Raw genomic sequence first — 114,769 nt, 5'->3', positions numbered from 1 at the left:
GCATGCCGCCTATCACCAACACTTACGGACTGCATACGCTTGTCATGCTGGCGCGCATGAATGGCGGTGGCGAGAAGAACATCGACCCGGGTTTCACCGCGATGACCAAGCAGGTCGCGCCGGATGTGCTCTCGTGGGCGCCGACGCCGGGTGAGATGGACGGCTTGATGCAAAGCGGCGACGTGATTCTCGCGCCGTATGGAAGCGGCCGCGCTGTTGCGCTGCAAAATACCGGTTTCCCGCTGAAGTTCTTTTACCCGAAAGAGGGCGGCGTTGCGCTGCAGGTCGGCGCTTGCGCGATGGCCGAGAACGCGCAGCCTGCTTTGTCGCAGCAGTTCATCCAGTATCTGTTGAGCCCGCAAGTGCAGATGATCCAGGCGCAGGCGATTGGCCTCGGCCCGGTCAACAAGACCGTGCAGTTGACGCCGGAAGTGGCGGCGCGCGTGCCATATGGTCCCGAGCAGATTTCGAAGCTGGTCGCAATGGACTGGACGACGATCAACCAGCACCGGACCGAGTGGACCGAACGCTGGAATCGCAGCGTGGAGCGGTGAACTGCACGCTGAATTGCACGGACCGGATAGACCGCACGCCGACTCTCACCCACGGACGCACATGAGCTTTCTGACCCTAAAAGGCATCTCGAAGCACTACGGCGACTTCACCGCGATCGAACAGATCGACCTTGACGTTGAGCGTGGTGAGTTCCTGTCGCTGCTCGGCCCATCCGGTTGCGGCAAGACAACGACCTTGCAGATGATCGCGGGTTTTGTCACGCCGAGCACCGGCACCATCCTGCTCGATGGCCGCGACATCACGCATGAACGGCCGGAGAAGCGTGGCATGGGCGTCGTGTTCCAGAGCTATGCGTTGTTTCCGCATATGACCGTGAACGGCAACGTCGGTTTCGGCCTTGAGATGCGCAACATGAAACGCGCGGCACGCGCCGAGCGCGTAGCCGAAGCACTCGATCTCGTGCGTTTGAACGGACTGGGCGCTCGCTATCCGAAAGAGTTGTCGGGTGGTCAGCGGCAACGCGTGGCGATCGCCCGCGCGCTCGCGATGCGCCCCGAACTACTGTTGCTCGATGAACCGATGTCCAATCTCGACGCCAAGCTGCGCGAGGAAATGCACATCGAATTGCGGTCGATTCAAAAGCGCCTCGGTATCACGACCATTCTTGTCACGCACGATCAGGTCGAGGCCATGACGATGAGCGATCGCATTGCGGTGATGCATCGCGGCACGATCGCGCAGTTGAGTACGCCGTTCGAAGCGTACGAGCGGCCGGAGACGCCGTTTGCATCGGCATTCCTGGGCAAGACCAATCTGCTGCCCGGCGCGGTACTGTGCCGCAACGCGCGCTGTGCCGAAGTCGATGTAGCGGGCACCACGCTCAAGGTGCCGCACGAAGGGCGTCATGTGCAGGGCGAGGTGAACGTGTATATCCGGCCGGAGAAGGTTCATCTCGCGACTGTGGATACAGCAGGCGTTCGCGCCACCGGCCGCATTACCACGCGTGTGTTCACCGGCAACCAGTGGCTTCTGCTGATCGATACCGGTCTTGGGCAACTGAGCGTGGCCCAGCCGAACAACGGCGCGCCCCCGCCCGATGAAGGCGCGGAGGTCGGCGTCGCGTGGTCGGATGACGACTTGCGTGTGCTTCAGAAGGAGGGGCACCATGGCCACGCTTGACCACGATCGCGCGGGCGCTGCCCCGTGGCTCCTGTCCGCCCCCGCGTTGCTGTTGTTCGGCAGCCTGCTGCTGGTGCCGCTGCTGTTGACGCTTGTGTTGTCCTTCCACGTATTCAGCGACAGCCAGGGCACGCTCGCGACCTACACGTGGCGCAACTACCTCGAAGTCGTCACCGATCCCTACTACGGCGCAATCTTCGCCCGCACCGCAGGAATGGCGTTCGGAGTGACCTTCCTCTGCATCTTGCTTGGCGTGCCCGAGACCATCGTGCTCGCGCGGATGAAACGTCCGTGGCAGTCCGTCTGCCTGCTCGTCGTGCTCGGTCCGCTGTTGATATCGGTCGTCGTGCGTACGCTCGGCTGGCAGATATTGCTTGGTAATAACGGAGTACTGAACAATGCGTTGCTGGCGCTTCACATTACGTCGGAGCCTATCCGCCTCGTATTTACCATGACCGGGGTTGTGATCGCGCTGACGCACGTGCTGGTGCCCTTCATGGTGATGTCGGTATGGGCGACGTTGCAGAAGCTGGATCCGCAGGTGGAATGGGCCGGCCGGTCGATGGGCGCTTCTCCGTTCCGCGTATTCCGGCGTGTGGTGCTGCCGCAGATCCTGCCGGGTATCTTGTCTGGATCGATCATCGTATTCGCGCTGTCCGCATCGGCATTTGCTACGCCCTCGTTGATCGGCGGGCGACGTCTCAAAGTGGTCGCGACCGCTGCGTACGACGAATTCCTCGGCACGCTCAACTGGCCTTTGGGGGCGACAATCGCCGTCCTGCTGCTTATTGCCAACGTGGCAATCGTGCTGGGCTGTAGTCGCCTTGCAGAGCGTCGCTTCAAGCACATCTTCGATTGAACCGGGAGACGCCATGAAACAAAACGGATTCCTGGGCCTTCTGTTCAACGCGCTGTTCCTCACGTTCATCGCAGCGCCGCTGGTGGTCGTGATCGCGGTCTCGTTCACCAACAAGGGTTTCATCTCGATGCCGTTCGACGGCGCGTCGCTGCGCTGGTTCAGGGCTATCCTGGACAACGACCAGATCGTCGATGCCTTCTGGCTCTCGGTGCGCCTCGCGCTGGTGGCCGCCACGATTGGGGTAGCGCTCGCGTTGCCGGCGGCGCTGGCTATCGCCCGTTATCGCTTCCCGGGCCGCGCTGCGCTGACCGGCTTTTTCCTCTCGCCCATGATGATTCCCGCAGTCGTGCTCGGTATCGCGTTCCTGCGATTCCTGAGCTTGCTCGGGCTCGGCGGTTCGTTCTGGGCGCTCTGCGCGACGCACGTGATTATCGTGTTGCCCTACGCGTTACGACTGGCGTTGTCATCGGCTATTGGTCTTGATCGCGATGCCGAACGCGCGGCATTGTCATGTGGTGCGAGCCGCTTTACGGCCTTTCGCCGCGTCGTGTTGCCGATGATCCGTACCGGCGTGGCGGGCGGCTGGGTGCTGGCGTTCATCCAGAGCTTCGACGAACTCACCATGACCATTTTCGTCGCGACGCCCGGCACGACCACGCTGCCCGTCGCGATGTACAACCAGATCGCGCAGACGATCGATCCACTGGTGGCCTCCGTGTCGACTGTGTTGATCGCCGGCACGATCGTACTGATGCTGGTGCTCGACCGGATGGTGGGTCTGGACCGCGTCCTGATTGGAGAAACACGATGAGAGGTCATTCAGTCGACAGTCCCGACGTGCTGGTGGTCGGGGGCGGGCTGGTGGGAACCGCGGTGGCCTACGGGCTGGCGCGCGAGGGAGCGAAGGTCACGGTGCTGGACCAGGGAGACGGCGGCTTTCGCGCATCGCGCGGCAATTTCGGGCTGGTGTGGGTGCAGGGCAAGGGCTACGGTCTGTCACCCTATGCACGCTGGTCGCGCAGTTCGTCGCGGCTGTGGCCGGGGCTTGCCGCAGCACTGCTAGAGGAAACCGGTATCGATGTATCGCTGAAGCAGCCGGGCGGTTTCCACCTATGTTTCTCCGACGAAGAAATGGCCGAGCGTGAGAAACGCCTGTCCACGTTGCAGGCAGAACTTGGCGGCGAGTATCCCTATGAATTGCTTGATGCGCGGGAGTTGCGTGAACGTCTGCCCGCTGTCGGACCTGAAGTGATCGGCGCGAGTTATACGCCCATGGACGGCCATGTGAATCCGCTCAAGCTGCTGCGCGCGCTGCACGACGCCATGCAGCGGCGCGGCGTGACGCTCATCAATGGCGAAGACATCGGGCGCATTGTTCCCGAGACGAACGGCTTCGCCGTGCACGGCAAGAACGCTGTGTGGCGCGCGCCCAAAGTTGTCTTGTCAGCAGGCCTTGGCAACCGTGCGCTCAGCGCCCAGGTGGGCCTGCATGCGCCGGTTGCGCCGAATCGCGGGCAGGTGCTGGTCAGCGAGCGTGTCGCGCCGTTCCTGCATTACCCGACCATCAATGTGCGCCAGACCGATGAAGGCTCGGTGCAGTTCGGCGACTCCATGGAAGAGGTCGGCTACAACGACTTCACCACCGCCGACGTGCTCTCGACCATCGCGAGGCGCGGGGTGCGTGCGTTCCCCTTATTGAAGAACGTGAGGCTGGTACGCACGTGGGCTGCTCTGCGTGTCTACAGCCCGGACGGCTTCCCGATCTACGAACAATCGCTGCAGTATCCGGGCGCGTTCGTCGTGACGTGTCACAGCGGCGTGACGCTGGCGGCAGCGCATGCGATGCGCATCGCCCCATGGATCAAGGGCGGTCCGATCCCCGATGAACTCGCTTCGTTCCGGGGCGGCCGTTTTCTCGCCGCCGATCAAGCGACCAGTCATGCTCATTAGCCGTTTCAACGTCTCGCTTATATTGGCTTCGGCGGCTTGCAGTTGCCGTCGTCCGCTTCCCGCGATGCGTCCTGAACCCCGACATTCCGCTTTGCTTCGACCTGTCCGACTATGACATCAAAACCGCTATTTAGAGTGCTCTCGCCGGTCCCCGGCACCGATGCCCAGGCCGAGGCCGCCATTCTCCAGATCTGGTTCAACGACCAGCCGCTCAGCGTGCCGGGAGGACGCTCGGTTGCCGCCGCGCTTCTCGCTGCCGGCGTCCAGCGGTTTCGCGCGACGCCCGTGTCAGGCGCGCCACGTGCGCCGTATTGCATGATGGGCGCGTGCTTCGAATGCCTGGTTGAGATCGACGGCATGCCGAGCAGGCAGAGTTGTCTCGTCACGGTGCAGGACGGCATGCGTATTCATTCGCAAGAGGGGGCGCGCGACCTGCCGCCACTGTCGGATCTGAACCCGTTGGAGAACGCTCATGGCCGTTGATACCGTCGATGTCGCTGTGATCGGCGCCGGACCCGCCGGGCTCGCCGCTGCGACGCAAGCTGCAAGAGCGGGGCTGTCCGTGGTCCTTCTCGATGAACAGGAAGCGGTGGGCGGACAGATCTATCGCGCAATCGAACGTAGCGACGCGCAACGCCGCAACATTCTCGGCGCGGACTATGCAGCCGGTGCTTCGTTGGCTAGCGAGTTCGCCCGCTCCGGCGCGCGTTATGTGCCCAATGCGTCGGTCTGGCAAGTCACCCGCGAGCGGTCGGTGCACTACCTCAAGGACGGCAAGGTAAGCAGCTTCGAGGCCCGGCGCGTGGTGCTGGCGACCGGTGCGCTCGAACGGCCGTTCCCGATTCCCGGCTGGACCCTGCCCGGCGTGATGACCGCCGGTGCCGCGCAGATCCTGCTGAAAAGTGCGGGCGAAGTGCCGGCCGAACCGCCGATACTCGTCGGCTGTGGGCCGCTCCTTTACCTGCTCGGCTGGCAGTATGTTCGCGCGGGTGTATCCATTCGCGCGCTCGTGGATACCACGCGTCACGAGGACCGCTGGCGCGCGAAGCGCCACATGTTGTCCGCTTTGCGTGCGTGGCCTTACTTGAGCAAAGGCCTGCAATTGATGCGCACCTTGCGCGAAGCAAGCGTGCCGATGCATGAAGCGGCCGACGACCTTCGGGTGGAAAGCGGTATCGATGAAGACGGCTCCGAACGGGCGCGCGCTTTGAATTTTTCCGTGCGCGGCGTGTCGCATCGGATCGAGGCGAACGTGATCCTGCTGCATCAGGGCGTGGTGCCGAATACGCAGTTCACGCTTTCGCTTAGGGCCGCGCACAAGTGGGATGAAGCGCAGTTGTGCTTCGCGCCCGTCACCGATCAATGGGGCGAGCTCGATGTCCCGGGCATCTTCGTCGCAGGCGATGGCGGCGGCATTGGCGGCGCGCAGGCAGCAGAGACGCAAGGCGAAGTGACGGCTTTGGCGATTGCTGCGCAGCTTGGCGCGATTGATACCGCCGCGCGTAATCGTAGCGCCGCGCCGCTGCTTCGCCGGCTGGCTGAGGTCATGCGCATTCGTCCTTTCCTCGACAGTCTTTACAGACCACGCGATGAAAATCGTGTGCCGAAGGACGAGGTGATCGTGTGCCGCTGCGAGGAAGTGACTGCCGGCGAACTCCGGAATTTCGTGAAGCTCGGCTGTCTTGGGCCGAACCAGGCGAAGTCCTTCGGTCGATGCGGCATGGGTCCATGTCAAGGTCGCCTGTGCGGATTGACCGTGACCGAAGTGATCGCGGATGCGCGTAGCGTGCCTCCTGAAACCGTGGGCTACTACCGCATCCGTCCGCCGATCAAACCGCTCACGCTTGGAGAACTGGCCGGTGAATAAGCCCGTAGCCAATGAGTCGGACGTGCTGGTTATTGGCGGTGGCCTGCATGGATCGAGCAGCGCATTCCATATCGCACGCCGCGGGGTGAGTGTGACCGTGCTGGAAGCCGATTACGTCGGCCGCCATGCATCGGGCGTCAATGCAGGCGGCGTGCGTACGCTTGGACGGCCATTGCCGGAGATTCCTCTGGCGCTGATGTCGCGGGAGATCTGGCACAACATGGTCGATACAATTGGTGACGACGCTGGTTTCGTGGCGTCGGGCCAGTTGAAGATTGCGGAGACCGAAGCCGAGCTCGATGAATGCCGCGAACGTGTGGCGCTGCTCGAAGCGCATGGTTTCACGCATGAGAAAATCATCGACCGTGAGACCGTGCTCGAGTTGGAGCCGGCGATCGCGCCACATGTGACCGGCGGCATTTGGGTCGAACGCGATGGTTACGCTTTGCCGTTCAGGACGACCACTGCGTTTCGGCTGGCAGCGGAGCGACATGGGGCCGTGTTCCATGAAGGCACGCCGGTCACGCGCATTGAACAGAAGGGCGAGCGCTGGTTCGCGCATACGCCATCGGGCGTTTTCTCAGCCGCAAAGCTGGTGGTCACCGCCGGGGCGTGGTCGGGCGAACTCTCGCAACAAGTTGGCGAGCCGGTGCCGGTTCACCCTGAAGGGCTGATGCTGATGGTCACGCATCGGGCCGCACCGTTCTGCCGCGCAACGCTGGGTGCAACGGGACGGCCTCTGTCGTTCAAGCAATTCGATAACGGCACTGTTGTTATTGGCGGCAAGCTGATCGGGATTGCGGACTTGCCAGGTCGTCATGGAGAAGTCGATTTCGCGCGGCTGGTGAAGAGCGCGAATACGGTAGTCGATTTGTTTCCGCACTTGCGCAATCTCGGGATCAATCGAGCATGGGCCGGTGTGGAAGCATTCACCGACGACTCGCTGCCGGTGATCTCGACAAGCCGGCGTGCGTCGAATTTGACCTATTCGTTCGGATATTGCGGCAGCGGATTTCAGCTTGGGCCGGGATGTGGGAAGCTGGTGTCCGAGTTGGTGCTGGACGGCGTAGCGTCGTTGCCGCTGGATGCGTTTGCCATCGACCGGTTCAAGGGTGTTTCGGCGGCATAGAGATGACACATGTTTGTGCCATGCTGTTTGATGGTTATTTTAAATAAACAAGGAATACTTATGAATGATATCGTCAGGATCGAAACCAATCAACGGATGAGCCGTGTTGTGAAGGCTGCAGGGCTGGTGTTTGTCGGCGGACAAACGTCGAATGATCGTACGCTCGATGTGAAAGGTCAGACGCAACAGGTTCTTGCGAAGATCGACGGCTATCTCGCGCAGGCGGGTATCGATAAAACGCGGCTGGTGTCGGCGCAGGTCTGGCTGGCGGATATTGGCCGCGACTTCGCGGGCATGAACGAAGTGTGGGACGCATGGGTCGCACCGGGTTGCGCGCCGACACGCGCGACGGTGGAGTCCAAGCTGGCCGCGCCGGATCTGCTGGTTGAGATCACAGTGACTGCGCTGGCGTGATTTCGCAGGCCAAAGATAGGAGCGTCAGCCGATGTTAAATTCAGCGGTAATCGCTCTGTCTGTTTGAAATTGCGAGCATGGTCGAATGCATGGCTACGGCTATATCACTCGCCACCGATGCAAGAGCCCGGCTATGCGCCTTCACCAGCGCGTCGTAGCCGGGTCCATCCGCGGTCTCCTGTACCACCGTGCGTCCGCTCACTTTCTCCCCGAGGTTGGGCGGACGTACCGACCAGATCACAGCCAGCGTGACCGCACCGTTCGTTGATGCATCGAAGCTCTGTACATCAACCGAGACACGGTAGGCGTTATCGTCTACGCGTTGCGGGTAGATGGACACGATCGCTCCCGGAATGAACTGTGCAAGATCCACCGCTAATACACGGGGAATCTGACTCTTCAACGGCTCGGCCCAGCGAGCGAACTCGTCGATAGACACGCGGTTCGCATCCACCCTGGTGACTATTTGCGATCGATCGACCAGTTCGGGGACCGCAACCGGATCTATCGCGATTAGAACCTGCCCCGCGTCCGCGGATTGTTTAACAACCGGAATAGTGCTCAACGTGTAGAACTTCGACGCCGGGGACGTTGCGCATCCCGCCAAGAAGCACAGCGCGATCGTGGTCAAGCAAATCGGGAAATAGCGCATTACTTGTCCTCGGTCTTGCCACGGATCAGCGCTTCCGGATGGCGTTCGAGATACTCCGCTAGCGAGCGGAACGCGGCTGCGGTTCGTGACAACTCGCGCATGGTCTCGGTGGTGCTTTGTTGCAGCGGCGAGTCGCTTTGCAACGCACGATTTGCGGACGTGAGCGCTTCGCGAGCCGAAGCCAGTGTCAATTTTGCTTCAGGCGCCAGATCGGTATTGATCGTATTCACCAGCACGTCCGCGTCGCCCAGCGTCTTGCGCAGGTCGTTGCTGATCCCCTCAAACGGAATCTTGTTGAGCTTCGCGACAAGACTCGTGATGGAGTTCTGCAAGCCCTGCAGATTACCCGGCACCGTTGGCAATTGCGGCGTTTTTTTACTCCAGTCCATGGTAGCCTTGGGAGCAGCGGGGAAGAAATCGATAGCCACATACAGTTGCCCGGTAAGCAGGCTCGCGGTCCTCAATTGCGCTCTCAGTCCTTTTGATACCAGGTAGTCCGCAAACTCTTTTCGTTCCGCCGGAATATGTGCACTGCTGTTTTCCGAGTCCTCGCTCTCGATCAGGCGCTCGGGAAAAATGCTGACCTCGACGGGTATGCTGAATTCCTTCTTCGCCGTATCGAAGTGCGTCTTGATCGCGGAAACCTCACCAATGACGATCCCCCGGAAGTCGATGGGCGCACCCACGGTCAACCCGCGAACGGACTCCTTGAAGTTCAGTACGTATTTATCGACGATTGCGTCATGCCGCTTCATGGCCTCGGCTCGATCGGCGAACAGTGCGTACTGGTGCCGTGCATCTGCTTCGATCTTGTTGGTCGTGTCGGGTGGATCCTCGAAGGCGAGGCCACCTATCAGGATGGATACCAACGACTCGGTGTTGATCTTCACGCCGGTCGTGTCCAACGAGACATCAACGCCGCTTGCATGCCAGAAGCGGGTGTCGTTCGTTACGTACTTGTCGTAAGGCGCATTGACGAACACGTGCAAGGTCATTCCCTTGCCGCTGGGATCGAGCGCATACGAAACAATCTGACCCACCTGAAGCCGCCTGAAGAAGACCGGTGAACCTATGTCGAGTGATCCCAGGTTTTCACTTTTAAGCACGAACTCCCGCCCCGGAGCGCCGGATGCAAGTACCGGCGGCGACTCCAGCCCCACAAAATCGCTACGGGCCTTTTTGGCCGTGCCAACGTCCATGCCAATGTGCGAACCAGACAGCAATGTCCCTATGCCCGAGACGGTGCCGCCCGAGATGCGCGGTCGAACGACCCAGAAGCGCGTGTCGTCAACCAGCATGCTGGACGCGTTGCGGGACATCTCCGCACTTGCGAGTACCGTCTTGTGATCGTCCGAGAGCGTCACGCTTTTGATCGTGCCAATATCGACATTCTTGAACTTGATCTTTGTCTTGCCGGCCTCAATCCCCTCGCCGGTGGAAAAGCTGATGGTGATGGTCGGGCCTTTTTGCATGATGGATTGCACCGCCAGCCAGCCGGCTATCAGGACGGCAACGAGCGGCACCAACCACACAAGCTGCATGCGCCACTTCGAACGTCTTGCGGCAACCGCTGTGGGAAAGCCGGGCACCGCCTCGCGTTTCTCCTCTCCCGGTACCTTATTCATTCTCCAGCTCCACTGCGTCCCATATAAGCCGCGGGTCGAATGACAACGCAGCGAACATGGTCAGCACGATGACGGCGCCAAATGCGATGGCGCCGGGACCTGCTTCAATGGTTGCAACCGAACCAAATTGCACAAGGGCCACCAGGATGGTGATGACGTAGATATCGAGCATCGACCAGCGGCCGACAAACTCAACCGTCCGGTAAATGCGGGTTCGTTGACGCGGGATCAGGGGCGAGCACAACTGCGTGCTCCACGCGAGATAGGTTAATGACAAGATCTTGAGCATGGGCACCATGACACTCGCAATGAAAACGATAGCGGCAAGCAACCACGATCCCGTGGTCCAGAGATAGACAACGCCACTCAGGATGGTGTCGGATTGCGCGCCGAATAAAGTACTGGTGACCATGACCGGCAAGAGAATCGCGGGTATATACAGGATCATGGCCGCCACGATGAAAGCCCAGGTGCGCTTGAGACTGTCTGGCTTGCGCAGATGCAGCGCTGCGTCACAGCGCGGGCAACTTGCGCTGTGCGCGTGCGCAGGCGGCTTCGAGAGCAAGCCGCAGTCGTGACAAATGAAGAAGCCGGCGCGCGCGGCGGTAGCCGCCGTGGAGTTTGCGTTGGCCGCTTGTGACACATCGCCGTCGTGCTGCACATTGCCGAGCCGCGCCCATATCGCCCGTGGATTAAACGTCACGGCTGCTGCCGCGAGCAGCACCATCACCGCGCCGAATGCCCAGATCGCGACACCAGGGACAACGGTTGCGATGTGCTGGAGTTTGACGAGCGCTACCAGCAGGCCAAGCATAAGTACTTCGATCATTCCCCAGGGCGCGACGTGTCGCAGCAAACGAAGAACGATCTCGGGCTTCCGGGGGAAACCGCCCATACGCAAGGGCAGGAGCAGATAAATCACCGCTGCTATATTCAGGGACGGCATCAGGATGGTAGTTACAAAGACAAGGCCTGCTATGGGCCACATGCCATCTGCATAGAGCGATGAAGCCGCGCCGAACAACGTGGTTTCGATAAGCGTTCCGTTGACCCAAAGCCCGATGACCGGAAAACAGTTCGCGACCGCGAACAGGATGGCTGCAGCCACGGTGAGCGCCAGTGCGCGATCGAATGTGGCAGGCAGGCTGCGGTAGAGGGTGGCGCCGCATCGTTGGCAGCTAGCAGTGCCCCCGTCCGCTAGCGCCGTCTCCCACTGGAGCAGATCACATTCGTGACACGCGATTAAGTTGGCTTCATTCATCTTCGACATCCGCTGGCGGGCGCATACCCTTTTATCCGACTAGCGCGGCTGTGTTGGTGTGATCGCCGCAGAGATCGGCTAACTTAACGAGAAGCGGCGTTGCTGACCGCCTTCGAGAAGTTGCTGGGCATACGATGCTTAAACGCGCTCCGTTTGTCCGCTATCCGGGTTCATTTAAGTTGCGCAACCAGCGCGTCGGCTCCCTTCTCGATCCCGGTCTTCGACGCGTTCAGCGACCCGACGCTCGCGCCAATGTTGTACGGGTTCGGATACTGTTTTGACACGTAAGCGCTGAGAAGGCGATTGGTCGAGGCGTCATAGATCTCGACGGCGTAGATCACAGAGCCGGTGAGCGCGCCTTCCTTGCCGCGAGCGGTTTGCACTCCGTTGTAAATGCCGCCTGCAATGTCGAACCGCGAGAGAGTGCCAATAACCGGTGTGGTTGTCGCCGCGCCTGTCAGCGTAAGCTTGACACGTAGCGTGTTTGGCCCTGGAGCATTCGCCAACTCGAAACGGGTCTGCAGTTTTTCCGCGAACTTCGTCTGCATATAGCTGGCGAGGGACGCTTTGTCTGCATCCTTCATGTCGCCAAACTGGTTGTCTGCGCCTCGATAAACCACGACCGGATCGATGATGAATCTCCGGTACTGCTGCCAATCCACCTGAGTTGAGTAGCGATACGGCACCCGGCCTGTCTTATCCTGTGGATCAGGTTTTAGATAGGATGACGATTCAATTCCAGAGTACGCGACAGGCTGCACGCTAGCGCAGCCCACTAAAGTTGCACAAATAGCAGCGAGCAACAAGTGCCGCGAATTGATCGATTTGATCATTTATATCTCCGGTTCGGTTGCGGCGCACGTCGTTTCAAGGACAAGGTTCAGACATGACAGCTCATGTGTGGCGCTAGCCTAACACCGGATAAAATTAATGTAAACCGACCAGGCGGTTTGTTTGCAAAGTAAACCGCTGAATGTATCGGGCTTCACCAGCATGACATTTTCGTTACGGGCGCACGCAAATGGGGCAGTCGCTTCGCGCAGCTCGTTTGTGGATACCTTGGGATGGACGGTGGCAATCCTCTGCCTGGTCACGCGGCGTTTCTCATTGCGAGAAAGGCCAGGGCGGGCTTGTTGGAGATCGACGGACTATCCGGAATGTTTTCCGGAACCGGGCAATATCCACCGGGCTTGTCACCCGGCGGATAAGCCGTGATCAGGCGTTTTGATCGCTGGGGTTGGCGCTGCGTGAAGCCCGCACGGAGCGCGGTTTTTTGGGGGCTTCAGAAGAAGATGTCCACTGACGCTCGTCCAGCAGGCGATCGAACAAACGGGCTCGCTCCTTGTCGGAGAGTGGACAGAGTCCGAGCAAGGCGCTCAACGCGAGACCTCTTGCTGCTTCCAAACGCAACAAGGCCAGCTCCGGGTCGGCCGCTTCGGCCTTGATGCGTTTGATCCTTTTTGCATCTGCTTCGCGAACGGAGGTCATTAGCGCGGGATCTTCCACGAGAGCCGCCAGAATGGCATGGCCGACCGGGTTCTGCTGGGTCATGGATTCGCGGGTTGTCGCGATCTGCGTCAACAGCGTGGGGTTGGGTTCTTCCGGATCGATCTTCGCCAGGTAGTCTCGGGAGAAGCTCTCGAAATACTCTGTGCGGTACTCGAGGAGCGCTTTCAGCACGTTTCCTTTTGTCTGGAACTGATGCATCAGACCGCCCTTGCTGATACCACTTTCGCGCGAAATGGCGTCGAACGTGAGCTGGCCAGGGCCATCGCGGGAGATGATGGTGAGCGCCGCCTGGATGGCCGCTGCACGGGAGCGTTCCGAGCGGGTTGGATTGTCCATAAATTCTCTCAAGAGCAGATACGTGTTCACGCAACCGCAAAAAAATCGCAAGAGCATGAGTGGTTGCTCCAGCGTTGTTGTTCTTTCTTCCGCGAAGGGACGGCTGCCGCCATTTCTGACATCGGATAAGCGTAACGGCTTGTTGGTCAAGTTGCCCCTGCGGATGATGCCAATGCCGTCAGTGCCAGCCGTAGCTTCGCATACTTTTGAAGCGACCTCTGCGCTTGAACTTTACATCGGTCATCACGCAGCTATCGCGCATGGGGCGTCATTATGCAAGCGTCAGCGATCCCACGGAGGTTCATCGCGATAAGCGTCGGCAAGGTAATCGATGAACTGACGAACCTTCGACGGCACATAGCGCGCAATCGGATAAACCGCGTTGATGGTCAGCTCGGCGGTTCTATAGTCGGGCAGCAACTTGATCAACTTTCCAGCCTTGATATCCTGCCCAAAAACGAAGGTCGGACCATACGCAATCCCAACGCCCGCGAGCACCGCCGAGAGCAGCATCTGCATGTTATTGGCCTGCATCCGAAGCGGTCCGTCGATCACATGGTCGCGATTCTTTTTATCCGTCAGTGTCCACTCAGGAACCGATACCGCTTCATTGAACGCCAGACGAGGTGCACGCCGGAGGTCTTCGGGATCTTTAGGCATGCCTTCGCGGCTTAGGTATGCCGGCGACGCGCAGATTGCCATGCGGCAGGGTGCAAGACGCCGGGCGACGAGATCAGAGTCGGGCAGTTTGCCAATGCGAATAGCGACGTCGATGCCCGCGCTTTGCAGGTCGACATAACGATCGTCGAGCGAGACTTCAATGCTGACATGAGGATGATCGTCAAGATAGCGCGTGACGACCTCGCCCATATGCAGGCTCCCGAACGTGACCGGCGCGGCGACCCGCAAGGTGCCGCGCACTGTGCTGTGCGCGTCGCTCGCTTCCCGGTTGGCATCGTCGAACTCTTCGAGAATACGCTGGCACCGGACGTAGTACGTGCGCCCCGCGTCCGTCAGGCTCAAGCTGCGCGTGCTGCGATGAAGCAGGCGCACGTTCAACTCGGCTTCGAGCGCGCTGACGTATTTGCCCGCCATGGAAGCGGACAAGCCAAAACGCTTGCCGGCGGCCACGAGACTGCCTTCGTCAATGGCGGCCGCAAACACGGCGATGCATGCAAAGCGGTCCATTTTATTCGATAGCCAGATGATTGGATGCTGATAACAAAGCAGGGATTATCGCCTCTTATTCGCTAATCTAACATGGCCTTGTGAGTTTGGCCGACAGCGGTCAAACCGCCGATATCAAGGAGAAGGGCGATGAAAATAGCATCGAACGGTATACAGATTCACGTCAAGGATCAGGGCAACGGCACGCTACCGGTTGTTTTCCTGCATTACTGGGGAGGCTCGTCGCGCACGTGGGATGACGTGATTGCCGCGCTTCCGGCTGAATACAGGACCATCGCACCCGATCTTCGGGGTTGGGGCGACTCGGACGCGCCGTCTGCCGGATATGCACTCGCCGACTTCGCGGACGACGCGCAGCACATGATTGCCGCAATGAATTTGCAGCGGTTCATATTGGTCGGCCATTCGATGGGCGGCAAGATTGCGCAGTTGCTCGCGTCGCGTCGCCCGCAAGGGCTCGCCGGGCTTGTGCTGGTTGCGCCGTCTCCACCCGTGCCGCTGGCGTTGCCGGCTGAGGTGCGCGCGTCAATGGAAGGCGCTTACCTCTCGCGGGAGTCGGTCGGCATGGCGATAGACCAGATGCTGACCGCCAAGCCGCTGAGCCCGAAGCACCGGGAACAGGTGATTGAAGATAGCCTTCGTGGCGCGCCTCAAGCGAAGTTGGCTTGGCCCCGGTCCACTAGTCAGGAAGACATTACGCTCGACGTCGCCGCGATCGATGTACCGACCATTGTGATTGCCGGGGAGCTTGATCGTATCGACGGGACCGCGATCCTCGAAGCGGAATTGCTCACTCGCATTCCCCATGCGGTCATGCGCGTGTTGCCCGGTACCGGTCACTTGTCACCGCTTGAATCGCCGGTGGGCGTTGCGGGGATCATCCGCGAATTTGTCGATAAGCTCGAGCGTGCCAGCGGTGACGCAATCACGGTCACGTTGCTGATGAAAGTGAAGGATGACCATGCGGCGGATTTTATCGGCGGACTACCTGAGTTGATGCGCGAGACATCGTCTGCTCCGGGCGTACGGTCGGTTCGCGCATTCCACAATGTCGAGACCGTCAACGCTATTCTGTTTGTCGAAGAGTGGGAAAATGAAGCGGCGTTCAAGACATACATCGCATGGCGAACGGAGCGCGGCGACATGGCAAGGTTAGGTCAAATGCTGTCGAAACCGCCTGAGATTTCCACGTGGTCTGCAGCAACGCGGGCGGTGAGCTAGGCCGTTGGCTTGTTGCCGGCTGCAGAGTACGCGGTAACTAAGCAGTAACGCCAGGTCGCCTTGAGCCGCCTGGCTTTTCGCATTCCGCAATCATTGTGCTTGCCGCTGCTTCGCTGCCTTATCGAAACAATCCTGCCGTTTGCTGACTGCGACATAGCGATGCTACTGTTCGACTGGCGCCCGTTGAGCGCCCCAATCCCGTGTACGGTCGTGCTCTTTCCAAAGGAACGCCATCATGCGATACACCCTGTTCGAGCAACGTAAAGACGAATTGATTCTGATCGCGCGCGTGCTGCTCATGATCCTCTTCGTGATCTTCGGTTGGAGCAAGTTGACAGGGTTTTCGGGCACGGTCGGTTACATGGCCACCGAAGGCGCACCGTTCCCCACGCTCTCCGCCATCATCGCGATCGTCATGGAGTTTTTTGTCGGCATTGCCATTGTGATCGGCTTCTACACCCGGCCGCTCGCGCTTCTCTTCGCGTTGTACACGCTGGGCACGGCGCTCATAGGACACCGCTTCTGGACCATGACCGGCGACGCGCATATGGCCAACATGATCAACTTCTACAAGAACATCAGCATCATGGGCGGCCTGCTGCTGTTGTGCGTGACCGGGGCAGGGAAGTATTCGCTCGATCGAAAGTAACTGCGTCATCACCGCGTATTCTCGGGACAGGGCAGGGCGGATATCATAGTGCTCTTCAAAGGGCTGGTTAAGCGCCTACAGACATCCTCCGCCCGGCTTAACGCCCGGTCCGAATACCCGTATCTGCACCCAGCGACGTCAAGCATGAACTCCACTCCCGCTGCTCCCTCACGCCCGCCCATGCGCACCCTGACGCCGCTCGAGGCGCGCGTGCTGGCCGTACTCGTCGAAAAACAGCACACGGTTCCTGATGCTTATCCGCTGTCGGTCAATGCGCTGACATCCGGTTGCAACCAGAAGACCGCCCGCTCCCCGGTGATGAACGTCACCGACGCCGATGTCCTCACGACAGTCGACGACCTGAAGCGCCTGAGCCTGGTATTCGAAGGCAGCAGCAGCCGCGTGCCGCGCTTCGAGCACAACATGAACCGCGTATTGGGCATCCCGAGCCAAGCCGCCGCGTTGCTCACCACGCTCATGCTGCGCGGGCCTCAGACTGCAGCCGAGCTACGCCTGAATGCTGCACGCCTGCATGGCTTCGCTGATATCTCGTCGGTTGAGGCGTTCCTCGATGAACTCGCCGCCAACGAGCCGCCGCGTGTCGTGAAGCTGCCGCGCACGCCGGGCGAGCGCGAAAGCCGCTGGGCGCATTTGTTATGCGGCGAGGTGAGCGTGAGTGTGAGCGAAGCGTCGGCCAGCGGCGCTGTAGACGATTCCGTTTCGTACACCGAGTTCGAGATTCTTAAAGCCGATCACAAGCGCCTCGGCGAGGAGCTGGTCCGCCTGCGGACGATGGTCGAACAGATGGCAGCCGAACTGGGCATCACGCTCGATAAAACGGGTGAGCAGTCGTGAGTCTTACGTGATGCGCATGGACAACGGCATAACCCACGCCGCAGCGGTGTCATGCGCGTGCGCGCAAGGGGAAGTCGAGCACGACGACGAGGCCGCTGCCGTCCGCATTGTGCATGGACAGGTCGCCGCCGCGAGCGGGATCGATTCGTACGAAGGGCCTTAGCGCACGCGCGAAATGGGCTTCGGGCATGCCCTTGCCATGATCGCGCACACTCAGGCGGTCACGCCCGTCATGGCGTGACGTCGCAATGCAAAGCGGCGGCGCACCGTACGTGAACGCGTTTTCCACGAGGTTTGAGAGTATCCGGTCCAGTTCCACGGCAGGCAGGCGGAAGTCGTCGCCCGCCTTCAGGTCGAGTACGAAGAGCGCGTTCGCGCAACACCACCTGATTCAGGTCGCGTACGTCTTCGCGAAACGTGACCGAGACGCCGCGTTCATCGAAAAATGCCTTCAGCAAGTCGCGCAGCGCGGCGTCGTCGTCGACTAGAAGGATGCGGGTTTCGCGGTTGGACATGGCTTACGCCTGGATGCGCTCTTGATGAGCTTTGTAAGCTGCAATCGAAGCGACTATAAACGATGCAAACCGGGGCCGTGCTACGGCGTCTTGGTGATTCTTTCAGCACTTTCCCGCAAGCAGTGCTGGCAAGCGGGTGCTCGACAGGTGGAATCCGACGTTGACGCGTCCCTGGTCTTCGAATAACGGCTAGCGGACAGGGAACCGGCACGCCCTCGCCCTTAGTCGCCGTTGATGAGCCGCATCGCCAGCTCCGGGCTGAACGCGCCGGCTGGCGATGTGGGCGCGGACCCGCAAGGGCCGTCGGAATTTCCCGGGACCTTGATCCATACCGGCAGCATGGCGCCCGAGGCGCCACTCGTGCCGCTCGTGTGTTCACCGATCATCCTGCCGGGAGGATTGCACCACTGGCCATCCGAACCCCGGCCGTTACGACTTGTATCGACAACGAATGGCTTGCTATAGCCGAATTGCGCCGCCAAGGCGGCATTCACGGAGTTAGCGTAAGCCGCCGATTCCTCGGTCGTGTAGAAATTGGATACGTTCAATGCGAAGCCTTTCGCCTCGCTCAAACCAGCAGCGTTGAGCCGAGCCGCCATGGTTGCTGCAGGAATCCAATGTGCGTTTCCGCCGTCGAGATAGACGTCCGTGGCCGGTGCGTTGAGGCGAAAACGCGAGACCGCATAACGCAGCAGGCCGAGCCGCTCGTCGCGTTCGGCATCGGTCTTGAAGCAGTCTAGTTGCGCGGTTGAATCCGGCTCGAGAATGACAATCGCACGGCGGTTGCCCAGGCCGCGCGAGAACGAATCTATCCAGACGCGATAAGCGGAGGCGTCGTCCACGCCGCCCGCCGATGCCCCTCCGCAGTCGCGATGAGGGATGTTGTAGGCGACCAGGATGGGTTCGCGGTGGGTGGTGTTCGCCTTGTCGACAAAGCGCTTGACCGCCCTGTGCACGTCGCCGCTCCAGTTGCCGAACCAGCGCGCCATGGGTACGTTGGCAATCGACTCTGCAATGCGTGGCGCACGCGGGTCCGCTTGATGCGCTCGCACCCACAACGCAGGACTAGAGTCGGGATCGACGTAAAACCCGGCGTCCGCACGCGCTTGCGTAACGCCCAGAAAAATCAGCACCGCGATAACAAGAGAGTGTCTGATGAGCATGTTCAGTTCATTTCCGAGGGACGGGAGAGTCGTTGAAACACTAACTTGAATCTTTCACTGTCACGGGCCGGTTGTTTTCGCCGATCTAGCCGGAGCGTATTGCGACGGGCGCTCAGCGATCAAAGTCTTATGCGGGCGTAAAGTACTTGGCCTAAGGGGTGCTCGAACCAAACGCTGCCTTAGCATGTCATACGCCCAATAAAAACAGAACGTGTACGGAAGGAAAACGAGCAATAGTCCGAGATCCATTAGCAGTGCCTGAACAAACGTCATTTGCAGCCACCATGCGGACAAGGGGACCGCTATCAGGACCAGGCCCGTCTCGAAACCGAGGGCATGAATAACTCGCTTCCACTTCTGGACCTTGCTTGACGCATGGGAAATAAGGATACCGAAGAAAGAGTTGAACGCAAACCCCCACACCATGGCGATGATCGAAATTGCAACGGTGAGGGCCATGGCGTCACCCAGAGGTTTGTCGACGATCCATGACAGGACGGGAGAAAAAATACCGATGGCAAGTCCTTCGAAGAGAAGTACCTGGAATATGCGTTCATATAGGCTGCGTTGCGTGGCCATGTCGACCTCACTTTTGAATGGACGGTTGCCATTTTCAGGGGTCGCCCTTAATATCCCAAGTTGCTTACTATCGGGAATTCAGATAGATCATGGTCGCTTCTATCGACGCATTGATTGTGTTTTCGGAGGCCGCCGCCGCGGGCTCTTTCTCGGCAGCCGCGAGAAAACTGGGGCGCAGTCAATCGACTGTCAGCACGATCATCGCGGACATGGAAATTGACCTCGCCGTCGCGCTCTTTGATCGAACCACCCGAAAGCCACGTCTTACCGCGCATGGCGAAGCGCTGCTTGCCAATGCCCGCGAGACCCTTGAGGCGCACGACCGCCTGATTCAAGCGGCCGCACGCCTAAGTGCGGGGTTGGAGCCTAGCTTGAGTTTGGCCATCTCCAACACGTACCAGCCTCCTCATTATGAGAAGCTGCTCGTGGCATTCGAAAAGCGGTTCCCCACGGTCGAACTTGAGTGCCTGGTCAAGGAGGACGAAGACGTGGTTTCGCTGGTGCAGGAGCGCCGCGCAGAGCTAGGCGTAGTCGCGGCACAGCCCGGCTATCCTCCCGATATCCGCTCAATCAGGCTGGCGGAATCGTCGGAGCTGGCATTGTTCGTGGCGACTGGACATCCTTTAAGCGGTGTTCCGGATCTGACAATGGAAAAGCTCGCCAAGCACCGTGAATTGCGAATTACCACGGGCGTGAAGCCGGGCGAGCATCAGAGAAGCGTGCGAGTCTGGTCTGCCGATAGTTATTTGCTCCTGCTGGAAATGGCAGAGTTGGGCTTCGGGTGGACCGAGTTGCCACGGTGGGTTGCCGATCGTTTCGGCGCAAAAACGTTGAAGGAGTTATCGGCGCGCGGGTGGCCCCGCTTGGTCGCGGTCGACGCCTTATGTTTAAAGGGCGCTTCGCTAGGACTCGCGGGGAACTGGTTGCTGGATGCACTCACAACGCTCGGCGCAAAGACCGATTCGAAGTAGGTCCTGGTGATCCACTAAGCGCTGCTGCCGCTTAGTCTCTCGATCATGGCAATGCCCGCAGCCGGGTTGTGCGCCTTAAAGCCGCTGATCACATATAAATAGACGTCTCGGGGCGTAGTCGCCGCGGCTGGTTTGCCGAGCGTTTCAAGTCCCTTCGGTGTGCCGCCAGATGCCCAGTCATGAGCACGCTTAGTCCATAGATCCAGCGTTTTGTCGTCATAGCCCTGCGCAAACTGCTCGGTCGTCCCCATGATGCGCGCATAGACGAACTTCGCCGTTACGTCCGCGATCTGCGGATATTTTGAATCCCCCGCCATGACGATGGCAACACCATGTTTGCGCGCGAGGGCGACGAAGGCTTCGTCGCGGAAGCTCTCATGCCGCACTTCGAGCGCATGCCGGATTTCATGTCCATCGACTTTATGGGGCAACAGGTTCAGGAAGGCTTCGAAGTCGTCCGCATCGAATTGCTTGGTCGGGGCGAATTGCCAATTGATCGGACCGAGCTTGTTCTTCAATTCGAGCACGCCGCTCGCAAGGAAACGATCGACGGATTCGCCAGCCTCCGCGAGCACTCGTCTGTTCGTTGCGAAACGCGGGGCCTTTAGCGAGAAGACAAAATCATCCGGGGTTTCGTCGTGCCACTTCGCGAACGTGGAGGGCTTTTGGGAGCCGTAGAACGTGCCGTTGATCTCGATCGTGGTCAGCTTCCGGCTTGCATATTCGAGTTCACGCTTTTGCACGAGCCCTTCCGGATAGAACGTGCCGCGCCACGGTTCGAAGGTCCAGCCGCCGATACCGATCCTGATCTGCCCAGCCTTCCCCGCCTTAGCCACAGTCTTCTTAGCCGCCGTCTCCTTAGCTGCCGTCTTCCGGGTTGCCATGAATGAGATCCCTCCCAGTACGCTCAATGCGCTCAATGCGCTCAAGTGTAGCGAATTGGCGCCGGGCGTGCGCTGGGGGGGCTTGAAGGTCAGCTATCGGAAGACTGAAGGTCCGCCGTGGGTCCGTGCTGCGCCGCAGAAAATGGCTTCCGGCTGGCACGGTCGCTAGCCAACGCCATTTGTCCGGTACGCGTGAACGCCACGAGCGCAAGCGAAACCAGCGCCGCAAAGACGACATAAAACGCGGGAACGTAGTGGCTGCCTGTGACTTGAGTCAGCGTTGAGACGGTCAGTGGTGCAAGGCCGCCGAACAAGGTGACCGCGAGGTTATACGACAGCGCCACGCCAGTCGATCGCGCCTTCGCCGGGAAGATTCCCGCCAGCATGCCGGGGTGCGGACCTGCGATGGCAACCTGGAAGATCGAAGCAATAATTTGCGCGATGAGAAGACGCGAGAGCGACGGCGCGGAGACAATGAACCAGAACAACGGGAACGTGCACAGCAACCAACTGATCACCAGGGGATAGAAAAGCCGGTAGGCACCGAATTTATCGGCGAGTTTGCCCGAGACCGGAAACAGCAGGAAGTTGATGATCCCGCCAATGAACGTTCCAAGCAACGCCGACTTAAGCGGGAGATGCAGTTGGCGTTCCACATACACGGGCAGATACGCGTTCCACAAATAGTTCGACGCCGTCCCAATGATCATCACGCCCATCGCACATAAAGCGGCATCGCCCTGTTCACGTACGAAGTCGCTCAGCCGAAAAGCACGCGCGGCACCTGAGCGCACTTGTTTGCGCAGCGCCTCGAACTCCGGCGACTCGGCAATGTTATGGCGGATGTAAAAGCCCAACGGTCCGATGAGCGCGCCAATCAGGAACGGTACGCGCCAGCCCCAACTCAGGAGCGAATTCGAAGAGAGATTATTGATGAGCAGATAGCTGCATCCGGAAGCCAGCAGGATGGCGAGCGCCTGCGACGACATATTAAAACTGCCGTAGAACATTTTCTTGCCCGGCGGCGCGCTTTCCACCACAACCACCGACGAGAGACTGAACTGGCCGCCGATCGCCAGCCCCTGGATCAGCCGTGCCAGCAATACGAGCAGAGGAGCCGCAACGCCCAAGGTCGCATAACCCGGCGCCAGCCCCAGTATCAGCGTGCCCGCACACATCATTAGCATCACCAACGAAAGTGCCCGCGTACGTCCCACGCGATCCGCATAAATGCCGAGCAGAACCCCGCCAAGCGGTCTGACGAGAAAGCCAAGGGCGAATGTCGCAAGCGCAAGCGACATCGACACTACGCTGCTTCCCACGGAGAAAAACACCTCTGCGATGATCTTCGAGAAGTACACGTACGCCGTGAAGTCGAACCACTCGAAGCCGCTCCCGATCACCGATGCGACCAGTGCGCGGCGGACTTGCCTTAGGTCAGGTGCAGCGGGCGTTGATGCGCCTTCGTGTCCTGCTGGATTCATAGGTCATCTCCTCCTGCGCGCTGCCGCTAAAGAGCAGGCAAATAGCGCGATATGCACCGCCGGCCCGGGACGCGAATGCGCCCCGGGGCGAGAGAGCCTCGCGGATTAGCGAGCTTATTTTTTGGTATCGTTTGATGTTGTTGAACTAGCTGGACCGGCGCGCGCGCAGCACGCTTGCAAGGAAGTCCTGAACCGCGCTCACGGCCATCATGCCGTTATGTGGCACGTTATCCAGTTCATCCAGTTCAACACTGACCCCTGCCGCTTCGAATGAAGCCTTGAGCGTCCTGATACGCTCTGGACGAGTGGCGCCGGCGTCGTTCGCTCCCGGCATGTTATGACGGCCACCTTGCCGATGCGTGATTTCCCACGTTTCCAGATCCGCCTTGCCGACCACCATATGAACGGGCACGCGGCGCAACGCGTCGAGGTCGAATGCCTTGCCGAACTGCTGCTCGAAACCACGCAAGCCGACCCACCAGTCGCGGTTGATATCGAGCAGGGTCACCGAGCCCGGCGCACCGATTGACACGGCCCATAATTTTTCCGGATGCAGGTACGCAAAACGGTTTGCAAACTGCCCACCGCCTGAGAAGCCGAACAACGCGAACCGGTCGAAACGCTTGCCATAACGCTCGCTGATCTCGTCCACCATGTCGAGCAGCACGCGGTCATAGCGAATGTCGCCTTCAATCAGATGTTTGAAACCGTCCCGATTGCCGTCGCCGCGCACGCCGACCGGAAATAGCGGGCATAAAACGATGCAGTTGTTCCAGCGGCCAAATTCCGCAAACGCATCGCGGTAGTGGGCGAATTGACGCCCGGTTCCGTGCATGGCCACGACGAGTTCGACGTTATTGCCCGACTCGAGAATTGTTTCAGGCACGTACAACGTGTAAGCGAAACGCGGGTCGTTGCGCGACGCAAACACGGTTGTCGAACCAAGTTCGTAATACGCTTGTCCGCGATCGGCGGGTTTGTCCATGGACGAGGCGGGGGTTGCCTGAGACATGTCTGCAGCCTTGTAGTGGAATGGTTCACCGTACAATTGTGCAGGCGGTCATATTAAAAAACTATCTGATTTATATTTACACAAACTAAACTAAATCTTTAGTCTCGTCACGTTGGAATGCCATTGCCATGAGCACCATCCGGTTTTTGCGCACCTTCCTGGCCGTCGAAAAATACGGCTCCTTCGCTGCCGCCGCGGGTCGCGTTGCATTGACCCAGGCAGCGGTCGGACAGCAGATGCGTGCGCTAGAGGAAGAGTTCCGAAGGCCACTGTTCTACCGGTCAGGGCGGGTCATCACGCTGACCCCCGCCGCCCGCGTGCTGATCCCCCAGGCGCGCAAACTGATCGCGGCGTATGAGGCAATGCTGGCTGACGCGGACACGGGGCGCGAGATCGCCGGCAGCATTACCGTGGGCGCGATTGTTTCGGCCATGGGCTTTCTGTCGGAGAACCTGGTCAGTCTGAAAGCGCAGTATCCGGCACTCGATGTCCGGCTCGTGCTCGGTCATACCGGAGAGCTCGCGGAGCAGGTCAAGGCGTCCGAGATAGACGCCGCGCTTACCGTGCAGATACCGTACGAGATGCCTGTGAATCTTCAATGGACGCCGCTTTATGAAGAGCCGCTGATGCTGATTGCAAGCACGCGGGTTGCGACGGCACAGGCAGACGTCGCAACCTTGCTGAAGAGTCATCCGTTCATTCGCTTCGACCGGAGCTCGCCCACGGGAGCAAAAGTCGAGCAGACCTTGCGGCGCATGCGGATAAAACCCAAGGAGATTCTCGAGGTCAATTCAGTGGCCGCAATCATCGACCTGGTCCGGCAAAACGTGGGAATTTCCATCTTGCCCTTGCTTAAGCATGTGGCATGGGCGCGTGATCATTCGCTGATTGCACTACAACTTCCATACGGTCCGCTCAAGCGGGTAATCGGCATACTTGAAAATGACCGGCAGCTCGAGATTACGGCAGTAGTGCGTCAGAAGCTGCTGCAGGCATTGGCTTGAGTGACCTTGGATTCTTACGACGCATTGCCCGTGTCTTACCCATCCTTACTAACCCTAAAGGTCGGACCGCTAGAGTCGATAAGCTGAAGAGGCCGACAAAGAGGATGAGGGATTTGCTATGCAGATAGGCAATGCCGCGTCGTCGCTAACTTCGCAGCCGACGATATCGACTTCGAGTGCCGCGATTGACCAACGGTCCATATTGGACGACGACGTCGACCCGGCGCAAACGTCGCAAACGTCGCAAACGGCCCGACCGGCAGATGCCACGACACAGGATTCGGCCGTCACGATTTCGCCCGAAGGGACTGCAATGGCTAGTCAGGATGCAAGCAGTGACGAGGGTTCAGCATCGAACGTATCGGCGGTCAAATCGCTTGCGTACGGGACGCTCGGACTCGAACGTCCCGACCAGCCGCAACAGAATCGCAACGAGTTCTACACGGCTGGGAGATGGATCGCTGCGGGGCTCACAGTTGGAGGAATCATTTCGCTACTGGTTTGACGTTCGCTATATGGCCCAGTAAGCGGTGCCTACAAACCAAAGCCAAGTTGCGACTTGCCTAGCGCGGTCAGGTCGTCGGCAGTGGCTCGTCCGGTGAAGTCGACTTCGAAATGATCAGCCGGGAAGTCCGGCGGGCTTCTGCCCTCCAGAAAACTCGGCAACTGGCGTTTCAGGTATTCGTCGTTCTTGGCACATGCCGGCGCCGACGAGATGTACATCACGTTGCTATAGCCCTGACCCCGATGCGCGTCCTCGACCGCGTGGATCACATCGCTGTGCCAGAACACGGTGTCGCCCGCTTGCATCTGCGGGATTGATGAGAGCGCGTCGAACAAGGGTGCGTGATATTCCTGCTTGATCGACAACGCTCGCCCCGGCATGGCACCGCAGAGGTCGTCGTCGGCTACGTCGTCCTGAAGCGCGCGCAACAGGATATACACCATGGAGTTTGCGATTGGCACGAGTTGCAGCGTGCCGTCGCCCGGGCCTTGCGGCGTGAGCGCCGTCCAGCCCTGGAAAGTGCGGAACATCGAGCACACCGCCGGGGATGCAATCTCTTGAACGTCCGGTCTGAACGCAGCGTCGAACGGATCATATTGACGCCAGTTTCCATCGAAGACATGCCGGTACACCTTGCGGAAATTACCTTCTATCCAGCGTTCAACCGAGCCCCCATCGCAATGAGCGGAGAGGCCGAGCGACGCGGACCCCGGCGGCCTGCGACGCAGACGGTCGGCATAGACAGGAACGTGATCAGGATCGAAGTGCACGCGTCCTTCGCTCTCGCTGCGCCACAGCCGGTTCAGGAAGATTCGTGCGGTTGTCAGAGAGGGCGCCTGGCGCGCAAGCACCTGCGGCTTTGACCAGTAGATTCCGTAGATCTGTGGCTTGCTGGACGCCAATTGGCCAAAGTATTTGTCTTCCGCGCGGTTTTGCAGGCGTGTGTCCAGATCATTGCGCTCGACGTAGTTCGCAATGTCACGGTCCCAGCTTTCAACCTGCACGGCGTCGAACACATTGCGAATCACGCATGCGCCTCGCGCCTTGATGAGCTTGACCTGTTCAGCGGTCACGCGCTGTCCGGCAATATCGGAAAACTGAATCTCGGGGATGACGGCTTCGCCGCGATTGCGTTGTTCGGTAATGAGCTTTGCCTCGGCGATGATCGCTTGTTCGACGTCGGCGAAAACCTGCCGATAATTCGGCAATTGTTCGCGCAACTCTCGTTTGGCCTGGCGAATCGCGGCGGGTAGATCGTCAATTATCAGTGCAGTCATGGCTGTCTCCGTATGGGTATTGACATGACCGAAGCATATGCCGCACGCGTTCTTCGTGGTGATACTATCCAGACAACTACTTTGCTTGTTCAGCCATGAATGCGCAGCTATGAAGCCAGCATACGAACATGTCGAGTTCGGCAGCAACTGTTCCGTCCGGATCTACCACCGGCGGCTTTCTCGCATTCCGTTCGAGTGGCATCACCACCCGGAATACGAACTGACGCTGACAATGAACAGTCACGGGAAGCGCTACATTGGCGATTCAGTGGCCACCTACGGGTCTGACGACCTCGTGCTGGTGCCGCCGGATCTTCCGCACACGTGGGCGTCGAACCGCTCTATTGAGCCGTCCTCGCCACAGGTAGCAATCGTGATCTGGTTCGACGGTGAGTGGGCTCGGCGACTCGCGGATTGTTGCCCGGAATACGAACCGCTGCGCAAGTTGTTGCGCAGGGCGGCTTGCGGACTGGCGTTCGAACCTGAGGCGGGAGGCGCGATGCGCGAGCGTATGGGCGAACTGCTGTCGAGCGCGGCCCGCGAACGTCTTGCTGCCTCGCTGGATATCCTGTGCATGCTCGCCGACTCAGCGGGCGAACCGCTCGCGTCGCCCAGCGCTTTCAACGACCGAGAGGGTGGGCCTTCCGGCCATGAGCCCGAACGCATCAACCGGGTGCTTTCGCTGATAGAAGCACGTTTCGCCGAACCTTTGCGGCTATCGGAACTGTGTGCGGCTGCGAGCCTTTCGGAGCGCTCACTCGCGCGCTACTTCGCTCAGCACATGGGCGAAAGCGTGGGCCAGTACATGACACGCGTGAGGATCGGGCATGCTTGCAGAATGCTGAGTGACACATCGTTGCCTGTTTCTGTCATTGCGGCACGGTCCGGATTTGCGAATGTTTCCAACTTCAACCGGCAGTTCAAGACGGTGAAAGAAACGACTCCCGCGGCGTATCGCCGGGAGTTTGCCGGGGCTGGCGTTCCGGATGACGACGATGTTGCCCGGCTAACCGAACGCTCTCCATCGCTTCGAAGAAAACAGATTGATAAGGATAGCGAATAGAGCAGGGTGTTTACGCACTCGCGACGTGGGTGATTCGGTGCCCGCTCTGGTACATTTGGTCCGACGGGCGAGGCTCACGCGGAGAGCCTGCCCGGCCCAAAGAGGGAACGAATCCCGTAGCTTACTTCGCTCGTTTTGGCTTCGCCTTTGCCTTTGCACTGGATGTATTGAGGGCGATAGCCGCACCAATAAGCGTCTTGAACGCCGCCGGGTTGACCTCCTCGCCCTCATGGATATCAATCGCGCGCCTCGTGTTCCCGTCGAGGCTCGAGTTGAAGAGCTTGGACGGATCCTTCAACGAAGCCCCCTTGGCGAAGGTCAATTTCACTACCGACTTGTAGGACTCGCCGGTGCAGATGATCCCGTCGTGCGACCATACCGGCGTACCCATCCACTTCCACTCCTCCACGACGTCCGGGTCTGCGTCTTTAATGAGCTCGCGCATCCTGCTCAAAGTCTCTCCGCGCCAGTCGCCAAGGTCGGTGATTCTTTTGTCAATCAACTCAGATGCCGGCTGGCCCTCGGTCGAATCCGACTTTTTCATGTTTTCCTCCTAAGACTTCCAGACGCTTCCAGATTTCGGGGCAAGCCTTTCCCTGCGCTCGGAGAGTTGAACGTCGTCCCCTTGCGCGCGCCGGGCTTCAGATTCCAAATTGCTTCGCATACTCGGTGTTCAAGCGCGGCCAACCGAATTTCATTGCTTCACCGCCGACGATACGTCCGATAGGTTCGTCCGCCACGAGCCGGTCGAGCACATCGAGACAGATGTGCCAGCCGGCTGCACCCATCGATATGAAACCGCGATCAATGTTATGCCAGAGCGTAAGACGCGTGCCGTCGCCTAGCGGCTCAAGTTGCCATCGCATGTCATTTTCGCCCCAACGATACTCAAGCAGGTTCGGCGCGTCGGCGCGTGTCACGTGCGTGTCCGAGATGTTCGGCGTCGGCATTCCGACTGTCGAAAGCTTGACGGGGCCGACAGACGCGAGGCTTCGGTCCGCATCGAACGGCGCCCATTCACGCAGACTGGCCGGATCGGTCAACGCTTTCCACACCTTCTCGGGCGGATGGCGCAACTCGCGCACGAGGATCAGTGTCCACTTTTCTCCATCCTTTCGGACTTCGGCGCCGGCGGCTGGGCCTGGCATATATTCGTCGCGGTTGCTCATCGGTTTTTACCCTTTGTGCGTGGTACAGGATCCATCTGATCAAGGTGGCGTTCCAGAGCGTCGACGTGGACCGACCAGAATTGGCGGAATGGAGCGAGCCAGGCGTCTATCTCCATCAGTGGTTCCGGTTTGATCCGGTAAAGACGCCGCTGCGCGTCGACGCGCGATTCCACGAATCCGGCCTCTCGAAGCACCCGCAGATGCTTTGAAACCGAGGGCTGCGAGAGGTTTAACTTCTCCTCGATATCACCCACGGACCGCTCGGAAGTTGCGAGCAGACTCAGGATGGCGCGGCGGCTAGGCTCGGCGATGATGGCGAATGTCGATTCCATTTCTTATATATACGCCGTGAAGTATATACGTGTCAAGCCATGCGAATGTGGGCGGTGCGATTTAGCGTGCTGTTCTTCATGACGCTCTTATTCGGCGTGGCGATGAGTCGACCCAATACGCCCACTTTGAGGCACTCAATCAAATGCGACGGATGGCCGCTTTCCTCGCGCTTTAACACAGACCGCGCGTATAGTCGCATCGGTTTTAAATCACATTCTCCCGCCAATCTTACGAAGGAAAACCTGTATGGCAGACCGCGAAATTATTGTTCCCGACCGGATGCAAGCCATTGTCGAACGCGCGGGTTACGCGCCCGCTGTAAAAGTAGGAGCCACGGTATTTTGCGCGGGGCAGGTCGGTCGTACACCCGAACTGGAAGTGATCAGCGATCCCGAGGCACAGTTCCTCGCATGCTGGGAAAACCTGCGACTACTACTCGATGCAGCCGGCTGTACTTTTGAGGACGTGGTCGACATGACGACGTATCACGTGCAGATGAGTGTCCACATGCCGATCTTTCGTGAGGTTAAAAACCGGGTGTTCCCGAAGGGCATGTGTGCCTGGACTGCAATTGGTGTGTCGGAGTTGGCGCACCCTGGCTTGCTGGTCGAAATCAAATGCGTGGCATTACAACGAAACGCGTAATGCTTGAATGCTGGTGAACCATCGGCGTTCTGCAGCTCGTTGTATCTTCTCGAATGTCTCTGTGGGGTCATCGGCTTAGGAGCTTCATCACTAGACCGAATGTGGCCGATTGCGGGCATTCGACACCGCCACTTAGATCGTGGAGAATCGACTGCACTTTTCTAGCGGAGGCGTCATGCATATCGAGCCATTTCAGATTTCCGTGTCCGATGTTGAGATCGACGATTTGCGCCGGCGTTTGCGCGACAGCCGGTGGGCACCCATGACTCCGTCTGAGCCGTGGCAACAAGGCATAGACACCACATGGCTGCGCGAATTGGTGAGCTATTGGGCTGACAGCTTTGATTGGCGGGCTGCCGAACGCGGTCTGAACCAGCAACCTCAATTCATGGCCGACGTGAATGGTCAGCGCGTTCACTTTGTTCATCGGCGTGGTGTTGGACCCAAGCCCTATCCATTGGTCATCACGCACGGCTGGCCGGGATCGTTCTTCGAATTTCACGCGTTGGCTGATCTCTTGTGCGACCCGGCTGCATTCGGTGCGGACCCGAACGATGCCTTCGACGTCGTGATTCCTTCACTTCCGGGGTTTGCGTTTTCGCCGGCGCCTGCCGCCCCTGGCACTTCGGCATTTCAGGTGGCCGATCTGTGGGCATCGTTGATGCGAGGTCTTGGGTACGAGCGATTTGGCGCTCAGGGTGGTGACCTTGGCGCGGGGGTATCGATCGCGCTCGCCTTGCGGCACTCCCAGGTAGTCGATGGCATTCATCTCAACTTTCTGCCGGGCTCGTATGAACCCGCAATCGATGCCGCGAATTCGCCGCTTACTGTCGATGAACAAAACTTCCTTCGAGAGAAGGGTGAGTGGGCTGCGCTTGAGGGCGGTTATGCGCATATGCACGGCACGCGGCCACAGACGTTAGCCGCGTCGCTTAACGACTCGCCGGCCGGGCTGGCTGCGTGGATCGGGGAGAAGTTTCGAGCGTGGAGCGATTGCGACGGGGTTATCGAGCGTAGATTTTCGAAAGATGAATTGCTTACCGATTTATCGCTCTACTGGTACACCCAGAGCATTGGTACATCCATTCAAATGTACTGGGAAAACCGGTTGCAGCCCATGCGTTTGGCCGCCGGACAACGGGTATTGCCGCCGGTGAGCTTCGCGCACTTCCCGAAAGAGATTAACCATCCGCCGCGCACATGGCTGGAACGAGTGTTCAATGTCGAGCAGTGGACCGACATGCCGCGTGGCGGCCATTTCGCGGCAATGGAAGAACCTGAACTCCTCGCGGCCGACATTCGTCGCTTTTTCAGGCGCTTCCGGGAGTGAGATTGGTTAAGAATCGCTCTTTCAGCGGGATGCTTTCTGCGTTTCCCGACAGACCGTTGTTCGAGACGATAAAGGCCGTTCAAGGGGAACTCCCGCAGTACGTTCGGGTAGCTCGGGTCGCCCTTAGCGAGCGCTGTGCGAGCTACCCAATGCGAGGCATGTTCGGGCCGTGCTCGTAGGCACGCCGCTCGGGTCGTCCGATCGTTATTATCCCGCTAAACCGTTGCGGATCGCGAACGCTGCAGCCTCCGTGCGATTGGCGGATTCGGTCTTGGCCAGGATCGCCCGAATGTGGTTGGCGACCGTGTTCGGGCTCAGGAACAGCCGCTTGGCGATTTCGCGATTTCCGAGCCCGCTCGCCACCAGTCGAAGCACCTGAGCTTCGCGCGCGCTCAACCCCGCTGGACAAACCGGCGATGACGCAGGCCCGATCGAGCGTCGTAACTCGTCGATTCGCTCGGTCAGCGTGCGCATGCCCATGCACACCGCCGCAGCCCGTGCGTCCTCCAGCAGCGCGCTCGCGCCGTCGCGGTCACCATCGGCGTTGCGGGCCAGCCGCATCGAGGCATAGCGCAAGCGTGTATGCGCGAGCGCAGGGGATGCTCCCTGCCGGAAGTTCAGCGCCAACGCAGACTCGAAGTGACGCTGAGCGTCTTGCCATTTGCGCTGTGTCGTGGCGAGCAAGCCGAGCAGCGAAGCCGCGGCGCCGAAGCATCCAACCGTCGTCCCAATGAGGAGATTGCGGCCGTCGTACGGCAGCAGCATTGCATACAGGACATCCGCCCGTTTCTTGTCATCGAGCCGGGCGCACACCTGGGCCAGATACGCCAGACTCGCCGCGCGTAAGCCGTCATGGCGGACAACCGCAAAGTCATCCGCCGCGAGCGCCTCGAACTCGCTGCGCGCCTCGTCGAGCAGATCGATCTCCGCGTAGAGCAGCGCCAGACCGGGGCGCCACATCCCCGCCTTGGGCATCGCGTTCACGAAGGCCCGCACGAGCGGCGCCAGTTCGCGCAGGCGGCCCTGTTCGCATCGCAGCGTGAACATCTGCATGCCATAGACGCCAGGCGCATCCAGCCCCGGCATGCGGCGGCCGATCTGCAATGCCTGCGCGATCAGGCGTTCGGCGTCGTCGAACCGTCCCTCGAATAGTGCAAAAGTTGCGCGCGATGTAGCAGCCACGTAGCGCAAGAACGGCTGACGCAGTTCTGCCGCCCGGTGCTCGAATTTCTCGAGCCGCTCAAGCCAGGTCGAAAGGTCACCCAGTTCCATCAACTCGAACAGCTGCCACGCTTGCGCGTCGAGCGCGTACAGGATATTGCCCTCTCTTTCGGCCAGACGAAGCGCTTCATCAATATCCCGCAACCGCTCCGCGCTGCGCTCGGGCTGCCAGCGCGCGGATAGGGTCGCGACCAGCGTCGCAACAAGCGTCCCCGTGTCGCCACTGCGTCGCGCCATAGCTACGGCCTGTTCGCGCACGATCGCGGCCTGGGCATCCTCGCCGCTGAAAATCAGCGCTCGCGCAAGCGAGCTCAGCAACTGCGCCTTGGCGGTGCTGTCACCGCTGGCCTGGGCGGCGAGCGCCTCGCGCAGCAGCCGAGCAGCCGCTTGGCCCGAAAGCCCCGGAGCCCAAGTGGCGGTCTCGAAGCCGAGCGCCGCTCTCGTCATCTGGTCGATTTCGTTCGAAGCACTGGCAAGTGACATCGCCTGTTCAAACGCTTCGCGCGCCTGCAGATATTCGCCAGTGGCTGTCAGCGATTCGCCGAGTGCGTTGAGCAGCCTGATCGTCAACACCGGATCGCGGGCATTCATTGCGCCTGCCGCCTGAAGCGCGAGCCGGTAATAGCGGGCCGCCTCCTCATGGGCGAGGAGCCGGGTCGCGCGTTCGGCGGCGCGCCGCGCGATGTCGGTCGCGCGACCAGCGTCCGCGCCGGGCAGCGCGCTGGTGTAATGGTGCGCAAGCGCGGGCAAATGGCGATCCGCGTCGTCCTTATATCGTTCTTCAATTGCCTGCGCGACTTGCAAATGCAGGCCGCTGCGAGTGGGTATCGCAATTTCGTCGTACAACGTATCGCGAATCAGTGCGTGCGAGAACTGGAACCAGCCCGGCTGCTCGGCCGGTTCGAGTACATGGGCATGCAGGGCTTCCTCGATCGTGTTTTGCAGGTTTCGGGCAAGCGTTTCGTCCAGCACGCGCCGCAGCAACTGGAGTTCAAACGTCCGGCCGATCAGCGCGGCGTATTCGAGCACACAGTTTGCCTGCGGCGACAGCCGGTTCAAACGCCGGCCGATCACTTCCCTTACCCCTTCGGGAATGCGGATCGACGCAAGCGCGCGCGGCGCTGCAGCCCGTTCTTCTGCGCGGCGCCCCAGCACGCCCTCCTGAATCAGCAGGCTGGTCGTTTCGGCGATGAACAACGGGTTGCCTTCTGTCTGGCTGAAGATCCCGTCGAGGAGAGGCGGTGTGAGACCCGCACCGCCGCTTTGCGCGATCAGCGTCGCAGTGTCCTGACGATTGAGTCCGGCCAGGCGAAAGCGGTGGAAATGGCCGTATCGGGCGAGGTCACCAAGCGTGACCGACAGCGGATGCTGGCGGCCCAATTCGGTATCGCGATAGGTGGCGAGCAGCAGGATGTGGCTGTCCGCGATCTCGGCGGCGAAGAACTCGAGCATCCGGAGCGACGACGCGTCGGCCCAATGGAGGTTGTCGATGATCAGCAGCAGCGGTTCGGTCGCGGCGGCCACTTTCCAGAAACCCGCCATTGCGTCGAAGAGACGGAAGCGCTGCTGCTGCGGATCGGGCGTCGGCAGCAAGGGCGCCAGATTCGTGAACCGGTGCCTGATCTCGGGGAGAATCTCAGCGATGGGCGCGGCCGCAGCGCCCAACGTGGCCCGCAGTTCGTCGTCGTCATGGCGTTCGAGCCAGACGCGCATGATCTGCAACCATGGCCAATACGGCGGCGCGCCCGGCTCCTCATTGCAACGCCCCCAAAGCGCACGCACGCCGGTCGCGCGGCGGGCCAGGGTCTGTGCGGTGTGCGACTTGCCGATGCCGGGCTCGCCGACCAGCGCGACGATCGCACCTTGGCCGCTGACCATTCGTCCGAGCAAATCAGCGAGCGCGGCGAGTTCGGTTTCGCGGCCGACGACCAACGCCCCCGCTGTCTCATCAGCCGCATGCGCCGTGAGGCACGCGCCGCAGGCGTCGCAAAAGCGGGCGTCCGGACGATTGTCCCGGCAGCATAGGGGGCACTGCATCCTTCCCGCCTCCGATTACCTAGATGAATGCCTCGGGTCGCAACTCGCTGACTTCCACCACCACGTCGGCCGGCAGGCCGGCGAGCCTGGCGGCTTCGCGAATCGCATCAGCATTGGGTGCCTCATAAAGGCAGTAGGTTTTCCGTCGGTCCGCCGACAAGAACGAGAACAGCCAGTTGACGCCGTTCACGTCATTGATTTCCTTGAGCGCGGCGGCACCGGCGGCGTCCAGCTTCAGTTCCTCAGCGAACTGGCGTTCGATCAGAAATAGCGACATTGATTCCTCCGGTCTGGCTGGACGCTTGAGACAAGCGGTGTTTACGTTGTAGTGATGCCCCCGCGGCGCGTCAAGCTCATGCCTGCGTCATCGTAGCCAGAACTGACTAATGAACCCGGCGGCCGCTGAGTTCCAATTTGATCAATCCTGTGGATGGTCCGCCGCCGATCTCGCGCCTATTCTCAATGTCATACAAGAAGGGAGGAAATCGACATGTTCACGGACAACGACCTGATGGCCTATCGTGCCAGCCTTCGCGGCAACCTCGTCCAGCCATCCGACGCCGGCTATGACGACGCCCGCAAGGTTTTCAACGCGATGATTTCGAAGCGTCCGAAGCTGATCGCGCAATGCGCGGATGTCGCGGACGTGATCGCCTCGGTGAACTTCGCGCGCGAGCACCAACTGCTGCTGGCCGTGCGGGGTGGCGGGCATAACGGCGGCGGTCTCGGCGTCTGCGACGACGGCCTCGTGATCGACCTTTCCGGGATGCGGGGCATCCGCGTCGACCCAGCGGCGCACACCGTCCGCGCGGAAGGAGGCTGTCTGTGGCGTGACGTCGATCATGCGACGCACGCGTTCGGGCTCGCTGCACCGAGCGGAATCATCAGCTCGACCGGCGTTGGCGGCCTGACGCTCGGCGGGGGCATCGGCCATTTGACGCGCCGCTTCGGACTCTCGATTGACAATCTGCTGTCGGCCGACGTGGTGCTCGCCGACGGAAGCCTCGTCACCGCGAGCGAGCGCAGCAACGCCGATCTTTTCTGGGTGTTGCGCGGCGGCGGCGGCAATTTCGGCGTGGTCACTTCCTTCGAGTTCCGGCTGCATGCGGTATCGACTGTCATTGGCGGTCCTACACTTTGGCCGATGGAGCGCGCGGCGGAAGTCATGCGGTGGTACCGCGCGTTCATGGCCGATGCACCGGAAGAACTCAACGGCTTTTTCGCGTTCATGACCGTGCCGCCGGTGGCGCCGTTTCCGGAGCCGCTGCACCTGCAAAAAATGTGCGCCGTGGTCTGGTGCTGGACTGGAGACCCCGCGATGGCCGAGGCCGCCTTTGCGCCCGTGCGGGCGACCGCCCCCGCGCTGCACGGCGTTCAGGAGATGCCGTTTCCGATGCTGCAAAGCGCATTCGACGGCCTCTACCCACCGGGGCTGCAATGGTACTGGCGCGCCGATTTCATCGACGAACTGTCTGACGAAGCGATTGCGCTGCACGTGCAACACGCCGCCCGGCTGCCGACGATGCACTCGACGATGCATCTCTATCCGATTGACGGAGCCGCACACCGGGTGGGTCGCAACGAGACCGCGTTCAGTTACCGCGATGCCCGTTGGGCAGCGGTGTATGTTGGTGTCGACCCCGATCCGGCGAACGTGGAACGGATCAGTACCTGGGCTCGCGATTACCAGAGCGCATTGCATCCTTACTCGGCCGGAGGTGCGTACGTGAACTTCATGATGGAAGAGGGGCAGGATCGGGTGAAGGCCAGCTTCCGGGACAACTATTCGCGGCTGTCCTCGATCAAGCGAGACCTGGACCCCGGCAACCTTTTCCGCGTGAACCAGAACATCCTGCCAACGTAGCGCGCGTGAGGGAGGCTGCTTCCGGATGATTTCCGGGTGATATCTGGATTGGCTCCCACCTCAGGACAACAACGTCGCGAGTGCAGCGAGTTAACCGACGACCGCTTTCAGAGCGAAGTGGTCGATCGAACGTCTGCATAATTCAGCGGTCGTGGTAGATCGCAAGCCAGACGGTTTGCTCTTTGGCATGCGTCCACGCAACGCGATGCCGGCAATGCGGCTCGATCAGCAGGTAGTCGCCGGGACGCATGTCGTGCAGCGTCGAGTCCTCTTCGAACTCGAGCACGGCCGCGCCCGACAGCAGTGCAACCCATTCGGCACGCGAATCGTCGTACCAGAAGCCTGCGGGACTCGCGTGTCCCATCGACACGATCCGCTCCACGTTCAGGCGCTGCCCCGTGATGAGCATGTCGATCCGTTCTTCGTCGTCGCGCTTCGCTTCGAAGCTGAACAGGTTACCGGTTTGAAGTTGCATGGCTCGACCTCACGTCGACTTTCACTTCAGGACGCCAGGTGACTGACAGTTCGCCGTCAGTCGCCGATACGGCTACATGCTGGCGTTTTCGACAACGCGGCCTTCTGCGCGCCAGCGGAGCATACCGCCAGAGAGGTTGGCAACGGCCTGGAATCCTGACTGCCTGAGTATGACCGTAGCTTGCGCTGAACGCCCGCCTGCCCGGCAGACCGTCACGATCGGCCGTTCTTGCACGAGTTCGCCGGCGCGCCCCGCCAGGTCGCCGAGTGAAATGAGTCTGGCCCCGGGAATGCGCCCCAGCGGTCCATCGAACTCATCAGGCTCGCGCACGTCGAGGATCTCGACCGAACGGAGATTTTCCTCGAGCCATTGAGGATTGATTTCCCAGATGCCTGCAAAGGAGTACGTCAGCGGCGCCCAATCGGGCTCCGCCACCTGCAGGGGGTAGCTCGCGGCCATACCGCATTTCAGGTTCGCCGGTACCGCAACGTCGATCTGCTTTGGATGCGGCAAGTGCAGGTTCGTCATGTATCCCGTGAAGTCGCCTTCGCACAGTTCACCGCCAAGGCGCGGATTGAAGCGCCGCTCCTCGCCGACACTCGTCACCGTCAAACCGCGGTAATCGTGGGCCGGGTAGAGCAAGCATGCCTCGGGTAGCGTGAAAACCTGATTGTGAATCGCCCGGAACATCGCGTGCGGGTCACCACCCTGAAAATCCGTCCGGCCTGTGCCCCTGATCAACAGGCAATCGCCGGTAAACGCCATGGTCTCGTTGTCCAGCACGAGGCTGATGCATCCATTCGTGTGGCCCGGTGTCGCACGCACGACCAGATACCTTGAGCCGAACCGGCACTTGTCGCCATCGCTCAGATAGCGGTCCGCGCCTTCGGCGCCGCTTGCGGCCGATATCGCAATCTGGCTGCCCGTGCGGCGGTTCAGCATCCATGCGCCGGTCACATGATCGGCATGGACGTGGGTGTCGATCGTGTAAAGCAGGCGCAATCGAAGCTCTTCCATGAGTGCGGTATCCCGGCGTACCTGCTCGAATACGGGGTCGATCAGCACGCCTTCTCCCGCTGCGCCGTCGGCAAGAAGATACGTGTAGGTGGACGATTGCTGGTCGAATAGCTGCCGGAAGATCAACACGATTTTGCTCCGTCGCCTGCATCTTTGAGGCGCTTGAGGATGGCCACAGGAGACTTCGTCGAACCATCCTGAGAGCCGTTTAATGGGTTGGTGCCAAAGGTCCGGGCACATACGCACCCGGACTCAGTTCGCGCGCCGGGACCCAAATTACCCGGTGCTCGCCGCGCCACTCAACGAGCAAATTACTTCGGTTGTGCCACGTAGCGGAGGTAGGGTTTCACGGTCTTGAAACCCTGCGGATATTTCCGCATCGCGTCATCGTTTGAGACGGACGTCGGAATGATGACGTCTTCACCCGGTTTCCAATTCACAGGCGTCGCTACCGTGTGCTTCGCGTTAAGTTGCAGCGAATCGAGCAGACGCATCACCTCGTCGAAATTACGGCCTGCGCTCATCGGGTACACGAGCATGGCTTTGACTTTCTTATCAGGCCCGATGAGAAACACTGAGCGTACGGTCGCGTTATCCACGGCGGTGCGTGGGCCACCGCTCGCGTTCGGGTGAATCATGTCGTAAAGCTTCGCGACGGTCAGGTCCGAATCGCCAATCATCGGGTAGTTGATGGCGTGTCCCTGCGTCTCTTCAATATCCGCTGCCCACTTCTGATGGTCGCTGACGGGATCGACGCTGAGTCCGATAATTTTTGTGTTGCGCTTATCGAATTCCGGCTTGAGGCCCGCCATGTATCCGAGCTCAGTCGTGCAAACGGGTGTGAAATCCTTGGGGTGCGAAAACAGGATCGCCCAATGGTCGCCGATCCATTCGTGAAAATGGATCGTTCCTTCAGTCGTTTCAGCAGTGAAATCCGGCGCTTCTTCCCCTAATCGAATCGGCATCATCATTCTCCATGGAGCGGGTGCACCAGGGGACGTGTACCGCTTGTCGGAGCGTCGGTCCCCGGGCTGCCTTGGCATTTAGTCAGGCGATTGGTTTGATTCAAGATTGGCCTCCGGCTCGTTAAACCGTATCGGGCTGGAGGACCGTCTGCGGGTGCAGCGAATTCAGAGGCTCTCTCCAATAGCCATGATCCAGGACAAATAGGCAGGTGCGCTGCGAGCCCCTCTTATAGCGTAGAACAAAAAAGACGTTCACTCTGGCCATCCTGCTGGGTGAATCCGCCGTGGTGGCGACCAGTTCGCTGGCATTCGAACGAAACAGAATCTGCCATCTTGCTTTGCGAGGCTCCTGCCAATCATCGACGGGCGCAAACCCGTCAGCCTATGTCTTGCGCTTCGTTGGCGAGCGTTCTGTGTCTTCACTTTGCATCGCCGCACTACCTTTGGCGAGTACCTCTGTGAGCGAACAGCGCAACAGATCGATAGCCCGTATGAGCCGTCCGGGGATGGAGCCATGAACGAACCACACATCGACTCCCGTGCGAAAGTCGGTGGTCTCTATCACCTGGAGCGCCGGACGATGCGCCGTGCGTTCCAGCATGTCTGGCGTGACGAGTCCGATACCGAGTCCACGCGCGACCAGCGACAATTGCAGCTCCGATCCAAACGCTTCAACGGCAACATTAAATGGCACTCCCGCTGCCTCGATTGCACGTCTTAACACCGAGCGCATCCCGCAGCCATCCTGATTGAGCACCCATTGGTAACGCGCCAGATCGGCCAGTTTTATCGGCGTGTCGGGCAGGCCGAGGGCGCGCGCTGCCACGATCACGGTCGGCAGGCTTGCGAGGAGCGTAGTGCGCAACGTCTCGGGTGGTGCGAAGCCCGGCGGCATCATCACGATCGATGCATCGAGCGAGCCCCGTTCCACACTCTGCAACAGAGCCGGCGACCAACCCGCTGTTACGCGCAGCGTAAGTCGCGGAAAAGCGCCTCGCAGGAGGTCGACTGGTTTTTCGAGCGCCACTTCGGCCAGAAACGGCGGCATTCCAATTCTCAACTCGCCGGATGGCTCGCTTTCGGGAGAAGCCACCACCATCAGATCGTCCACCGCGCGCAATACGGTGCGCGCCAGCGCGACCACCTCGTTGCCCGCGGCGGTCGGCTTGAGCGGCTTGCTTTGGCGATCGAGCAATTCCACACCCAGCATGGTTTCAAGGTTTTGCACGCGCCGGGTCAACCCAGGCTGCGTGAGATGAAGTTTTTCTGCCGCGCGCACCATCGAACCGCTGTCGACAACTGCAACGAACGCTTGTAGATCACGGGTATTCAAACGGGTGCTCCAATGGGCATTAAAAATTAATCCGCATAATCATTATCAACATATTTCAATTGTCGCATAGTAGATGCGTCACTAGGATGGGTTCTCAAATCCCGTTTGAGAACCCCTTCGATGAATCCATCCGCAGAAAGTCCCGCCCGTGCCATCGCGACGCAGGAAGCTGACAACCCGCACAGACTCACCGGGCCGCTGACTGTCTTCTTCGCGACGGCAGTCGGCGTGATCGTGATGAATCTCTTTGCCGCGCAAACGCTGACCGGTGCGATCAGCCGCAGCTTGCATCTCGCGCCCGAGTTCGCCGGCCTCGCCGCCATGCTGCCGCAACTCGGCTACGCCGTCGGCCTGGTGCTGCTCGTGCCGCTGTGCGACCTGCTGGAGAACCGGCGGCTGATCGTGCGCACACTGGCGTGCGGCGCCGGTTTTCTCGCGGTCGCGATGCTCACTGACTCACGCGTATTGTTCCTGGTCGCTGTATTCCTGGCCGGCGCTGCATCCAGCGTGATCCAGATGCTGGTGCCAATGGCCGCTTCGATGGCGCCGGAAAGCCACCGCGGACGTGCAGTCGGCAACGTGATGAGCGGCTTGATGCTCGGCATCCTGTTGTCGCGTCCGGCCGCCAGCGTGATTGCCGGGTCGGTTGGCTGGCGTGCCTTTTACGGGTTTGCGGCGGTGATCGATGTACTACTCGCTGTTGTCCTGTACATGAAACTGCCTGCCCGCGTGCCGGCCATCCCGACGCGTTATCCGGCACTCCTGTACTCGCTCTGGACGTTGATGCGCACGGAGCCTGTGTTGCAACGGAACGCGGTATCGGCGGCGTTGGTGATGGGCGCGTTCAGCGCGTTCTGGACGGCGATCGGCCTGCGGCTCGTGCAGCCGCCATTCAGCTTCGATATGAACGGCATCGCCCTGTTCGCGCTCGCCGGCGCGGCGGGTGCGGTCGTGACGCCGCTCGCCGGCCGCGCAGGCGACCGTGGGTCGGGTCGCAAGACGTTGCTTGCCGGCCACCTGACGATGCTCCTTGCGCTGGTGGCAATCGGCGTAGCAGGCGCGGGTTGGGGGGGCTTTTCGGCGAGCGCGCATCCCGTACTGGCGGTTGCGATGCTCGTCGCGGGCGCAGCCGCGCTCGACGCAGGCGTTGTCACTGACCAGACCTTGGGCCGGCGTGCGATCAACCTGATGGATCCTGCCGCGCGCGGAAGGCTGAACGGTTTGTTCGTCGGCGTGTTTTTTGTCGGCGGCGCGCTGGGTGCCGCGCTCTCCGGTGCTGCGTGGTCGATGGCCGGCTGGACGGGTGTGTGCGTAGTGGGATTCGCCTTCACCGGCCTCGCTTTCGTTCTCCGGCTGACCAGGCCAGTTGAGGAGGCGAGTTAGAAGGGCAACGGCCGGCATTCTTGGAAAGGTCCGGGCATGCAAGTCATCCGCAGAAACCGGGCAGCTAGAGATCTCCACCGTGACCGTCCGAATGAGCGATTTTCGGCACGCATCGGACCTCCTCCGTCGCCGCAGGTATTCGTGCCGGCGCAAGCGAGCGGGCGTTCGTCATCGACGCACCAACTGGAACGTCGCATTACTCCTTACCCGAATCTGCGTGTCCGATCCGGGTAAGGTGGAACGTGCGCCGCAACTCGAAGCCAAGACGTTCATACAGCGCGATCGCGGATTGGTTGTCACTGAATACGTGCAGGAATGGAGTCTCCCCACGTTGCTCGATTTCCCTGCACAAGAGATTCACGAGCCGGCCAGCAAAGCCCCGGCCGCGCCAGTCGTCATCCACGCAAACCGCGCTTATCTCAACGTATCCGTCGAGGCGCATGCGTTCACCTGCCATCGCAACCAGACGTCCCCGGTCGCGAATGCCGATGTAATTGCCCATCTCGTGCGTTCGCTTACCGAACGGACCCGGCTTGGTCTTCTGGGCCAGATCGAGCATGTCTTTCGCATCGGCGTTGCTTAAGCGAATCACGTCCTGATCGCCCGTACCCCTGGCTTCGTGGCGAGTGGCGACCATCTGATGGATCACGCCCATGCGCTCTGCTCGCAGGGCGTCGATTGGAGCGACAGGGTCGGAGGACAGCAATGCTACCTGCTCATGGGGCAGCAGGAGCGCGTGGAGCGCCTCGTAGGCCGCAGGGGCCTCGTACTCGACGGCGGCAAACGGAGCCACGTCTGGGTGGAAGCGGCGGGCAAGCAGATCACCTTGGCGCAGATGCGCCTGCCTGCCTGTCAGGGCCGCCCAGATCGGGCGATCGAGGCTGGATTGTGTTGAATGGTTCATGCCGGTTCCTTTTGCCAGCCCTGCTTCCTGTTGGACATCAAGCGGCGTTCATCAGCATGCCGAGCGGTGCAAGCGGTCCGACTTGCATCAAGTCGAACGTCAGGAGGTTGTCCCGGCCGAGCGGCAACGCCCTCAGAAGCTTGTCGGCCTCGTCGACCGAGTCCACGTTCATCAAGAAAATAACGCCCTTCATTGCGTCCCGTAACCAGAATTGCTCCATCTTCCCGTCAAGGTAGAGCTGCAACGTTGCCGGGACTTCCTTCGGCATATAAGCCTGTTGTTGCTCGGGGGTAAGCGGCTTGAGTGTGCCAATCGCCATGACTTTCATTGTCTGCTCCAGTTACGAAGGTTGATCTGGGTGCCGTCCGAGGAACGCGGACCCGTTGCGTTCGGATTGAGGACCACTCTAGACAGGAACGTGCCTGCGTACTATTGTCGTAAATGACATTTTTGAGGTCATTTACGACATGAAGCTGACTGTTCTCGCCCTCGATGGAGTGTTCGACACGGGGTTCTCCGCGGTGCTTGACGCTTTCACCACCGCGAACGATCTGGCCGCGATGCAGCAGCCCGGCGTCGGCCCGCATTTTGAAATCGATGTGATCGGTATGCGGCGCGATGTGCGGACTGCGTTGGGGATGCGCGTGCCGGTCAAGCCGGTAAGCGCAATGGACCGGCCGGACTGGCTGGTTGTACCGGCACTCGCTACCAAGATGCCAGAGCAACTGGTGGCGGCGTTCACGCGGCGGGACGTGATCGATGCAATGGCCTTGCTCCGTCAAAGTCACGCGGATGGCGTGAAGATCGCGACTGCTTGCATTGGCACTTTCACGCTGGCGGAATCTGGTTTGCTGAATGGTCAGGAAGCCACTACAACGTGGTGGCTCGCGCCTTTGTTTCGTCAGCGTTACCCGGAGGTGCGCCTGGACAGCGCTCGCATGGTGGTGCCGTCGGGCGGCTTCGCCACCGCGGGCGCCGCGATGGGGCACCTCGATCTCGCTCTTTGGCTGCTGAATCAGGCGAGCCCTGATCTCGCGTCGGTCGTAGCCCGCTATCTTTTGGTGGACGAACGACCTTCGCAGGCGTCCTACATGATTCCGGATCATCTTGCGCGCGCAGATCCGCTCGTCGAGCGCTTCGAGCGCTGGGCAAGAGGCCGGCTCGCCGAGGGCTTTTCGCTTGACGCGGCTGCGAGCGCCCTTGCAACTACTACGCGAACGCTACAGCGTCGCATTGAGGCGGTGCTTGGAAAATCTCCGCTGTCTTACTTCCAGGACCTTCGTGTCGAACGAGCGGTTCATCTCCTTCGCACGAGCCGCCTCGACATCGAGGCGATTGCCGCGGCGGTCGGCTATGTCGATGGCGCGACGTTGCGCACGCTGTTGCGCCGCCGCCTCGGGCGCGGGGTGCGCGAGCTGCGTGGCGCCAGGGGAGGGGACATTTGAAAGCGCTGCTTTTCAGTAGATATGGGACCTGCAGGCGGCGATGGTGATGGGTTGCAATCCTAAGTGACCTCAGCCGACCGCGTCAGGGAGCGCTATCGGCCATGAGGCGACATTCGCCGGACTTTCTGCCGGACCACCAGACGTCGGCTTGCCACCGCAATCCTGTCATCGCGAAATCAATGCGGCATTTCTCGCTCGACTCTGTCAGGCGAAAGACGCGGCAGCCGCTCGATAAGAGAGGCCTTATAGGCAGATTTTCTATGGTCTCCGGCCCGCCGGACTAAACGAGGTCTCGCGAGCTCTCGCCTCTTCGGGACAGGACCTGAAATGCTGGTAGCGGGGGAGACGACATCATTGGTGCGATCGCCGAACTCGTTGATGACGCCTGTAGCGCGGGCGACAATTGGGAACCGAGCTCACACTGAGCCCGAGTTCTTCAACGACCAGGTTGGGATGAGGGAAACGCGCATGAGGCCTAAGAGTTACGCACTGCATCAGTCGTACATCTTGAGCACTTCGGCCAGCGCTCCTTCGATTATCCTGTTCGACAGATTCGTGTCCTTCACTGCGCGAGCGAGTGCGATTGAACCCACCCAGGTGCTAAAAATCATCACCGCTTTATCCTGGGCGTCTTCCGCTTCAGGAAAAGACTGCGCGAGCAAATCGAGGATTTCACTGACACGTTCGGTGAATACCTCGCGAGTTGCGTCGGGAGCGCGCGCCACGTCGTTGACCAACGCCGAAATCGGGCAACCTCGGCCGACGTTGTTCCGATGACTGGTAGACACGTAGGTGCTTATCGCGCGCTGAGGCTCCGTCTTGAGCGCGTCCTGAATATGCTCGATGTCCTGCAGCGCGAGGATGAAGGCCTCCGTCACAAGCGCATCGCGTGATTCGAAATGCTTGTAGAAGCCGCCGACGGTCAAGCCGGCTTCTTTCATGATGTCGCCGACACTAATTCCGTCAATACCGCGCTCGCGGAAACGACGCGCGGCGACCTCCACGATCCGTTGATGCGTGGCCAGTTTGTCAGCTTGTGAGTGCCCCATTTTTTTCTGTCTCAAAGATGCGTTGTCCTGCGGATCGATCGGCGGCGCCGCTCGCCCGCTCTTGCCGCCGCAGCGATCAGCTTGCGTCGGCCGACGACTTCACGATGGCCGTCAGTTGCACGGTTCTGGCAACGCGAAAGCCGAGTTCCCGATACAGACGGACGGCGGCAACGTTGTTGGTGAACACATGAAGGAACGGCACCTTGTTGCGTTCCTGGATTGTTGCCGACAGATGCTCCATCAACAGCCGACCCAACCCTCGACCACGCCACTCCGGGTGCGTGCACACAGCGCTGATTTCGACGTATTTGCCGGCAGTCATTCTTTCGCCCGCCATCGCCACCAGTTCGCCGCCCTCCTTAATGCCAAAGAAGTGACCTAGTTCGTTGGTCCGGGCGTTGAATGGTCCGGGTTCGGTCAGCCCGGCGAGTCGGAGCATATCAGCAGTGTCGTCGACGCCGAGTCGCACGATCCGCTTATCGGACGATACGGTGAACCTCCTGGTGGCAACCATCTGATTGGCAACCGCCTCGCGCACCACGTCGAAGCCGGGCGGCAAGTCCGGTTTGCCCGCCGTGAAGAACGAAAGACGCTGTCCTGGCTGGAGCATCGCTGCAACCGGTGAAACGCTTTGCGCAGTGTAATTTTGCGCGGCCCCGAACGGCGCAAATTCCGGGCGATACCGGGCCGCGCCCTCGCGGCGCTCCACGAAGGCCGGAGGCGCCTCGGTCAGCGCGATCCATACGGGATTCACGAGGGATTCCTCAGTTGCCACTTCACTGGCTGTATCAAGGTTGGAGGACTGCATGACAAGCTCCTGTTTTATTCGTCTTCTCTGCTATGGAACCGTGCTCAGGCGAACAGCGCCGCGTGTTTCCTGATAAATGCCTGGACCGTCATTGGCGCAGTACCGGTCAATTCCTCAATGAAGGAATCGGTTCCGGCGAAAATTCCTTCCTGGTAATCGACGGCAACTGACAGCAGATGCTGCGCGAAGGTGTCGCTAAATTTTGCATCGGTGTCCAGGCGCTTTTTGAACATGTCGAGATCGACCGGTTGATATGTCACAGTACTGCCCAACGCCAGGCTCATTTCTGCCGCGATCTCATGGTGATTCATCTCGACCGGCCCGTACAGCGGATAGACCTTGCCCGCGTGCGGTGCAGGATCGCGAAGGATGGCGGCAATCACGCGACCCTGATCCTCGGCTGCAATCGGCGCGTGACGCCCATCGCCAAAGGGAAGGCGCAATACGCCGTCCTTTTTGACGCTCGCGACCTGGCCCGGGTAGGTCAGCCATTGAGCGAAGAACGTAGGGCGAAGATGCGTGACCGGCGTGCCAGCCCAGTCGAACACCTGCTCCGAGATCCAATGATCTCGCGCAGCATGGCTTTTCGCTTCACGGCGGGCCGAAATCTGCGACATGTTCACAATGGATTCGATTCCGGCCTCGCGGGCCGCCTGTGCGAAGGAAGCGCTGGCCGCTATCCCTCCAGCCTCGATCGGATAAACGAAATAGGCCGATGACATGCCTTGGAGCGCGCGTGCGACGTCGTCGATAACCGAGAGGTCGCCAACCAGCACCTCGACGCCCTGCGCGCGCAGTCGTTCTGAACGGGCATCCTCGCGTCGCACCAAAGTTCGTACCTGTTCGCTTGCAGCCAGAAGGGCCGCCGTGGCTGCTCCGCCCGTATCGCCCATCGCGCCTGCGATAAAAAATTTACGTGAAGTCATTTGTAAGCTCCGCTCAGTTCATTGTGTTGGACGGTGATGAAAGCTTCAGTCACCGGATCTGAAATAGATTATAATCATAATCCTGAGCGGTGATTGATGATAATCTTGCAGTAGTTTTTTGCAGAATACCGGTCTCGACGCGGCCGGCAAGCGCGCCAGGCTGCGTTTGCGAACGCACGCTGCATTTGAAACCGAAGACCACGTCCTTCCTGAACGACCGTACATCGGAGATTCTTCTGCCATGATCGCCCACACCTTCGCCTCGCCCCGTCATTCCACGCGCTATTGGGAGGCTGGTCCTGCCGAGGGGCCATTAATGATCTTCTCCCATGGCTGGCCCGGCGTTGGTTTGCTGTGGCGCGCGCAGATCGAGGCATTCGCGTCGGCGGGCTGGCGCTGCATTGCGCCGGACATGCGCGGCTACGGCGGCTCCTCGACACCCGATGCGCCCGATGCCTACGCGCTCCAGGAGATCGTTGACGACATGGTCGAGCTTCATGACCACCTGGGCGCGAGTCCGGCAATATGGGTCGGCCACGATCTGGGAAGCCCGGTGGCCGGTGCACTCGCTGCACATCACCCGAAGCGCAGTCGCGCGGTCGTGTTCGTCTCCGTTCCGTATATGCCCGAGAGTTTCGGGTTGCGCACTCTGCTGCGTTTGGTCGATCGGACGCGCTATCCCGCCGATCAGTATCCGGATGGGCAATGGGACTACTACCGCTTCTACCTGACGCATTTCGAGCAGACCGTTATTGACTTCAATGCCGACATAGCTTCGTCACTGGCAGCGATCTATCGGTCTGGAGACCCGAAGTCCGCGGGCCAGATCTATCGCTCTGCGCTGGTCTCGCGCAATGGCGGCTGGTTCGGTTCGGCACGTCGCGCGCCGGCGGTGGCGCCGGACGCGGCGCTCTGGCCGTCGGCTGACTTCGACGCGCTGGTTGATGCGTTCCGTGTCACCGGTTTTCGTCCGGGTAACGCCTGGTATCTGAACGATGACGCTAACATCGCCTACGCTCGAAGTGCGCCCGACAGCGGTCGCCTGACCCAGCCCGTGCTGTTCGTGAATGGCGAATTCGACGGCATCTGCGACATCACGCGCAGCGCTCTCGGCGAGCCCATGCGAAACGCGTGCACGAATCTGTCCGTGACGACGGTGGGCGCAGGCCACTGGCTGCCGCTCGAACACAAGGCTGAACTCGTCCAGGCAATGCGCTCCTGGCTTGAGGAGAAGGGGCTGTCGTAGCCATCACGGACGCATTCCGACCGGCATACGGTCCTTCACGTTGACTAAAGGAGTTGAATGAAATGAGCGCCTCGAATACCGATGACGTAACCTCAGATTCCAGCGATGGCGTCAAACAATACGACATTGCGACCAACGGCATCACGTTGCACGTGACCGAGCAAGGGGAGGGGCCAGCCGTGCTGTTCTGCCACGGTTTTCCGGACACCTCCTATACGTGGCGCCAGCAGATGAAGGTCATCGCGTCGGCGGGGTATCGAGCCATTGCCCCGGATATGCGAGGTTATGGGCGAAGCTCGGCGCCGGCCGATGCGAGCCTGTACACACCGTTGCACACTGCAGGCGACCTGGTCGGGCTACTCGATGCGCTGGAGATTCCCCGTGCCGTCCTCGTCGGTCATGACTGGGGCGCGACGCATGCGTGGAACGCGGCACTGATGCGTCCGGACAGATTCGCGGCGGTATTCTGCCTCAGTGTCCCCTATGTGCCGCGCGCAGAGGTCAGTGTTTTCGACAGGATGCGCAAGGCGGGGCATCAAAACAAGTTCTATATGTTCGAGCAGATTCGGCCCGACGCCGATGAAATCTGGGCGAACGCCGCGGTGACCATTCCCGGCATTCTGTATTGGGCATCGGGTACAGCGCCGGCCGGCGAGCAGTGGAGCCCGATGGATCCGGCCCGGAGCCTTCATCGTGCTGCACCCGGACCGTTGCCTGCGTGGGCGCCGCCGGACTACGTCGCGCATAACATTGCGGAATTTCAGCGTACCGGTTTCCACGGCGGGTTGAACTACTACCGCGCGGCGGAGCCGTATTTCGCCTTGTCCGCCCCGTGGAAGGGCGCGAAGATCGGTCAGCCGTCGTTTTTTATCTGGGGCAAGGCGGATGGTCTCAAAGAGCTCTATCCGCTTAGCCTGGACGACCTTCGCGCTGGCTTACCGGGCCTTGTAGGCGGGCTCGAACTCGATAACACGGGGCATTGGGTACAACATGAGGCCGCCGCAGAGATCAGCGACCAACTGCTGAAGTTCGTGCGCACTGTTGATCTCGCATGATCGTTACGTACACTGCCCGGTTTGCTCTCGCTTCAGGCTCCAGTTCGTGGAGCGAAGACAATGGCGGTGCAACGCAGGCTCACGAGAGTCTTCAATGACCCTTGTACTCAAAGAACGGACATCGACTAACAGCGACATCGGTTGTCCGAGTTGGGTCGACCACGGAAGTTCGCCACCGGTCGGCTGCCGCGGCTAGCAACGCTGACCTCGTACTTGCGGGTTCGGCCATGAGCAGCCGCTGACCAATCAGCTCCCAACGCCCCATTGAAAACCGCAGCGGTCGTTCGGACGTCGTCGCGGCCCGCTCGATCTGGCGCGCGCTGCTCGCGCAGCAGTTCATCGAGCGAAATCTGGTAGTACGTGGCGATTCGCTCTCGACAATAGTTCAAGTCCATTGACTCGATTGATCGTTCCTGCCCATCGCACCTGAATCCCGAAATCGACAAGGTCCCCGCAAGTCGTCCGACGGCACGCTGCAGGCTGATGCGTATGGCAGTTATCTGCGTGGCGGATGAGAGTCTGGCGAGAGCCAACCTTATAGCGGGGCGTGAGCGCCGCATAGGTGCCCTGCACAATGCGGTATCACTCGTTTGCCGGGCCATGCGCTTCGCCGAAGCGGGACATGCCCGCGAGTGGCCCCGTTTTCGTCGCTTCGATCAGGTAGTCGAGGAAGGCCCGTACAGAGGGCGACGTGCGTCGCGAACGTTCGAAGAGCGCATTCACGGGCGCATGCATTGGTTCGTAGTCTTGAAGGATACGCCGTAGCCGGCCACGCTCGATGTCGTCCGCCACTTGCCACGATGGAGCGCGCACGATGCCCGCACCGTCGATCGCAGCGGCCGCGAGCACGTCGAGCGCGTTAGCCCAGAGGCGGCCTGTAATGCGGGCGGAACGACGAGTGCCTGCGGACTTGAAGTGCCAATCGACGGGGCCAGACTGATCAGAGAAAACGAGGCAGTCGTGCTGACGCAGCTCATCAGGCGAGCAAGGCACGCCGCGGCGCTCGATATAAGACGGCGCGGCGCAAACGATCATGCGCACGTCGCCGAGCTTGCGTGCGACGAGCGCTGAATCGGGCTGGCGGCCCACGCGAATCGCGAGGTGGATGTCCTCCTCGACGAGATTCACGGCGCGGTCGACCAGCAGCAGTTCGATCGAAACTGCGGGGTGGCGCGCAAGGAAGCACGGCAGGAGCGGCGCGATGACGGTTCGGCCCAGCAGCGTAGGCGCAGCGATACACAAACGGCCCGAGAGCTCGCTGCGGCCCGCGCTGAGCAGTGCGCCCACTTCGTCCAGCTCCGCGAGGATCGACTTCGCACGCTCGAAAAAGAGGCGCCCCTCGTTCGTCAGCGCAATGTGCCGTGTCGTACGGCGCAGCAACTGCATGCCGAATTGCGTCTCAAGCGCCGACAAGTGGCGACTCACCGAAGTCAGCGACATCGGAATTGCACGGGCGGCGGCAGACAGACTGCCGGCTTCCACCACTCGGACAAACACATTCATTGCGTCGAATCGGTCCATTCGCCTTTCCTTAAATCGGAAGAGTCATTACCGATTTTTGACGGTACTCCCGAATCGGGGAATAGTCTACATTCCCCCTGGAGCAACCCGCAAAAGCCAGCGCGCCACGACTCGGCTCAAGCGTGCGAGCACTTCGAAATTTTCCCGCAAAGGGTGGACGCAGATGAAGCAATCGATCTACTGGTACATGGCACTCGCAGCCGGACTCGTCGTCGCCAATAATTATTACAACCAGCCGCTGCTCGTCGATTTCGCGCATACGTTCAGGGTTACTGAAGGTCAGGCCGGTGTGGTTTCCATCGCCGCACAGGCTGGTTATGCGCTGGGCCTGCTTTTCTTCATTCCGCTAGGCGACAAGGTCGAGCTTCGCAAGCTCTTCGCGTTCACGTTGACGGCGTCCGTCGTCGCGCTCGTCGCGATGGCGGCGGCGCCCACGCTGCCTTGGGCCGTGGCGGCGAGTTTTGCCGCGGGCATGGCAAGTGTGGCGCCGCAACTTCTCACGCCTCTTGCGGCGCAGATTGCAGGACCCCAGGGCCGCGGCAAGGCCGTCGGGATCGTGATGCTGGGCCTGCTTTGCGGCATCCTCGTCTCTCGCACGGTATCGGGCGTGATCGCCGCGTATTTCGGATGGCGCGCCGTCTACGCCTTCGCGGCAGTCGCGATGGTGGCCGTTGCCGCCATGCTTGCGCGCGTGCTTCCACGCGTCGAGCCGACCTTCTCGGGTAGCTACGGCGTGCTGATGCGTTCGCTGTTTGCGTTGCTGCGCGAGGAGCCCGTGGTACGCCAGACCGCTTGGATCGCAGCGTTGCAGTTTGCCGCATTCAGCGCGTTCTGGACGACGCTCGCGTTTCACCTGCACGGCCTCGACCCACATTACGGCAGCGAGACGGCCGGATTGTTCGGGCTCGTCGGTGTCGCCGGCGCGAGCGCGTCCTATGCTGTCGGCAAGCTGGCCGATGCTCACGATCCACGTCGTGTCATTCTCGCCGCCAGCATCGTCTTCATCGCCTCGTATGGGCTGCTTGCCTGGAAAGGAGCGAGCATCGGCGGGTTAATCGTTGGCGTAATCCTGCTCGATCTCGGCTTGCAAAGCTCGCATGTCTCGAACATGGCGCGCAACCTGGCGGTTCGGGGCACTGCGATGAGCCGCGCCAACACGCTTTATATGACGATTCGTTTTGCGGGCGGGGCGATCGGCGCGACGCTTGGTAATTATGCGTGGAGCATGTGGCATTGGCCGGGCGTGTGCGGCGTTGGGCTTGTCTTTGCCGGCGCCTCAGTGCTGTTGCAGGTCACTCCCGCGTCCGGTCAGCGGCGGCCGGTGGCGGAACGCGGGAAAAGCACTGACCATGAGGTGCGTGCAACGCGATAGGCAATCGAGCGATCGCATCAAACAGATCGCACTGCCTCAGGCGTATGGATGGACTGCTCGCTGATCACGGCGAATCTCACCGATTGTTCGAAGCGGTCGCTTCAGGGTAGGGGCACGCCGACAGGTGGGATAGAGGTGAATCGGGCGTTAAAAAGGTGGGGACGAAGCGCGGCCAGGTGCGGTCATTTAGCCTATGGCCGATGCAGACGTTCGTACGTCCCTTCCGCTCAAACAACGGTCATTCGTGGTTGCCTGCGTATATCGCACTTTTTTCGGACCGAGCGGTCATCGTTGGCTGTCGTCTCCTGCGCTTGGCGAATGACCTGCCTGGAGCAGGACGTAGCGATGAAGAAGATTGAAAATATCAGTCTGCCGCGCTGGCCACGCGTTGCTGTGGATCCTTCTATTTTCGGCGGTTCTCCTGCATCGACACGACCCAGAAGTTGCGGCGTGGTTTTCGGCAGGGAGTCGCCGCCCCTTTGTCGTCTGCATTGCAGCGTGCGCAATCCTGGCGGGTAGCAGAACGATTGTCGCTTTCATAACGCCAAAGTGTCTCTCGTACGAACGTTTATCTGAAGAAGCTCTGTCGCCATACTGTCGCCATGCCTGACGTTTGCGCGCCGACGGTTTTGGCCCGAGCGTGCTGAGCCAAGGCGTTTCTGAAACCTCTGATTGGCGGCATCTCATGCTCACAAGACAGGCGATTAACTCGGGCGAGTATCTCGACCATTTCGAGTCTCTGCCGAATCTTTGGAAGACGGAGCGCATCGAGCGCTCACTCGCCGAGACCATGAAGTCGAAGCCCGCGGAAGCGAACGACGTATGGATCTTCGCGTACGGCTCGCTCATGTGGAATCCGATGGTGCATTTCGACCGGAGGCAGGTCGCCACCTTGCACGGCTGGCACCGGAGTTTCTGTCTTCGCATGGATATAGGCCGTGCAAGCCCGGAGATGCCAGGGCGCATGCTTGGCCTCGAGTCCGGCGGTCATACGCACGGCGTAGCATTGAAGCTTTCTCCTCCGACGATGGAGCAAGAACTCGGGCTGGTATGGATTCGCGAAATGGTGTTGGGCTCATATAAGCCGACCTGGGCGCCTGTCACGCTGGACGACGCCACTGAAACGCATGCAATCGCGTTTGTCGCTGACACGAGCGGCGAACAGTACGCAATCGATTCCTGTGTATCCACCGTGGCACCACTCGTGGCAAAAGCCGCGGGCAAATTTGGAAGCAACGCGGAATACCTGTTCAAACTTCAGGCTGCGCTCGATGAATGCAGCTTGCATGACCCCTACATCGACGCGCTTGCCGACGAGGTTCAGCGCCTTTCCCTCTGCCGTTCCTGAATGACGCGCGCTGGCTCCAGTCGTCGGCTTCAGAATAGCGTAAAACGCAATGGATAAACTTCAGGCAATGCGGGTCTTCACCAAGGTAGTCGACGCCAACAGCTTCTCGGGTGCGGCCAATACCCTGAACATGACGCGTTCTTCGGTGACGACCATTATTCAAGGTCTTGAGGCCTACCTCAAAGTGCGTCTTCTTAACCGCACCACGCGGCGCATCAGCTTGACGCCGGACGGCGCGGCCTATTACGAACGTTGTTCGCGCATTCTCTCTGAAGTAGAGGACTCGGAGAACTCGCTTTCGGTATCCGCTCCTCCACGCGGCAAACTCAAAGTGGAGATGCCCGGTTCAATTGGACGTCTTGTGGTTGTGCCCGCGCTCGATAATTTTCACGCCCGCTACCCTGACATCGACCTCATGCTGGGTGTGGGCGACAAGGCTGCGGACCTGATTCAGGACAGCGTTGACTGCGCCATTCGCATGGGTCCTTTGCAAGACTCCACGCTCGTGGCGCGTCGAGTAGGCATGTCGGAATTTGTCACTGTGGCGAGCCCCGAATACTTGAAAAGAAGCGGGACGCCGAAAACATTGGCCGATCTCGACCAGCATAGTGCGGTCAATTACTTCTCCAGCCGTACGGGCCGACTCGTTGCGATGGACTTCGTCGTGGCTGGAAAGCCCGTTGAAGTGCCAATGCGCTCCAGACTGGCAGCAAACGATGGCGACGCTTACCTCCAATGCGGCTTGCAGGGCCTCGGTATCATCCAGGTGCCGCACTTTCTTGCATCTGCGCATCTGCAGTCCGGAGCGCTGGTCGAGGTGCTGGAAAAATGGCGCCCTATGCCATTCCCGATTTCGGCTCTTTATCCACAGAACCGCCATTTGTCGCCGCAAGTACGTGCATTCATCGACTGGGTGGCGGAGCGCTTCGAGCGGTGCCCGCTCCTGAGGGCCCGGCACGCGCTCCCGACCGAAATCGCCCATCGCGTGGCGCAAACGGAGGCGGCATACGCCTCGCTCCAAGGCATCGCTGCGGCACGCTTCCCCGCTCAACAGCTTGTGGATGCAGCAACGGTCCAATAGGACGCGATGCTGAAGCACCGTCAGGCGCCCCGTGTTTGATGCACTGAATTGTGCAACCGGCCACTCGTAGGACCTCGTTGAACTCGACTTGACGAGCGTGGGCCATCTTCGCTGAGCGCTTTCTATACATCGGAGCATGAGCCTCGTCGAATCCGTCCTGCACGCGTCCAGAGTGCTTACACAAACAAGCGGCTTATCAAAATAGCTCCAAGCGCATCAATTGTCGCTCTCGAAGCTACAAAGAAACCACTGCCGCCTACTTTATCGCCGGAAGCTCGAAGACCATACTCCCGTCAACGCATCACGACACCGAGCGCGCTAAAGCTGCGAGCTGGTGGTCGGCCCGGTCTGCAATTTCCCTGAATGACTTTTTTTATGAATGAGGAATGCTAATTATGTTCAGCCATCGAAAAAGCATCGCCGGTGCGCTTGGTGCACTGGTCGTGGTTGGCACCGTCGGCGGCATAGGCTTGAGTCATGACCGCGAGTCGTCGCCAGTGAGCGCAGCTCAGGCAGCCAATACCCCGCCGGCCGCTGCGCAAGTCGATGTTGCGACGGTTCTGTCGCAGTCGATTACCGACTGGCAGAGCTACTCTGGCCGCCTCGAAGCCGTCGACCACGTCAATGTGCGCCCACTGGTTGCCGGCGCCATTGTCGCGGTGCACTTCAAGGATGGCGCGCTGGTGAAGAAGGGCGACCCGCTCTTCACGATCGACCAGCGCCCGTACATCGCCGAAGTCGATCGCGCGGCGGCCCAACTGGCTGCTGCACAGGCGCGTGCCACCTACGCGTCGACCGATGCTGCGCGCGCCGACAGATTGCTGGCCGACAACGCCATCGCAAAACGCGACTACGACGAAAAGCGCAACGCCGCCCTCGAAGCCGCAGCAGGCGTCAAGGCCGCGAAGGCCGCACTCGAAGCCGCACAGGTGAATCTTGGCTATACCAACGTCACCGCGCCCGTGTCCGGTCGCGTATCGCGCGCGGAACTGACGGTGGGCAACGTGGTATCGACCGGACCGAACGCACCGCTTCTGACGACGCTCGTTTCCGTGTCACCGATCTACGTGTCGTTCGATGTTGACGAACAAACCTATCTGCAATACCTGGGGCGTGATCGCAGTACGTCGGTGCCCGTGTCGGTGGGTCTGGCGAACGAAGCGGGCTATTCCCGCAAAGGTACGATCACGTCGGTCGACAATCGGCTCGACACCTCGTCGGGCACCATCCGCGTTCGCGCAAGCATCGACAACACCGACGGCGCGCTGGTCCCCGGCCTGTACGCACGTGTGAAGGTCGGCGGCGGCGAAGCACATGCGGCCGTCCTGATCAGCGACGCAGCGGTCAGCACGGACCAGGCGAAAAAGTATGTGCTGGTCGTCGATGCTGTGGGCAAGGTGCAATACCGCGAAATCCAGTTGGGCAGCCTTCACGACAACCTGCGCGTCGTCACCTCGGGTCTGAAGCCTGGTGAGCGCATTGTCGTCGACGGCATCCAGCACGCACGTCCGAACGATACGGTGCGCGCCAACATGGTCGATATGACCGACGCCGCGAAGTCCGCCGCGTAGTTCACGACAGAGAAGCTCATCATGAACATCTCAAAGTATTTCATCGACCGGCCGATATTCGCGAGCGTGCTGTCGGTGGTCATCCTGCTCGCCGGCATCATCGCGCTCACGAAACTTCCCACGGCGGAGTACCCGGAAGTCGTGCCGCCATCGGTGGTGGTCCGCGCGCAATATCCGGGCGCGAACCCGAAAGTCATCGCCGAGACGGTGGCGTCACCGATTGAAGAGCAGATCAACGGCGTCGAAAACATGCTGTACATGCAGTCGCAGGCGAACAGCGACGGCGCCATGACGACGACGGTGACGTTCAAGCTCGGAACCGACCCTGACAAGGCCCAGCAGCTCGTGCAGAACCGCGTGTCCCAGGCATTGCCGCGTTTGCCCGAAGATGTACAGAGGCTCGGCGTTGTCACGGTCAAATCCTCGCCTACCCTCACGATGGGCGTGAACGTCGGCTCGCCGAATGGCCGCTATGACCTGACCTACCTGCGCAACTATGCGCTCATCAACATCAAGGATCGGCTTGCGCAGGTGTCGGGTGTGGGTGAAGTCGTGATGTGGGGCAGTGGCGACTACTCGATGCGGGTCTGGCTCGACCCGACCAAGGTCGCCAGCCACAACATGACGGCGACCGATGTTATCAAGGCCATTCGCGAGCAGAACGTCCAGGTTGCCGCCGGCATTGTCGGCGGCGCACCGATGACGACGAACGTGCCCTTGCAACTCAGCGTCAACGCGCAAGGACGATTGAAGACGGAAGAAGAGTTCCGCAACATCATCCTGAAGACGGGATCAGGCGGTGCCGTCACGCACCTGAGCGATGTAGCGCGGGTCGAGATGGGCGCGGCCGAATACGCGCTGCAGGCGAATCTCGATGGCAAGCCCGCTGTCCAGCTCATCATTTTCCAGCAGCCCAACGCCAATTCCCTGCAGATTTCAACGGACGTCCGCCGCATTACCGCGGAACTGCAGAAGGACATGCCGGATGGCGTCAAGGCCGAGATTGTCTACGACCCGACGCAGTTTGTCCGCGAAAGTATTGACGCCGTGATCCACACGCTGTTCGAAGCCATCATCCTCGTGGTGATCGTTGTCATTGCGTTCCTCCAGACCTGGCGCGCTTCGCTGATTCCGTTGATAGCCGTACCTGTGTCGATTGTCGGAACGTTCTCGTTGATGCTTGCCTTCGGCTTCTCCATCAACGCGTTGTCATTGTTCGGGATGGTGCTGGCGATCGGGATCGTCGTCGACGATGCGATCGTGGTGGTGGAAAACGTCGAGCGCAATATTGCGGCCGGTCTCACTCCGCTTGAGGCATCGTATGAAGCGATGCGCGAGGTCAGCGGGCCGATCATTGCGATTGCGCTCACGCTGGTGGCCGTATTCGTCCCGCTTGCGTTCATGTCGGGCCTGACGGGGCAGTTCTACAAGCAGTTCGCGATGACCATTGCGATCTCGACGGTCATCTCGGCATTCAATTCGCTGACCTTGTCACCCGCGCTGGCCGCCGTGCTGCTGAAAGACCACCACGCACCGAAGGACTGGCTGACGTGCGTCATCGATCGGATCCTGGGGCCGTTCTTCAGGGTATTCAACAAGGTCTTCAACCGTAGCTCCGAAGCGTACGGCAAGGGTATCGGCAGTGTCATCAACCGCAAGATGGCGATGATGGTCGTGTACGGCGTGCTGCTTGGCGCTACCGTTCTTCTCGGCAAGATCGTGCCCGGCGGTTTTGTGCCGGCGCAGGACAAGGACTATCTCGTCAGCATCGTGCAATTGCCGCCAGGCGCTTCGCTCGACCGCACGGCGAAGGTCGTGCACGAGATGGGCGAGATTGCGCGTCGCCAACCCGGTGTCGAGCACACGCCAGAGTTTCCTGGTCTCAACGTGACGGGCCTGATGAATTCGTCGAGCAGCGGCCTGGTGTTTCCGGTGATGAGTCCGTCGAAGCATCGCGGCAAAGACAAATCGGCTGCGAACATTGTCGGCAACCTGCAGAAGGAATATGGGGGCATCAAGGGCGCGACGATTGCAACGTTCCCGCCTCCGCCGGTCTCCGGGCTGGGCACCATCGGCGGCTTCAAGCTGCAGATCGAGGACCGTGGCGCGCTGGGTTATGAAGCGCTGAACAAGGCGGTCCAGGCATTCCTCGCTGCCGCGGCCAAAGCGCCCGAACTGGGTCCGTCGTTCTCGAGCTATCAGATCAACGTTCCGCAACTGAATGTTGAACTGGACCGCGAGAAAGCCAAGCAGCTGGGTGTCAGCGTGACGGATGTGTTCGACACAATGCAGATTTACCTCGGTTCGCTGTACGTGAACGACTTCAACAAGTTCGGCCGCGTGTATCAGGTTCGAGCCCAGGCTGATGCTCCATTCCGTGCGTCGGCACAAAGCATCCTCGAATTGAAGACGCGCAATGCCGCCGGCGACATGGTGCCGCTTTCAACGCTCGTGAAAGTCACGCCGACCTTCGGTCCGGAAACCGTGATCCGGTACAACGGCTTCCTTGCAGCCGATATCAACGGTGGTCCGGCGCCGGGTTATTCGTCGGGTCAGGCAATGGCTGCGGTCGAGCGGATTGCGGCTGAAACCTTGCCCCGGGGCATCAAGTTCGAGTGGACCGATTTGACGTATCAGCAGATCCTGGCCGGCAACGCCGCGCTGTGGGTGTTCCCGATCAGTGTGCTGCTGGTGTTCCTCGTGCTCGCCGCAATGTACGAAAGCCTGACATTGCCGCTCGCGATTCTGCTGATCGTGCCCATGAGCATTTTGTCCGCGTTGTTTGGCGTCTGGCTGACTCAAGGGGATAACAACATTTTCACGCAGATCGGCCTGATGGTGCTGGTGGGTCTATCGGCGAAGAACGCGATCCTGATTGTCGAATTCGCCCGTGAGCTCGAAATGCAAGGCCGCACGATTGTCCAGGCCGCCATCGAAGCTTCGCGTCTGCGGCTGCGTCCGATCCTGATGACGTCAATTGCTTTCGTCATGGGGGTCGTCCCGCTCGTGACATCGAGCGGTGCCGGTTCGGAGATGCGCCGCGCCATGGGCATTGCGGTGTTCTTCGGCATGTTGGGCGTCACGTTCTTCGGGCTGTTGCTGACGCCGGTGTTCTACGTCCTTCTGCGCAAGCTCGCCGGCGGCAAGCAGTTGAGGGACAAGCACGGCAACCATCGGTCCATTCACGGCCCAGACGATCACGGTTCCCACCATGCGCGCTCGGCCGGTTCACACGCTGCAACCGTGACGCTGTCACCGTCACCGAAGGTGCCGGAAACGACGCTGCAGGATTAAGGAGAACATCATGAAACGATTTCTATCGATTAAACGCGCTTTCACCGGTTCGGTCCTGCTCGGAGCATTGCTGGTGATCGCCGGATGCTCGCTGGCGCCGACGTATGAAGCGCCGTCCACTCCGACTACGGCTACCTTCAAGGAAGCACCGCAGACGTTGACTCAGGCAGAAGGCGGAACGTGGAAGACTGCACAGCCGTCCGAAGACATCGCCCGAGGCGAATGGTGGAAGGTATTCGATGACCCGCAACTCAACGACCTCGAACAGCGAGCGATGGACGCAAACCAGAACCTGAAGGCAGCGGCGGCGCGGGTGAAGCAAGCCCGAGCAATGAACCAGGCGGCGCGCGCGGGGCTGTTCCCATCGCTCGACGCGGGGTTTGGTCCGACGCGTCAACAAGCGTCCGCCGCGTCGCTCTTCGAACCCGATGGCGCGAACGTACCGCAGCAGACTTTCTGGCGTGCTCAGGCAAGCGCTTCGTATGAAGTCGACCTGTTCGGCCGGGTTTCGTCTACGGTCGACGCAGCGCGAGCCGACACGCAACGCAACGAGGCGTTGTATCGTTCGGTGCTGCTCGCGCTTCAGGCCGACGTCGCGCAAAACCATTTTGCGGTGCGCGAACTTGACGCGGAAATGCAAGTCATCGCACAGGCGGTTGAGTTGCGCGAACAGGCACTTAAACTCGTCAAACGCCGCTATACGGAAGGCGAAATCACTGAGCTGGATGTCTCCCGCGCCATGGCCGAACTGGCAACCGCGCAGTCCGACGCGATGACCGTGGAACGCTTGCGTGCGACTTCCGAACATAGCCTTGCGGTGCTGCTCGGAAGTGCTCCGGCGGAGTTCACCATGGCCCGTGACCCGCTCAAGCCCGTGGACGTGCGCATCCCGCCTGGATTGCCGTCATCGCTGCTCGAACGCCGTCCGGACATTGCGGCCGCGGAACGTGCGATGGCTGCAGCCAATGCCCGGATTGGTGTGGCGAAGGCTGCGTTCTTCCCTTCGATGACCCTGACGGGCACCGGCGGTTTCGAGTCGGCAACGCTTGGCGACCTCTTCAAGTGGAGCAGCCGTGCGTTCCTGCTCGGTCCTCTGGCGGGAACCGCGCTGAACCTTCCGATCTTCGATGGTGGACGCCGCAAGGGCAATCTCGCGAATGCCCAGGCCGTGTATGAAGAGGACGTGGCGGACTATCGCCACCAGGTGCTGGTAGCGTTTCGCGAAGTCGAAGACAACCTCTCGGATTTGCGTATTCTGGAAGCGCAGACCGCGACGCAGAACGACGCGGTCAACGCATCGCAGCGTGCTGCCGATCTGTCCCGCGTGCAATACGACGAAGGCGCGGTGAACTATCTGGACGTCATCGACGCTCAACGAACGGTATTGCAATCCCGCCGCGCTGCGATCCAGCTGCAGGGCGCGCGGGCCGCCTCCACGGTGAATCTGATTCGTGCGCTCGGAGGCGGATGGGGCGAGGTTGAACCGCCTCCGGCTCAACTGGCTGCGGCCACGATGACGCCTGCTTTATCTGCACCGGTGTTGCCTACGCAGAAGTAGTCGAAGGCGGTTTGATTGGCTTTGAAGCGGGCCCATCAGAGAACAGGATGGGCCTTCTTGTTTTCTGTTCTGAAGCGGTGCAACGCAACGAGCTTTGACTAGTCAGAAGTTTTCTGAAGCGTTTCGGCCAGATGATTGACCACGGCTCGAGTCTTAGCGGCCATTTTCTGACCCAGCGAAATAATGGCATGGACCGGCGGCCCATCGGTGTCGGTGTCCGGCAGCAGATGAACCAGTCCTCCCGTGCGCACATAGGGAAGCGCTACGCGGTCAAGAATCTGGGCGATGCCGAAGCCCGCAACCGCGGCCTCGACCAGTGCCTGACCGTCGGCGAGGACGAGTACCGGCGACGGCGACACGTCGCGAACATGGTTGCTGTCCTGCACCGTCCACGCTCGCAAACGACCGGTGGGGCCCCGGAAAACTATCGCGTCATGCTCTGTCAGGTCGGCGAGGGACTTCACCTTGCCGCGCCGCTCGAGGTAATCGGGCGACGCATACAGGCCGAGGCGCAGGTCACACAGCTTGCGCACCGTCAGCTCACTGTCCTGAGGCAGCGTGCCGATCCTCACAACGACGTCCCAGCCTTCCCCAACTGGATCTGACATCCGGTCGGTCAGCGCCACCTCGAGCGTGAGTTTCGGATACCGCTCGCGTAGCGCGATAAAGCTGGGTAAGAGCAGACGCCCAAACCCCGCCGGTAAATCGATCTTCACCCGCCCGACGGGTTCCGAGCGCCTTGCGGCAAGCTGCTGTTCGGCCTCGCGCAGTCCATTGAGCGCGTCCTGGGCGGCAACCAGATAGGTTTCCCCATCCTCGGTAAGCCGCACCGCGCGTGTGGTGCGTTGAAAGAGCTTCGTGCCGAGCCGCATCTCCAGTCGTTGCACAGCCTTGCCGACGTTGGACTTGCTGCTTCCGAGGTCCTCGGCAGCACGAGTGAAACTCCCGGTCTGGGCGACTGCTACGAATACTACAATCTCAGCCATCGGTGCATCGACGCGTTCATTCATCTCTCTACCCGTTCGGCAAATTGTGAAGACGACCCGCTATCAGCAGTGCACAGCCTACATCGGAAAAGCGCTGACCGACGTGGAACCCTGCGCGGACGCCCTGCAGACATGGCAAAAAGCCGTCTCACCGGAGACGGCCCATTGATCAGTTCGATTTCAAATCCCGTCAGGCAATCATCTCCTCGGCGACAGCTTTCTCTTCCTCATGTTTCTTGTCTGCCGCCACGCCCGGTTCATCGTCCTGCGGCGGCATTTTGCTCAGAAACGCAAACGTAGCAAGGGCCGATAGCAGCGTAATGACGATCAGCACATGCAAGAGGCTCGTGAACGCGTCAGCGTAGCTCATCGAGAGCGCATGCCGGCTGAGTGCGGGCAGCGCAGCGGCTGCGTGCACCATGTCACCGGCGGTCATGCGCTGCGCGGCTTCGGAGATCCGTGCGTGGATCTCCGCCGATGTATCGGGGACGACGCGGGCAAGACTCGTATGGACGAGTGCAGCGAGGATAGCGGTTGCGATAGCGAGTGCAATACCTTCGCCGGCAACCCGCGTCGTGCTGAAAATGCCTGACGCCATGCCGGCGCGTTCCTTCGGCACCACGCCCACTGACAGTCCGTCCATCAATCCCCATGGCATGCCCGCGCCGATGCCGATCACGAGCATCGGCATCACGAGCGCTCTTCCGCTTGCGCTGAAGTCCGCGAGGCTCAGCCAGTAAAGGCCGATGGCCGCGATGAGGAAGCCGATGCCCGACAGCACACCGGCAGACAGCCAGCGCGTCAATGACGCAACCAGCATGGGAACGACAAGCATCGGCGCGGACAGCGCAATCATGAGCAAGCCGGCATGCATTTCATCGAGACCTTCCGCGCCGATAAAGCGCAAAGGCAGCAGCACGATAAGCACGATATAGCAGTAGCAGGTGCCGACCGGGAGAATTTGCACGCCCACGAAGCGAGGGTAGCGGAACAAACTCAGGTCGAGCATCGGACGATTCACATGCGTCTCGACCACCACGAAGGCGACCAGCATGACGGCCGACAATACCAGGAGAGTCACGACGAGCGGACTGCCCCAGCCATCCTCTGGCGCCTGCATCACGCCAACGGTAAACAGCGCGAGCGTCGCCGTGAACGTGATGGTGCCGGGGTAGTCGAGACCGGTCGCGCCCGGGTCACGCGTTTCCCGCATGCGTGGCACGCCAAAGACGAAAGCCACCGCGCCGATGACGGCAATGACGACGAAAATCGAGCGCCATCCGAAGTGCTCGATGAGCGCGCCGGCCATCAGCGGACCGAACGCAAGGCCGATGCCGAAGCTCGTGCCGAGCATGCTGAATGCTCGTGTGCGTGCATGGCCGTCGAACTCTTGCGCGAGCGATGCGGCGCCACTCGACAGCGACGCTGCGGCGGCGATGCCTTGTATTCCCCGGAGGATATCCAGCCATAACGTTGATGGCGCAAGGCTCATGGCGAACGAAGTGACAATGAATCCGCCGAGTCCAAGGACAAAGAGGCGTTTGCGGCCGAACTGGTCGGCTAGCGCACCGGCAGCCATCAGCAGGCTGCCGAAACTGAGCATGAAGGCGTTGGTGACCCACGTGAGCATTGCAGGGCGGCCGCCAAGTTCACGGCCGATTGCTGGAGTCGCGACTGCGCCTCCGGAAAATGCGAGAGGAAGTACCAGCGCGGACAGACAAACCGCCGCAAGAATGAGCAGCTTGGTTCGGTCAGCGCCATGTGGCGTTTGAGGATTCATGTGTGGGCCTGTCGGCAAGCGTTGAACAGCCGCGATAAACCAGAGCGTCGCGCTCTTTCAACGGGCTGTAGAAGCGCGCAATTTTGAAGACTGCAGCGAAATCGATAAATGGCGCATCGGTGTTCAGAGCGTCTCCCTGAAAGCGACAATTGTTTTTGCCGCGATCCCGGCGGAGAGACGTGCTTCTCCACGCGCGCACAGATTGTCGCCGCGAGAATGACAGAGTGACTCCTGCACCGGTGTTTATCGCGAGGGCGAATCTCGCAATACTTCATCCCAACGGTGTGCGTCTTCAACGGTGTGCCTCTTATTTCCCGCTCCCGGCTAGCCGCCGCCCACCAGTCATCCACTCGACGTTCACTCAACTGAAAGGCGCTCCAATGAAACTCTACATTGCTCAAGCGACATGTTCTCTGGCGGTCCAGGCCGTAGCCAACGAATTAGGCTTGTCTCCTGAACTTGTTCACTACGACGTATTCGGCAAGACCACGAGCGACAACACGCGCTTCGCGAACGTCAATCCGCTCGCCTACGTGCCGGTCCTCGAGCTCGATAACGCGGATAAGGAACGGATGACCGAGACCATCGTCATTTCGTCGTATCTCGCCGATCAACACCCCGAGCGCGGACTGATTCCAGCTCATGGCACGCTTGCGCGCGTCAGGCTGGACCAGCTGTTGACATTTATCGCAACCGAGATCGCGCAGAAGCACATTCCGCTGATGCGCAAACTCATGACCGCTGAAGGGGTGGCGTTCACGAGCAACAAACTGCTCACCGCTTACGCTGCTCTCGATGCGCGTTTGGCCGACGGCCGCTCGTATCTCACTGGCGAGCAATTCACGGTCGCGGACGCGTATGTCTGGGCCACGATGTGGCACGAACGGTCAGGCGTGAAGCTCGACCACCTTAAGCACTTGATGGCTTTCGTCGCACGCGTCGAAGCACGGCCATCGGCACAGAAAGCGCTCAAGGACGAAGCCGATGTAGTTCGCCGGCACAAGGAGCAATTGGCGGCCTGAGCGTTCGGACGATTGTGTTCAGCATCGCCATAGCCATAGCCATCGCCGATGGAACGCTGTGTCGCACGATGGCGGACACGCCAAAGCAATGTCTAAAGCCGCGATGTCGATATTGAAGCGGCGCCATGAGTATCAACTGACCGCGCGCTTCACGGTCGAAACGAAGCGCGCTTATCCGGGAGGGGTTTACTGATGAAAGAGACTCACACAACCGACACGTCGCCGGGCGCGAACCTGAGGCCGCTCAGCGCAGGCCGAACCGCTGGACTCTTCCAGCCGTTGAAGGTGGGTGCGCTGGAGTTGAAGAATCGGGTCGTCATGTCGCCGATGACCCGCACGATGGCCGAACACGGCGTTCCCACCGACGACAACGCCAATTACTACCGCAAGCGCGCGGCGGGCGGCGCGGGACTCATCATCACAGAGGGCGCGTGGGTGCCACATGATGCAGCCGCCAACGAAGCCGACGTTCCGCGCATGTACGGCGTTCAGCCGCTCGCAGGCTGGAGGAAGGTCGTCGACGCGGTGCATGCCGAAGGCACGCCGATCCTGGCTCAGCTATGGCACGTAGGGCAGATGAAACAGCACATGGTTGATGGTTTGTACGCAGCGAAGGGCGACGATTATCGGCCACCGCGTCGCGTCGGGCCGTCGGGACTTTTTGGCGGTATAGGTAAGCCGACAACTCAGGACGGCGAGCCTGCCCTGCCGGCAGACCTGGATTCGATCGTCGAGGCGTACGGAAAGGCCGCCATCAACGCAAAGATGGTCGGCTTCGACGGCGTCGAACTGCATGCGGCTCATGGATATCTGCTCGACCAGTTCTTCTGGCCCGGCACTAACAAGCGCCAAGACCAGTACGGCGGTTCCTTACGCAATCGCGCGCGACTGGCCGCCGACGCCATTGCGGAAATCCGTCGCATGACGGGTCCGGACTTCGCGATTTCGCTACGCATCTCGCAATGGAAAGTGCAGGACTTTACAGCCAGGAATTTCGACACGCCGGCGGAACTCGAAGCGTTCACGCGCATCATGACGGATGCGGGCGTTGACGTGTTTCATTGCTCGACACGCCGTTATTGGGAAAACGAGTTCGGGTCGGATTACAACCTTGCAGCATGGACCAAGAAGGTCTCGGGCAAACCGACGATCACAGTGGGTTCCATCGGGATGACGGGAGAGCACATCGACACCCTGATGGGCGGCGGCAGCAACGCCGCGTCACTGGACCGCTTGCTCGAACTGTTCGGCCGCGGCGACTTCGACCTGATTGCCGTCGGTCGCGGCATGCTCGTCAATCCTGACTGGGCTAACAAGGTCCGCGATGGTCGTATCGATCAGTTGAACGACTGGGACCCGAACGTTCTGAAGGCCCTCGTATAGTAGAGAGACCGCGTCAGGTTCCTGATTGATGCCGGACTACCAAAAGCGGCCATTCCGTGAGCCGCGAACGGATCTGCCTGCAGGCGGCCGAAGCGTGACTCCCGCCGCAGCGCAATGCAGAGGATCGGGAATGTGACGTAAAACACTTCCTCCACCGACGACGACCATAGAACGCCCAAAGGGTAGTTGACTCACCCGTGCCAGTTCATCAGGACGTTCAGCCAGAATGTTAAAGCCGCGGCGTTCACCAGCCAGAAGGAGATTGGTGCCTTGGACCCCGCGTGGTTCTGGAAAATCCCTACGCCGCAGACCGCGAGCAGGTTGACCAAAGCGATCACGAGGAGGAAGCATGGAACAATCCGGACGATTAACAAGCGATAGAACGTGCGCACGTTGATGGCACCCAATTCAGCCCAGCGACGAACGGTGTTCAATGTAATCAGGTGCGCGCAGCGTGATTTCGACGAAATGAAATCGCAATACCAGGACGGCACACGTGTATAAGAAACGCAATAGAGTGCACATCATCCAACTTCCGCTGAGCAGTCCGCGACGAGCGCATGCATAGGGCCTCCGCCGATCCGCTAAAGCTAATAAAGGGGATCCCAAGATGACGAAGCTTTCAACGATGAAACGCCGGACGGGTCTCATTGCAACGCGGTCGGTCGTGCTGGCAGTTGTGCTGGCCATCGGCGCCGCTCTATCCGTTTCCGCGTTCGCGCAGACCCAAGGCGCGAACCTCCCGCCACCGACCGCAACACAGTCTGCTTCACAACCCACAAAGCAGGCAGGCGAATCCATGGTGAAGGCATTTGCGCCGACCGGCACGCTGCGCGCTTCTATCAACCTCGGGAATCCGGTGCTGGCGAGCATCGATCCATCAAGCGGCAAGGCGGTCGGCGTATCGGTCGATCTCGCCACCGAACTTGCCCGGCGTCTCGGTGTGCCGCTGCAACTGGTTGTGGTCAAGTCAGCGGGCGCGTCCGTGGATAACGTAGGTCAGGACAAGGCCGACGTCGGCTTCTTCGCCGTCGATCCGAAGCGCGGGCATGAGATCAGTTTCACGAAACCGTATGTGTTGATTGAAGGCTTTTACCTGGTGCACGACACGTCGCCGATTACCACCAACGATCAGGTCGATCAACCGGGCGTGACTGTCGCCGTTGGCAAAGACAGCGCGTACGATCTTTTCCTCACGCGCGAATTGCATCACGCGAAGATCGTGCGGATTCCAACGTCCCCGGCAGTGGTGAAAAGTTTTCTGGATCAGCATCTGGACGTGGCGGCAGGCGTCAAGCAACAGCTCGAAAGAGATGCCGCGAAGGCAGGCGGATTGCGGATTCTCGATCAACGTTTCATGGTGATCCGTCAGGCAATGGGTGTGCCAAAAGCGAAGGGCGATGAAGCGGCCGCATACCTGTCGGCGTTCGTTGAAGACATGAAAGCATCGGGCTTTGTCGCCGCATCCCTGGAGCGTCATCAAATCGCGGGCGCGGTCGTTGCGAAAGACAACGATTAGCAAGCCGTGGGTGCACCTCATAGCTGCAGTGAGACCGAACTGGAACATTCCGCGTTAGACACACACAGCCCTTCCAATACAAAAAAGAAAAGCCGCGCTCGTTTCCGAGCGCGGCTTTTCTGACAAGGGCTTAACTGAACAACATTACCCAGACAACTGCTCACACACAGCGCTTACCAGCTATATCGGTATCCAACCTGACCGAACACTCCTTGACGATAGTCGCCGCCAATATTCCGGGAGTACTTGACGTTGGCATACATCTCCGACGACTTGCTCATGCTCGTGGTGACACCCACGCCGACTTCATACCAGGTCTTGGAGAGACCGCTGTTGAACGCCGCGCCATCCACCGCCGTGTTGCCCGGGTTCAGGAAGTCGTGCAGCACGTCGGCGGTGAAGTAGGGCGTTGCTGTTCCCGTCTTCGTGTCGTTGGTCAGGTTCGCCTTGAAGATCCGGAAGCCGACCCGTCCGCGCAACGCGTTGCTCGACGTGCTCGATACCGGCGAGATGCCGTCGTCGAAACCGTTCAGATGCAGGTACTGGTACATCAACTGGGCTTGCGGTTCGATGGCAATCGTCGTCGATCCGATCAGCAACGGCTTGCCCACTTCACCGGACAGGCCCGTGCCAACGCCGTTCTGCGAAGCGCCGCCACCGTACACATCGCCGTAGTTGTTGTGATAGTGGGTGAGTTGAGCCACGGCGTCGAAGTAGCTGCCGTCTTTCAAGTATTTGGTCCAGTAGCCGCCGAGCGATTGCGCCTGCGTTTCGACTGAGCCGGTAGCGGAAGTCAGCGCCGGATTGAGGCTGCGTGCGCTGTCTTCGAACGTTGCGGAAGACGAGCCGATGGTCACCGTGACGCCCGCATGCGTGCTGCCACCGGCCGGGTTGGTCGAGAGCGTCCAGTCCTTGCCGAACTCCGCAAAGAATGTGCGTTCATCGGCGGAGAAACGATCGCCGGAGTTGGCGTTCAGGCTCTGGCCGCCAATACGTCCCCACACGCCGTTGCCATACGTTCCCTGCGCGTTCTCGAGACTCGCAACATCGCCCACACGTTCATGCAGCCTGTTCAGGATCGAGAAACCGTAGTCGAGGTTGAGCGATGGTGTCATCGTGTAGCCGACTACAGCCGGGCGATACGCAATGACCGAAGGCTGCCCAGCAGGCGTGGAGTTCGGCGTGCCCGCGGACACGATCGGCGTCACCGGCGTAACGACCGCGCCAGGGTTGGTCGGCGTGGTTGGTGCCGTCGGTGTAACGGGCGGCGTGACCGGCGTGACCGGCGTATCGGGCGTCACCGGAGTCACCGGAGCCACAGGAGCCACCGGAGTGACAGGCGTCACCGGTACGCTCTCAAGCGCAGAGCGCAAGTAGAAGTCGTTGGGACGACCCGAACCACCTTGATACAGCAGATACTGGTATGCCCCGGCCTGAACCGGCGCAATCATATGGAAGGTACTGGAAGCCGCGGTGCCGTTCACCTGGACGAGCTTGATGCCATCGCCTACCGTCAGCGCGCCCAGCCCGCTCGGGCGCACCGTCACGGTCGTGCTGCCGCTCGCGTTGCCACCAATGACCAGTTGGTCGGTGAACTGGTTGGACGCCGCGCCGCCCGCGTTCATCACGGTGTTCACGATCAACTGAGCGTTATTGCCGACGTAGTTGCCGCTCACATTCAGTACGTTACCCGTCGTGCCCGATGCAGCCGCCAGGTTGATCGTGGCGTTATTGGTGAGATCGCCGCGGATCGCAAAGGTGCCGGTAGTCGATGCAGAAAAAGCCGGCAACGCGTTCGCCGCTGCGATCGTTCCCGCGTTCGTCACCGAGCCGAGCACGGTTCCGAAACCGCCAAGCGTGGCGCCGGCGGCAACCGTCGTCGTGCCCGTACCAATGCTTGCCAAATTGTGTTGTGCGTCGCCGACTGCAAGGGTGCCCGCCAGCACGTTCGTGTCGCCGTAGGTGCTCACGCCGTTCATCCTGAGCACGCCGCTGCCGAGCTTTGTCAACGAGCCGGTACCGGTCACCGCCTGCGAGAGCGTCGACGAATATTGCTGCGTGTCGATCGTCCCGCCGTTCGCACCAATGGAGATTGCACGGGTCGCAGCGAGGTCGAGGTCATTGTTCAACTGCAGCGTGCCGCCGTTGAACGTGACGCCGCCATTGGTCGCGCCCAGTGCGTTATCGGCTGCGATATTCAGCGTGCCCTGCGTGATCAGCGTGCCGCCCGAATACGTGTTGCCGCCGGTCGCAGCGGGCGCGAGGAACAACGTGCCCGCACCGGTTTTTTCGATCGAGCCCGTGCCGCTCAACAAGCCCGCGTAGGTGCCGTCATCGGTTTGCGCGAAGCGGACCAGGCCGTTGTCCGTAATGGCGGCCGGCAGGCTCTGCGCACGCGCTTGAAGCGTACCCGCGGCATCGACAAGCATCTGGCCCGTGTACGTGCTGTTATCGCCGGTCAGGATCAGCGTGCCGCCTGCCACTTCAGCGCTTTGCACGCCCGGCAGGATGCCGTTGACGGTCCATGTACCCGTGTCGGTCTTGATGAGCGTCTGGAAGTTGACGATGTTGCCAGTCAGCGTATCTGTACCGAGCCCGCTCAGGAACAACTGGTTGTTGCCCGCGCCGCCGTCGATCGTGCCCGTCACCGACGAGCCGGTGTAGATGCGCATGATGTCGTCGCCACCCGAGAATACGATGTCGCCGATCACCTTGCCCTTGTTGGTGAAATCGACAGGCGCGTCGCCGCTCGATCCGATCACGCTGCCGGGCGACTGGATCACGCCGGTTTCATTGTTGATGACCGTGTTGCCGCCGACCTTGTTCTGGAACCAGATAGCGCCGGCGTTGATTGCCTGGATCAGGCCGTTGTTGACAATGACGTTACCCTGGCCTTGAATGTTGACGGCCTCGGCAATGTCCTGCGTGCCGTTGGACAACACTTTGCCGCCGGCTTGCACGGTCAGTATGCCGTTGTCCTGAAACTCGATGGTGTTGGCGCCGGTGCCATAGTTGCCGTGTGAATTCACGGCGTAGTTGCTGACCGTGCCGCCTGACTGAACCGTGATGTTGGCGTTGTTAGCGAGGCTGATTGCCGATGCATCGCCCGTGGTAATCATCGCACCGTTCTGGACAATGACCGTCTGATTGTCGTTGCCCGCGACATAGCCGGTGCCGATGGGTGTGGCCCAAGGGTTCGGCGAGGTTGAATTGCAAACCGTATCGAGGCCGTTCACAGCACACGCTGCCGCCGCCGCAATAGGACTCAGGAGAAAAGGTATCAGCAGCAGTGATGGTGCAAGCGAGATCGCTCGCGAACGAACTTGATGAGTCATGAACCGCCCCGGTGTTTGTTATCTGTAAAAGCGGGCGGAATTTAACAAGCGGGCTTTCCGGCGAATGTGGCTAGCCGAACGAACGAGCTCGGAAACCTTACCGAGTAATACCCGCTTTGTGCAGCACCGCGCTTTAAACAGCAGAAAGGGCTTGGGTATTTGTCAATTGTTGTTATTTCGACGAGAAGTCATTGAGTGATGTGATGCTTGGTCGTTAGCGAAGGGAAGGGCACGCTCAAGCCTTGATTGTCAGGTTCCCTGGTCGCTCGTTCGCGCACGTTAATAACAGAACAGGCTCATGCGTTATGAGCGCTGCCGAACACGCAGCCCAGATGCAACGCGTTGTGTGGGTTACCCATCGCTTGAGCGCGAATGTCTTGCCTCAAGGCGTTCCCTCCGCGGCCTTGCATCGGTAGGATGCGTTTTTCGGCGCGTCAGGCGCTTGGGAATCTAGCGTTAAATACGCGCTGATATGGAGGAATATATGGGAGCGAAAAGCACGGCGGCGAACGGGCCGACGAACGTTCATGTTCACCTTTACTATGGTGTTGATCCGAGCGTGTATCGCAAGGACGAGAACGTTGGATGCCTATATGGTTATCACCATGCCGCGTCGGATTCGATATCGCTTTCGTATTCGCACGATCACCCTGAAGGACGTGTTCTCCGCACTATTCGACGCGGCTTGAAAGCGCTTCTTGGCTGCGATCTTATCCACACGTTTCGCAACCGTGCAGCGCTGCTTGAAGCGGATGTGATCTGGACGCATACGGAGCGCGAGTATCTATCGGCTGCGTTGTTGCTGATGCTCAAGCGTGGCCCGAATAAACCGCTTCTGCTTGCACAAAGCGTGTGGCTGCTCGACATCTGGGAATCGCTTAGCGTATTCAAACGTGTCATCTTCAAGCGGCTGTTAAGCCAGGCAAGCTTGCTGACGACCCTGACGCACGACAATGCCGCGCTAACAAAAAAATTCTGGAATCGCGAAGCAACGGTGGTGCTCTACGGCATCAGCACCAACGATTTCCCTTTGCAGCCGGTGTCTGATTGGCACCCTCACGAACCGTTGCGCGTGGCTGCCATTGGTAACGATCGTGATCGCGATTGGCAGACCTTCATGACTGCATTTGAAAACGATAAGCGCTTTAGCGCGCGGCTGGCGACCCAGCGCAAAGTCACGCGTCCCGATCGGGCGGATAACATTGTGGTCGCGCCGGTGTCGGGGTTGGCGGAGCAACGTGCACTCTATGCATGGGCCGATGTGGTTGTCGTACCGCTTCATCCGAATCATCATGCATCGGGCATTACGGTGTTGCTCGAAGCGGTGATGGCCGGCAAGGCGGTGGTGGCAACGGGCATAGGCGGTCTGTCCGACTATTTCTCCGATGACGCCGTCTCATACGTACCGGTCCACGATGCACAAAGCCTGCGCGAGACAGTTGCCGCATTAGGCGAGGACCCCGAAGGCACGACGAAGCGAATTCGTCGAGCGCAGCAGGAGTTGGTATCGAAGGATCTGACCACGCGCGGCTTCGCCCGGCAACATGTCATGCTCACTCATCAGATGTTGCGGGACGCAGAGTCGAACGAACGGGCGGGATCGCTCGCAGGTGCGTAGGCAGTGGCTCAAGCGGTGGCTCAATACCCCGTTACCACCGCGAGCGCCAGCGTAGCGCCTGACAACAGCAGCAACACCACAAACAACGGCAGGATGAACCTGATCCACTCGCCGAAGCCAACGCGCGCAGTGGCAAGGTAAGCGAGCAACATGCCCGAGGTCGGCGTGACCATGTTCGTGAGTCCGCCGCCGAGAATAAACGCCAGCACCGACGTCTGCCCGCTGACCCCTGAGAGCTGCGCGATCGGTCCGATGATCGGCATGCTCACCGCCGCCTTGCCCGACACCGACGGAATGAAAACGTCCAGGATCATCTGCACGGCCATGAGTCCGTTGGCGACCCATACGCTCGACTGGCCACGCGCAAGACGGGTGAAGTAATTGATCAGCGTATCGAGCACAAGACTGTTCTGCAGGATCAATTCGACTGATGCCGCCAGCCCGATCAGCAGCCCGGCGAGGATCATTCCCTTCATGCCGTCCACGAACGCATCCGATGCGCTGCGCGAATCCAGCCGGCCAACGGCCGCCGTTACGATGCTGATCAGCACATAAAACGCCGACAATTCCACGTTGCCCCACTTGAATGCGCGGGTGCCGATCACGAGCATGGCCGCTGCAATCGCGAGCACCACGAGCGTCGCCTTATGGCGGCCCGAGAGCTTCGTCTGCGGATGCGCCTGCAGCCCGGCTTGCACGATTTCGCGCTTGTATCCGCTCTTGCGCACGTGATTAAGCAGGTACAGGATGCCGAGCGTAAGGAACACGACAAACACGCCCACGCGCATTGCAATCCCGCTGAACAGGGGCACGCCGACAATCGGCTGCGCGACCGCCAGCGACAGGGGATTCGTGACTGACGCTATATATCCGATCTTGGCTGCGATCGCGACGAGGCCGACCGCGAACAGATTCGATAAACCTAGCCGTTTCGCGAGCACCATGACCATCGGAATGATCACGAGATACTCCGAGATGAAGCCAAGCAGCGTGCTGCCGAGACCGATCAGCACCATTAGCAGCGGCGCGAGTACATAGACGTTGCCGGCAGTGAGTTGCAACAGCCTGTCGATCCCCGCATCGACCACGCCGGTCTTGCGCATCACGCCGAACATGCCACCCACGAACATCACCATGAAGATCAGCGGCGCGTTCTTGATGAGGCCGTTCGGCACCGCGACGAAAGAGGAGATCAGGCTCGCAGGCGCTGCATGCTCAGGCGTGCTTTTCGTGACGCTCGGCGCAATGAGCGTCGCGATGCCCTGGGTCTTCGGCACAACATGGTAGGTCCCCGGAATCACGAGCTTGTCGTTGCGATCGAAGCGGCCCGAGTCGATGAAATACGTCATCACCAACGCCGCGAACAGCACCCACATCATCATCACGACCGGATGCAGCATTTTTCCGTGGGGCTTCTTTTCCTCATCGACGGCTTCCATGTCCGGGGCTTCGTTGCTGGCATGAGGAGGAGGGGCGGCGAGCATGTCTTGGTGTCCTTTGCGGATCGGTTTGGTTGTCAGGGTCAGGGTCAGGGGCAGGATCAGGGTCAGGCAGAAAGTCAGGCCGGCTGATTCGCGGGGCGCGCGGGCACGTAGCCGAGTTCGGCGGAAATCGTCTCGCTGCAGGCTTGCAGGCGCTCGAGATAATCAGGAATTTCGGCGCGGCTGATGCGCATCTCAGGTCCCGAAATGCTGACCGCCGCGACCGCCGCGCCGCTCATGTCACGCACCGGTACCGAGATCGCCACGGCGCCTGTCGTGACTTCGCCCACGCTCACTGCATAGCCTTTGCGCGCAACCGCATCCAGTTCTTCAATGAGCTTCATCAGGTCCGGTGCCTGCGGCATTTGTTTCTGCCGAGCGAGGTATTCGCTTCTGACCGCATCCGGCGCAAACGCGAGCAGCACCTTGCCGGATGCACCTGAATTAACGGAACGCCGGTTGCCGACTGCACCGACCGCGCGGACCTGATGCGTGGTTTCACAGCGCGCGACGCATACGGTTTCCAGCCCTTCGCGCACGCGCAGCACGATGGTTTCGTTAATAGCCTGATTGAGCGCGAGCATGTGCTTCTGCGCCGAGCGCACGAGCGTGTTCTGCTGCGCGGCGGCCACGCCAAGCACGAAAGCTTGCGGCCCAAGTGAATAGCTGGACGTGCGCGCGTCCTGCACGACAAAGCGATGCAATTCCAGCGTGCACAGCATCCGGTAAGTGCGCGACTTGTTGATGTCCAGTTGCGTCGCGAGTTCGGTCACGCCGAGCCCGGGATGTTCGGCCACGTAACTCAGCAGCTTCAGCGCGCTGTCGACGGAATCCACTATGTAGTTCATGTCCGCTCCTTCATCACTTTGAGTTGTGCTCGGACATAGGCCGCGAGTGCATCGGCGAAGGTATCGAGGTTGCGCTTGAGGGTGTCGAAACCGGCGTGCTTCGCGAACGCTGCTTCGTCCATATACAGCGCACGGTTCACTTCTATCTGGATGCTGTTGCGGTGGCGGGCGAGGTTGCTGACGGCGGTCAGCAGGTCGCCGCCCTGATACGGCTCGTTCACTTGCACGCGATACCCCGCCGCTTCGAAATGGCGTGCTACCCAGCGTGTGAAGGCGGGGTCCGATGTCGTGCCCAGGCGGTCGCTGATGACGAAGTCCGGACGCGCTTCACCGGAATCCACGTTCATCTCGTTACCGCGCGATTTCATGGAATGACAATCCATGTGCCATAACGCGCCGTGCTGCGCATACGCGCGTTCTGCGGCATCGGCGAGTGCTGCTCGGTAGGGCAGGTAGCACGTATCAATCCGATGCCGCACCTCAGCCACCGATAGCTTGCGGTCATACAGCGGCACGTTCGGCAGCGCATCGCGGCGGATCAGGCCCATGCCGCGCAGCGTGTACTTTTGCGGCGCGACAGGGTCTGGCCACGGCTCGGCGAGCAGCGCTGCGTCAATATCCGTGATCGCGCGATTCGCGTCGATATAAGCCCGTGGAAAGTGCGCGCCTATCAGCACGCCGCCACGCTCGGGCACGCCGGCCCACAGTTCATCGACGAACGCATCCCACGACGTGAGGATTGCGTCGCGTGGCGCGATCGTGCCGAAGTCAGCAGGTAAGTCGATGCCGCTGTGTGGCGAGTCGAACACGATTGGCAGCGGTGAGGACTGCGCCTGGGTCACGAAGTACGCCGCGCGTTCGTTCGAAGAGAGGGTGTTGTTGCTGAACGTCACTATGCGTGCCTTTCCTTATCGTTTTCACTAGTTCTCAGGAGCCCGCTGGCACTCCTCAATGAGAAATGCACAGCGTTCGGTTTATTAGATAAACCAGCGTTTCAATATTTAGCCGTTAACAAAATCGGCGGTCAAGTTCCTTTTTCGTGGCTGAAAACAAGGGGCATTGCGAGCCGGTTAGCTTAAATCTAGCTTTCATCCGCTTATTCCACGAGTTTTGCCACGTAAAACATGCCGATCTTGATGCCCAACCAAGCTCGAACCATGGAATTTTGACATTGATTGACGCGGACTTTCCAGATCTTGAATAATTAATAACACGATGTTTTATCTAATAAAACAAACAAAACACCCACTTCTTTTAAAACACACGGGGATTCAAGATGAGTCGGAAAGGTCTGGTGACGGTGCTGGCAGGGGCGGGAATGGGCGCTGCGCTGTGCGGTAACGTAGCGGCGCAATCGAGGGTGACGTTGTATGGCCTGCTGGACAGCGGGGTGTCCTATAGCAGCCGGGTGGCGCCGTCAGGCGGCAGCCGCTTCAGCGTGGATAGCGGCGACCTGCAGCAGTCGCGCTGGGGCATGCGCGGCACCGAGGACCTTGGCGGTGGATTGAAGGCGTTGTTCATCCTGGAGGGCGGCTTCTCTGTTGCCAACGGCACGGCCGGTCAGGGCGGCCTGCCGCTGGGACGCACGACGGTCGTCGGACTGGAGGGACCGTTCGGAACGGTGGAGTTGGGGCGCCGCAAAGACTTTATCGACGAGATCGCCACGTGGTATTCAAGCGTGGCCAATTTCGGCGTGTTCATCAACGGCGTCCACGACAACAACCTGGATCGTGTTGGGGGCGCCCGTTCGAATAACTCGGTGCGCTACGACTCCCCGGAATTCCGTGGCTTCAAGGCGAACCTGACCTACGGCTTCGGCAATACCGCCGGTTCCCTGTCCACCGGCCAGTCGCTCGGCTTCGGTGCGAACTATGCGAACGGCCCGTTCGGCATTGGTTTTGGCTACTGGGAATCGAAGCTCGGCACGGGTACGCAGGCAGCGAACAGCTCCAGTGATCAGGGCACGGCCTCCGGCGCGGGTTGCAATCCAACGCTCGGCAGCGCCGGGCAAACCTGTGTCAAGACCTGGATGCTGGGCTCCAGCTACACGGTCGACAAGTTCCGTGTCTACGCGTCCTGGTCGCGCACCTTGCAGCCTCTGGCGACCTACGGTGGCAACTCCGCCCCGTTCTCAAGCGCCTTCACGCGGATCGCGGGAGCGGGTGCTTTTACTGCCGCTGGTTCGAACAACGGCGCAACGAATGTCTTCGACGTAGGAGCGAACTATTTCGTCGCGCCGGATCTGGTACTGATTGCTTCGGTACTGCAATCGCGTTACAGCTTCGTGGGCACGAGCACGCAAGGACGCCTGACTCAATACAACGTCGGGGTTGACTACGTGCTGTCAAAACGAACCGACGTGTATTCGTATTTCGCCAACCTGCGGGCATCGAATATGTACAACCCGGGTGTCATTGGCGGCGCGCCGGGTGCGGACATGATGCAGAGCGCCATGACGATCGGTTTGCGTCACAAGTTCTAAACCACGGCGGGGGCGGCGTTGGTGTCGGTGTTCGGATCGTTCGCGATTCGTTCCCGGATTGTCTCGTGCGTGATTTGTTGCACGAGTACGTGTACTGAGTTCGCCCCACTGGACTCCGCAACTTGTGCTTACTTATTTGCCAGCCTGCGCTTGCTTGAGGAAATCGTGCTGGAAAATGCACATGCGATACACGTTGTGATACCGGCCGTTGCCAAAAAACTCTTCGATCAGTTCCGCTTCCTGTTTGAAGCCACACTTCTCGTAGACATGAATGGCCGACTGATTCGATACATCCACAATGAGGTAAAGCTTGCGCAGATTGAGCACGGAAAACGCGTAGTCCGTTGCGAGCAGGGTCGCGCTCGTCGCATACCCCTGACCTTGCGCGCCAGGCGCAATGATGATCTGGAACTCGCCGCGCCTATGGATGTAATCAAGCTCGATTAATTCCGCGAGCCCTATGGTCTCGCCGCCCTTGTCGACGGCGACAAACCGGCGTTCACGCAGATCATGCACGTGGCGATCGTATAGCTGGGACAGCTCAGAGAACGTTTCATAGGGTTCTTCGAACCAGTAACGCATGATCTTTGCGTTGTTGTTGAGGCTGTGGACGAAGTGGAGATCGGTACGTTCGAGTGGCCGCAGCATGAGCTGGCTATTCTCTTCGATGATCATGGCTAACACTCCGTGAATGGTGGATCGACCTGCAATATAACGTAAGGGCTCGCGCGTGCGTTCTAGTGCACAGGCCTTAAGCGATAGCAACCTGCCGCGCGCCATACACTTCGAGCGCGGCGTCGTGCAGCGCCTGAAGCACAACGGTTGCAGCGGGCGACAACAATTGCGTTTGCCGCGTGATGATGCCAAATGCATCCATGCGGAACGGCAATTCAATGGCCAGCCGTTTGAGCGTGCCGAATTCCTCGTATTGCCGCGCGACCTCTTCGGGCATCACAGCGAGCATGTCGCTCTGCAGCAAAATTCCCGAGATAGCGACGATGTTGTTGGTATTCACCACATTCCGCGGTGAACTGAGGCCCATCTGCGAAAACACCATGTCGAATCTATGCCGCAGCACGCTGCCTGGAGGATGCAGAACCCAGCCTGCATCGACAATGTCATGCATGGTCAGACCGGCCGCCTGTTCGAGCGGATGCCCGGGGCGCACGACCACACAAAGCGGTTCCTCGGCAATAGGCTCGTAACGCACCGCATCCTTGAACTGACCCTGCCGCTCGAGCACGCGGCCGATCATGATGTCGAGGTGGCCCTCTGCAACCAGCGGCAGCATGACGTCCGACGTCTCCACTTGCAGCCAGATCTGCAATTGCGGATAACGCGTTTTCACGCGTGCGATGGCAAGCGGCACCATGGTTGCAGCGGCTGCAGCAATCGCGCCAATTTGCACCTGACCCACGAGTCCCGCGCGCAACGCGGAGATCTCGTCGTGCGCCTGGTTCAAATTCGAGAGCACCATGCGCGCATGCCGGATCATCACTTCGCCGTACAGCGTGGCGTGCATCCCGTGCGGCGTGCGGTCGAAGAGCCGCACCTCCAGCACGTCCTCCAGCTCCTTCAATAAACGCGATGCAGCCGGCTGCGTCATGCCGAGGACATCGGCGGCGCGGCGGACGTTGCCTTCTTCTTCCATTGCGGCAAGCAGCATCAGCTGCCGCGTCTTGAGGCGAGCGCGCACGAACCAGTTCGAGTAGCTTTGAGCCATCACCGTGCGCCTATGCGTGAATTAAAACGACACTGAAAGCTTCTTTGCTTACTCGATATACAGGCGGTTTTTTCATTATCGTTTTCGCTTAGCTTAGTGTTCAGTGACAAACAAGGTTGTGGTTTCCGGCGGGCGCGGGTGTTCTCTTGAGATCAGGCGAAACCCGCAGCCGGGACGCGTCTCGCAGACCATGGACGTCAATCGTAGCCGACGATCGCCGCTGTCGGGCAGGCAGACTGCGGAAGCCGTATTATCGCCGCCTGGCAGCCGTCGCCCGGTTTGGCGTACTTTGGCGTACGAGTGAGGAATGATAGGCGCTTCCCGAAGCCGGGCGAGCAACCCGGCACTCGGGAGCTAAGCGGTGGCGATCAGCAACATGCCGGTGCCCGCGAGCCCGATGGTCCAGAGCCTGTCGAAGTTGATCCAGCCGCGCCTGAGGATGCCCACGCCCAGCCAGTCGTACACCAGCAACGCGATGGCGCCTGTCACGAGCAAGGTGGCCAGCGTATGCAGGCCGACAGCGGCGAGGGAGACCAGCAGCGGAGCGGCGGATGATTGGCCTGCCACGGCCCCGCACAATGGGATCAGCGCTGGAATCAGCATGAGGCCAGCGCCGTGTGCGGTCGCCATCAGGAAGGACCAGAGGACGAGGCCGGCAAAACCTGTCGTCATGCCAACCCGCACGCGGTGCCGGTGCCCGTAGCGAACCTGATACACAGCCCAGGCAACGAGCAGGGCGCCGCATGCGATGCGGATGAAGTGGCTGTCCACGACCATCCCTGTAGTGACCACGAGCGCGGCGACTATGCCAATAGAGAGTGCGTGGCCCAATGCCATTGGCGGGATCGCGAGAAGGACGACCCGCCGGCTGCGTCGATGCAGACCGAGGGCGACCGCGAACAGCCAGCCCATGGCGGGATTGATTCCATGAAACACGCCAAGCCCTGCAATCGCGAACCATTCCCACGCGTGGCCCGTTCCGGCCCATGTCATGTTCATGACGCGCCCGACGTTAGCGCTTCGCGAGAGCCGCGGCTCATGGGCAACGTCGGGGGCAACGTCATGGACAACGTCACGGATAACAATACGAGTCCGACGAACAATCGCCGCCCTCGAGCCGCACCTGATGCGGCCGATGCGTGGAAGGCCACTCGACCAGGAAGCGCGGATCGAATTCAATACCGCCCTCGGGCGACGCATCCAGCTTCACCATCCAGCCATTGAGACCATCGGGATAAAACTGCTCGTCGATAACGCCGTATAGCGAATTGGTGAAATACACGCGGCGGCCGTCGCGGCTGACCTCGACCATCTGCGGTCCGCCGTTCAAAGGGCGGCCGGCCGCCTTCGGATGCGATTCGCGCGATACGATGCCACCGATCCTCACGGTCCCCGTGAGCTTCGGCGCGAAGGGATCGGACACGTCATATTGCCGCAAGTCACCGGTCCCCCAGCACGCGACGTAGAGAAAGCGGTCATCCATCGACAGGTCGATGTCAGTGACAAGCGGAGGCACGGCGCCGAAACCCTTCAGCATGGGCGGCAACAGATCAGGGTTGGCAGGCTCGGCCGGAATCTCGATGATCTTCTTGACGTTCCACTTGTCACCATCGCGGAACCACGTCCAGATCGACGCGGATAAATCGTTCAGGCTGATCACGGAGTTGACGAAGCCGTATGCCTTGGTCGGATCGTGAGCCGGACGCAGTTCGAACACGAGCTGGTTCTCCGCGCCGAAATCGATTTCCTGCTTATGCTTGCGTGTATGCAAGTCCCAGAAATGCAGCTTGTGTCCGTATTGGCCACCTAGCAGGACCTCCGGGACGAGGCCGTTTTCAAACGTTGCCGGCAAGCCCCATTCGCTCGTGACCAAGGTGTCATGCCCGAGGTGCCACCAGGCGTCGTAGGATAGTTGTTGAGGACCACGATCTATTTCCCATTGACCGCGAATGTCGAAGGTCTCGTGATCCATCAGGAAAATACCGCCCGGCGCTTCGCCTTCAGCGTTCGCCAATGCGGCCACGTAGATTCCCTCGGGTCCGCAGTGAACCGTATGGGGCCGCGTATAACCCGCTTTTTCGGCGACTTCGGCGGGCTCCAGCACGCGCACGATTGTCGGGTTGCGCGGGTCGGCCTTGGTATCGAGAATATGAATTCGCGACGATCGCAAACCAGGCACGACCAGATAGCGACGCTCGGCGTGCGGATGGGGTGCATTCGGGCATAAGCAGGAACTGCAGGCGTTCCAGCCGAAATGATGAAGCTCGTCGCCCGCGTTGGGCATGGCAACGTTGCTGATCACTTGTGAATAGCTGGGTGAGCCGGGGTCCACGTCTACAACGGCAATGGCATCCGGCACCTGCCGCGTGGGATCGAAACTCGCGACATACGCAATGGCTTCGTGCGGCGCTTTCATGGCCATCCGTGGGGAAGGATAGAACGTTGGATCCGGTGTCCAATTTGCCATGTCATTTCTCCAGGGATTGTTTTTCCGTGGTGGCCCGGTAGAGGCCGCTCCAAGGAATACCCGCAGAACCATCAGGGAAATATACCCTGTTTCCAGCTTTCCATTGATCAAGCGGCTTAGCGGCAAAAGCTTGATTTCTTCTAAGGGAATGCCATGCAGCGATATGGGCGGGTTTATCTGCCGCACCTCGCCGCAAACGCCGCCGAATGCCGACGCAAATGCCGACGCAAATGCCGACGCAAATGCAAACGCCCGGATGGTGTTTGCCGGGCGTTCGGTGCGCGCGTGCGCCAAACCAGTCTATTTGCGCGCTTTCCGACTTCTGGCTTTGGCCGCGGGTTGAGCTGCGGCGACTCCAATCTGGTTAGCCGGAAAATTGACGATCCTCGTGCTGTTAGCTGGCGTTGCATACGAGCGAAATGCCGGACGGGCGCTGGATCTTGCGCCGCCGACAATCGCGCTCATCGCCTGCTTGTCGAGTTCCACGCTGTCGGGTAGATCCTTGATCAGAATTGCAGCCATGGTGTCATCCAGGAAAAGTGAGGGTTTTCGTTCAATCCAGTATAGGCAAATTAGGCACCTGGAAACGCCAGATCCGCTGAGGGAAGGGTCTTCCCGCAGCGGACGTTGACGTCAAGCAGACCTGCATTGCCCGTGCTTCACAAAGCGAAGGCTGCACCGGTGCTTGCATACTGGGACGGACTCACGCTCAGGCGCAGCGGCCCGAAGCCGGCGCCGATCACGCCGACATTGTTGAGCGCATTGACCTCCACGTTTTGAACCTGAACGATGTTCTCGTTCGTGTTCACTGCGACGTTGACGTTGGCCAAAGCACCGGCGTTGGGAAGCGACGAGTTGCCGCCGCGCACGTCCGACATGGCGTGGCGGTCCAGCTCCCGGTTGTGAGATAAATCGTGAATCGTGATGGAAGACATGGCGTTGCTCCAATCAAAAAAAGTAAGGGCGGCCTGAACGGGCAACCGGGAGACCGCGAGGCCTCCGGGTCGCCGCGCAGCTTCAGAAGTTGATCGTGTTCTTGTTGTTGGCGGTCTGCTTCGGGTCGACCGTCGAGTGAATGCCGCTCGCGAACGCCACGTTGTTGCCGTTGTTGTTCAGCGTGTTCTGCGACTGACTGATCAGTTGAGTGGCATCGAACGAAGCTTCGTACGAGGACACGTTGACGCCAGGCCAGTAGCTGGGCAGGTTGCCACCGCGTACGGCCGACATGGCGCGGCTGTCGAGTTCTTCAGTAACGGACAGGTCTTTGATGGTGAGTGATTTCATGGCAGTTCTCCTAAGGGTTAAGCCAGGTGGCTTTAAAGGTTGGTGAGCATCATGTCTGCTCGCTGGACACTAATGCATGGCCTGTGCCAGAAGTGTCGGTTCGCGATGAAATAATCCCCGAAGGCTTGTGGAATAAGGCTCGGCGGAATCGGGGAAGCACGCACCATGCGCGCGCTCGTGCTGGAGTTCGAAACACCTGACGGAATCCGGCCAACAGCCGGAGCCCGATCTGTTGGGCCTGAAGCAACATGTGCCCGATCGAACATCCGCAACGAAACCATATTGCGAAAGGCAGGGCTCTCACCTAGTATCGAAACACTGCGAGTGCGGGTAACTACAGACAAAATATTCACTATGGAGCCGCGTACGAGCCGTAGAGATGACCAGTCTTGCGCAAGCTATCCGAACCTACCAAAGCAGTGGTGCATCGCGTGATGAGTTTCTAATACTCGTCGATAGCGCGTTGTCCGTCGACGACACATCGCCCGGGCGCCTCCTCGAAATACTTCGCGAAGAACAAGCCAGGACGCCGCTGCCAGCCGACCTGTATGCGGCAGTGCATCGGCGGATAGAGCAGGCGTCGCTGGCGAGTCATGGCGCGGATGCCGAAGAGACTCGCCTGCAGACTTCGCCAGGCGCGTTGCAACAACGGACGCCGCCGCCGTTCTCTTCACAACCGGCTTCACCGCCCGCCTCACAACCGGCTTCCCAATCCTCTCCGCCCGCGCGCGATTTCGTGATCTCGGACACGGATCAGGTCAAGGAGGTGGGTGACACTCTCAACGGGCGCTTCGTGCTCGAGGAATGTCTTGGTGTGGGCGGCATGGGGACCGTCTACAAGGCGCTCGACCTGCGCAAGCTCGAAGCCTCCGATCGCCGTCCGTACATTGCGATCAAAGTGCTGAATCTGCAGTTTCGCGGTAATCCGAAATCGCTCATTGCATTGCAGCGCGAAGCCAAGAAGGCGCAGGCGCTTGGGCATCGAAACATCGTGACGGTGTACGACTTCGATCGCGATGGCCCAGTGGTTTACCTGACCATGGAATATTTGTCCGGCAAGCCGCTGAGCCGGATCTTGCGGACTCCGGAGTTCAAGGGCATGCCGTACGCGGAGGCCTTGCCGATCTTCAAAGGTATGGCAAATGCGCTTGCCTACGCGCACGAGCGTGGTTTCGTGCATTGCGACTTCAAACCCGCCAATGTGTTCCTCACCGATACCGGCGAGGTGAAGGTCATCGACTTCGGGATTGCCCGCGTGTTCCAGCGGCCCGAAGAAGAGACCGACGTCACGATCTTCGATCCCGGCAGTCTCGGCGCGCTGACGCCCGCTTATGCGAGCCCGGAGATGCTGGAGCATCGCGAGCCCGATCCGCGCGACGACATCTATGCACTCGGCTGCACGACCTACGAGTTGCTGACTGGACGGCATCCCTTCGACCGCGTACCCGCAACCCAGGCGCGCAGCTCGGGCCTCAAGCCGCAGCGTCCCGATGGTCTGGGGACGCGGCAATGGCGGGCGCTGAGGACGTCGCTCGCATTCGAGCGCAACGCGCGCATGCCGACGGTCACGCACTTCCTGCAGGAATTCGGCGATACCCAAAAGCTCAGCGGGTTGTCCGGCGCCGCGGTCAAGGCGGCTGTCTCGGCGGGCGTAGTCGCCGTGGTGGCGGCGGGCGGCTATTTCTATGCGTCATCGCATCGCACCGCACCGCAGGAGAACGCCGCTGCGCCGGCAGAGAAAGTCATCGCGGCGCCGGTCATGCCGGCTGTCCCCGCGCTTTCACTCGCGACGGTTGCCCCCGTGCTCGCGAGTGTGCCGTGTTCGGCACTGGTCGCGTCGGTGCAGGACCAGGTGCTTAGTGTGAGCGGCTATCTTGGCCGGAGCTATGGCACGCAGAAGTTGCGCACGACGCTGAGCCAGATTCCAGGTGTCACCAATCCCAGCGTGCAGGTTCAGGAAGTCGACGACGATAAATGCGACATGCTCAAGCTGATCGCGCCTTATTTGACGACTGGCCGGCCGGCATCGATACAAACACGGGATCACAATACGCAGTTGACTGAAGGCCAGCCGCTGATCGTTCAGGTCACCACGCCGCCCTACGATTCATGGGTCAATATCGACTATTTTCAACTCGATGGCAGCGTGGTCCACCTGCTGCCGAACGCACGTTCGAAGGACAATCAGGCGCCGCCTAACTACGCCGCAACTATTGGGAGCGCGGGCGACTGGATCGTCTCGAAGCCGTTCGGCTCGGAGATGATCGTGCTGCTCGTCACGCCCACCGCCCTGTTCGATACGATCAGGCCCGACAGCGAGCCGCGAGCGGATTATCTGCGAGCGGTGGAGAAGCGGCTCGCCGACATCGCGAACAAATTCGGGCGTGACAAGATCGCCGTGGATCTCGTTCAGATCGACACGCATCCGCGCAAACAATAACGCCCGCTGCAAAACCAAAAGCCCACCGCAGGACCTCGTCATTTCATGTCGCGTGCCACGCGCATGCCGTTCTGCGATTGCCGTACGCTGGCGCTGTATTTGAACCGCGTGGACGACTGCATGTAGGCCGCGCCGTCGGGCCACGAGCCGCCGCGGATGACGCGCATCGGGCAGCCCGGCTCATCCCACACACGGCCGTCCGCCGGCGCGCCCTTGTAAGAGCTGTGCCAGCAGTCGCCGACCCATTCCCACACGCTGCCGTTCATGTCGAAGAGGCCGAAGGGGTTAGGCAGGAACGAGCCCACGTTCACCGGACTATCCTTGCGCCACGGCTCGCCGCAGTCCTTGCAGTCGGCATACCCCTTGCGCATCTCGTTGCCCCACCAGTAGGTCGTGGTGGTACCGCCGCGCGCGGCGTATTCCCACTCGGCTTCAGTCGGGAGCCGATACGTCTTGCCGGTCGTCTTGGACAGCCATTTGACGTAGACCTGCGCGTCGTCCCAGCTTAAATTTCGCACGGGTGCGGACTTCGAGACATTGCCTTCCATATCGATTCGCGGACACCCCGTTGCATCCGCGCACGCGTTCCACTGCTCGATGGTCACTTCATATTTGCCGATAGCGAACGGCCGGCCAATGCTGACCCGATGCACGGGGCGTTCGGCAGGATCGTCAGAATTACTGCCCATTTCGAACGTACCGCCCGGTAGCGAAACCAGCGCCGGGCACGTGGCGCAGTCCTTGATCTCGCCAGCGGCAGTAGCAACTGTCTTGATGGCCGGAGTGGGAGCAGGGGTAGGCGGCGTGGAAGCGGCCGCAGCCTTTCCCGCAGGCGACGGTGCGGGCGTAACGGGCGGGGGCGGCGGAGTTACTGCGCGGGCATGGTCGGCCTGAGCCGGTGGTTGCGCCTTCGTGGCGGAGGCGGCGGCGCGAAGCCGGTCGATACGGGCGTGCGCGAGCGTGGCAAAGCGCCCGTTGGGATAGGCCTTCAAATACGCTTCATAGTCGCTTGGGTAGGTGCTGTCCTTGATCGACTCCCAGAAGGTAAGTTCGTATTCTTCGCTGCTATCCTTAGGAAGAATCCCCCGGCTTTGAAACTGAACCACGGTTTCGGCCGCCATGGTGCTTCGGCGGTTGTAGCTATGGCTCGCTGGCAGAGTGGACGGTGCGAACTGGAACCTGTCTGCCGCCGCAGCCGGTCCTTCCGTCATCCACGGCACCTGCTGCCCCGCGGTCGCAAGGCTCACGGATCGCGCGACATCGTGCAGCACGTCTTCAATATTTCGCCCCGGCTGGTTGATCGCGCGCAACAATGCCGCGGTGTACGTGCCATGCCGCGTGCCGTCGGCCGCGTATGCGCCGGGCGCGGCCGCATACGCAACGATCGTCCGCGAGGGCGGCCGCACAATGCTCACGTTGGCGGGGTCGTATGGATTGTTCAGACAGGTATCGAGCACGATCAGATTGAGTTGGTCGCTGCGGGATGCCGACATGCCCGCAAGAATGCTGTTCAAGTCGATGCCCTGCGTGATTGGAGCTACAGGTGACCTCTGCGCGTCGACGGGCAGCAGCAGCGTGGATTTGCCGACCTGGATCGCATGTCCGGCGAAATAGACCAGCCCGACACCGCCAGCAGCCAGGCGCTTGTTGAATTCTTGAACCGCTTCGTTCATGCGGGCGCGATCCAGGTTCGAGTACGTCATGACCTCGAAGCCGAGCTGGGTCAGCATCTTGCTGGTCGCCGCCGCGTCGCGCGCGGCGTTGGCGAGCGAATGATCGCCATAGTTCGCATTACCGATGACCAGCGCGAGACGGCGCGGATGCACCGCACCATTCTGCTTAGTAGCGCCGCTACTGAATACGACCGCTCCTAGCAGGACCGCGAGCCACAGATTTCGCCACATGAGTCTTCGCCACATGATCACACCCCGTGCCGGTATTCGACGGCACCCTCAAGGAACCGCGCCAGAGCCGCATGGTCCGCAGGAGCGCAACAAGCACTCACGCAGAATCCAATCGTCCGATGGGCGAGCATCACAACCAACCATAGCACGCAACTACTTCATATCAACGTGGTCAAGACGGCGTAACGATGCAACGTGTCGTGATTAGCCCGGGGATTGGCTTTTTATGACGAATCCGTCTGGGCGATAAAAAACGGATACCTAATTATTATGACGATACCCCGATATTTGATCGACTGAACCATGGCCGTGGAACGGTCGAAGGGCGCTCCTTCAAGGCATGTCTTTTTAACGGATTCCGTCCTAAGCTAACAAGGAGAAAACCGTGCATATGGTTCGGGAGAATACGAAAATGCTAAGAAGAACCGTCCTCGGCATGCTCGCTTTCATGACGGTGCTCATGCCGTCGCGTTCGTTCCCGGCCGCGCGCACGCCGTCGCCCCCTGGCGCGGAGGCATACATCATCTGGCCGCCCGACGGCGCGGTGATCACAGGCGGAAAACTCTGGGTCCGGATGGGTCTGCGCAACATGGGCGTGTGCCCGAAGGGCATCAACATGCCCAATGTAGGACACCATCACTTGCTGATCGATACGGATTTGCCTCCGTTTGATCAGGAAATTCCCTCAGACCGCCAGCATCTGCATTTCGGTGCGGGTGAAACCGACGCGCGAATCGAGTTGCCGCCGGGCAAGCACACGCTGCAGTTGCTCATGGGCGACTACAACCACGTGCCGCACGATCCCCCGATCTATTCGAAGAAGATCACGATCACCATGCGATGAAGCATGCGTCGCAGTGTGGATACTCAGGCGGGCTGCAGACTAAGGGGAGGGCGTGTGCCATGAAGAAATTTTGCGCTGCCGCGGCGATCGCGGTCTCGCTGATATCCGGGTCCGGTTCTGCGCTGGCTGGTCCTACGCCCGCGCCAGCCGCCGCATACGCGTATATTGGCTATCCGAACAATGGTCAGACGCTTCCTGCAGGCAAGCCATTTCGCGTGTGGTTCGGGTTGCGTTACATGGGCGTTGCCCCGCGTGGCGTGCAATATCCGAATACCGGCCACCATCATTTGTTGATCGACACCGACCTGCCCTCATCATTCGATGAAGAGATCCCCTCCGACCGCCAGCATCTGCATTTCGGTGCGGGCGAAACGGAGACCACACTTGAGTTGCCCCCCGGCAAGCACACACTGCAATTGCTGATGGGCGACTACATGCACGTCCCGCACAACCCCCCTGTTTATTCGAAGAAGATCACGATCTACGTTAAGTGATCTGGCCGGTTCACGCGCGGCGAGTGTCGCGCATGAACCAACAGTTCCTCGAACAAGCGTTGGTTACCGCCCATCAGGCGGGTCCTGCGTGACTCGCGGCCGGGCACCGTCAGAAGCCACGGTGTCGCCGCGCAAACCCTTTCCCAGTAACGCTCAAAACGCCTCTGGCCGTTTCATCGGCCACTCCTGGCATGGGCCATGCATTAGTGTCCAGCGAGCAGACATGATGCTCACCCCAACCTTCAAAGCCCATGGCTTTACCCCTAGGAGAACTGTGATGAAAACGCTCATGATCAAAGACCTGTCCGTTACCGAAGAACTCGACAGCCGCGCCATGTCCGCTGTACGCGGCGGCAACCTGCCCAGCTACTGGCCGGGCTACAACAGCTCGACGACCAGCTTCTCGTTCGGAGCCGAGCAGTTGATCAGCCAGTCGCAAAACACGATCAACAACAACGGCAACAACGTTGCGTTTGCAAGCGGTATCTCGTCGACAGTCAAGCCGACGCAAACCGCCAACAACACCAACACGATCAACTTTTGATCGTCAGGCGCAGGCAGCGAGGGTCATCCGTCCTTCGCTGCCGAACCGTCCCTAATCCAGAGCCAGAAAGTCTTCCAGCCGCATTCAAACTACCCGGAGTGAGATCATGCAAGTCATGTCGCCATCGCGCGGGTTGCAGGGCCGCGCCGCCGAGTTTTCAGTGCCGGGTGTGGCACGCGGTCTGTTCGCACGCATGGTGCTTCCTGTCGTTGTTTGCACGACACTTCTCAGTGGTTGCATCGATGTAAATGTGCCGGACTACAAGCGTCCTGACACCCCTGCCAAGACCACGTGGTCGCAAACGGCGAAGGCGCTTGTCTCACCGGCCGACACCATTAGGCTCGACTGGTGGAAGCAGTTCCAGGACCCGTATCTCGACTCCCTCGTCAGTCGCGCCATAGCGGGCAACTTCGATATCAAGATTCTCGCGGCGCGTGTGTCGGTCGCAGGTGGTCAGATCAACGAGGCGCGTGCCGGAGCCCTTCCTACCGCCGATTTCGGCGCGGGCGCGGAGTTTGATAAAACCACGGGGCAGGCCCTCGTGAAGCAATACAACGTCGCCACGCAGGTGAACTGGGACATCGACATCTGGGGTGCGGTCGAGAAGGGCGTGCAGGCGCAGAAGGCCGAATATCGCGCGTCGGAAGCTGATTGGCGCGCGGGCTACCTCACGCTTGTGTCGGATGTCTCGACGACCTACTTCCAGATTCTTCAGTTCGATGACCAGATCGACCAGCAGCAAAAAACGCTGCGTACCAACCAGCAGATCCTGACCATCTACGAAGGCATGGCGAAGAACGGCCTCGTGCCGAACACGCAGGTCCTGACGCAGCGCGCGGAAATCAATCGTTTGACCAAAGACCTGCTCGAACTGCATCGTGCCCGCGATCTGGCAAACAACGCGTTGGCCACATTGATCGGCGTTCCGGCTGGCGAGTTCACCGTGCCGGTCGGGCAGCTCGAGAAGCGCGTGCAGATTCCCGTCGTGCCGGCGGGCTTGCCGGCGCAATTGATGGCGCGGCGACCCGACGTCGTGGCGGCCGAATACCGCGTACTGGAAGCGTATGACGTCGTGGGGCAGGCGAAGCTTAATCAGTTGCCGACTATCAGCCTCACCGGCCGCGGCGGTACGGCGAGTTTCGCCCTGACCGATTTATTGAAGTCCTTCACGTTCAGCTTCTTGCCCAGCATCAATATTCCGCTGCTGGACCCAAGCGTCAGGGCACATGTCAAGACAACGGAGGCACAGACGATCGTGGTTGAGCAACAGTATCGACGCACCGTGATGGGCGCGTTCGAAGAGGTGGAGAACGCCCTGGTCAACCTCGACGCGCATACGAAACAGCGCGCCGAACTGCAGGAAGAGGTGGGGCACCTGAAAGTGGTGGCCGCCCAGATTGAAGCGCAACTGAAGGAAGGCGTGGTGTCGCAACTGGAAGTCTTCGAAACTGAACGTACCCTGCTCGCGGCAGAACTGGCGTTGCTCGAAAACCATCAGCAACTGCTCTCCGACACGGTCACCCTCTATAAGTCGCTGGGCGGCGGATGGCCGGCGGTTGATGTTCAAAAGACGGACCAGGCAAGCGACCCGACTAGCGCGCATGATGCGCACGCTCAGCTTGCCGCAACTCAGGAATCAACTCAGGAATCAAGTAAGGGAGCAACGAACTAAGCGCGAGTAACGTGCCACGATTTTTAGGGCGATAGTTCACATCGGCCAAAACCAATGTTCGGAATGCAAAGTGTTAGTTCTCAGGCGACAGATGTGTTGTTGAATGATTGACTACCGCAATGCGTGACTTACACTTCATGGCGTCACCGCTTTCACTGCGGTTTCGTCCAACACGGTTCATCGGCGGGAATGCGCGGGGTAGTCACGTTACACCCTGCACCTTGCGCTCAACGCGTGATGAACATCCTTCGAGATGTGGACCCATGGCTCCAGGAGAAGCTTCCGTTGCCGAGGCGGGGCCAATGCTGCATAAGGCCTTCGATCTCTTGCTTGAGCCCGAGTCTCATCCCGCGGCCGGCGTCATTCGTATTGACGAAAATCTGTTTGCGGTCGGGCGGTTTGAAGCGCCTTTCGCCTCCTATGAAGCGGATGCCGTTGCGCAGTTGTCGCGGCGTCACGCGCGGATCTTTATCGAGAACGGCGCAGCCTACGCAGCCGACCTCGGCAGCAAGAATGGCACGACCGTGAACGGTGTCATGCTGCGCGAGAAGCCCGCGCGGCTTCAGAGTGGCGACGTCATAGGCTTTGGCGGAAAGCTGGCATTCCGGGTGCGGATGGAACCGCGCGCCGTATCGCGGGCCTATGCGGCGCAGCCTGTGCACATGACGCTCACGCCGGAGCGTGGCGACCTCGGATTGCATCCGGTCGAACTGACGGAGTTTCCCTTCCTGGTCAGCAAGGCGGACGAGACGTTCGCGCAATACAGTGACCGCTATCCTCATCAGGTTAACTACGTGTCACGGCGGCACGCGCATATTTTCGTGAAGGCGGGTGTGCCGTTCGTCGAGGATCTCGGCAGCACGAACGGCACCTTCGTCGACGGCAACCGACTGGGTGAAACCGCCGTGCCGTTGGAAGATGGTGCATCGCTGGCGTTCGGCGGCAACCACTTCGCGTATATCGTGAGCCTGCGGCGGGAAGCGGAATCGGAACCGGGCGTAAGCACGACCATTACCGCCGCTACGGCGGCGAGCGCACCCGGCCCAGGGACTCAAGGCACGCCGGACGATCTTGACAAGACCACCTTCATCACGACCGCGCATTCCTTCCTGGATATCTTCTGCGTCGACCAGGGCCAGCCGTCCGAAGATGAAATCAACCGCGAGACCTTGCCCGACCAACGTGTTTCCGTGCGTCGCCGCTCGCGCAGCAGGTTCGTGCGCTTTGTCTCTGACCTTGGCGCGGCATTCGGTGGCGGTCAGGTGATGGGGCGCCGGGTGTTGTCTTACGCCCTGGCATTCGTCGCAGCAATGATCGCGATCGGCAGTGCGCTCTATTTCAGCGGCACGGCTGACCGAAATCTCAAGGGGTTGGTCGCTCACGGTGACTATCGCGACGCCGTGACGGTCGCGAATGTTTATCTTGGCAAACATCCGAACGATCCTCACGCGATGGTCATGGGGACGGAAGCGCTTCTCAAGGGCTATTTGCCGGACTGGATCGACCAGCTAAAACACCGGAATTTCGATGGCGCGCGATCAGTCGTCTCGCAGATGGAGACGTTGGCCGCGACTAACTCTGACGCGCGCTTTCTCGTCGATGAGATTGCGTGGATTGGACGCCTTGAGACGTTCATGGCGAGCCGCGAGAAGGCGGATGCTCCCATCCGTATCTACGCCGATGAAAGCCGCATGAGCGAGTTGCTGAGGCAATGGGAGAGCGACCCGAGCGGTCATCAACGGCGGCTGGACCGGATTGCGTCCACGGTGCCCGCGTTCAGGGATCTGTACGCCGTCGCGCTCAGTCATCTGCGCAAGCTCGAGAGTGACGATTCGGTTTATCTGGCAGCCATCGAGCGCCTCAAGGCGAGTATCGACAAGGAGCTGGCACCGGGGGGCGACCCAGATGCGCTAAGCGCGGAAATAGCCGATTACGCCGACAAATACCCGCGCCTGGCAGGTCTCGATCGCGTGCAGGACGATCTCCGGCAATACGTCGCGCTCGAGCACGCTCTCCAGTCGCGCGCCCTCGGTCCGCTCATCAACGCCATGCAGAAAGCGCGCTTTACTACGCCGCCATTTCAGACACGGTGGCACCAACTCGAAGCGAACGGCCTGCCAACGCCAGATGTTGTGCAGCGCTACATGGCGGTATCAGATGCATGGAGTAACGGGAAGACGGAGCCGGCCATGACGGGGCTTCGATCGATGGCAGCGGGACCATGGGCTGACGCCGTCAGCGCCGACCTCGCGCACAAGCAGGCGGTGGCCAGCCAGTTCGCGGACCTGCAAAAGTCTCGGGGCGCGCAGGGCTTCGACGATCGGGTACTGTCGTTTTACGAATCACTCGATCCTGTTGCGGACGCCTGGTTCGTCAACGCGATCCAGCCGGATCTCAGCGCGCTACGGCAGAAGGCGCTTGCGCGGGCGGACGAGTGGCTTAACCGGGCGCAAACGGCGTGGACGCAGTATCAGACGAACGGCTCGATCGGCGGCGACCAGCGGCTCGAAACGGGTCTCTCCGATAGCTTCAAAAAGCAGGCGAAACTGCTGACCGATGCGTGGTCCGGCGCGCAACGCGCCGCGCAGTTGCTTCGCCAGTTGAAGGCCGATCGCACTGCGCTTGCCGACAAACTGCTCGCCGAAATCAATGCGGAAGTCGACATGCAGCGGCGCTCGCTGCTGCAGTTGAGTCCAGTGCTGGATCCCGGGCTGCTGAGCGCCAAGCTGGCGCTGATCGGCGGCGATAAGACCTCATACAAGGGAGCGAACGATGAAGCACAACGCGCACCCTAAGTCCTTTGCGGAATCGCTTGGCGACCACAGCGTGGAGGGCATCTCCATTCTCGTGGCGGAGCCTTTGCGGTTGACCCAGGCATTAATCTATACGATGGTCGCGCTGGTCGTGAGCGCGCTCGTGTGGTCGTTCGTCGGGCGCGCAGACGTGATCGTCACGGCTCAGGGCACGCTCTCGCCCGAGTCCGAAGTACGGCGGTTCTATGCGCCTATAGACGGTGAGCTTGCCGATGTTTATATAGCGGAAGGGCAGCCGGTTTCGAAGGATGACGTGGTGGCGCGGCTCAACGCACGGGGCGCGATCCAGGCCGCCACCAACGCGCTGGAAGCGCAGTTGAAACTCGATGACGCCGAGCGTGACTGGAAAGAATTTCCCGAGAAAAAGCTGCTGATGGAGCGCAAGGCGGCGGCGCTGAAAGACCAGATGGAAGTGGAGGAGCATTTGCACCAGACGCGCGTGGCCGAAGGGACGACCAAGCTCGCTGAGGGGCAGAAAGCGCAACTCGACGAGGCGCGCACCGAGCTGGATACCGCCCGCCGCACCCGTGACGCTGCAAAGCAGGAGCTGGACCGCTACACCCGGCTCCAGGCATTGCCGGGCGGTGGCGGGGTATCGGAGATCCAGGTGGAAGGCAAACGCAACGCTTATATGGAAGCGGATAACGCGACCCGGATCGCCCAGTCGAAACTCACGGAACTCGATTTCCGCCTAAGCCACGAATACTCGCAGGCGAAGGCGCAACTGGAAACCAGCGGGCAGGAAGCGACCAGCCTGAAGCTGCAATACGAATCGGCGATGCGGGAGATTGCAAGCGCGGGTGACAAGCTGCGGCTGCAATTGCAAACCGCGAGGCTCGTCGCCGAAGCGGCGGATCGGATCCGTTTCGAGAATATCGATAAGGATAACTTCCTGCTTATCCTGGCGCCGGTGTCGGGTGTCGTCACGGACGTTACGTCAACACAACCCGGCGACAAGATCCAGGCCAACACGCCGCTCGGGGGCATTGCACCCAAGGACGCGCGGCCGGTGCTGAAGATCGAGATAGCCGAACATGACCGAGCGTTCCTGCGGGAGGGGCAAGCGGTCAAGCTCAAGTTCAATGCGTTTCCGTATCAGCGCTACGGGGTGATCGACGGCACGCTCGAGTTCATCTCGCCCGCAGCAAAACCGTCGCCGGAGACGAAACAACCCGTCTATGAAGGCCGCGTGACGCTCGCTCGTGACTATTACCAGGTGGCAGATACGCGCTACCCGCTGCGCTACGGCATGACCGCGACCGCAGAGATCGTGGTGCGCGAGCGGCGTCTGATCGATCTTGGTCTTGATCCGTTCCGGCAGGTGGCGGGCTGACGGTGCAGATTTCCACGTTTAAAAGGGGCATAAGAAATGACGGCGATTGTTCGAATAGACGATGAAGTCGTCGATGCCGATGAGTTCATCCGGGTGTTGAAACTGACCGGGCAATTCGAGGGGCTCGTCGAGCAGCTTGTGCGCGACAAGCTCACCGTGCGCGCGGCGAAGAAGCAGCGCGTCGATGTGTCGGAGGGCGAGATCCAGGTGCGCGCCGATCAATTCAGGCGCGTGCGCGGCCTGCACCGCGCCGCCGATATGAACCGTTACCTTGATGCGCTCGGTGTGAACCTCGACGAGTTCGAGGCGTTCATCACGGACACGCTCTATCAGGAGAAGATCCTCGAACAGATTGGTGGCGACGACGACGTGGAAGCTTATTTCAAGCTGAATTCGCCGCGTTTCGACAGCGTGGAAATCAGTCATATCGTGCTCGAAACACCGAGTCAGGCGAAGGAAATGATTTCCTATTTGCAGGACGATCCGGACAGCTTTACGGAGATGGCGCGAGAACACTCGATTGCCGACACCCGCGACCAGGGTGGCGTGCTCGGCAAGGTGTTGCGCGGGTCGCTCGCCCCGGAGATCGAAGCCAAGGTATTCAATGCCGCCGCCGGTGACCTGCTCGGACCGTTCCCCACGCCGGACGGCACCGCCTACGAAATATTTGCCGTGACGGCGAAACGTCCCGCCATGCTCGATGCAGATGTCGCGGCCGAAATTCGCCGGCTGTTGCGCGAGCAGTGGCTGCAGGCGCGGGCGCAGGAACACATTATCGAAGCGCGCTAGGGCGTGGCGAACGATAGGAGCCGAACACATGGACGTACCGCAGAAACTCGATTCCCTGGCCGCGTTCCTGGCGACCGTGGAGATCCTGTCGCCGTTTTCCGCGCAGGAAATCGAACAGCTCGCCGAGCACGCGGAGACGCGTTTTCATGCATTCGGCGAGACCGTCTGCAACGCGGGCGACGCGGCGGATGGACTGTTCGTCATCAAGGCCGGCTCGGTGCGGATCTTCACCGAGGAAAACGGTAAGGAGATCAGCATGGGCGTGCGCCGCGAACGGGAAGTGTTTGCGGACATCGCCATGTTGCGCGAGTACCGGCATGAATCGTCGGTGCGTTCGTCGGGCAAGACGGAACTGCTGTTCATTCCGCGCCGCGTGATCGAGCCAATCGTGGCGAATAATCCAGAGGCGCTCGGGTTCGTCACGAGCTATGTCGCGATCAGTTCAGCCGGCGGTTTCGTCGCTAAGCTCTTCGACCTGCGAGGCAAGATCGACAAGGCCGAACTGGAGGCGTCGGTGCGCAGCGTCGGCGTGAAGCGGGTTGCAGCGGGCAAGGAGATCATTCATCAGGACGCGCGCGATGACCGGCGGCTATACGTGGTCCGGCAGGGCGAAGTACGGATCGTGCGCAAGGAGGGTGCGAGCGAATATTTGCTGGCCACCTTGAGAGCGGGTGAGGTCTTCGGCGAGAAGGCTTGCTTGCTGAGACAGGAGCAACAGGCAACGGCCATCGCGAACGTTGATACACGCCTGCTGGTCGTGCCCGAGAAAACCGTGCACCTCGTGCTCGAACGCAACCCGAAGCTGCGCGAAGTGCTGGAAGACCGGATCCGTTTTACCGAGCGCGAGTTGCAGCGACAGAAGAAGCTGGAGGAACGACGCTCGTTGCCAGCCATGCTCGACCTGCACTCGAAACCGGAGTTCGGCGAGCGAGTGATACGCCGCTTCGCGTGGGTCCAGCAGGCGGAGGAGATGGATTGCGGCGCGGCCAGTCTCGCGATGATCTGCAAGCACTACGAGATCCCCATGACGCTCGGCAAGCTCCGTGAACTTGCCAACGTCACGACCCAGGGCGCGACACTTGACAGCCTCGCGCGGGCGGGTGAGGTGTTGGGCTTCACCACGCGCGGCGTTCAGTGCACCTTCGAGTCACTGCGCGGTTTCGAACTGCCGTTCATCGTCCATTGGGAGGGATATCACTATGTAGTGGTGTACGGCATCTCCGCGAACCAGGTGTGGGTAGCCGACCCGGCAGTCGGCTTTCGCAAGATGGACGTGGAGGAGTTCGAGCGCGGCTGGAGCGGCACCTGCCTGCTGTTCACGGCACCACCCGAACTCGCGCAAGCCGCTGCCGGACGCTCGCCATGGGTGCGATTCGTCGGTTACCTGAAGCCATACAAGAAGATCCTGGCGCACCTGTTCCTAGCCACGTTCGTGATCCAGGTGTTGGGCGTTATTCCGCCGCTGATCATCCAGAATATTCTCGATGGGGTCATCGTTCACCAGAACGTCGGGCTGCTGCATTTGCTGATTGCCGGCCTGATCATCTCCAACTTGTTCTCGCAATTGATGTCGACTATTCGCGCGTACCTTGCGAACTTCATGGTCCGTAACATGGACTTCGCGATGATGTCGCAGTTCTTCCGCCATACGTTGTCGCTGCCATTCTCGTTCTTCGCCAAACGCAAGACGGGCGATATTTTCGCGCGCTTCCAGGAGAACCACACCATCCGCGCGTTCCTCACGGAATCGACCGTGACGACCGCGCTCAATTTGCTGATGGTCTTCATCTACTTCACGATCATGTTTCTCTACAACGTGAAGATGACGCTGCTGTTGATTGGTTTCGTTATTCCGATCATGGCGCTGACCGCGCTCGCCACGCCGAAGATCAAGAACTATGCCCGAGAGGTTTTCTCCGCGTCGACCGAAGCGAAGTCCTTCCTGATGGAAGCGCTGGGCGGCGTGGAAACGATCAAGGGAATGGGCATAGAGCGGACTGTGCGGTTGAAGTGGGAAAAGAAATACGCGAAATCGCTGGAGGTCCAGTATCGCGCGCAGGCGTTCAATATTGCGGTTTCGCTGGGGAGCCAGATGTTGAACGCCGCGACCACGATCGCGATTCTTTGGGTCGGCGCGAACATGGTCCTCACGCACGAGATGACTATCGGGCAGTTGATCGCGTTCAATGCGTTCATGGGGAGCGTGCTGACGCCGCTGATGGGGTTGATCGGTCTGTGGAGCCTGCTCAACGACGCCGGCGTGGCCATGGAACGGCTAGGCGATGTGCTCGACATGGAGCCGGAACAGAAGCCGGAGGATTTGCAGTCGCGCGTCATATTGCCTGACCTGCAAGGCGAGATCAGCCTGAACAACGTGTATTTTCGCTATGGCGGCAACGACACCGAATACGTGCTTGAGAACATCAGTTTCGATATCAAGCCGGGCGAGCTGATCGCCATAGTGGGTCGCAGCGGCTCGGGCAAGACCACGCTTGCGAAGCTGCTGGTCGGCTTTTACACCCCGACTGAAGGGAAGATGATAGTCGATGGTTACGATCTGAATGTGATCGATAAAAACGTGTACCGCGCGCAGATAGGCTATGTCATGCAGAGCAACCTGCTGTTCTCCGGGACGATCGCGGAGAACGTTGCAAGCGGTGACGAAGCGCCGGATCGCCGGCGCATTGAAGAGGCCGCGAAGATGGCCGATGCTCACGCGTTCATCAGCAAGATGCCGTTGGGTTATGAGCAGATCGTGGGTGAGCGCGGCGTGGGTTTGTCGGGTGGGCAGATCCAGCGGCTCTGCATTGCGCGGGCGCTTTATCACGACCCGCGCCTCCTGGTTTTCGACGAAGCGACCTCCGCGCTCGATACTCAATCGGAAAGCAATATCCTCGGCAATATGCAGGAGATCCTGAAGGGCCGCACGGCCGTGATCATCGCCCACAGGCTCAGCACGATCATGCGTGCAGACAAGATCCTCGTGTTGTATGAAGGCGCTATCGTCGAACAGGGACGCCACGACGAACTCGTCGCGCGCAAGGGCATGTACTACCAACTTGTGCAAAAACAACTGAGCGCAGCATGAAGATACTCGACGACATTGAAGACCTGCCGGCCAGCCCCGCGACCTCGTACGCCGCGCTGCTGGAGAAGATCGAAATTCTCCGCTCTACATTGCGCTGGTCGTCGCGCATGGAGCGCCCGGAAATCGAGAAGCTGCTGAGACAGGCGAGTGTGCTGCGCGACGAGGTGATGCAGTTGTCGCACAGAGAGCGTTTCGTCCAGGCGGCTGTCTCCGAGCCGCAGCGTTTGCCCGGGTCGCCGCGTGAGCGCCGTGAGGCGTTGCTCGCGCGAAGCTTCATATTTGAAGGCACTTTCGGCGATAACCCGAAACTGCTGGAGGCGCTGGAGATCGCCGAAAAGGCGGCGCCAACCGATCTTCCCGTGCTGGTGGACGGGGAGAGCGGAACGGGCAAGGAACTGATGGCAAAGGTGATTCACGCGAACGGCGCGCGCGCGGACCGGCCGTATATATCCGTGAATTGTGGTGCGATCCCAGATAACCTGCTGGAGTCCGAACTATTCGGTCACAAGAAGGGCGCCTTCACCGGGGCATCGAATGACCGGAAGGGAAAGTTCGAGAGCGCGCATACCGGCACTATTTTTCTGGATGAAATCGGTGAGTTGCCTCTTGCAGGACAGGTCAAGTTACTGCGCGTTCTTGAAGCGCATGAGATCCAGCGAGTGGGATCGGATGAACCTATTGCCGTGGATACGCGCATTGTGGCGGCGACGAATCGCAATCTGCGTCGCATGAGCGAAGAGGGGCGTTTTCGCGAGGACCTGTTTTACCGGCTTAGCGTGATCCATCTGACCTTGCCTCCGTTGCGTGAACGGCGTGACGAGATTGCGCTGCTGCTGGCTTATTTCGGCGATGAAGCCGCAGCGGCGCTCAAGCGCCAGCCGGTGAAGATGACGCTCAGGCTGCGCGAGTTCCTGCGGACGTACGACTATCCAGGCAATATCCGCGAGTTGCGAAACCTGGTCTACCGGATCGTCTGCCTCGCGCCGGAGACGGCCGACATAGAGCATCTTCCCGCCGATATCCGTCCCGGTAATTCAACATCGGCAATGAGTGGTTTGGCCGCAAGCGCGGTTTCGCTCAGCGATGCCAAGCGCACGGCGAGCGATGAAGCAGAGCGCGCATTTCTCGAACGAGGTCTGCATGAAGTGGGCGGAACGGTCGCGGAATTGGCGCGACGCTTCGAGATGAACCGCTCGCACGTGCAGATGCTGCTTAAGAAACACGGGCTGCACTCGAAGGATTTTCGCAACCATTCTTCTGCCGCTCAGAAAGACAAGGATAGCTAAAGGGTTGGGTTTATCTGCGTTTTGTCGAGGCAAAAAATATCCTCTGCCTGGGCCACGACGACCGAGATGTTGTCGCGTCCGCCGCGCCGCAGTGCGAGTTCAAGCAGCCGGGCTACCGCTTGCTGGCAATCGCCGGCTGTCAGAACGTCGCCCATCTCCTCGTCGCTTACCTCGTTGCTCAGACCGTCGCTGCAGAGCAGAAAGATGTCACCGTCATGCAGATCAATACGGTCGGCATCGAGTTCAAGTGTGTCCATGGCCCCCACAGCACGCGTGATCAGGTGTTTGCCCGGATGATGCAACGCTTCCTCCGCACTGATCTGACCACGTGCCTTCAGCTCTTCGACCTGGCTGTGATCGCGCGTCAACTGTCGCAGGCAGCCCTGCCGGCAAAGATAGAGTCTGCTGTCACCCGCCCACAGATATCCGCAAGACCGCTCGCTTGCCAGCAGCAGGACCACCGTGCTGCCGATCCGGCGCACCTGGCGCCGGGCTGCCTCCGAGCGCAGGTCCGCATTGACCGCGAGGAGCCGCTCGCGTGCTTCCCGCATTCGCTCGTCGAGAGGGACAGGTTTGCCGGGCGCCGGCGAGTGCTCCAACCGGTCGATCACCATCTGACTCGCGACATCGCCAACAGCGTGGCCGCCCATGCCATCGGCGACCGCCCACAGACCGTGTTCGGGCATTTCGAGGCAGGCGTCTTCGTTGACCGCGCGTACAAGACCTGTGTCGGTGCGGGCGGCCGATGTCCATCGAAACTCACCGGTGTAGCTCACGAGACCTCCGATGTCTGCAGCGGCGCGGCTTTGCGCGCCGAGGGGTTGCCGCGTTGGCGGCGAGACAGAACCGGTTGCTTCAGGCGTGCGTCGTGTGTGCTTCCTTGCGTGCTTGCTACTTCAGCTACTTCAGACAGCGTGATTGATGCTGCGCTCGTTCGGGTTGACCGAGATGTTCGAATTCGAGCCGGTGTTATTCACGTTGGTGGTCTGGAACTGATTGATCATCTGATTAGCATAGAAGTTGTTATTCGTTTCGTACAGGTTCACGACCGGCCCCATCGAAGGTTGCGATGCGACGTAGGGCGTAATCCAGCCATACACCCACGGCGCACCATCGCCGCCGTGAATGCAGGTCATTGCTTCACGATCCAGCGTGAGATCGCAGGGAAGGTCTTCAACGGCGAGTGCGGTCATGGTGAGGCTCCAGTGGTCTTGCCCGGTTGGTGGACGTGCTTCTTTATGCAAGGGGCATGCCGAACGCGGTGCCGTGGAAGGGCATTTCTCGCTGTGCCTTTTGGCGCGCGCGTTTGCGTTGTATCGCGTGGAACGCGGATGAGCCCTGGCCGATGCGCTTGGTTGGTCCGGCGCCAACATGTCGGGCTGTTTCAGTAGTCGCGAGACCAACACTTGTGCATCACGTTGTGTGGAACATGGCTTTATTTTTTCGTGGCTGATGCGAGGAATCTAATCAATAAAACGAAGCATAAGAAAACGCCGTTTCAGGTACGCATGGGTCAGTGATCGGTCTTCCTCCTCCTCTGCAGGGGCAGTCCTCTCGCCGGTCGCGCTTCGCTGCTTTTATACGCCGGTGAGTGATGGGCGTGGGCCAACACATCGATCGAAAAAGTGTTGGGTCACACATTGCCTTCACGCTGCGCTTAGCCCTCTCGTTTTCCTCTCTGCGTTGCTGCACAAGGCTGTGCATGCATTGGCCCGGTTGATGCAATGACTTGATCAACCGCCGGCTTACTTGCAACACCCCGGCTTCCACCCTTCAAGGAGAAACCGGTCATGTCGGGCAATCAATCATCCAGGCTCTGCGCTCGACTCGGCCGCTCGATTCCCGATGTCGCCATTGACTGCGAACCCGCTCCCGGTGCTCACCTCGTGACGCAACGCTCGGGTTACGAACATCACGGGATTTATGTCGGCAATGGCCGCGTCGTGCACTACGCCGGCTTCGCTGGATCGCTGCATCGCGGTCCGATTGAAGAGACCACGCTCGAACGCTTCGCCGCAGGGCGCGAGATTCGTATTCGCGTACATGCCATGACGAAGTTCACCGGGCAGGATGCGGTCCGCCGGGTTCGTTCAAGGCTGGGTGAAGACCGCTATCGGCTGCTTAGCAACAACTGCGAGCACCTGTGCGCCTGGGCACTTTTCGGCGAGAACCGCAGTTCGCAAGTGGAAGCCTGTCTCTCTCACCCAGGTCTCGCCTATCGCGTGGCAATGGCAATGCTCAAAGGCTGGATCAACGCGAGGGGTCATGGCGACCTGCTCGCCGCATGAACCTGTTCGCTGTCACCATTGAGGAGAAACATCATGAATACGCAACGTGATTCACTGCGCCGGATAGTCGACAAATGGCTCGCGCCAACACCCGGCGCACCGGTACGCGACATCCGTCTGTGCCGCATGCCAGCGAACCATATTCGCTACGTCCGCGTGGAAGCGCTTCGGCCGACCGGCGTGCTCGCTCTGTTCTTCTTCCGTCACGACGATGGATCGTGGCAAGTGTTTCCGCCCGAAGCCGCACGCATGACGATGAGCCCGAGGCGCCTGGCAATGTGATGGGTCGCGCGCGGGCGCCGGGAAAGCAGTGGGCTGGCGCAGGTGTTTTCCATGGATCGTTCACCGGTCCATCACGGCGGCCTGCTAGCGAAGGTCCCCTCGGACAATGCGCATGCAACGAGGCTTAAACAACGTGTTCAAGCGCCGCGTCGTCCCAAAGTGTAGGAGTGGCGTGCGCAGCAGGCTTGTTGGTTGACCCATGCAAACATCGATTAATCATCGTCCCCGGCTTGCCGCCCCGCAAGGAATCAAGGACATACCGAATTTGATATCGGTATCGTTAAAAATCTGATTGGAAAGGAATCGGCCGCTTCCTTAAGATGCACTCGAATATTAAAACTTCGAGACATCACCGCTTCAATGAAACGCGAATCGCACGTCACCCCGCTATTCAAACGCTGCATCGGCGGTGGCCGGGCGACGAGCACCTCGATCTATTCTTCCGCTCTCAGTAAGCCCGTTGGCGAGCACGCCCGCGCAGCACCGATCGCTAGCGGAACGCAGTCCACCTTGCGCGCGGCTTCGCGACAATCCAGGCGGTACCTCAAGCGCAATTGCATCAGCGGCGCGCCCATAGTGCGGCCGCCGCTGACTGCTGCACAGCCCCGTGGCGGCCTCACGCAACGCGCCAGGATCAGCCTGGCGGGCTAACGCGAACTAAAGATTAACCAGCAGGACCGCAAGAAGGGGCGAACGGGCTGCAAGCCTGCGCTCCGCTGCAGAACACTCAAGCCATGCAGCCTTTATTCCACCAGGAGACGCCACCATGAATCACAAGCTTCGCCGTTTGACCCTGTCCGCCATAGCTGCCACCGTGCTCGGTATTCCGTTCGCCTCGCAAATGTCCGCTCACGCCGACGAGCCGGTGAAGGTAGGTTTCCTCGTCAAGATGCCGGAGCAGGCATGGTTCATCAACGAGCAGAAAGCGGCGACGGCACTCGGGCAGAAGGAAAAATTCTCGGTGGTGAACATCGGTACGCCGGACGGTGAAAAGGTGCTGTCCGCTATCGACAATCTCGGTGCGCAAGGCGCTCAGGGCTTCGTGATCTGCGCGCCAGACGTCCGCCTTGGGCCAGCAATCCAGGCACGCGCAAAACGCTACAACATGAAGTTCGTGACGGTGGATGACCAGCTTGTCGACTCATCTGGCAAGCCGTTGGCGAACGTGCCGCACCTTGGCATGTCCGCATTCAAGATCGGCAATCAGGTAGGCACCGCTATCTCCGATGAAATGAAAAAGCGCGGCTGGAAGCCGGAGGAAGTCGGCGCGCTGCGCATCACGGATTACGAACTGCCTACGGCGAAGCAACGCACGGACGGCGCAACGGAATCTCTGCTGGCGGGCGGCTTCAAGAAGGAAAACATCTTCGACGCCCCGCAAAAAACAACCGATGACGAAGGCGGTTTCAATGCGGCATCACCCGTGTTGTCGCAGCATCCGAACATCAAGAAGTGGGTGATCTACGGACTCAACGAAGAGACCGTGCTGGGCGCCGTGCGTGCGACTGAACAACTGCACATTGCGTCAACCGATGTGATCGGCGTGGGCATCAATGGCGCAGGCGAAGCGTTCGCCGAGTTCCAGAAAAAGGAACAAACGGGCTTCTACGGCACTATCGCGGTGAGTTCGACGAACCACGGCAAGGACAGCACGCAGAACCTTGTCGATTGGATCAAGACCGGCAAGCAGCCGCCCGCCGATACGCAGACCACCGGCAAGCTGATGGTGCGCAGCAACTGGCAGGACGTGCGCAAGGAACTGGGTATTTGAGCGTTTCGCGACGGGCGTCGTTCTGGTCGTTGATCTTGTGATCGTTGACCAGGGCGACGCCCCGATTCAGTTATCACCGAGGAACGCCCAATGATGGATACCGCAGTGGCTACGGCCGCGCCTTATCTTTTGCTCGACAACATCACCGTGCGGTTTCCCGGCGTGCTTGCGCTCGACTCGGTGTCGCTGGGCGTTCGCACGGGTGAAGTCCACGGATTGATGGGCGAAAACGGCGCGGGAAAATCCACTTTGCTGAAGGTGCTCTCCGGCGTCAATTCAACGAGTGGCGGCAGCTTGTCGCTGGATGGCATGGAGCAGCAGTTCACGACCACCAAGGCAGCCATTGAAGCAGGCATCGCGATCATTTACCAGGAGCTGCATCTCGTCCCGGAACTGACCGTGGCCGAGAACCTGATGCTTGGCGCAATGCCAAGCCGCTTTGGTGTGCTCGACGAAAAAGCGCTGGTCAAGCGTGCGATCAGCGAGCTGGATCGCCTGGGCGAAAAGATCGATCCGAACATGCAGGTCAAGCATTTGTCGATCGGGCAGCGACAGATGATCGAGATTGGAAAGGCGTTGATGCGCAACGCCCGCGTGATCGCCTTCGATGAACCCACGAGTTCGCTGTCGTCGCGCGAGACGGAGCAACTGTTCAAGATCATCCGCGCGCTTAAGGAGGAGGGGCGCGCGATTATCTACGTGACGCACCGGATGGACGAGGTGTATGCGCTCTGCGATCGCGTGACGGTGTTTCGCGATGGCCGGCGCATTGAGACCTTCGAGCAAGTCGACGGACTCGAGCGCGACCGCCTGATCAGTTGCATGGTCGGGCGCTCGATTCACGATGTGTACGGATACCGCACGCGAGATGTGGGCGACGTGCAACTCGATGTCCAGGGACTGATGGGGCCGGGTCTTTCGGAGCCGGCTTCGTTCAGCGTGCGCAAAGGGGAGATAGTCGGATTCTTCGGGCTGGTCGGCGCAGGGCGTTCGGAGCTGATGAAGCTGATCTACGGTGCGGTGAAACCCGTGTCCGGGCAGATCGTTCTCAAAGGCTCGCGACGCAAGTTCAGGTCGCCACGCGACGCGGTGCGTGCCGGCGTGGCGCTGTGTCCGGAGGACCGCAAGCAGGAGGGCATTGTTGCGATTGCCTCCGTGTCCGACAACCTGAACATGAGTTGCCGGCGCCATTTCAGCCCGTTCAACATACTGAACAGCCGCAAGGAAGCCTCGACCACCACCGACTACATTGCGAAGCTTGCTATCAAGACACGCAACGGCAATACCCCTATCGGCACGCTCTCTGGCGGCAATCAGCAGAAGGTCATTCTCTCGCGCTGGCTGGCGGAAGAGATCGACGTGTTCCTGATGGATGAGCCTACACGGGGTATCGATGTTGGCGCGCGCAGCGAGATCTATGGCTTGTTGTATGGACTTGCGGAAGCTGGGCGGACAGTGATCGTGGTGTCGAGCGATCTGGCCGAGGTGATTGGCGTGGCGGATCGCGTGATGGTGATGCGTGAGGGAAAGATAGTCGGCAACTTGCCAAAGGCGCAGGCCACGCCGGATCAATTGATCAAGCTCGCGCTACCCGGCTGATATCACGCTCGGTTACTACAGAGACTACCCGCGGCGCGTGCCAACGTGCTGCGAACGAAAGAGACATTATGCAAATAAATCCTGTCACCAATCAGTCGAACCCGGCCGAAAGCACCGGCGCTCGCGCCCGTGCCGCACGGACCTGGGACCTCATCAACAAGTCGGGCATTGTCATGGTGTTCGTGATCTTGTTCGTGACCTTGTCACTGACCGTGCCGGACTTCATCAGTTCGCGCAACATCCAGGGCCTGCTGCTTTCGGTCACGCTGATCGGCTCCATCTCCGTCACCATGATGTTCGTGCTTGCGCTCGGCGAGGTGGATTTGTCGGTGGCATCCATCGTGGCGTTTGCCGGGGTGGTGGCATCCACGCTGATCACGGCCACACATAGCGTCACGCTTGGAATCGTGGGCGGCGTGCTGGCGGGAGGCGCGGTCGGCCTCGTGAACGGCGTGCTGATTGCGCGCTGGAAGATCAACTCGCTGATCGTCACGCTCGCCATGATGGAAGTCGTACGCGGGCTGGCTTACATCACGTCGAACGGCGACGCTGTGATGATCTCCGAGGAGCGATTTTTTGATCTGGGCGGCGGTTCTTTCCTCGGTATCTCGTACCCGATCTGGTCAAATATCGTTGGTTTCGTGTTGTTCGGTTTCCTGTTGAAGAAGACGGTGTTCGGGAAGAACGTGCTGGCTGTCGGCGGCAATAGCGAGGCGGCGTTGCTGGCCGGTTTGCCGGTCATGCGCATCAAGATCACGGTGTTCGTGTTGCAGGGGCTTGTGACAGGGTTTGCGGGCGTCATGCTGGCATCGCGGATGAGTCTTGGAGACCCCAAGACGTCGGTCGGGCTGGAGCTGGGGGTGATTTCCGCGTGCGTGCTGGGCGGCGTTTCGCTGACGGGCGGCGTGGCCACTATTTCCGGCGTACTGGTCGGGGTGTTGATCATGGGCTCGGTGCAGGACGCAATGAGTCTCATGAATGTACCGACGTTTTATCAGTATCTGATTCGCGGCGGGATTTTGTTGCTAGCTGTGTTGTTCGATCAGTATCGGAGAAGTAAGCGGGTGGCTTGATGCTGTTAGCCTGGAGCCGCTGCTTCTGCTAAAAGCAGCGGCTCCAAGCGAAACCTTTTAGTCCTCGAATTTCTCAACCTCATGCCGCTCGCCGAGCAACATCGCATCGGCAACATGCTGAAGCGGGCTGACATCAACATCGCTTGAACCGGTCGAGATCAACTCGAAGAATCGATCATAAAGGCTCGGATATTCCCTCTCCGCTCCAATGTCCTGTACCTCCCCATCGATCTTCAAAAACTTCCCGCCCTGAGCCAGATGCAAGACGCCGTCGCGGGTGGTCACTTCGATCTGCCACAACTCTTCCGGACCAAACCGCCAATCGAATTCCGCCCGGATCGGTGTACCAAGCGCGTCGCTGAAATCAAGGTTCGCGGCAATCGGATTCTGTCTGTTGGCCGGAACGAACAACTCCGCTGACTTCAGGAAAAACGCATGCGGCAAGATGCGCGTGATGATGGATAACGCGTTGATGCCCGGGTCGAATACACCCAGGCCGCCCGGTTGCCAGATCCAGTCCTGACCCGGATGCCAGCGGCGAACATCTTCTTTCCACAGCACCTTCACCGCTGTGATCTCTTTACCGGCCAACCACGCGCGCGCCTTCTCAACACCAGGCGCATGACGCGAATGCCACGATGCAAACAGGCTGCATTGATTTTGCTGGGCCAACGCAGCGAGCACCGTAACCTCGGTCACACTCGCGCCCGGCGGTTTCTCCAGCATCACATGCTTGCCCGCTTCAAGCGCGGCGCGCGCCTGGGAGAAGCGGACTTGCGGCGGCGCGCACAACGACACAGCTTGCAAAAGCGGCTCCGCCGCCAGCATGTCCTCGACATTCTGATAATTGTTGACCCCGTCGATCCGCGCGTTCCGGCTCGCTCCTGCAATGAGCTTGAACCCGGAATGCCCGGCGATAGCGGGTAGATGCTGATCGCGAGCGATCTTGCCGACGCCGGCAATGCCTATCGCAACTTGCTCTGTCATGGTTAGACCTTAAAGAAAACTTCGTTGATGCGGTGCGTAACGCTGGTATGTGCGCCGCTCCGGATTAATGCGAATGCCGCGGCACATCGGCACCTCGACATCCTACGAGAAAGTCGAAGTCGCAGCCTTGGTCAGCTTGCAGGACGTGATCGACATACAGCTTTCTATACCCGCTCGTATCCGCAGTTGCAACTGTTTGCACTTCGGCCCAATTAGCGAGACGGGAGGCGATTTCCGTATCGCTGACGTCAAGGTGCAGCTTTCCGCCAAGGCAATCCAGTTCGATCCAGTCTCCTTCCTGCACCACCGCCAGCGGACCGCCGGCACGCGCTTCAGGCGCAACGTGCAGCACTACGGTGCCATACGCCGTGCCGCTCATGCGTGCATCCGAGATCCGTACCATGTCCGTTACGCCTTGCGCCAACAGCTTGGGCGGCAAGCCCATGTTGCCCACTTCAGCCATGCCCGGATAACCCTTCGGTCCGCAGTTCTTCAGCACGAGAACGGAGTCGGCCGTTACGTCCAGTTCGGGGTCTCCGATACGAGCCTTGTAGTCATCGAAGTTTTCAAACACGACCGCACGGCCGCGATGCTTGAGCAATGCCGCTGTCGCCGCCGACGGTTTGACCACCGCGCCATTCGGTGCGAGATTGCCGCGCACGATACATAAACCGCCATCGGGGACGAGGGGTTTGTCGAGCGGACGAATGACTTCTTCGTCGTAGATAGGCGCTTCCTTCGAGTTCTCCCATAACGAATGCCCGTTCGCCGTCAGCGCGTCGGGATAAGGCAGCAAGCCTGCTTCGCCCAAGCGCCGGATCACGCCGGGCAAGCCGCCCGCGTAATAGAACTCCTCCATCAGAAAGCGCCCCGATGGTTGCAGATCCACAAGCGTAGGTGTGCCGCGGCCAATGCGCGTCCAGTCATCGAGTTCAAGGTCCACGCCAATACGCCCCGCGATTGCCTTCAAATGAATCGCCGCATTCGTCGATCCACCAATCGCCGCGTTCACGCGAATCGCGTTTTCGAAGGCCTCTCGCGTCAGGAGTTTCGAGAGCCGGACATCCTCCAGCGCCATCTCCACAATACGCATGCCCGACATATGCGCGAGCACGTAGCGCCTGGAATCCACGGCCGGAATTGCCGCATTGTGCGGCAGCGTAACGCCAAGTGCCTCGGCCATGCAGGCCATGGTGGATGCCGTGCCCATGGTGTTGCATGTGCCGGCCGAGCGCGACATGCCCGCTTCCGCCGACATGAATTCGTGCAGCGTGATCTTGCCCGCCTTCACTTGTTCGCTAAGCTGCCACACCACCGTGCCCGAGCCAATATCGCGGCCATGATGTTTGCCGTTGAGCATCGGGCCACCACTTACAGCAATGGCCGGCACGTCACAACTCGCTGCGCCCATCAATAGTGCGGGTGTGGTTTTATCGCAGCCGACGAGCAGTACGACGGCATCGACCGGATTGCCTCGAATCGATTCTTCCACGTCCATGCTGGCGAGATTACGCGTGAACATGGCGGTCGGGCGAAGGTTCGATTCACCATTGGAGAACACGGGGAATTCGACCGGGAAGCCACCCGCTTCGAACACGCCCCGCTTCACATGTTCAGCGATCTTCCTGAAATGCGCGTTGCAAGGTGTGAGTTCTGACCACGTATTGCAAATGCCGATAATCGGCTTGCCCTGGAATTCGTGATCGGGAATGCCCTGGTTCTTCATCCAGCTGCGGTACATGAAACCGTTCTTGTCGGCAGCGCCGAACCATTGGGCGGAGCGGAGCGGGCGTTTTGCGTCTGACATCGATTTTTCCTTACCGTTTGCTATTCGTTTGCTGTTTCAAGACTTCATTTGCACGAACGCGTCACGCGTTCGGGACCTGTTTAGTGCTTGCGCCATATGCGCTTGTCTATCTGTTTTATAGAACATGCAGAACAGTCGCGTGGTCTTACATGTCTTACTGCCGTGAAGGAGGAATGCCGCCTTCGCGTCAACCCCTGGACCCAAGCGCAACGGGATCAGCTTTGTTCGCGGCATCGTGTTGCTGCGCCGCATCTCGCCGCTTCAGCTTCGACCCCGCTCGTTCCCCCGATGCAGTCCCATCCGATTTACGACGCGCCGCATGCCGTTCGATCACACGCTGCAGCAGGCAGAACGCGCACAGAAGGGCGCCAATAACGATGCGGGTCCACCACGAACTCAGCGTGCCGTCGAACGTGATGAGCGTCTGGATGGTCCCGAGAATGCCGACGCCGAAGACCGACCCGATCACATACCCAACGCCACCCGTGAGCAAGGTTCCTCCAATGACCGTGGCGGCGATCGCATCGAGTTCCATGCCCTGGCCTTGCAAGCCGTATCCCGAGAGCACATACAGCGTGAACACCACGCCGCCCAGCGCCGAGCAGAAGCCGCTCAACGCATAGACGCCAACCTTCGTACGCGCGACCGGCAGGCCCATCAGCAACGCGGAACGTTCGTTGCCGCCGACCGCGTAGACGTTGCGCCCGAAGCGCGTGAAGTGCGCGACAAAGATGGCAAGCAGAAGCGTTGCGATGGCGATCAGTCCGCCGGCTGTAAGCGAAGCGCCGTGAATATCGATGTGAAATCCTGACAGCGCGTGGAAGCTGGGGTCGTTGATGGTGATCGACTGCGTGGTGATCAGGAAACACGCGCCGCGCGCGAGGAACATGCCGGCCAGCGTGACAATGAACGGCTGCAGTTTGAAGAAGTGGATCAGCGCGCCCATCGCTGCGCCGTACAACGCGCCCAGCACGAGTACGAGCGGCACGATCACCCATATCGGCCAATGCAGGTGTTCGGCGAACACGGCGCAGAGAATGGTCGTCAGCGCGACGACCGATCCCACCGACAAGTCAATGCCGCCCGACACGATCACGAACGTCATGCCGATCGCGACGATCAGCAGGAAGGCGTTGTCAACGAGCAAGCCGAGCAGCACCTGCAGCGAAAAAAATCCGGTGTACATCACGGAGCCGAAGCCGAACAGCGCCATGAACAACACGATGGTGACGACGATCGGCAAGGTGCGCGGATCGACCAGGCGGTCGAGAAGGTTCCTCATTTTGCTGCCTCTGCAAGGGGCTTTTTCAGGGCGAAGGGGAGGGCGCGTTTCAGTTGCCGCATGATGACCGTGCGGGCAGTCGCCGACTGGATCACGCTGACGACCAGCACGACCGCTGCCTTCACGACGAGCGTGGCCTCAGGCGGCACGCCGATGGAGTAGGTGGTGTAGGTCAATGTCTGGATGATCAGCGCGCCGAGCACGGTGCCCGCGAGGCTGAACTTGCCGCCGAGCAGCGACGTGCCGCCGAGCGTGACGGCGAGGATCGCATCGAGTTCGAGCAGCAATCCGGCGTTGTTGCCATCGGCGCTGCGCACGTTGGAGCTGATCAGAATGCCTGCTATGGCCGCCGTCAGGCCGGAGAACGTATAGACCCCGAACACGATCGCACTGGAGCGCAAGCCGACCAGTTTCGTGGCCACCGGATTGATACCGATCGCGCGGATGAACATGCCGAGCGCGGTGCGATTCATGAGCAGCGCAGTCGCCGTAATCGCACCGGCCGCGACCCAGACGGAACAGGGCATGCGCGCCAGATAACCGCCGCCGACCACCAGGTATCCCGGTGCACCGATCGGGATGATCTGGCCGCCTGTGAGCAATTGCGCCACACCGCGGCCGGCCACCATCAGGATCAGCGTTGCGATGATCGGCTGCATGCCGACGAACGCCACCAGCACACCATTCCACATGCCGGCGAGCACGCCCACCGCGAGCGCGGCGGCCAGCGCTTCGATGACGCGGGAAGGATCGTCAGCAAGAATACTCGCGGCTGCCGCACCCGCGATTGCCACGACCGCGCCGACGGAAATATCAATGCCGCGTGTTGCGATCACGAGCGTCATGCCGAGCGAGACGAGCACGAGCGGCGCGGCGCGATTGAGGATATCGATAGGCGCGCCGAACCAGTGGCCGTCCAGCACCGTGATGGCGAGGAAGTGCGCGTTCTGGCTCAGGTCGAGCAGGATCAGCAGCACCAGCGTGAGCGCGGGCCATACGAGCGGATGTTGCAATGCGGCTTTGATGCGGTTCATCGGCTGCCTCCCGCGATGAGTCTGTACACCTGATCTTCCGACGCCGCGTGCCCCTCGACTTCCGCCACCTTGCGTCGATCGCGCAGCACCGCAATCCGGTGACTCACACGCACGACCTCGCTCACCTCGGACGAGATGAAGACAATGGCGAGCCCTTTCGCACAGAGCGCCAGCACGCGATCCATGATTTCGAATTTGGCCGCGACGTCAATGCCGCGCGTGGGTTCATCGAGGATCAGCATCTTGGGTTCTGTCGCGAGCCATCGCGCAAGCAGCACCTTCTGCTGGTTGCCGCCCGACAGAAGTCCGATGGGTTGTTCAGCATCGGGCGCCTTGATGCCCAGCCGCTCAATATAGTCGTCCGCTATCTGGCGCTGTTTCCCGCGGCTAATGGCGCGCCACCAGCCGCGTTGCACTTGCAGCGCGAGAATGATGTTTTCTCGTATGGACAGATCCGCGACAATGCCTTCCTTCTTCCGGTCCTCCGGGCAATATCCTATGCCGCGGCGCACCGCATCGCGAGGAGAACGAAGCTTTGCCGTCTTGCCGTCGATAGACATTGCTCCCGCGTCCGCCCGTTCCGCGCCGAACAGCAGCCGGGCGGTTTCAGTACGGCCTGACCCAAGCAGGCCAGCCAGTCCGAGGATCTGCCCAGGCTGCACATCGATATCAACAGGATTCATGACACCCCGCCGGCCTATACCGCGCATTTCGAAGAACGGCGGCACGGCGGCCTTGTGCGCGGGCGGCTCGTCGGCCGCGCGCTTCAGGCGCTCGGTCATCCGTTCGTGGCCCACCATCTTTGAAACGAGCAGTTCCACCGGCAAGTCGCGGGCAAGATATTCGCCTTCGCGCTCGCCGTTACGCATGACCGTGATGCGGTCCGATATCGCGTAGGTCTGTTCGAGAAAGTGGGTGACGAACAGGATCGCCATGCCCGATTGCTTGAGCGTTCGCAGTACGTCGAAGAGCCGCGAGACTTCTCCATCGTCCAGGCTTGAGGTCGGTTCATCGAGGATCAGCACGCGCGCATCCACCGAGACGGCGCGAGCGATTGCCACCATCTGCTGCACGGCGATTGGATAAGTATCGAGTGATTTGGTCACGTCGAGGAAGACGTTCAGGTCGGCAAGCGCCGCTTCGGCGCGTGCATGAATCGTCTTCCAGTCGATAGCGCCACGTCGTTTCGGCTGCCTTCCGGCGAACACGTTTTCAGCGACGGACAGGTTCGGGCACAGGTTCACTTCCTGATAAAGCGTCCTGATTCCGGCCGCTTCCGCGTGGAGCGGCGTCGCGAAATTGACGGCTTCGCCGCCAAGCCGTATTTCGCCAGCATCGTGTGTATGGACGCCGGTGAGTACATTGATGAGCGTCGATTTACCGGCGCCGTTCTGGCCCATCAACGTATGGATTTCACCGGGAAACAAACCGAAGTCCACGTTCTGCAACGCCTTGACGCCCGGGAACGACTTGGAGATACCAATGGTTTCAAGAATGGGCGAGCCGGTCATGAACGAAGGCCGTAAAGGGGGGATTGAAAGTGCGCCGCGAGTCCGCTGTTACAGCCGGACTCGCGCTTGCCAGGGGTTTTCTCCGCGACCGCGATGGCTCAATACTTGCGCTGCGGCAGGACTTGCGCTGCAACGCTCATCGGGAAAATGGTTTCCTCGGTCACAATGCGCTTGGGCAAGGTCTTGCCCGCCACCACCTCCTTCACCGCCGTCATGAGCTGCGGTCCGAGCAGCGGACTGCATTCCACGTCGACGTTGATCTTGCCCGCGACCATCGCTTCGAAGCCGCCCTTGGTGGCGTCGAAGGAGATCACGGTCACGTCCTTGCCGGGCTTTATGCCGGCTTCTTCCATTGCCTGGATGGCCCCGAGCGCCATGTCGTCGTTATGGGCGTAGACCACGTTGATCTGCTTGCCGTAGGTCTTGATGAACGCTTCCATGACCTGCTTGCCGCCGGCCAGCGTGAAGTCGCCGCTTTGCGAAGCGATCACCTTGAACTTTGGATCGTTCTTGATCACTTCAAGCAATCCGGCGCGACGGTCGTTGGCGGGCGCTGAGCCAACCGTGCCTTGCAACTCGGCAATGTTGATCGGACCGGCGTCGTTCTTATAGTGATCTTCCAGCCATTTGCCTCCACGACGGCCTTCTTCGAGGAAGTCCGAGCCAATCATGGTCACGTAAAGCGAGGTATCTTTAACGTCGATATTGCGGTCAGTGAGAATCACCGGAATCTTGGCGTTTTTCGCTTCGATGAGTACCGGCTCCCAACCGGATTCAACAACCGGGGAGAACGCAATTACATCGACTTTCTGCGCAATATAAGAGCGGATTGCCTTGATCTGGTTTTCCTGCTTTTGCTGCGCGTCGGAGAATTTCAGATTGATGCCGGCGTCTTTAGCCGCGCTTTTGACAGAAACGGTATTGGCGGTGCGCCAGGCACTTTCCGCGCCGACCTGTGAGAAACCCAGGGTGATCTTGTTGTCATCGGCGTGGGCAGTCAGGCTTGCGCCCAGCAATAGCGCAGAAAGCAGCGCACCGATGGCTGCGCGTCGAGCATGTCTCATGGTTGTCTCCGATTAATTGTGTTTGTGTTCGGTACTGCCGCGCTTGTGCGTGCTTATGCGTGCTTATGCATTTTTGCGCGGTCAACTGATTAAGGACGTACCGGAATGAAGCGTAGCGCCGGGGTGCATGGCGGTCCAATCAGTTATTCGGCGTTTGCGATATCAGAATTGGTATGGCGGAGGGAAATTGTCGGCTCGCGGCGCGCAAACCCACGACGCAACTAAACGGCGTGATAGTCAGGGATTCGAATCGCCGATACTGGCGCCGCGCAACCGGTCGAAATCCAGAATGGCGATTTCCCCGGACTTCAGGCTCAAT

Annotated in this window: 100 protein-coding genes and 1 pseudogene (2 of these 101 cut by a window edge); 49 read left to right on the top strand and 52 right to left on the bottom strand. The window is 60.2% G+C overall.

The window, feature by feature from the left end; genetic code table 11:
- From SBC1_RS22160 to SBC1_RS22120, 9 genes are all read left to right on the top strand, one after another.
- Positions 1–554: the 3' portion of an ABC transporter substrate-binding protein gene (locus tag SBC1_RS22160; RefSeq protein WP_165096194.1), read on the top strand. 526 nt of this gene lie to the left of the window's left edge; 554 of the gene's 1,080 nt are visible here — the last part of the coding sequence; the start codon falls outside the window, past its left edge; it ends in the stop codon at positions 552–554.
- Between the two features lie 61 nt (positions 555–615).
- Positions 616–1,695 carry an ABC transporter ATP-binding protein gene (locus tag SBC1_RS22155; RefSeq protein WP_165096198.1) on the top strand — a complete coding sequence of 360 codons (1,080 nt, stop codon included), beginning with the start codon at positions 616–618 and terminating at the stop codon, positions 1,693–1,695.
- Positions 1,682–2,554, top strand: a complete 873-nt coding sequence (locus SBC1_RS22150) for an ABC transporter permease (RefSeq protein ID WP_165096202.1) — start codon at positions 1,682–1,684, stop codon at positions 2,552–2,554. The genes SBC1_RS22155 and SBC1_RS22150 overlap by 14 nt, the downstream gene beginning before the upstream one ends.
- Before the next feature lie 13 nt (positions 2,555–2,567).
- Positions 2,568–3,365: an ABC transporter permease gene (locus tag SBC1_RS22145; RefSeq protein ID WP_165096206.1), complete on the top strand. Its 798-nt coding sequence runs from the start codon at positions 2,568–2,570 to the stop codon at positions 3,363–3,365.
- Positions 3,362–4,504 (top strand): FAD-binding oxidoreductase, encoded by a 1,143-nt coding sequence (locus SBC1_RS22140; protein WP_165096209.1) that lies wholly within the window; start codon positions 3,362–3,364, stop codon positions 4,502–4,504. Before SBC1_RS22145 ends, SBC1_RS22140 begins: the two co-directional genes overlap by 4 nt.
- A gap of 111 nt (positions 4,505–4,615) precedes the next feature.
- Positions 4,616–4,987: a (2Fe-2S)-binding protein gene (locus SBC1_RS22135; protein ID WP_165096212.1), complete on the top strand. Its 372-nt coding sequence runs from the start codon at positions 4,616–4,618 to the stop codon at positions 4,985–4,987.
- Positions 4,977–6,371 (top strand): NAD(P)/FAD-dependent oxidoreductase, encoded by a 1,395-nt coding sequence (locus tag SBC1_RS22130; protein WP_165096217.1) that lies wholly within the window; start codon positions 4,977–4,979, stop codon positions 6,369–6,371. The genes SBC1_RS22135 and SBC1_RS22130 overlap by 11 nt, the downstream gene beginning before the upstream one ends.
- Complete coding sequence (locus SBC1_RS22125; protein ID WP_241202236.1) at positions 6,364–7,500, top strand: FAD-binding oxidoreductase; 1,137 nt, start codon at positions 6,364–6,366, stop codon at positions 7,498–7,500. Before SBC1_RS22130 ends, SBC1_RS22125 begins: the two co-directional genes overlap by 8 nt.
- A 60-nt stretch (positions 7,501–7,560) precedes the next feature.
- The gene (locus SBC1_RS22120) at positions 7,561–7,914 is read left to right on the top strand and encodes a RidA family protein (protein WP_089161796.1); all 354 of its coding nucleotides are present in this window, start codon (positions 7,561–7,563) and stop codon (positions 7,912–7,914) included.
- 40 nt (positions 7,915–7,954) lie between these two features.
- Here SBC1_RS22120 and SBC1_RS22115 read toward each other — a convergent pair whose 3' ends face one another.
- From SBC1_RS22115 to SBC1_RS22090, 6 genes are all read right to left on the bottom strand, one after another.
- Entirely contained in the window at positions 7,955–8,566 is a 612-nt protein-coding gene (locus SBC1_RS22115) for a membrane integrity-associated transporter subunit PqiC (protein WP_165096225.1), read from the bottom strand.
- Positions 8,566–10,191 (bottom strand): intermembrane transport protein PqiB, encoded by a 1,626-nt coding sequence (locus tag SBC1_RS22110; protein WP_165989014.1) that lies wholly within the window; start codon positions 10,189–10,191, stop codon positions 8,566–8,568. Before SBC1_RS22110 ends, SBC1_RS22115 begins: the two co-directional genes overlap by 1 nt.
- Complete coding sequence (locus tag SBC1_RS22105; protein WP_165096234.1) at positions 10,184–11,452, bottom strand: paraquat-inducible protein A; 1,269 nt, start codon at positions 11,450–11,452, stop codon at positions 10,184–10,186. The genes SBC1_RS22110 and SBC1_RS22105 overlap by 8 nt, the downstream gene beginning before the upstream one ends.
- A 170-nt stretch (positions 11,453–11,622) precedes the next feature.
- Positions 11,623–12,285, bottom strand: a complete 663-nt coding sequence (locus tag SBC1_RS22100; RefSeq protein WP_165096238.1) for a DUF3313 domain-containing protein — start codon at positions 12,283–12,285, stop codon at positions 11,623–11,625.
- A 382-nt stretch (positions 12,286–12,667) separates the two neighbouring features.
- Positions 12,668–13,297, bottom strand: coding sequence for a TetR/AcrR family transcriptional regulator (locus tag SBC1_RS22095; RefSeq protein WP_165101346.1), 630 nt, complete (start codon positions 13,295–13,297; stop codon positions 12,668–12,670).
- Between the two features lie 282 nt (positions 13,298–13,579).
- Positions 13,580–14,485, bottom strand: a complete 906-nt coding sequence (locus SBC1_RS22090) for a LysR family transcriptional regulator (protein WP_165989012.1) — start codon at positions 14,483–14,485, stop codon at positions 13,580–13,582.
- A gap of 129 nt (positions 14,486–14,614) precedes the next feature.
- Here SBC1_RS22090 and SBC1_RS22085 point away from each other — a divergent pair, with 129 nt between their 5' ends.
- The 3 genes from SBC1_RS22085 (at position 14,615) to SBC1_RS22075 (ending at position 17,210) form a co-directional block, all read left to right on the top strand.
- A complete protein-coding gene (locus SBC1_RS22085; RefSeq protein WP_165096248.1) occupies positions 14,615–15,706 on the top strand; it encodes an alpha/beta fold hydrolase in 1,092 nt (363 codons plus the stop codon).
- Between the two features lie 235 nt (positions 15,707–15,941).
- Complete coding sequence (locus SBC1_RS22080; RefSeq protein ID WP_165096251.1) at positions 15,942–16,355, top strand: DoxX family protein; 414 nt, start codon at positions 15,942–15,944, stop codon at positions 16,353–16,355.
- 144 nt (positions 16,356–16,499) lie between these two features.
- Complete coding sequence (locus tag SBC1_RS22075; RefSeq protein ID WP_165096255.1) at positions 16,500–17,210, top strand: YceH family protein; 711 nt, start codon at positions 16,500–16,502, stop codon at positions 17,208–17,210.
- 49 nt (positions 17,211–17,259) lie between these two features.
- Here SBC1_RS22075 and SBC1_RS22070 read toward each other — a convergent pair whose 3' ends face one another.
- The 3 genes from SBC1_RS22070 to SBC1_RS22060 form a co-directional block, all read right to left on the bottom strand.
- Positions 17,260–17,499, bottom strand: coding sequence for a HAMP domain-containing sensor histidine kinase (locus SBC1_RS22070; protein ID WP_241202237.1), 240 nt, complete (start codon positions 17,497–17,499; stop codon positions 17,260–17,262).
- 447 nt (positions 17,500–17,946) lie between these two features.
- Complete coding sequence (locus SBC1_RS22065) at positions 17,947–18,888, bottom strand: glycoside hydrolase family 6 protein (protein WP_165096258.1); 942 nt, start codon at positions 18,886–18,888, stop codon at positions 17,947–17,949.
- Positions 18,889–18,948: 60 nt separating this feature from the next.
- The gene (locus tag SBC1_RS22060) at positions 18,949–19,467 is read right to left on the bottom strand and encodes a PACE efflux transporter (protein WP_165096261.1); all 519 of its coding nucleotides are present in this window, start codon (positions 19,465–19,467) and stop codon (positions 18,949–18,951) included.
- An 89-nt stretch (positions 19,468–19,556) separates the two neighbouring features.
- Between SBC1_RS22060 and SBC1_RS22055 the strand changes: the two genes are divergently transcribed.
- Positions 19,557–20,438, top strand: a complete 882-nt coding sequence (locus SBC1_RS22055; protein WP_165096266.1) for a LysR family transcriptional regulator — start codon at positions 19,557–19,559, stop codon at positions 20,436–20,438.
- 14 nt (positions 20,439–20,452) lie between these two features.
- On the opposite strand, the gene SBC1_RS22050 is transcribed toward SBC1_RS22055, so the two are convergent.
- The 3 genes from SBC1_RS22050 to SBC1_RS22040 all read right to left on the bottom strand — a co-directional run bounded on the left by SBC1_RS22050 (position 20,453) and on the right by SBC1_RS22040 (position 23,818).
- Complete coding sequence (locus tag SBC1_RS22050; RefSeq protein ID WP_165096270.1) at positions 20,453–21,322, bottom strand: DUF72 domain-containing protein; 870 nt, start codon at positions 21,320–21,322, stop codon at positions 20,453–20,455.
- A gap of 89 nt (positions 21,323–21,411) precedes the next feature.
- Positions 21,412–22,806, bottom strand: coding sequence for an MFS transporter (locus SBC1_RS22045; RefSeq protein ID WP_165096273.1), 1,395 nt, complete (start codon positions 22,804–22,806; stop codon positions 21,412–21,414).
- A 145-nt stretch (positions 22,807–22,951) separates the two neighbouring features.
- Positions 22,952–23,818 (bottom strand): alpha/beta hydrolase, encoded by an 867-nt coding sequence (locus tag SBC1_RS22040; protein ID WP_165096276.1) that lies wholly within the window; start codon positions 23,816–23,818, stop codon positions 22,952–22,954.
- Positions 23,819–23,946: 128 nt separating this feature from the next.
- On the opposite strand from SBC1_RS22040, the gene SBC1_RS22035 reads away from it, so the two are divergent.
- Both SBC1_RS22035 and SBC1_RS22030 read left to right on the top strand, forming a co-directional pair.
- The gene (locus SBC1_RS22035; protein WP_165096281.1) at positions 23,947–24,822 is read left to right on the top strand and encodes a LysR family transcriptional regulator; all 876 of its coding nucleotides are present in this window, start codon (positions 23,947–23,949) and stop codon (positions 24,820–24,822) included.
- Positions 24,823–25,135: 313 nt separating this feature from the next.
- On the top strand, positions 25,136–25,327 hold the full coding sequence (locus SBC1_RS22030; protein WP_206366104.1) for a hypothetical protein: 192 nt from the start codon (positions 25,136–25,138) through the stop codon (positions 25,325–25,327).
- Positions 25,328–25,356: 29 nt separating this feature from the next.
- Here the strand turns inward: SBC1_RS22030 and SBC1_RS22025 are convergent, their stop codons facing one another.
- A complete protein-coding gene (locus tag SBC1_RS22025) occupies positions 25,357–26,604 on the bottom strand; it encodes a DUF1479 domain-containing protein (protein WP_165096284.1) in 1,248 nt (415 codons plus the stop codon).
- Positions 26,605–26,713: 109 nt separating this feature from the next.
- Between SBC1_RS22025 and SBC1_RS22020 the strand changes: the two genes are divergently transcribed.
- Positions 26,714–27,667: a helix-turn-helix domain-containing protein gene (locus tag SBC1_RS22020; protein WP_165096287.1), complete on the top strand. Its 954-nt coding sequence runs from the start codon at positions 26,714–26,716 to the stop codon at positions 27,665–27,667.
- A 121-nt stretch (positions 27,668–27,788) separates the two neighbouring features.
- Here SBC1_RS22020 and SBC1_RS22015 read toward each other — a convergent pair whose 3' ends face one another.
- The 3 genes from SBC1_RS22015 to SBC1_RS22005 form a co-directional block, all read right to left on the bottom strand.
- Complete coding sequence (locus SBC1_RS22015; RefSeq protein WP_165096292.1) at positions 27,789–28,211, bottom strand: DUF1801 domain-containing protein; 423 nt, start codon at positions 28,209–28,211, stop codon at positions 27,789–27,791.
- A 97-nt stretch (positions 28,212–28,308) separates the two neighbouring features.
- Positions 28,309–28,836 carry an SRPBCC family protein gene (locus tag SBC1_RS22010; RefSeq protein WP_165096295.1) on the bottom strand — a complete coding sequence of 176 codons (528 nt, stop codon included), beginning with the start codon at positions 28,834–28,836 and terminating at the stop codon, positions 28,309–28,311.
- A complete protein-coding gene (locus SBC1_RS22005) occupies positions 28,833–29,168 on the bottom strand; it encodes a helix-turn-helix transcriptional regulator (protein ID WP_165096298.1) in 336 nt (111 codons plus the stop codon). The genes SBC1_RS22010 and SBC1_RS22005 overlap by 4 nt, the downstream gene beginning before the upstream one ends.
- 247 nt (positions 29,169–29,415) lie before the next feature.
- Between SBC1_RS22005 and SBC1_RS22000 the strand changes: the two genes are divergently transcribed.
- Together SBC1_RS22000 and SBC1_RS21995 are read left to right on the top strand one after the other, a co-directional pair.
- Positions 29,416–29,814 (top strand): RidA family protein, encoded by a 399-nt coding sequence (locus SBC1_RS22000; protein ID WP_165096301.1) that lies wholly within the window; start codon positions 29,416–29,418, stop codon positions 29,812–29,814.
- A gap of 175 nt (positions 29,815–29,989) precedes the next feature.
- Positions 29,990–31,144 (top strand): epoxide hydrolase family protein, encoded by a 1,155-nt coding sequence (locus SBC1_RS21995; protein WP_165096304.1) that lies wholly within the window; start codon positions 29,990–29,992, stop codon positions 31,142–31,144.
- A 207-nt stretch (positions 31,145–31,351) separates the two neighbouring features.
- Here SBC1_RS21995 and SBC1_RS21990 read toward each other — a convergent pair whose 3' ends face one another.
- Positions 31,352–34,402 (bottom strand): helix-turn-helix transcriptional regulator, encoded by a 3,051-nt coding sequence (locus tag SBC1_RS21990; RefSeq protein WP_165096309.1) that lies wholly within the window; start codon positions 34,400–34,402, stop codon positions 31,352–31,354.
- 19 nt (positions 34,403–34,421) lie between these two features.
- Positions 34,422–34,679 carry a DUF4242 domain-containing protein gene (locus tag SBC1_RS21985; RefSeq protein WP_165096312.1) on the bottom strand — a complete coding sequence of 86 codons (258 nt, stop codon included), beginning with the start codon at positions 34,677–34,679 and terminating at the stop codon, positions 34,422–34,424.
- Positions 34,680–34,892: 213 nt separating this feature from the next.
- On the opposite strand from SBC1_RS21985, the gene SBC1_RS21980 reads away from it, so the two are divergent.
- Positions 34,893–36,266, top strand: coding sequence for an FAD-binding oxidoreductase (locus SBC1_RS21980; RefSeq protein ID WP_165096315.1), 1,374 nt, complete (start codon positions 34,893–34,895; stop codon positions 36,264–36,266).
- Positions 36,267–36,408: 142 nt separating this feature from the next.
- Here SBC1_RS21980 and SBC1_RS21975 read toward each other — a convergent pair whose 3' ends face one another.
- The 4 genes from SBC1_RS21975 to SBC1_RS21960 form a co-directional block, all read right to left on the bottom strand.
- Positions 36,409–36,741 carry a cupin domain-containing protein gene (locus tag SBC1_RS21975; protein ID WP_165096318.1) on the bottom strand — a complete coding sequence of 111 codons (333 nt, stop codon included), beginning with the start codon at positions 36,739–36,741 and terminating at the stop codon, positions 36,409–36,411.
- 72 nt (positions 36,742–36,813) lie between these two features.
- Positions 36,814–37,884 carry an MBL fold metallo-hydrolase gene (locus tag SBC1_RS21970; RefSeq protein WP_165101351.1) on the bottom strand — a complete coding sequence of 357 codons (1,071 nt, stop codon included), beginning with the start codon at positions 37,882–37,884 and terminating at the stop codon, positions 36,814–36,816.
- 185 nt (positions 37,885–38,069) lie between these two features.
- The gene (locus SBC1_RS21965) at positions 38,070–38,723 is read right to left on the bottom strand and encodes a peroxiredoxin (RefSeq protein WP_165101354.1); all 654 of its coding nucleotides are present in this window, start codon (positions 38,721–38,723) and stop codon (positions 38,070–38,072) included.
- A gap of 382 nt (positions 38,724–39,105) precedes the next feature.
- Positions 39,106–40,056 (bottom strand): LysR family transcriptional regulator, encoded by a 951-nt coding sequence (locus SBC1_RS21960; protein ID WP_165096321.1) that lies wholly within the window; start codon positions 40,054–40,056, stop codon positions 39,106–39,108.
- 120 nt (positions 40,057–40,176) lie between these two features.
- Between SBC1_RS21960 and SBC1_RS21955 the strand changes: the two genes are divergently transcribed.
- Complete coding sequence (locus tag SBC1_RS21955; RefSeq protein ID WP_165096325.1) at positions 40,177–41,439, top strand: MFS transporter; 1,263 nt, start codon at positions 40,177–40,179, stop codon at positions 41,437–41,439.
- Positions 41,440–41,635: 196 nt separating this feature from the next.
- On the opposite strand, the gene SBC1_RS21950 is transcribed toward SBC1_RS21955, so the two are convergent.
- Together SBC1_RS21950 and SBC1_RS21945 are read right to left on the bottom strand one after the other, a co-directional pair.
- Positions 41,636–42,343 carry a GNAT family N-acetyltransferase gene (locus SBC1_RS21950; protein WP_165096330.1) on the bottom strand — a complete coding sequence of 236 codons (708 nt, stop codon included), beginning with the start codon at positions 42,341–42,343 and terminating at the stop codon, positions 41,636–41,638.
- A 37-nt stretch (positions 42,344–42,380) separates the two neighbouring features.
- Positions 42,381–42,671 carry a hypothetical protein gene (locus SBC1_RS21945; protein ID WP_165096335.1) on the bottom strand — a complete coding sequence of 97 codons (291 nt, stop codon included), beginning with the start codon at positions 42,669–42,671 and terminating at the stop codon, positions 42,381–42,383.
- Positions 42,672–42,810: 139 nt separating this feature from the next.
- On the opposite strand from SBC1_RS21945, the gene SBC1_RS21940 reads away from it, so the two are divergent.
- On the top strand, positions 42,811–43,788 hold the full coding sequence (locus tag SBC1_RS21940; protein WP_165096339.1) for a GlxA family transcriptional regulator: 978 nt from the start codon (positions 42,811–42,813) through the stop codon (positions 43,786–43,788).
- 494 nt (positions 43,789–44,282) lie between these two features.
- On the opposite strand, the gene SBC1_RS21935 is transcribed toward SBC1_RS21940, so the two are convergent.
- The 3 genes from SBC1_RS21935 to SBC1_RS21925 all read right to left on the bottom strand — a co-directional run bounded on the left by SBC1_RS21935 (position 44,283) and on the right by SBC1_RS21925 (position 46,571).
- Positions 44,283–44,837: a TetR/AcrR family transcriptional regulator gene (locus SBC1_RS21935; RefSeq protein WP_165096344.1), complete on the bottom strand. Its 555-nt coding sequence runs from the start codon at positions 44,835–44,837 to the stop codon at positions 44,283–44,285.
- A 76-nt stretch (positions 44,838–44,913) separates the two neighbouring features.
- A complete protein-coding gene (locus SBC1_RS21930; protein ID WP_165096350.1) occupies positions 44,914–45,645 on the bottom strand; it encodes a GNAT family N-acetyltransferase in 732 nt (243 codons plus the stop codon).
- A gap of 44 nt (positions 45,646–45,689) precedes the next feature.
- Entirely contained in the window at positions 45,690–46,571 is an 882-nt protein-coding gene (locus SBC1_RS21925) for an NmrA family NAD(P)-binding protein (protein WP_165096355.1), read from the bottom strand.
- 241 nt (positions 46,572–46,812) lie between these two features.
- Here SBC1_RS21925 and SBC1_RS21920 point away from each other — a divergent pair, with 241 nt between their 5' ends.
- Both SBC1_RS21920 and SBC1_RS21915 read left to right on the top strand, forming a co-directional pair.
- Positions 46,813–47,817, top strand: a complete 1,005-nt coding sequence (locus SBC1_RS21920) for an alpha/beta fold hydrolase (RefSeq protein WP_165096362.1) — start codon at positions 46,813–46,815, stop codon at positions 47,815–47,817.
- A 62-nt stretch (positions 47,818–47,879) separates the two neighbouring features.
- Complete coding sequence (locus SBC1_RS21915) at positions 47,880–48,872, top strand: alpha/beta fold hydrolase (protein WP_165096365.1); 993 nt, start codon at positions 47,880–47,882, stop codon at positions 48,870–48,872.
- A gap of 582 nt (positions 48,873–49,454) precedes the next feature.
- Here the strand turns inward: SBC1_RS21915 and SBC1_RS21910 are convergent.
- On the bottom strand, positions 49,455–50,393 hold the full coding sequence (locus SBC1_RS21910; RefSeq protein ID WP_165096370.1) for a LysR family transcriptional regulator: 939 nt from the start codon (positions 50,391–50,393) through the stop codon (positions 49,455–49,457).
- Positions 50,394–50,556: 163 nt separating this feature from the next.
- Between SBC1_RS21910 and SBC1_RS21905 the strand changes: the two genes are divergently transcribed.
- The 6 genes from SBC1_RS21905 (at position 50,557) to SBC1_RS21880 (ending at position 60,617) form a co-directional block, all read left to right on the top strand.
- Complete coding sequence (locus tag SBC1_RS21905) at positions 50,557–51,765, top strand: MFS transporter (RefSeq protein ID WP_165096375.1); 1,209 nt, start codon at positions 50,557–50,559, stop codon at positions 51,763–51,765.
- 685 nt (positions 51,766–52,450) lie between these two features.
- Positions 52,451–53,113 carry a gamma-glutamylcyclotransferase gene (locus SBC1_RS21900; RefSeq protein WP_165096378.1) on the top strand — a complete coding sequence of 221 codons (663 nt, stop codon included), beginning with the start codon at positions 52,451–52,453 and terminating at the stop codon, positions 53,111–53,113.
- Positions 53,114–53,162: 49 nt separating this feature from the next.
- Positions 53,163–54,194: a LysR family transcriptional regulator gene (locus SBC1_RS21895; protein ID WP_165096382.1), complete on the top strand. Its 1,032-nt coding sequence runs from the start codon at positions 53,163–53,165 to the stop codon at positions 54,192–54,194.
- 395 nt (positions 54,195–54,589) lie between these two features.
- Positions 54,590–55,765 carry an efflux RND transporter periplasmic adaptor subunit gene (locus SBC1_RS21890; RefSeq protein ID WP_165989010.1) on the top strand — a complete coding sequence of 392 codons (1,176 nt, stop codon included), beginning with the start codon at positions 54,590–54,592 and terminating at the stop codon, positions 55,763–55,765.
- Between the two features lie 21 nt (positions 55,766–55,786).
- On the top strand, positions 55,787–59,059 hold the full coding sequence (locus SBC1_RS21885) for an efflux RND transporter permease subunit (RefSeq protein ID WP_165096389.1): 3,273 nt from the start codon (positions 55,787–55,789) through the stop codon (positions 59,057–59,059).
- Between the two features lie 10 nt (positions 59,060–59,069).
- A complete protein-coding gene (locus SBC1_RS21880) occupies positions 59,070–60,617 on the top strand; it encodes an efflux transporter outer membrane subunit (protein WP_165096393.1) in 1,548 nt (515 codons plus the stop codon).
- Between the two features lie 98 nt (positions 60,618–60,715).
- Here the strand turns inward: SBC1_RS21880 and SBC1_RS21875 are convergent, their stop codons facing one another.
- Both SBC1_RS21875 and SBC1_RS21870 read right to left on the bottom strand, forming a co-directional pair.
- Entirely contained in the window at positions 60,716–61,627 is a 912-nt protein-coding gene (locus tag SBC1_RS21875) for a LysR family transcriptional regulator (RefSeq protein WP_165096396.1), read from the bottom strand.
- A gap of 166 nt (positions 61,628–61,793) precedes the next feature.
- Entirely contained in the window at positions 61,794–63,383 is a 1,590-nt protein-coding gene (locus SBC1_RS21870) for an MFS transporter (protein ID WP_165096400.1), read from the bottom strand.
- Positions 63,384–63,763: 380 nt separating this feature from the next.
- On the opposite strand from SBC1_RS21870, the gene SBC1_RS21865 reads away from it, so the two are divergent.
- Together SBC1_RS21865 and SBC1_RS21860 are read left to right on the top strand one after the other, a co-directional pair.
- Positions 63,764–64,405, top strand: a complete 642-nt coding sequence (locus SBC1_RS21865; RefSeq protein ID WP_165096403.1) for a glutathione S-transferase family protein — start codon at positions 63,764–63,766, stop codon at positions 64,403–64,405.
- Positions 64,406–64,597: 192 nt separating this feature from the next.
- Positions 64,598–65,788 carry an NADH:flavin oxidoreductase gene (locus SBC1_RS21860; RefSeq protein ID WP_165096406.1) on the top strand — a complete coding sequence of 397 codons (1,191 nt, stop codon included), beginning with the start codon at positions 64,598–64,600 and terminating at the stop codon, positions 65,786–65,788.
- A gap of 92 nt (positions 65,789–65,880) precedes the next feature.
- Here SBC1_RS21860 and SBC1_RS21855 read toward each other — a convergent pair.
- Positions 65,881–66,234: pseudogene (locus SBC1_RS21855) on the bottom strand (acyltransferase); the annotation flags it as partial.
- A gap of 353 nt (positions 66,235–66,587) precedes the next feature.
- On the opposite strand from SBC1_RS21855, the gene SBC1_RS21850 reads away from it, so the two are divergent.
- Complete coding sequence (locus SBC1_RS21850) at positions 66,588–67,307, top strand: ABC transporter substrate-binding protein (protein ID WP_241202261.1); 720 nt, start codon at positions 66,588–66,590, stop codon at positions 67,305–67,307.
- A gap of 173 nt (positions 67,308–67,480) precedes the next feature.
- Here the strand turns inward: SBC1_RS21850 and SBC1_RS21845 are convergent, their stop codons facing one another.
- Positions 67,481–70,642, bottom strand: a complete 3,162-nt coding sequence (locus tag SBC1_RS21845) for an autotransporter outer membrane beta-barrel domain-containing protein (protein ID WP_165096415.1) — start codon at positions 70,640–70,642, stop codon at positions 67,481–67,483.
- Between the two features lie 484 nt (positions 70,643–71,126).
- Between SBC1_RS21845 and SBC1_RS21840 the strand changes: the two genes are divergently transcribed.
- Positions 71,127–72,260, top strand: a complete 1,134-nt coding sequence (locus SBC1_RS21840; RefSeq protein WP_165096418.1) for a glycosyltransferase — start codon at positions 71,127–71,129, stop codon at positions 72,258–72,260.
- A gap of 20 nt (positions 72,261–72,280) precedes the next feature.
- On the opposite strand, the gene SBC1_RS21835 is transcribed toward SBC1_RS21840, so the two are convergent.
- The 3 genes from SBC1_RS21835 to SBC1_RS21825 all read right to left on the bottom strand — a co-directional run bounded on the left by SBC1_RS21835 (position 72,281) and on the right by SBC1_RS21825 (position 75,485).
- Positions 72,281–73,699 (bottom strand): YfcC family protein, encoded by a 1,419-nt coding sequence (locus SBC1_RS21835; RefSeq protein WP_241202262.1) that lies wholly within the window; start codon positions 73,697–73,699, stop codon positions 72,281–72,283.
- 119 nt (positions 73,700–73,818) lie between these two features.
- Positions 73,819–74,589, bottom strand: a complete 771-nt coding sequence (locus tag SBC1_RS21830) for an IclR family transcriptional regulator (RefSeq protein ID WP_165096424.1) — start codon at positions 74,587–74,589, stop codon at positions 73,819–73,821.
- Positions 74,586–75,485, bottom strand: a complete 900-nt coding sequence (locus SBC1_RS21825; RefSeq protein WP_165101357.1) for an N-formylglutamate amidohydrolase — start codon at positions 75,483–75,485, stop codon at positions 74,586–74,588. Before SBC1_RS21825 ends, SBC1_RS21830 begins: the two co-directional genes overlap by 4 nt.
- A 380-nt stretch (positions 75,486–75,865) precedes the next feature.
- Between SBC1_RS21825 and SBC1_RS21820 the strand changes: the two genes are divergently transcribed.
- Positions 75,866–77,071 (top strand): porin, encoded by a 1,206-nt coding sequence (locus tag SBC1_RS21820; protein ID WP_165096427.1) that lies wholly within the window; start codon positions 75,866–75,868, stop codon positions 77,069–77,071.
- Between the two features lie 132 nt (positions 77,072–77,203).
- On the opposite strand, the gene speG is transcribed toward SBC1_RS21820, so the two are convergent.
- The 7 genes from speG to SBC1_RS21785 all read right to left on the bottom strand — a co-directional run bounded on the left by speG (position 77,204) and on the right by SBC1_RS21785 (position 82,545).
- Positions 77,204–77,746 carry a spermidine N1-acetyltransferase gene (gene speG / locus SBC1_RS21815; protein ID WP_165096430.1) on the bottom strand — a complete coding sequence of 181 codons (543 nt, stop codon included), beginning with the start codon at positions 77,744–77,746 and terminating at the stop codon, positions 77,204–77,206.
- Between the two features lie 76 nt (positions 77,747–77,822).
- The gene (locus tag SBC1_RS21810) at positions 77,823–78,794 is read right to left on the bottom strand and encodes a LysR family transcriptional regulator (protein WP_165096433.1); all 972 of its coding nucleotides are present in this window, start codon (positions 78,792–78,794) and stop codon (positions 77,823–77,825) included.
- A 354-nt stretch (positions 78,795–79,148) separates the two neighbouring features.
- Entirely contained in the window at positions 79,149–79,793 is a 645-nt protein-coding gene (locus tag SBC1_RS21805; protein ID WP_241202239.1) for a hypothetical protein, read from the bottom strand.
- 73 nt (positions 79,794–79,866) lie between these two features.
- Positions 79,867–81,261, bottom strand: coding sequence for a selenium-binding family protein (locus tag SBC1_RS21800; protein ID WP_165096436.1), 1,395 nt, complete (start codon positions 81,259–81,261; stop codon positions 79,867–79,869).
- Between the two features lie 300 nt (positions 81,262–81,561).
- Complete coding sequence (locus SBC1_RS21795) at positions 81,562–81,783, bottom strand: hypothetical protein (RefSeq protein ID WP_165093750.1); 222 nt, start codon at positions 81,781–81,783, stop codon at positions 81,562–81,564.
- A 137-nt stretch (positions 81,784–81,920) separates the two neighbouring features.
- Positions 81,921–82,196 (bottom strand): hypothetical protein, encoded by a 276-nt coding sequence (locus SBC1_RS21790; RefSeq protein ID WP_165096439.1) that lies wholly within the window; start codon positions 82,194–82,196, stop codon positions 81,921–81,923.
- 82 nt (positions 82,197–82,278) lie between these two features.
- Positions 82,279–82,545 (bottom strand): hypothetical protein, encoded by a 267-nt coding sequence (locus SBC1_RS21785; protein WP_165096443.1) that lies wholly within the window; start codon positions 82,543–82,545, stop codon positions 82,279–82,281.
- Positions 82,546–82,924: 379 nt separating this feature from the next.
- Between SBC1_RS21785 and SBC1_RS21780 the strand changes: the two genes are divergently transcribed.
- Positions 82,925–84,985, top strand: coding sequence for a serine/threonine protein kinase (locus tag SBC1_RS21780; protein ID WP_165096448.1), 2,061 nt, complete (start codon positions 82,925–82,927; stop codon positions 84,983–84,985).
- A gap of 38 nt (positions 84,986–85,023) precedes the next feature.
- Here SBC1_RS21780 and SBC1_RS21775 read toward each other — a convergent pair whose 3' ends face one another.
- The gene (locus SBC1_RS21775; RefSeq protein WP_165096465.1) at positions 85,024–86,889 is read right to left on the bottom strand and encodes an SUMF1/EgtB/PvdO family nonheme iron enzyme; all 1,866 of its coding nucleotides are present in this window, start codon (positions 86,887–86,889) and stop codon (positions 85,024–85,026) included.
- A 436-nt stretch (positions 86,890–87,325) separates the two neighbouring features.
- Between SBC1_RS21775 and SBC1_RS21770 the strand changes: the two genes are divergently transcribed.
- The 9 genes from SBC1_RS21770 to SBC1_RS21730 all read left to right on the top strand — a co-directional run bounded on the left by SBC1_RS21770 (position 87,326) and on the right by SBC1_RS21730 (position 99,752).
- Positions 87,326–87,733: a DUF4399 domain-containing protein gene (locus SBC1_RS21770; RefSeq protein WP_241202263.1), complete on the top strand. Its 408-nt coding sequence runs from the start codon at positions 87,326–87,328 to the stop codon at positions 87,731–87,733.
- A 59-nt stretch (positions 87,734–87,792) separates the two neighbouring features.
- Complete coding sequence (locus SBC1_RS21765) at positions 87,793–88,227, top strand: DUF4399 domain-containing protein (protein ID WP_165096473.1); 435 nt, start codon at positions 87,793–87,795, stop codon at positions 88,225–88,227.
- A gap of 277 nt (positions 88,228–88,504) precedes the next feature.
- Positions 88,505–88,771: a hypothetical protein gene (locus tag SBC1_RS21760; RefSeq protein ID WP_165096478.1), complete on the top strand. Its 267-nt coding sequence runs from the start codon at positions 88,505–88,507 to the stop codon at positions 88,769–88,771.
- Positions 88,772–88,964: 193 nt separating this feature from the next.
- Positions 88,965–90,443, top strand: a complete 1,479-nt coding sequence (locus SBC1_RS21755) for an efflux transporter outer membrane subunit (RefSeq protein WP_241202264.1) — start codon at positions 88,965–88,967, stop codon at positions 90,441–90,443.
- 263 nt (positions 90,444–90,706) lie between these two features.
- Positions 90,707–93,238, top strand: a complete 2,532-nt coding sequence (locus tag SBC1_RS21750) for an FHA domain-containing protein (RefSeq protein WP_165096481.1) — start codon at positions 90,707–90,709, stop codon at positions 93,236–93,238.
- Positions 93,216–94,589, top strand: coding sequence for an HlyD family efflux transporter periplasmic adaptor subunit (locus SBC1_RS21745; RefSeq protein ID WP_165096485.1), 1,374 nt, complete (start codon positions 93,216–93,218; stop codon positions 94,587–94,589). Before SBC1_RS21750 ends, SBC1_RS21745 begins: the two co-directional genes overlap by 23 nt.
- Before the next feature lie 36 nt (positions 94,590–94,625).
- Positions 94,626–95,378 (top strand): peptidylprolyl isomerase, encoded by a 753-nt coding sequence (locus tag SBC1_RS21740; RefSeq protein ID WP_165096488.1) that lies wholly within the window; start codon positions 94,626–94,628, stop codon positions 95,376–95,378.
- A 28-nt stretch (positions 95,379–95,406) separates the two neighbouring features.
- Positions 95,407–98,466 carry a peptidase domain-containing ABC transporter gene (locus tag SBC1_RS21735; protein WP_165096492.1) on the top strand — a complete coding sequence of 1,020 codons (3,060 nt, stop codon included), beginning with the start codon at positions 95,407–95,409 and terminating at the stop codon, positions 98,464–98,466.
- Entirely contained in the window at positions 98,463–99,752 is a 1,290-nt protein-coding gene (locus tag SBC1_RS21730) for a sigma-54-dependent Fis family transcriptional regulator (RefSeq protein WP_165096496.1), read from the top strand. Before SBC1_RS21735 ends, SBC1_RS21730 begins: the two co-directional genes overlap by 4 nt.
- On the opposite strand, the gene SBC1_RS21725 is transcribed toward SBC1_RS21730, so the two are convergent.
- Both SBC1_RS21725 and SBC1_RS21720 read right to left on the bottom strand, forming a co-directional pair.
- Positions 99,749–100,528, bottom strand: a complete 780-nt coding sequence (locus tag SBC1_RS21725) for a PP2C family serine/threonine-protein phosphatase (protein ID WP_165096499.1) — start codon at positions 100,526–100,528, stop codon at positions 99,749–99,751. The genes SBC1_RS21730 and SBC1_RS21725 overlap by 4 nt on opposite strands.
- Before the next feature lie 129 nt (positions 100,529–100,657).
- Positions 100,658–100,945 (bottom strand): hypothetical protein, encoded by a 288-nt coding sequence (locus SBC1_RS21720; RefSeq protein ID WP_165096503.1) that lies wholly within the window; start codon positions 100,943–100,945, stop codon positions 100,658–100,660.
- Between the two features lie 597 nt (positions 100,946–101,542).
- On the opposite strand from SBC1_RS21720, the gene SBC1_RS21715 reads away from it, so the two are divergent.
- From SBC1_RS21715 to araH, 5 genes are all read left to right on the top strand, one after another.
- Positions 101,543–102,040 carry a lecithin retinol acyltransferase family protein gene (locus SBC1_RS21715; protein WP_165096507.1) on the top strand — a complete coding sequence of 166 codons (498 nt, stop codon included), beginning with the start codon at positions 101,543–101,545 and terminating at the stop codon, positions 102,038–102,040.
- Between the two features lie 33 nt (positions 102,041–102,073).
- Positions 102,074–102,322 carry a hypothetical protein gene (locus SBC1_RS21710; RefSeq protein WP_165096510.1) on the top strand — a complete coding sequence of 83 codons (249 nt, stop codon included), beginning with the start codon at positions 102,074–102,076 and terminating at the stop codon, positions 102,320–102,322.
- A gap of 766 nt (positions 102,323–103,088) precedes the next feature.
- Complete coding sequence (locus SBC1_RS21705; protein WP_165096513.1) at positions 103,089–104,093, top strand: arabinose ABC transporter substrate-binding protein; 1,005 nt, start codon at positions 103,089–103,091, stop codon at positions 104,091–104,093.
- 90 nt (positions 104,094–104,183) lie between these two features.
- The gene (gene araG / locus SBC1_RS21700; protein ID WP_165096518.1) at positions 104,184–105,692 is read left to right on the top strand and encodes an L-arabinose ABC transporter ATP-binding protein AraG; all 1,509 of its coding nucleotides are present in this window, start codon (positions 104,184–104,186) and stop codon (positions 105,690–105,692) included.
- A 68-nt stretch (positions 105,693–105,760) separates the two neighbouring features.
- Positions 105,761–106,765: an L-arabinose ABC transporter permease AraH gene (gene araH, locus SBC1_RS21695; protein ID WP_165989008.1), complete on the top strand. Its 1,005-nt coding sequence runs from the start codon at positions 105,761–105,763 to the stop codon at positions 106,763–106,765.
- A gap of 57 nt (positions 106,766–106,822) precedes the next feature.
- Here the strand turns inward: araH and SBC1_RS21690 are convergent, their stop codons facing one another.
- The 7 genes from SBC1_RS21690 to SBC1_RS21660 form a co-directional block, all read right to left on the bottom strand.
- Entirely contained in the window at positions 106,823–107,752 is a 930-nt protein-coding gene (locus SBC1_RS21690) for a Gfo/Idh/MocA family protein (protein ID WP_165096526.1), read from the bottom strand.
- 64 nt (positions 107,753–107,816) lie between these two features.
- A complete protein-coding gene (locus SBC1_RS21685; protein ID WP_165096529.1) occupies positions 107,817–109,559 on the bottom strand; it encodes an IlvD/Edd family dehydratase in 1,743 nt (580 codons plus the stop codon).
- Positions 109,560–109,746: 187 nt separating this feature from the next.
- A complete protein-coding gene (gene yjfF, locus SBC1_RS21680; RefSeq protein WP_165096533.1) occupies positions 109,747–110,841 on the bottom strand; it encodes a galactofuranose ABC transporter, permease protein YjfF in 1,095 nt (364 codons plus the stop codon).
- Entirely contained in the window at positions 110,838–111,875 is a 1,038-nt protein-coding gene (locus SBC1_RS21675; protein ID WP_165096536.1) for an ABC transporter permease, read from the bottom strand. The genes yjfF and SBC1_RS21675 overlap by 4 nt, the downstream gene beginning before the upstream one ends.
- Complete coding sequence (locus SBC1_RS21670; RefSeq protein ID WP_165096539.1) at positions 111,872–113,386, bottom strand: sugar ABC transporter ATP-binding protein; 1,515 nt, start codon at positions 113,384–113,386, stop codon at positions 111,872–111,874. Before SBC1_RS21670 ends, SBC1_RS21675 begins: the two co-directional genes overlap by 4 nt.
- Positions 113,387–113,484: 98 nt before the next feature.
- Positions 113,485–114,450, bottom strand: a complete 966-nt coding sequence (locus SBC1_RS21665) for an ABC transporter substrate-binding protein (protein ID WP_165096542.1) — start codon at positions 114,448–114,450, stop codon at positions 113,485–113,487.
- A gap of 237 nt (positions 114,451–114,687) precedes the next feature.
- Positions 114,688–114,769 carry the 3' end of a Crp/Fnr family transcriptional regulator gene (locus tag SBC1_RS21660; protein WP_165096545.1) on the bottom strand. It continues 623 nt past the right edge of the window, so 82 of the gene's 705 nt are visible here — the last part of the coding sequence; the start codon falls outside the window, past its right edge; it ends in the stop codon at positions 114,688–114,690.

The organism is Caballeronia sp. SBC1 (assembly GCF_011493005.1).
GTDB lineage: Bacteria > Pseudomonadota > Gammaproteobacteria > Burkholderiales > Burkholderiaceae > Caballeronia.
Note: the sequence above shows the minus strand (reverse complement) of the source record. Positions and strands in the feature narration are given on the sequence as shown.

What these genes read in the sequence shown, in the direction of transcription:
- SBC1_RS22155 (WP_165096198.1), top strand. Translation starts at nt 616, where the DNA reads ATGAGCTTTCTGACCCTAAAAGGCATCTCGAAGCACTACGGCGACTTC.
- SBC1_RS22150 (WP_165096202.1), top strand. Translation starts at nt 1,682, where the DNA reads ATGGCCACGCTTGACCACGATCGCGCGGGCGCTGCCCCGTGGCTCCTG.
- SBC1_RS22145 (WP_165096206.1), top strand. Translation starts at nt 2,568, where the DNA reads ATGAAACAAAACGGATTCCTGGGCCTTCTGTTCAACGCGCTGTTCCTC.
- SBC1_RS22140 (WP_165096209.1), top strand. Translation starts at nt 3,362, where the DNA reads ATGAGAGGTCATTCAGTCGACAGTCCCGACGTGCTGGTGGTCGGGGGC.
- SBC1_RS22135 (WP_165096212.1), top strand. Translation starts at nt 4,616, where the DNA reads ATGACATCAAAACCGCTATTTAGAGTGCTCTCGCCGGTCCCCGGCACC.
- SBC1_RS22130 (WP_165096217.1), top strand. Translation starts at nt 4,977, where the DNA reads ATGGCCGTTGATACCGTCGATGTCGCTGTGATCGGCGCCGGACCCGCC.
- SBC1_RS22120 (WP_089161796.1), top strand. Translation starts at nt 7,561, where the DNA reads ATGAATGATATCGTCAGGATCGAAACCAATCAACGGATGAGCCGTGTT.
- SBC1_RS22115 (WP_165096225.1), bottom strand. Translation starts at nt 8,566, where the DNA reads ATGCGCTATTTCCCGATTTGCTTGACCACGATCGCGCTGTGCTTCTTG.
- SBC1_RS22110 (WP_165989014.1), bottom strand. Translation starts at nt 10,191, where the DNA reads ATGAATAAGGTACCGGGAGAGGAGAAACGCGAGGCGGTGCCCGGCTTT.
- SBC1_RS22105 (WP_165096234.1), bottom strand. Translation starts at nt 11,452, where the DNA reads ATGAATGAAGCCAACTTAATCGCGTGTCACGAATGTGATCTGCTCCAG.
- SBC1_RS22100 (WP_165096238.1), bottom strand. Translation starts at nt 12,285, where the DNA reads ATGATCAAATCGATCAATTCGCGGCACTTGTTGCTCGCTGCTATTTGT.
- SBC1_RS22095 (WP_165101346.1), bottom strand. Translation starts at nt 13,297, where the DNA reads ATGGACAATCCAACCCGCTCGGAACGCTCCCGTGCAGCGGCCATCCAG.
- SBC1_RS22090 (WP_165989012.1), bottom strand. Translation starts at nt 14,485, where the DNA reads ATGGACCGCTTTGCATGCATCGCCGTGTTTGCGGCCGCCATTGACGAA.
- SBC1_RS22085 (WP_165096248.1), top strand. Translation starts at nt 14,615, where the DNA reads ATGAAAATAGCATCGAACGGTATACAGATTCACGTCAAGGATCAGGGC.
- SBC1_RS22080 (WP_165096251.1), top strand. Translation starts at nt 15,942, where the DNA reads ATGCGATACACCCTGTTCGAGCAACGTAAAGACGAATTGATTCTGATC.
- SBC1_RS22075 (WP_165096255.1), top strand. Translation starts at nt 16,500, where the DNA reads ATGAACTCCACTCCCGCTGCTCCCTCACGCCCGCCCATGCGCACCCTG.
- SBC1_RS22065 (WP_165096258.1), bottom strand. Translation starts at nt 18,888, where the DNA reads ATGCTCATCAGACACTCTCTTGTTATCGCGGTGCTGATTTTTCTGGGC.
- SBC1_RS22060 (WP_165096261.1), bottom strand. Translation starts at nt 19,467, where the DNA reads ATGGCCACGCAACGCAGCCTATATGAACGCATATTCCAGGTACTTCTC.
- SBC1_RS22055 (WP_165096266.1), top strand. Translation starts at nt 19,557, where the DNA reads ATGGTCGCTTCTATCGACGCATTGATTGTGTTTTCGGAGGCCGCCGCC.
- SBC1_RS22050 (WP_165096270.1), bottom strand. Translation starts at nt 21,322, where the DNA reads ATGGCAACCCGGAAGACGGCAGCTAAGGAGACGGCGGCTAAGAAGACT.
- SBC1_RS22045 (WP_165096273.1), bottom strand. Translation starts at nt 22,806, where the DNA reads ATGAATCCAGCAGGACACGAAGGCGCATCAACGCCCGCTGCACCTGAC.
- SBC1_RS22040 (WP_165096276.1), bottom strand. Translation starts at nt 23,818, where the DNA reads ATGTCTCAGGCAACCCCCGCCTCGTCCATGGACAAACCCGCCGATCGC.
- SBC1_RS22035 (WP_165096281.1), top strand. Translation starts at nt 23,947, where the DNA reads ATGAGCACCATCCGGTTTTTGCGCACCTTCCTGGCCGTCGAAAAATAC.
- SBC1_RS22030 (WP_206366104.1), top strand. Translation starts at nt 25,136, where the DNA reads ATGGCTAGTCAGGATGCAAGCAGTGACGAGGGTTCAGCATCGAACGTA.
- SBC1_RS22025 (WP_165096284.1), bottom strand. Translation starts at nt 26,604, where the DNA reads ATGACTGCACTGATAATTGACGATCTACCCGCCGCGATTCGCCAGGCC.
- SBC1_RS22020 (WP_165096287.1), top strand. Translation starts at nt 26,714, where the DNA reads ATGAAGCCAGCATACGAACATGTCGAGTTCGGCAGCAACTGTTCCGTC.
- SBC1_RS22015 (WP_165096292.1), bottom strand. Translation starts at nt 28,211, where the DNA reads ATGAAAAAGTCGGATTCGACCGAGGGCCAGCCGGCATCTGAGTTGATT.
- SBC1_RS22010 (WP_165096295.1), bottom strand. Translation starts at nt 28,836, where the DNA reads ATGAGCAACCGCGACGAATATATGCCAGGCCCAGCCGCCGGCGCCGAA.
- SBC1_RS22005 (WP_165096298.1), bottom strand. Translation starts at nt 29,168, where the DNA reads ATGGAATCGACATTCGCCATCATCGCCGAGCCTAGCCGCCGCGCCATC.
- SBC1_RS22000 (WP_165096301.1), top strand. Translation starts at nt 29,416, where the DNA reads ATGGCAGACCGCGAAATTATTGTTCCCGACCGGATGCAAGCCATTGTC.
- SBC1_RS21995 (WP_165096304.1), top strand. Translation starts at nt 29,990, where the DNA reads ATGCATATCGAGCCATTTCAGATTTCCGTGTCCGATGTTGAGATCGAC.
- SBC1_RS21990 (WP_165096309.1), bottom strand. Translation starts at nt 34,402, where the DNA reads ATGCAGTGCCCCCTATGCTGCCGGGACAATCGTCCGGACGCCCGCTTT.
- SBC1_RS21985 (WP_165096312.1), bottom strand. Translation starts at nt 34,679, where the DNA reads ATGTCGCTATTTCTGATCGAACGCCAGTTCGCTGAGGAACTGAAGCTG.
- SBC1_RS21980 (WP_165096315.1), top strand. Translation starts at nt 34,893, where the DNA reads ATGTTCACGGACAACGACCTGATGGCCTATCGTGCCAGCCTTCGCGGC.
- SBC1_RS21975 (WP_165096318.1), bottom strand. Translation starts at nt 36,741, where the DNA reads ATGCAACTTCAAACCGGTAACCTGTTCAGCTTCGAAGCGAAGCGCGAC.
- SBC1_RS21965 (WP_165101354.1), bottom strand. Translation starts at nt 38,723, where the DNA reads ATGCCGATTCGATTAGGGGAAGAAGCGCCGGATTTCACTGCTGAAACG.
- SBC1_RS21955 (WP_165096325.1), top strand. Translation starts at nt 40,177, where the DNA reads ATGAATCCATCCGCAGAAAGTCCCGCCCGTGCCATCGCGACGCAGGAA.
- SBC1_RS21950 (WP_165096330.1), bottom strand. Translation starts at nt 42,343, where the DNA reads ATGAACCATTCAACACAATCCAGCCTCGATCGCCCGATCTGGGCGGCC.
- SBC1_RS21945 (WP_165096335.1), bottom strand. Translation starts at nt 42,671, where the DNA reads ATGAAAGTCATGGCGATTGGCACACTCAAGCCGCTTACCCCCGAGCAA.
- SBC1_RS21940 (WP_165096339.1), top strand. Translation starts at nt 42,811, where the DNA reads ATGAAGCTGACTGTTCTCGCCCTCGATGGAGTGTTCGACACGGGGTTC.
- SBC1_RS21935 (WP_165096344.1), bottom strand. Translation starts at nt 44,837, where the DNA reads ATGGGGCACTCACAAGCTGACAAACTGGCCACGCATCAACGGATCGTG.
- SBC1_RS21930 (WP_165096350.1), bottom strand. Translation starts at nt 45,645, where the DNA reads ATGCAGTCCTCCAACCTTGATACAGCCAGTGAAGTGGCAACTGAGGAA.
- SBC1_RS21925 (WP_165096355.1), bottom strand. Translation starts at nt 46,571, where the DNA reads ATGACTTCACGTAAATTTTTTATCGCAGGCGCGATGGGCGATACGGGC.
- SBC1_RS21920 (WP_165096362.1), top strand. Translation starts at nt 46,813, where the DNA reads ATGATCGCCCACACCTTCGCCTCGCCCCGTCATTCCACGCGCTATTGG.
- SBC1_RS21915 (WP_165096365.1), top strand. Translation starts at nt 47,880, where the DNA reads ATGAGCGCCTCGAATACCGATGACGTAACCTCAGATTCCAGCGATGGC.
- SBC1_RS21910 (WP_165096370.1), bottom strand. Translation starts at nt 50,393, where the DNA reads ATGGACCGATTCGACGCAATGAATGTGTTTGTCCGAGTGGTGGAAGCC.
- SBC1_RS21905 (WP_165096375.1), top strand. Translation starts at nt 50,557, where the DNA reads ATGAAGCAATCGATCTACTGGTACATGGCACTCGCAGCCGGACTCGTC.
- SBC1_RS21900 (WP_165096378.1), top strand. Translation starts at nt 52,451, where the DNA reads ATGCTCACAAGACAGGCGATTAACTCGGGCGAGTATCTCGACCATTTC.
- SBC1_RS21895 (WP_165096382.1), top strand. Translation starts at nt 53,163, where the DNA reads ATGGATAAACTTCAGGCAATGCGGGTCTTCACCAAGGTAGTCGACGCC.
- SBC1_RS21890 (WP_165989010.1), top strand. Translation starts at nt 54,590, where the DNA reads ATGTTCAGCCATCGAAAAAGCATCGCCGGTGCGCTTGGTGCACTGGTC.
- SBC1_RS21885 (WP_165096389.1), top strand. Translation starts at nt 55,787, where the DNA reads ATGAACATCTCAAAGTATTTCATCGACCGGCCGATATTCGCGAGCGTG.
- SBC1_RS21880 (WP_165096393.1), top strand. Translation starts at nt 59,070, where the DNA reads ATGAAACGATTTCTATCGATTAAACGCGCTTTCACCGGTTCGGTCCTG.
- SBC1_RS21875 (WP_165096396.1), bottom strand. Translation starts at nt 61,627, where the DNA reads ATGAATGAACGCGTCGATGCACCGATGGCTGAGATTGTAGTATTCGTA.
- SBC1_RS21870 (WP_165096400.1), bottom strand. Translation starts at nt 63,383, where the DNA reads ATGAATCCTCAAACGCCACATGGCGCTGACCGAACCAAGCTGCTCATT.
- SBC1_RS21865 (WP_165096403.1), top strand. Translation starts at nt 63,764, where the DNA reads ATGAAACTCTACATTGCTCAAGCGACATGTTCTCTGGCGGTCCAGGCC.
- SBC1_RS21860 (WP_165096406.1), top strand. Translation starts at nt 64,598, where the DNA reads ATGAAAGAGACTCACACAACCGACACGTCGCCGGGCGCGAACCTGAGG.
- SBC1_RS21850 (WP_241202261.1), top strand. Translation starts at nt 66,588, where the DNA reads ATGGTGAAGGCATTTGCGCCGACCGGCACGCTGCGCGCTTCTATCAAC.
- SBC1_RS21845 (WP_165096415.1), bottom strand. Translation starts at nt 70,642, where the DNA reads ATGACTCATCAAGTTCGTTCGCGAGCGATCTCGCTTGCACCATCACTG.
- SBC1_RS21840 (WP_165096418.1), top strand. Translation starts at nt 71,127, where the DNA reads ATGGGAGCGAAAAGCACGGCGGCGAACGGGCCGACGAACGTTCATGTT.
- SBC1_RS21835 (WP_241202262.1), bottom strand. Translation starts at nt 73,699, where the DNA reads ATGGAAGCCGTCGATGAGGAAAAGAAGCCCCACGGAAAAATGCTGCAT.
- SBC1_RS21830 (WP_165096424.1), bottom strand. Translation starts at nt 74,589, where the DNA reads ATGAACTACATAGTGGATTCCGTCGACAGCGCGCTGAAGCTGCTGAGT.
- SBC1_RS21820 (WP_165096427.1), top strand. Translation starts at nt 75,866, where the DNA reads ATGAGTCGGAAAGGTCTGGTGACGGTGCTGGCAGGGGCGGGAATGGGC.
- speG (WP_165096430.1), bottom strand. Translation starts at nt 77,746, where the DNA reads ATGATCATCGAAGAGAATAGCCAGCTCATGCTGCGGCCACTCGAACGT.
- SBC1_RS21810 (WP_165096433.1), bottom strand. Translation starts at nt 78,794, where the DNA reads ATGGCTCAAAGCTACTCGAACTGGTTCGTGCGCGCTCGCCTCAAGACG.
- SBC1_RS21805 (WP_241202239.1), bottom strand. Translation starts at nt 79,793, where the DNA reads ATGAACATGACATGGGCCGGAACGGGCCACGCGTGGGAATGGTTCGCG.
- SBC1_RS21800 (WP_165096436.1), bottom strand. Translation starts at nt 81,261, where the DNA reads ATGGCAAATTGGACACCGGATCCAACGTTCTATCCTTCCCCACGGATG.
- SBC1_RS21795 (WP_165093750.1), bottom strand. Translation starts at nt 81,783, where the DNA reads ATGGCTGCAATTCTGATCAAGGATCTACCCGACAGCGTGGAACTCGAC.
- SBC1_RS21790 (WP_165096439.1), bottom strand. Translation starts at nt 82,196, where the DNA reads ATGTCTTCCATCACGATTCACGATTTATCTCACAACCGGGAGCTGGAC.
- SBC1_RS21785 (WP_165096443.1), bottom strand. Translation starts at nt 82,545, where the DNA reads ATGAAATCACTCACCATCAAAGACCTGTCCGTTACTGAAGAACTCGAC.
- SBC1_RS21780 (WP_165096448.1), top strand. Translation starts at nt 82,925, where the DNA reads ATGACCAGTCTTGCGCAAGCTATCCGAACCTACCAAAGCAGTGGTGCA.
- SBC1_RS21775 (WP_165096465.1), bottom strand. Translation starts at nt 86,889, where the DNA reads ATGTGGCGAAATCTGTGGCTCGCGGTCCTGCTAGGAGCGGTCGTATTC.
- SBC1_RS21770 (WP_241202263.1), top strand. Translation starts at nt 87,326, where the DNA reads ATGCTCGCTTTCATGACGGTGCTCATGCCGTCGCGTTCGTTCCCGGCC.
- SBC1_RS21765 (WP_165096473.1), top strand. Translation starts at nt 87,793, where the DNA reads ATGAAGAAATTTTGCGCTGCCGCGGCGATCGCGGTCTCGCTGATATCC.
- SBC1_RS21760 (WP_165096478.1), top strand. Translation starts at nt 88,505, where the DNA reads ATGAAAACGCTCATGATCAAAGACCTGTCCGTTACCGAAGAACTCGAC.
- SBC1_RS21755 (WP_241202264.1), top strand. Translation starts at nt 88,965, where the DNA reads ATGGTGCTTCCTGTCGTTGTTTGCACGACACTTCTCAGTGGTTGCATC.
- SBC1_RS21750 (WP_165096481.1), top strand. Translation starts at nt 90,707, where the DNA reads ATGGCTCCAGGAGAAGCTTCCGTTGCCGAGGCGGGGCCAATGCTGCAT.
- SBC1_RS21745 (WP_165096485.1), top strand. Translation starts at nt 93,216, where the DNA reads ATGAAGCACAACGCGCACCCTAAGTCCTTTGCGGAATCGCTTGGCGAC.
- SBC1_RS21740 (WP_165096488.1), top strand. Translation starts at nt 94,626, where the DNA reads ATGACGGCGATTGTTCGAATAGACGATGAAGTCGTCGATGCCGATGAG.
- SBC1_RS21735 (WP_165096492.1), top strand. Translation starts at nt 95,407, where the DNA reads ATGGACGTACCGCAGAAACTCGATTCCCTGGCCGCGTTCCTGGCGACC.
- SBC1_RS21730 (WP_165096496.1), top strand. Translation starts at nt 98,463, where the DNA reads ATGAAGATACTCGACGACATTGAAGACCTGCCGGCCAGCCCCGCGACC.
- SBC1_RS21720 (WP_165096503.1), bottom strand. Translation starts at nt 100,945, where the DNA reads ATGACCGCACTCGCCGTTGAAGACCTTCCCTGCGATCTCACGCTGGAT.
- SBC1_RS21715 (WP_165096507.1), top strand. Translation starts at nt 101,543, where the DNA reads ATGTCGGGCAATCAATCATCCAGGCTCTGCGCTCGACTCGGCCGCTCG.
- SBC1_RS21710 (WP_165096510.1), top strand. Translation starts at nt 102,074, where the DNA reads ATGAATACGCAACGTGATTCACTGCGCCGGATAGTCGACAAATGGCTC.
- SBC1_RS21705 (WP_165096513.1), top strand. Translation starts at nt 103,089, where the DNA reads ATGAATCACAAGCTTCGCCGTTTGACCCTGTCCGCCATAGCTGCCACC.
- araG (WP_165096518.1), top strand. Translation starts at nt 104,184, where the DNA reads ATGATGGATACCGCAGTGGCTACGGCCGCGCCTTATCTTTTGCTCGAC.
- araH (WP_165989008.1), top strand. Translation starts at nt 105,761, where the DNA reads ATGCAAATAAATCCTGTCACCAATCAGTCGAACCCGGCCGAAAGCACC.
- SBC1_RS21690 (WP_165096526.1), bottom strand. Translation starts at nt 107,752, where the DNA reads ATGACAGAGCAAGTTGCGATAGGCATTGCCGGCGTCGGCAAGATCGCT.
- SBC1_RS21685 (WP_165096529.1), bottom strand. Translation starts at nt 109,559, where the DNA reads ATGTCAGACGCAAAACGCCCGCTCCGCTCCGCCCAATGGTTCGGCGCT.
- yjfF (WP_165096533.1), bottom strand. Translation starts at nt 110,841, where the DNA reads ATGAGGAACCTTCTCGACCGCCTGGTCGATCCGCGCACCTTGCCGATC.
- SBC1_RS21675 (WP_165096536.1), bottom strand. Translation starts at nt 111,875, where the DNA reads ATGAACCGCATCAAAGCCGCATTGCAACATCCGCTCGTATGGCCCGCG.
- SBC1_RS21670 (WP_165096539.1), bottom strand. Translation starts at nt 113,386, where the DNA reads ATGACCGGCTCGCCCATTCTTGAAACCATTGGTATCTCCAAGTCGTTC.
- SBC1_RS21665 (WP_165096542.1), bottom strand. Translation starts at nt 114,450, where the DNA reads ATGAGACATGCTCGACGCGCAGCCATCGGTGCGCTGCTTTCTGCGCTA.